We start from the raw sequence: 108,769 nt of genomic DNA on the forward strand, positions 1-108,769 counted from the left end.
GTCACCCGCCGGTACTCCTCGGGCTCGATCTCGGTGACCGGGGCGAAGACCGTGCTGAACGCCACGTTCACCCACACGTCGATCGGGCCGAGCTCCTCCTCCACGCGCCGGGCCGCCTCCTCCACCTGACGGTGGTCGGCGACGTCCACGGATATCGGCAGCGCCTGCCCGCCGGCCGCCCGAACCTCCTCGGCGGCGGCCTCCAACCCCTTCTCGCCGCGGGCGAGCAGCGCCACCGAGTCTCCCCGGGCGCCGAAGGCGCGGGCCGCAGCCCGGCCGACACCGGCGCTCGCGCCGGTGACGACCACGGTCCTGGGACTCTCCTTGGTCATGTCTCATCACCTCGCCGGTTCTCGATACCCGGAGAGGACGGGCTCATACGGGATCGAGGCGTCCACGAGGTCCAAGGCCGGTCCACGAGGTCCGGGAGGTCCGGGAGCGTACGGGATCGAGGGGCCGAAGCCGGAGGCGGCCGCGGGGATCCCGGCACGCCGTACCGCTCCCACCGGAGCACGCCACGCCGGGACATTCGCATAAACAGAACCGGGTTTTGTCCAACCATTGCATCCTGCGTGAGTCGTCGCCCACGGAGTGGATACGGATTAAGTGGTGGAATACCAGCCTGAAGAAGGGTGGCGGGAACCATGACACATTCGCCACTGGGAATGGAGCAGCATCCCGACATAGCCGAGATGCGTGCTCGTTACGACCGCGCGACCCAGACACCGCTCGCACAAGTCGTCGGTGGGCTGACCTTCCTGGCCGGTCTCTACCTGGCCATCTCACCGTGGATCGTCGGCTTCAACGGCCGTAGCACGATCACCATCAACAACCTCGTCACGGGTCTCGCCGTGGCGGCGCTGGCGGTCGGGTTCACCTCCGCCTACGGCCGCACGCGCGGGGTCGCCTGGGTGACGCCCATCATCGGCCTGTGGACGATCATCGCCCCGTGGGTGGTGTCCCCGCACACGGCTCCCGCGTCCGTCATCGTCAGCAACGTCATCATCGGGGTCATCCTGCTGCTCTGCGGGTTGGCGGAGATCGGGATCGGCATGCGGACGTCACGCCACAAGACGTGACGCCGGATCACCGGGCCGCCCGGGAGGACGGCCCGGTCTCCGGCGAGGGAGTGGTCAGGACAGGAAGCCGGTGAGGGCGTCGAGCCAGCGATCGGGCTGGTCGACGTGGGCCATGTGCCCTGCCTCCTCGATCACCACGGCGCGGGCGGCCGGCATCACCGCCGCCGCCTCCTCCGCCAGGACCGCGGGGAACGTCATGTCCTGCCTGCCGTGCAGCAGGAGCACCGGGACGCCGAGGTCGCGCAGCCGCCGTACGGCGTCGTCGGGACGGGCGGACGGCAGGACGCCGGCCCGCCAGGGGCGCATCCACTCCGCCGAGAAACGCACCTCCGCCAGGCGGCCGAGGTAGCCCGGCAGTGCCTCCGGGCGCCAGACGTCCGTCGCCGCGGAGGCGACCGCCGCCGCGCGGGTGAGTTCCGGTCCGGACAGTTCGGGGTCGGACCACACGTCGGCCTCCGCGGCGAGCCGTTCCTCCCGTTCGCGCCACCCCGCGAAGGCGTCCGGAGGGACCGGCGGGACGCTACTGGAGGCGATCACCAGCCTCCGCACCCGCCCGGGTGCGGCGAGCGCCAGCCGCTGCGCGAGCAGCCCGCCGTAGGAGAACCCCAGCACGTCGGCGCGGGGGCAGCCGAGCGCGTCCAGCAGGGCGACCAGGTCGCCGGCGACGGCGTCGGGGGTGTAGTGCCCGTCGTCCATGCCCCGCGTGGAGCGCCCGCAGCCCCGCAGGTCGGGCAGGACGACCCGGTGCCGCCCGGCGAGTGCGCCCAGGGGCTCGCGCAGGTACGTGTGGTCCCAGTCCGGCCCTCCGTGGACCACCAGCAGGGTGCGATCGGCGGGACCCGGGGTCCGCGCGGTGAACAGCTCGACCACGGGGTCCGCGGACACGGCCACGAGGCTCTCGGTGAACATCCCGGCAGTATCCCGGCCACCGTGACCGATCACCAAGACGGCGCGGAGGGACGGGGAACGGACACGGTTCCCGCCGGTCGGGAGTGACGACGCCCTTGGCGGGGGTGCGTGAGGAAGACCTGCGGAAACCGAGAGAAGTATAGTTATCAGAACTGCGCTTCTCTTGGTGAGGGTGGATGCGTAAGCCTGCCGACATGTTCGACCGCGACCGCGAATGGGCGGCGCTGACGAGGTTCGCGACCGACGACCAGCCGGGCGCCACGCTCGGCGTCGTCTCGGGCCGGCGCCGCCAGGGCAAGAGCTTCCTGCTGGAGGCCCTCTGCCAGGAGGCCGGGGGGTTCTACTTCTCCGCGCAGGAGGCGACCGACGCCGAGTCGCTGGCCCTCATCGGGAACGCGCTGACCCGCCACCTCGACCCGACGGCCCCCTTCACCCCCTCCGACTGGCCCACGGTGATCGACGTCCTGCTCCGGATCGGCCGTGACAGGCCGGTGCCGGTGGTGATCGACGAGTTCCCCTACCTCGCCCGCGCCAACCCCGCCCTGCCGTCGATCATCCAGGCCGCCTACGCCCCGCGCAGGCCGGAGCGCACGACCTCACGGACCCGGCTCCTCCTGTGCGGTTCGGCCATGTCGTTCATGGGCGGCCTGCTCTCCGGAAACGCGCCGCTCCGCGGGCGGGCATCGCTGGACCTGCGGGTGAACACCCTCGACTACCGGCTCGCCGCCGGGTTCTGGGAGCTGACCGACCCCCGGCTGGCGCTGCTGGTCCACGCCGTCGTCGGAGGCACACCGGCGTACCGCACCGAGATGATCCGCTATGACGCGCCCCGGGACCTGGACGACTTCGACGACTGGGTCGTCAGGGCCATCCTGTCCCCGGGCAGCCCGATGTCCCTGGAGGCGAGGTATCTCCTCGCGGAGGAGCCCGACCTGCGCGACGGCGCCCTCTACCACTCGGTGCTCGCCGCCATCGCCGAGGGCAACAGCGGGCGCGGCGGGATCGCCGGTCACGTCGGCCGCAAGAGCAACGAGCTCTCCCACCCGCTGACGGTCCTGGAGGACGCGGGGCTCATCGCCCGCGAGACCGACGCCTTCCGGAGCAACCGTACGGACTTCCGCATCAAGGAGCCGCTGCTCACCTTCTACCACGCGATGATGCGTCCCTTCTGGCCGCAGCTCATGCGGGCGACCGCCACTGACCGGATCTGGAGGAACGCCGGGCAGAGGTTCATCGGCAACGTGGTGGGACCTCACTTCGAGCGGGTCTGCCGGGACTGGACGCTGCACTTCGCCGAGGACCGTTTCGGCGGCTGGCCGTCCGAGGTGACCGCCGGGACCGTGAACGACCCGGCGGGCCGTACCACCCACGAGGTGGACGTCGCGGCCGTCGGCCACGCGGACGGCGGCAGGCCCCCGCTGCTCGCGATCGGCGAGGTCAAGTGGGGGCAGATCATGGGTGAGGGGCATCTCCAGCGGCTCCGGCGCATCCGCGACCTCGTCGGCCGGAACGACCGGTACGACACCTCCCGCACCCGCCTGCTGTGTTACTCGGGCGCCGGCTTCACCGACGACCTCGTCCGGGCCGCCGGGCGGGGCGAGGTGGATCTGGTGGGTCTCGACGACCTGTACGGCTGAGCGGCCCGTCGCGTTGGCCGGGGCCGGAGGCGATCGGCCAGACTTGGAGTCCGGAGCGGGGCGGGCCAGGGCGGTCCGTCCGCGCCCGTCGCTGGAGGAAAACAATGATCTTCATTACCGCGAAGTTCCGTGTGCTGCCCGAGCACGCCGACCGGTGGCCCGAGATCACCGCGGAGTTCACCCGGGCCACCCGGTCCGAGCCGGGCTGCCTGTGGTTCGACTGGTCCCGCAGCGTCGAGGACCCGGCCGAGTACGTCCTGGTCGAGGCGTTCCGCGACGGCGACGCCGGGGCGGCCCACGTGGGGTCGGAGCACTTCAAAAAGGCCCAGGAGACGCTGCCGCCGCACCTCGCCGAGACGCCCCGGATCGTCAACGCCACGGTCCCGCAGGACGACTGGTCCCTCCTGGGGGAGATGGCCGTTCCCGAGCGCGGCTGAGCCGTGCCCGCCGCCCGGTCCGGCCCGCTCCGGGGTGGGCCGGGACGGCAGGGGTGGCGACCCGTGCGGGCTTCCGGGAAACTCGCCCTGATCCCGGAGAACCCGTATCGGAAGGGCAGCGCATGAGCAACCCGGTCGTGTCGCGAGAAGAGTGGCTGGTCGCCCGCAGACGGCTGCTGGAGCAGGAGAAGGAGGCATTCCGGGTGCTGGACGCGGTCCGCGCCCGGCGACGGGAGCTGCCCGCGGTCACGGTGGACAAGGACTACCGCTTCCGGGGGCCCTCCGGCGAGGTGGGACTGCCCGACCTGTTCGAGGGCCGCCGCCAGCTCATCGTCTACCACTTCATGTTCGACCCCGCCTGGGACGAGGGCTGCACGAGCTGCTCGTTCCTGACCGACAACATCGGCCACCTGGCGCACCTGCACGGGGCGGGCACCACGCTGGCCCTGGTCTCCCGCGCGCCGTACGAGAAGATCGAGCCGTTCCGCGAGCGGATGGGCTGGGACGTTCCGTGGTACTCCTCCCACGGTGGCGACTTCAACTACGACTTCCACGTGACCAACGACGAGGCCGTCGCCCCGGTCGAGTACAACTACTACGACCGCGAGGCCCTGGAGCGGCGCGGCCTGACCCCCTTCCTGAAGGGCGAGGCCCACGGTGTGAGCGTCTTCGTCCGCGCCGACGGGGGAGAAGGCGGGGACGGCGCGGTCCTGCACACCTACTCCTCCTACGGCCGCGGCCTCGACCTGCTGCTCGGCACCTACAACTACCTGGACCTGACGCCGCTCGGCCGGCAGAGGTACGTCAACGAGTTCAGCCACCACGACCGGTACGGCGCCGCCGAGGCGGCGGGCTGCCACCACTGACGGCTCCCGGGCCGGCCGTACGGCGCGCGATCAGGCCGGCCGTACGGCGCGCGGCCCGGCCGGCCGTACGGCATGCGATCCGGCCGGCCGTACGGCGCATGGCGCGGCTCGCCGTACGGTCCGCGGCGGATTTTTTCGGCGCCGCGGATCCGCGGGTTGAGCTGGCGGGGAGCTGCGGCACGCGGAGACCGTCCGGCTGCACGGCCGCATGGGCCGGAAAGAAGCGGGAAGTGGGCGGAATGCCCGTTAGGAGATCATTGCGGCTGGTTGCCGCGATCGTCATCTCGGGGTGGGCGAGGGCCTCCTCGCCGGCCCCTCGGGCGTTCGATCGGACACCGTAGACGGGAGGACATGGTGACATCGACCAACCGTGACACGTTGAACGAGGGAGGCCCGGCCCGAACGGGCGGACCGCGCCGGGGCGTCTCGCGCCCACTGGCCGTCGCCGCGACCGCGGTGATGCTCGCGTCGGGCGGCATCGGGGTGACGGCGGCGTCGGCGGCGACGCCCGTGCCGCCGCCGACACCCACTCCGACGGGCACGGCCGACGGGACGCCCGCGACGACCCCGCCCCCTGCCGAGACCCCGCCCCCCGCCGAGACGCCGACGCCCACGCCGTCCCCCACCGTGACGGAGCTGCCGGCCGTGCACCCGCTGCAGTTCGGCGGCGCGGCGCACGGCGAGTTCGTGCTGGGGACGAAGGACCCCTGCGCGTTCGTCACGGTGTTCGCCCAGACGGGCGAGGTGACCGCCGTGGACGACGGTTCGATCACCGTGCGCAGCCGCGACGGCTTCGAGCAGGTGTACACGCTCGCCGACGACACCCGCCTCGTGGCGGGCAGGCGGGGGAACGGAGAGGTCCGGCAGGGCGACTGGGTGGCCCTGACGGCGCTGCGGCAGGCGCAGGAGGCCACGGCCGCCTACGTCTACGACCTGTCGCAGCCGGGCAGGCGCGGCGTCTGGTGGTCCCCGCGGCAGGGCTGGCCGAACACGGGCAAGTGGCGGGCCCCCAAGCCCTGCCCCACACCGCCGCAGACCCCGTCCCCGACTCCCACGGACGGCGCCACGCCCACGCCCACCGCGCCGACCACCCCGAGCCCGACGTCTCCGGACACGCCGGCCCCGCCGCCCGGCGAGACTCCGGCCCCCACCCCGACCTCCGGCTCCTGAGCTCCGGCGCCCGTCCCCTGACGGACGTCGCGTGACGGCCCCGGTCGCGGCATCCCCGCGCCCGGGGCTGTTCTCCGCACCGGGGCCGGGGACCGGCCGGCGTTCAGCGCGGCCCGTCCTGGAGCATCTGGCGGACCTGCTCGTGGGAGCACCCGGCGTGCGCGGCGATGCGGCGCAGCGACCAGCCCTCGCCCCGCGCCTGGCGCATCGCCTGGCGCATCGCCTCGTCGGCCACCTCGTCGAGGGCGGCGCGCAGGGCGGCCAGGGAGCGCAGCCGGGCCGCCGGGGCCTGGACGGCGAGGCCGGCGCACGCGGCGCCGACCTGTTCGGTGAGGGCGCGCAGCAGGGGATCGGCGGACGGCTGCCGGTCACCCGGCCGCCGCGAGCGGAAACGGTGGGGGAACATCGACTTCTCCGGTTTCAAGCGGGGATCATGGCTTCACCTGGAGCGGCGGCCCCGAAGAGCCGCACGGGAAGAGCAAGCGACAAACCAGACGAGAACGCACCGTTGTGCGTCCGCACCCGACGTCAACTATCTTGACATCCGAAGCGACGGAGAACATCGGCACCAGGCCGGTGGATCATCATAGGAGTGGGCCATGGCGCGGACCGAGCTGGGCGTCGCGCTCACGGCCGCCCGCGACGCGGCCCGGGACGTCCTGGCGGAACGGGCCTCCGCGGTGGACGCCGAGGGGCGCTGGCCCGAAGAGGGCATGGCCGCGCTGCGATCCCGGCTCGGCGGGCTGGTGGTGCCCGAGCGGTTCGGCGGGATGGGTCACGGCCTGCTCGCCGTCGCCCAGGTCGGCGAGATCACCGGCCAGGCCTGCGCCTCGACGTCGATCTGCTTCGGCATGCACCTGGTGGGCTCGGCCGTGATCGCCGCCAAGGCCGACCGTCCCGGGCAGCACGACCGCCTGTCCGCGATCGCCGCCGGGCGGCACCTGACCACGCTGGCGCTGTCGGAGCCCGGAACGGGCGCGGAGTTCTGGCTCCCGCAGACCCGCATGGAGCGGACGGACGGCGACCGGCTGCGGCTGAGCGGCGCCAAGAGTTTCGTCACCAACGGCGGCCACGCCGACTCCTACGTGGTGTCGGCGACGGCTGCCGGACCGGGGGCCGTCCCCGGCCAGTTCTCCTGCGTGGTCGTCGACGCCGACGCACCCGGGCTGGACTGGGGGCCTTCCTGGCACGGGCTCGGCATGCGCGGCAACGCCTCACGCGGCGCGCTGCTGGAGGACGTCGAGATCCCCCGGGCCGGCCTGCTGGGAGAGGAGGGCGACGAGATCTGGTACGTCTTCAACGTCGTCGCCCCCTACTTCCTGATGGCCATGGCCGGCACCTACCTGGGCGTGGCCGAGGCCGCACTGCAGGAGGCCCGTACCCACCTGCTGCGCCGCCGGCACGCCCACAGCGGCCGGAGCCTGGCCGCCCAGCCGCTGGTCCAGCACAGGCTGGGGGAGATGTGGGCCGTCGTCGAGCGGACCCGGCGGCTGATCTACCACGCCGCGGCCGAGGGCGAGACCGGTGGTCCCCAGGCCCTGCCGGCCCTGTGCTCGGCCAAGGCGGAGGTCGCCCAGGCGGCCGAGGCCGTCGTCAACGACGCCCTGACGCTCGTCGGCGGGGTGGGATACTCCGACGGCTCCGCCCTGCACCGGCACATGCGCGACGCCCGCGCCGCGCACGTGATGTCGCCCATCACCGACGTGCTACGGGTCTGGGTCGGCCGGGCGCTGCTGGACGAGCCGTTGCTGGAGGGGTGACGGTGCCACCCGCGACACCCCCCGGACCGCCGCCCTCCGGACCGATGCCTTCTGGTCCGCCGTCCCCTGAACCGCCGTTTCCCGGCCCGTCTGAGCCGTCCGGCCCGTCTGAGCCGTCCGGCCCGTCCGGGCGCCGGCGCGTCCTGCTGGTGCGGGCCGGCGCCGAGGCCGGGGCGCGTCTGTCCGGCCTGGCGGAGACCGGCGTCGAAGTGGTGGACGTCTCCGCGGAGCAGGCCCTCGACCTGCTGCGCGCCGAGGGTCCGCCGGGCGGGCGCCGCCCGACCCTGGTGGTGCTCGGCGCCGAACTTCCCGCCCCGGTCGGCCTGGTGCACGCCCTGCGTCCCGACCCCCGCGACCTGGCCGTCGTCGTGCTGACGACGCCTCACAACCGGGAGCGGGCCGCGGCGCTGCCGCTGCTGCTCCCGGCCCGGCTCGCCGGCACGCTGCCGCACGACAGGCTCGACGACCTGCCGGACCTCGCCCGCCGGCTGATGGAGCAGATCGACCGCGAGCGTGCCTACGCCGCCACCCAGGCCGCCGTGCAGCACGCCCTGACCTCCGGCGGTCCCGCTCTCCGGCAGCCCGGCCGGCACCTGCTCGGCGCGATACTCGGCCAGGCGCTGACCGGCGCCCTTCTGCTCGACCCCGGCCTGCGCCTGGTGGCGTGGAACCACCGGGCCGCCGGCCTGCTCGGGCTGGAGGAGCCCGGCTCCATCGGCCGCCCCCTGGACGGCTGGTTCCCCGCCGACGCCCGGGAGCGCCTGCGGTCCTACCTCGGGGGCCCGCCCGCCGACGCGACCGGGCCTGATCCCGCCGGAGACCCCGCGGCCGGAATCCCGGTGACCGGAATCCCGGTGACCGGGACCTCAGTGACCGGGACCGATCCCGCCGGAACCGGTCCGGTCTTCACCCGCGTCACCGGCGACAACGCCGAGCAGGTGCTGCGGCTCAGCCCCCAGCCGGTGACCGACCCCGGCGGGGCCGAGCAGATCCTCGTCCTGGCCGAGGACGTCACCGAGGCCGTCCAGTCGCGGCGGGCCCTGGCGGAACGCACCGGCCAGGCCCTGATCAGCGGGGAGGTCGCCGCCGCCGTGACCGCCGCCGAACCGCTGGAACGGCGGCTGCGGCGGTGCGTCCAGGCGCTCGTCGGCCACCTGGACGGCGCCGTGGCCGCCGTGTGGATCCTCGACCCTCCGACCGGCACGCTGCGCCTGACGGCCGACGCCGTCCGGGACGCCGCCCTGGACGACGGGTGCGCCCGCGTCCGGCTGGGGGAGTCGACGATCGGCCGGATCGCCGCCGGGCGCCTGCCGTACGTGACCTCCGAGGCGATCGGCGACCCGCACATCGAGGAGCAGGATTGGGTGCGGCGGGAGTCGCTGACCTCGTTCGCCGGATACCCGCTGGTCATCCAGGGGCAGGTGATGGGCGTCCTCGCGGTCCTGGCCCGCCGCCGCCTGCCCGACACCGGCGTGCGGGCCCTCGCCGGGATCGCCGACCAGATCGCCGTGGCCGTGCACCGCGACCGGCTGCTGGAACGGCTGAGCGCCACCGCCGACGCCCTGCAGCGCCCCCTGCTGCCGCCGCGGCTGCCCGAGCCGCCCGGTGTCGAGCTGGCCGCCCGCTACCGCCCGTACGGCGACGGCCTGCAGATCGGCGGCGACTTCTACGACGCCTTCCCGCTGCCCGGGGAGCGCTGGGCCGTGGCGCTGGGAGACGTGTGCGGCAAGGGACCGGCCGCGGCCGCCGTCACCGGTCTGGTCCGCCACACCCTGTGGGCCGCCGCCCAGCAGGACCCCGACCCCGGCCACGTGCTCCCGCTGGTCCACCGTGCCCTGCGGCGCGAGAACAGCCCGTTCTGCACGCTCGTCTACGCCGTCATGGACTGCTCCGCCGAGCCCGTCCGGGTACGGCTGGCCTGCGCGGGTCACCCCTCGCCGATCCTGCGGCGCGCCGGCGGGGCCGTCACCATGGCCCTGGAGGATCTGGACGGCTACGGCCCGGCGCTGGGCCTGTTCGACGGGGCGCGCTACCCCGAGCACTCACTGGACCTGCGCCCCGGCGACGGACTCGTGCTCTACACCGACGGCTTCGTCGAGGGCGGCGCCTCCCACCGCCAGCGCCGGCCCGACGACCTCGCCGCCACGCTGGCCGCGTGCCTTCCCCTCGAGCCCGGTGACCGGCCGGCCGACCGGATCGTCGAGGCGTTGATGGCCGACGCCCTGAGCCGGTGGGGCGGAGGGCTGCGCGACGACCTGGCGGTCCTGGCGCTGGCCGCCGTGCCCCGGGCCGGGGGAGGTCAGGCCGACAGGGCTCGCACCGCGTCCTCGGCGGTGTCGTAGAAGGACAGCAGCCGGTCCAGCCCCATGATGCGGAAGACCCGGGCGATGTCGGGGTCGGTGCCGGCCAGCGCCAGGGAGGCCCCGGCGGCCTGGGCACTCTGGTGGGCCGCGATCAGCACGGCGATGCCGGTGGAGTCGCAGAACGTCAGGGCCGACAGGTCGACCACCACGCCGGACCCGGTCTCCAGGGGGATCTTCTCCAGGGCGTCCCGCAGATCGGGACTGGTGTGGTGGTCCAGATCACCCGTCACGACCAGCAGGCGGGGGCCGGCGGGGTGAGATCGGAGGGTGACGGTCAGACCGTTGTGCACCATGACTCCTGGAGAGGGGACTGCGGTCGGGCGGCGGGCGCGGGCAGGGCGGGGACAACGTTAATGCCCCCTCAGGGGTTTGCCCTATCCTACGTAATCGTTGAACAGGAGACTTACCGGCCGGGGCGTTGGGGAAGGCGGGCGATGAGCGGACGGGATCGCTCCGGACCGGCGGAACTGATGTTCCCCGGAACCAGTGAGATGGCGCGGCGGATGCGCACCCACCCGTGGTCCTCGACCCCCATGGGCGAGCCGGACGCCTGGCCGACGAGCCTGCGCACCGCCTGCCGGATCTGCCTGACCTCGCGCTTCCCCATGATCGTCTGGTGGGGCGAGGACCTGTGGTTCCTCTACAACGACGCCTACCTCCCGCTGCTGGGATCGAAGCATCCCGCCCTGGCCAAGCGGGGCGACGAGGTGTGGGAGGAGATCTGGCACACCATCGGGCCGATGCTGCGGTCGGTGATGGACTCGGGGGAGGCGACCTGGTCGGAGGACCTCCTGCTGTCGATGAACCGGCACGGCTACTGGGAGGAGACCTACTGGACCTACTCCTACAGCCCGCTGCACGACGACGACGGCGCCGTGCGCGGGGTGTTCACCGCGGTCAGCGAGACCACCGAGCGGGTCATCGGCGAACGCCGCCTGGCCGTTCTGCAGGACCTGGGCTCCCAGGCGGGCCGTGCCCGCAGCGTCACCGAGGCGTGCCGGCTCGCGGCCCGGGTGCTGGAGCGGGCCGGCCGCGACGTGCCGTTCGCCGCGATCTACCTGCGCCGGCCGGACGACGACGAGCCGGTGCTGACCGCCATGAGCCCCGAGGGCGCGGAGGTCTCCCCCCTGGCGGGCGGGCCCGGTGACTGGCCGGTGCGGGAGGCGCTGCGCACCGAGCGGCCCGTCACGGTGACGGACGTGGCGGAGCGGTTCGGCGCCCTGCCCGCCGGGGGCTGGCAGACCCCCCCGACGCAGGCCATGGTGCTGCCGCTGGCCGGCGAGACCGGCGGCCAGGCCGTCGGGGCGATCGTGCTGGCGGCCGGCGCGGGCCGGGCCCTGGACGAGGCGTACAAGTCGTTCCTCGGCCTGGTCGCGCGGCAGACCGCCGCCCTGGTCAACGCGGCGGTCGCCTACCAGCTCCAGCAGCGCCGGGCCGAGGAGCTGGCCGAGCTCGACCGGGCCAAGACGGCCTTCTTCTCCAACGTCAGCCACGAGTTCCGCACCCCGCTCACCCTGATCATGGGGCCGGTCCAGGAGCTGCGGAGCGCGCTGGCCGGCGCGGACGAGCGGGTGCGGGAGGACCTCGAGGTCGTCCACCGCAACGGACTGCGCCTGGGCAAGCTGGTCAACACCCTGCTCGACTTCTCCCGCATCGAGGCGGGGCGGGCGCAGGCCCGTTACGAGCCGGTCGACCTCGCCGCCGTCACCGCCGAGCTGGCCAGCGTCTTCCGTTCCGCGATCGACAAGGCCGGGCTGGCCTTCGACGTGGACTGCCCGCCGCTGGCCGAGCCGGTCCACATCGACCGGGGCATGTGGGAGAAGGTGGTGCTGAACCTCCTCAGCAACGCGCTGAAGTTCACCTTCGACGGCTCGATCCGGGTCGCGCTGCGCGGCGACGGCGAGCACGCCGTCCTCACGGTCGCCGACACCGGCGTCGGGATCTCCCGGGAGGAGCTGCCGCGGCTGTTCGAGCGCTTCCACCGCGTCGAGAGCGCCCGGTCGCGCTCGAACGAGGGCAGCGGCATCGGCCTGGCGCTGGTACGGGAGCTGGTCGGGCTGCACGGCGGCACCATCACCGCCGAGAGCGCCGAGGGCGAGGGCACCGCGTTCACCGTCCGCCTGCCCTTCGGCGCCGCGCACCTGCCCCCCGGGAACATCGTCCCGGCCGACGACGCGGAGAGGGTCTCGGCGACCGCCGACCCGTTCGTCGAGGAGGCCCTGCGCTGGCTGCCCGGCGACGCGCCCGCCCGGGACGCCGGGGGTGCGGCGGAGACCGCCGGCCCGGCCCCGGAGGACCTTCCCGAGGGGCGGCGGGACGGCGAGGCCGGGCGGGCCCGGGTGCTGATCGCCGACGACAACGCCGACATGCGCGAATACCTCACCCGGCTGCTGTATCCGGCCTACGACGTCACGGTGGTCACCGACGGCCGGGCCGCCCTGGACGCCGTCCGCGCCGGCCCGCCGGACCTGGTGGTCAGCGACGTGATGATGCCGCTCCTGGACGGCCTGCAGCTGGTCGCCGCGTTGCGCGCGGACCCGCGCACCGCCGGCGTGCCGGTTCTGCTGCTGTCGGCGCGCGCCGGGCAGGAGGCGTCCATCGAGGGCCTGGAGGCCGGCGCCGACGACTACCTCGTCAAGCCCTTCTCCGCGGCCGAGCTGCTGGCCCGGGTGCGGGCCAACGTGGAGCTGGCGCGGTTGCGCGGCCACCACGCCCGATGGCGCAACGCGCTGGTCGACTCCCTGCAGGAGGCGTTCTTCGTCTGCGACGAGGAGGGCGCCGTCATCGAGATCAACTCGGCGTTCACCGACATCCTCGGCTACGACGCGGACGGCCTGCCGTACCGGCCGAGCCACCCGTGGTGGCCCGACGAGGCCGACGACCCCGAGGGGCACCGCCTGGTCGGCGACGTCTTCTCCCGGCTCCTGGACGTCGGGAAGGGCACGGGGGTGGTCCCCCTCGTCCACCGCGACGGGCACCGGGTGTGGGTGGCGGCCACCTTCAACGACGTCCTCGACCCCGACACCGGCCGCCGCCGGATCGTCGGCACGCTCCGCGACGTCACCGCCGAGCACTACGCCGTGCAGCGGGAGAGCGCGCTGGCCGCCCTGAGCGTCCGCCTGTCGCAGGCCGGCAACATGACCGACGCCCTGCACGGGGCCCTTGCGGAGCTGCGGGAGGTCTGGCACGCCCGCCAGGTGCTGGCCGTCCTCTGGAACGGCGACGGCGACGGCGGCGACCGGCCTGCCCTGACCTCCACCGCCGCCGGAGCGGACTGGCGGACCCTGCCGCCGGAGCTGCGCGCCTCGCTCGGCGCCCTGCGCGGGCAGCCGCCGCTGCGCCCGTCCGCGAGCGGAGCCGGTGGCGCGGGGATCACCCTGGAGCATCCCACCGGGCTGCTCGCCGTCTGGATCGACCTCGGCCAGAACCGGCCCTTCACCGCCGAGGACCAGACCCTGCTGGCGCTGCTGGCCGGCCACCTCGGCCAGGGCCTGCACCGGGCACACCAGCTCGACCGGCAGCGCGAGACCGCGGTGGCGCTGCAGCGCGCGATCCTCGGCCCGCCCCGGCTGCCCGACGGCTTCGCCGTACGCTACGAACCGGCCGGCCGGCCCCTGGAGGTCGGCGGCGACTGGTACGACATCGTGCCGCTGCCCGACGACCGCATCGGCATCGTGGTCGGCGACTGCGTGGGCCGGGGCCTCGAGGCCGCGGCGGTCATGGGGCAGCTGCGCAGCGCCTGCCGCGCCCTGCTGCTGCAGGAGGCGGGCCCCTCACAGGTGCTCACGGCCCTCGACCGGTTCGCCGCGCAGGTCCCCGGCGCCCGGTACACCACCGTCTTCTGCGGCGTCCTGGACACCGCCACCGGCGACCTCGTCTACTCCAGCGCCGGGCATCCACCCGGGATACTGGTCCTTCCCGACGGCGTCACCCGGCTGCTGCAGGACGGCCGCTCCACCCCGCTGGCCGCCCGCCCCGGCCGGGCGCGTCCCGAGGCCGCCTGCACGATGCCGGCCCGCTCCACCCTGCTCCTGTACACCGACGGACTGGTCGAGCGCCGCAGCCGCCCGCTCACGGACGGCATCGGCCAGGCCGGCGCCGCCGTCCAGGACGGCCGCTCCACCCCCATAGAGGACCTCGCCACCGAGGTCATGATCCGCATGGCGCCGGACAGCGGGTACACCGACGACGTCGCACTGCTGCTGTACCGCCAGCCCGCGCCGCTGGAGGTGGCCTTCCCCGCCGAGTCCGGCCAGCTCGCCCCGGTGCGTACGGCGCTGCGCGACTGGCTGAACCGCTGCGAGATCAGCTCGACGATGATCCAGAACGTCTTGGTGGCGGCCGGCGAGGCCTGCGCCAACGCCATCGAGCACGGTCACCGCCACGCCCCGGGCGACATGATCCGGCTGCGGGCGGTCGCCACCGGCGGAGACCTGCGTCTGACCGTGGTCGACAGCGGGCGGTGGAAGACCCCCCGGCCGGAGATCAACTCCCACCGCGGCCGGGGCGTCGCCCTCATGCGGGCCCTGATGCATCACGTCACCATCGAACCCGGCGCCGGCGGCACCACCGTCGACATGCACACGAGGATCACCCGATGACGACCCCCCTGACGCTGGCCGCCTCTCGGCGCTCCGACGGCACCCCGGTCCTCACCGTCACCGGTGAGATCGACATGAGCAACGCCGGCACCCTGGACGACGCCCTGGCCGGGGCCGCCGACGACGGCCGCCTCGTCGTCGACCTCGCCGCCGTGGACTACCTCGACAGTGCCGGGCTGACCGTCCTGTTCGAGCACGCCCCGCACATCGAACTGGTCGCCAACCCCCTGCTCGCCCCGGTCCTGTCCATCTCCGGGCTCGTCGACGTCACCACCGTGCACGGCCTCGACCCGGGCTCCGACGGCTCCCGCCCCGACGGCTCCGGTCCTGACGGTTCCGGTCCTGATGGTGCGGGCCCTGATGGCTCGGGCCCGTCCTGGCGGCTCGGGTCCTGACGGCTCAGGGCCCCGTACGGCCCGGCCCGTCCTGACGGCTCAGGGCCGCGTACGGCCCGGCCCGTCCTTGACAGCGGGGCCGGCCGTACGGGGCTTTATGGCCTTATAGAGCCTTATGGGGCCGGGGCGGGGTCCCGGCGGACGTCACCGGCGGGCCCGCCACTCGCCCAGCAGCCGGTGGGCACAGGCGGCGGGCGGGATGAGCATGCTGGTGAGCAGCGTCTGCCGTATGTCCTGCCGGGTGCGCGGCCCCGGGGCGATGTGGGCCCAGGCGGACTCCGCGGTCAGCGCCAGCCAGCCCGCTCCGGCCAGCGCCGCCGTGCCGCGCAGCGCCCCGGCGGCCCGCGGTCCGCCGCGCGCGGCGACACTGCCCGCCAGGCCGCCGGCCAGCAGGCCCAGCGCTCCCAGCCCCGTCGTCAGCGCGTGGCGGGGCAGCCGTCCCGGGCCGCCGCCGACGGCCGTCCGCCAGGACGCGCCGTGCAGGCGGCGCATCAGCGCGTCGTCGGCGTTGCCGCGCTGGCGGAGCACGCTCGCCCACGGCCCGTCGTCCCGGGACGGGTGCCGGGCGACGCGCTCACCCCTGACCAGGCGGTGGCCGGCCGCCGTCACCCGCAGCGCGAGGTCGGCGTCCTGCCGGAAGGCGCCGGAGAAACGCTCGTCGAACCCACCGACCCGTTTCAGCACGTCCCGCCGGTAGGCCATGTCGGCGGTGGCCCAGCCGGCGTCCGCCGGTTCGCCGGCGGCGCGTCCCTCGCCGGCCGGTCGCCCGGCGGCGCCGCGCCTCACGCCGTCCGGCCGTACGGCTTCGGACGGGGGCTCGGCGCGGCCGCGGCTGCCGGCCACGTCGGCGGGGAGGTCCGCCAGGTCGGCGTGGAGGGCCCGCACCCAGCCGGGGGCGGGGATCACGTCGTCGTCGAGGAACACCACCCACGGGGTGTCCGCGGCCCGCCAGCCGGCGTTGCGGGCGGCGGCCCGGCCCCGTCCGCCCGAGCGCACCACCCGGATCCGCTGTCCCGCCTCGCCGTCGCCGCCGGGCGGGCGCGCCTCCGCCGGGTACGTCTCCGCCGGGTACGCCTCGATCAGGCCCGGCAGCTCGCACATCACGGCGTCGGCCAGGTCGGTACGGGGGTCGGGGACGTGCTCGGGCCGGTCGTCCACGACGATGACGTCGGGACCCGGGTCGATCGCGGCCAGCGTCGCGGCCAGGCTGGGCCGGCCCACGGTCGGGACCACCACGGTGATCATGCGGTGGACACCTCCGCCCGGCGGGCCGCGCGCGGGTTCCCGGCCATCGCGGTCGTCACGGCTGACGCGGCCGTCACGGCGGCCGGGGTCGGTACGGCCGTCACGGCCGCCGGGGCCACGCGTCCGCCGGCGGCCGACGCGGCGGCAGGATCATGAGAAATCGCATTCATCACGAGAAATCGCATTGCGCCCCCTTGTTGAGGTACGCGCACGACTACCGAGGGAAGCGTCTTTCAAACCTCGGATTTCCCGCAGGGGAAGGTAGACGAAGCACAAGCCGCGTCCTGTCCTGGTAAGGAGCCGTTTGGAAGATCCCGGGCCCGGGAAATCGCAGACCATCCCGTATGGCCTTCCGGAGAGCCCGTGGCGCCGGGTCCGCGCCGCCCGTCCGGGGAAGACGACGTCGCCGTCCCGCCTGGAGACACCGCCGGTCCGCCCGGAGGCGCCGTTCCCCGGTGAGCAGGTCCGGCGCGGAGGGTCCGCCGCCGTCCGTCCGCCTGGAGGTGCCCTTGCCCGCCCGCCGTCCCGCCGCGGTGCTCTTCGACCGGGACGGGACCCTCGTCGAGGACGTCCCCTACAACGCCGACCCCGGCCGGGTACGGCCGGTGCCGGGCGCCCGCCGCGCGCTGGACCGGCTGCGCCGGGCCGGGATCCCGGTCGGGGTGGTGACCAACCAGTCGGGGGTCGCCAGGGGCCTCCTCACCCCGGACGCGCTGGAGGACGTCAACCGGCGCGTGGAGGAGCTGCTCGGCCCGTTCGCGGTCTGGGCGGTGTGCCCCCACGGCGAGGACGACCGGTGCGCCTGCCGTAAGCCCGCTCCGGGGCTGGTGCTGCACGCGGCGGCCGTCCTCGGCGTCGACGCCCGCGACTGCGTGGTCGTCGGCGACATCGGACGCGACGTGGGGGCCGCCCGCGCGGCCGGGGCGCGCGGCATCCTCGTCCCGACGCCGGTCACCCTGCCCGAGGAGGTGGCGGCGGCGTCCGAGGTCGCCGCGGACCTCGCCGCCGCCGTGGACCTGATCCTGCGCCCCGTTCCCGCCGAGACCGTGCGGGCCGATACCGAGGAGCCCGCGTGAAGATCCTGCTGTGGCACGTGCACGGGTCGTGGACCACCGCGTTCGTCCAGGGCGGTCACGACTACCTGGTGCCGCTCGTCCCGGACCGCGGACCCGACGGCCGCGGCCGGGCCCGCACCTTCTCCTGGCCGCAGAACGTCCGCGAGGTGCCGTGGGACCGGCTCCGCGACGAGGAGATCGACGTCGCCGTCCTGCAGCGGCCCCACGAGGCCGAACTCGCCGAACAGTGGCTCGGCCGCCGCCCGGGACGCGATCTGGCGGCCGTCTACGTCGAGCACAACACCCCCGCCGGGGACGTCCCGCGCACCCGCCACCCGCTGGCCGGCCGCTCCGACATCCCGCTGGTGCACGTGACGCACTTCAACGATCTGTTCTGGGACTCGGGCCTGGCCCCCGCCCGGGTCATCGAGCACGGCGTCGTCGATCCCGGGCACCGTTACACCGGGGAGCTGCCCCGCGCCGGCGTCGTGGTCAACGAGCCGGTCCGCCGTACCCGCGTCGCCGGCACCGACCTGCTCCCGCGCTTCGCCGCCGCCGTGCCGCTGGATCTCTTCGGGATGAAGGTCACCGGCCTGCCGTACGGGACCTTCGAGGACCTGCCGCAGCAGCGGATGCACGCCGAGCTGGCCCGGCGGCGCGTCTACCTGCACCCCTACCGGTGGACCTCGCTGGGGCTCTCGCTGATCGAGGCCATGCTGCTCGGCATGCCCGTGGTGGCGCCGGCCTGCACCGAGGCCGTCGAGGCCGTGCCCGCCGAGGCCGGGGTGATCTCCACCCGCGTCGCCACCCTGGTCGCCGCCCTGGAGGCGTTCGCCGCCGACCCGGCTCTGGCCGCGCGGACGGGCAGGGCCGCTCGCGCCGCCGCCCTGTCCCGCTACGGCCTGCCCCGCTTCCTGTCCGACTGGGACCGCCTGCTGGCGGAGACGGCCTGACCCGCGTTCACGCGCTCGGTCATCGTGTGGCGTGTTCGACGCCATCGGGTTACATTTATTGCAGATAAGCTTTCGAGTTGGAGGCGCCATGTCCCGTTCCGGAGTCCTGGCCGATGCCACGCGTATCGAGGCGGACAGTGATGACCGCGAGCTCCTGGCCCACGTGGAAGAAGCCATAGCCGCTGAGCAGGCGTCGCTGGTGCTGCGCGGCCCCGACGGCGCCGACATCGAACTGCCCCGGTCGTTGGTGAGCCTGGTCCTGGCCGCGGCCCATGATCTCGCGAGGGGCAACGCCGTTCTCGCTCTGCCGGTGGAGACCCGGCTGACCCCGAACGAGGTCGCCCGGATGCTCGGCCTGTCACGCCCCTTCGTGGTCAGGTTGCTCGACGAGGGTGAGATCCCCTTCCAGCGTCTGCCGGACAGTCGTCATCGTCTGATCCGCCTTGCGGATGTCCTGGAGTTCCAGGTTCGTCGTGAACACCGCGCCGAGGGCCGCCGGAGGATCATTGAGATCGCAAAAGGGGAAGAATTGCCCTATTGACCTTTTGGAAAGAAGCAGGATCGTCCTACTGACCCACACAGGAAGTCGGTCGTCGGTATGGCGCCGGAGTGTCGAAACTCCCGGACCTCAGAGACTTCGTGCGGGATGAGCCCTTACCCCCGAAGTCGACTCTGCTTGTACGGGGCGGGCCTGACTCGCTGGGGAAACTCAGGTCCCATGCTGAGCGTGTCCGTCGGGCTTTCGTGCTCGACGGCGCTCCTGTCTTGGGAATCTCCGTCTTCGCCGCGTTGGACGACATCGGCCCGGCGTCGCTGGACGGAATCCAGGCTGGGAAGCTATCGACCTACCGCGTCGTCCATCTCATCCCGGTGGGGGAGGTGTCAGCGGCTGGATTCCCCTTGTTGCCAACGTTTGATCGCCCCCATGTGACACTGCTGTTAGGCAGTTTGGACCGCGTGGAGTCGTTGCTGAATCTGCTTGGTCCGCCGCAAGCGAACCCTCAGTATGGTGAGATGGGACACCGGGCGAGGAGGCGAACGTGACGATCAATATTGACATCGCCGCCGATCTCAACGCTGAAGATCACACCGGGTATGTGTGGACGTTTCTCGACGAGGCGCGCGATCCATCGATCATCACGCCCGGTGCTCTGGTCATCGCCGGAGACGAAGACGCGCCTGCCGTAGCGGTCGTGGTCGACCTTCTTTCTCACCCCAACGGCACGATCGTGCACCTCGACGTCCTGCCAGGAGCGATCGAAAGCTATCTCGCGCTGGCCCGGCGTATCGACGCGTCAGCGTGAGGCTCAAGAGCGGAAAAGGGTGACGCCCGGGTCTCGTTGTTGAGCCCCGGGCGTCGCCGCCTCGATCGTCATGCCGGTTCCGCCAGCACCTCCGCCGGCCTCCTGGCCATCGCCCGCCGGACCGCGACCGAGGTCACCGGCGTCACGAGCGCCGCCACGACGAGCAGCAGGCACAGCGCGACGGCCGCCGATCCGCCGGTGAGGACGTCCCCGGAGACCGCGATCGCTGTGGGGAGGACGGCGGCGGCGGCGACGGCCAGCCCGGCGCCGATCCCGGTCGCCGCGACGATCGCCATCTCCGTCAGGACGATCCTGCGGACCTGCCGCCGGGTCGCCCCCGCGAGCCGCAGCAGGGCCAGCTCGCGTCGCCGTGACAGGACGGACACGCTCACGGTGTTGACGACGGCGATCGCCGCGTAGGCGACGGTGATGGCGACGAGCAGGGAGTCGACGAGCGCCTGCACCCCGAGTCCCGGCCGGAACGCGGCTTCGACGCCTTCGCGGCCCCGCACCACGGCTTCCGGCTGCCCGGCGACGGCGTGTGCGAGCCGGGTCCGGAGGTCGCCGGGCGGAAGGTCCCCGGTGCCGCGGACGACGACCTGCCCGATGCCGCGTCCGGTCGTGTGGGCGGCGAGGAGTCCGGCGGGAAGCAGCAGGTTCTCGTAGCCCGCCCGGTCCTCGAACGTCGCCACGAGGCGCAGCTCCTTCGCCGCGCCGTCGCCGAACCGGAACAGCAGCGTGTCGCCGACCGCGACGCCGAGTTCTCCGGCGTTCGCCGCCGGGAGCGCGACGGCGGCGCCGGTGAGATCGGACAGGGATCCGGTGACGACCTCGTTGGTGAGGACGCGGCCCGCTCCCGCGGCCGTCACCCCGCGCACCGGCCACGGGCGGTCACGGTGCGAGCCGTCGTACGGGCGTTCGATCCAGCCGCCGCTCATGACGAGTGCGCTCGCGGCGTCCACTCCCGGGACCGCCTCCAGGGCGCCGACGAGGCCGGGCCCGGCGCCGCCGGGCACCTGAACCGTGAAGTCCGCGCCGACCGTGGCGACCGACGACTCCTCCTGGGCCGCGAGCCGGATCGACTGCGCGACGAGATTGCCCCCGCCGATCCCCATCACGAGCGCCACGCAGGAGCTCACCGTCGCGAGCTGGGCCGCGCGCGCCCGGACGTTGTCCGCGCCGAGGGTCCCGAGGCGTCCGCCGGCGAGCCGTACGAGCGGGCGGAGCGTCAGGGTCCCGAGGCGCTGGATCGCCGGCGCCAGCAGGGCGGCGGAGACGCTCCCGGCGAGGACCGCGGGACCGCTGGTCGCGGACACCACGGAGGGGCTCATCAGGCAGGTGACGACGGCGAGCGCCACGGCGCCGATCCCGAAGAGGACGCCGAACGCCCATCGTGCGGCGCCGACGCGGTACGGGGGCAGATCCGCCTCGCGCATCGCGTCGATCGCCCGGGACCGCCGCGCGGGGCGGGCGGCCGACCGCGCGGCGGACCAGACGGCGAGCGAGGTCACGACCAGTGCGACGGCGAGCGGGACGGCGCCCGCCTCCAGGCGGAGCGTGCCGGGCACCACCCCCGCGGCGGTGATGACACCGAAGACCAGGTGGGCCAGCGGGATCCCGGCGGCGAGGCCGAGCGCCGCCCCGCCCACACCGACGATCATGGTCTCGGAGACGATGAGCCCCCGCACCTGCCGGCCGGTCGCGCCGGCGGCCCGGAGCAGGCCGATCTCCCTGGCGCGCTGCCTGACCGAAAGGCTCACGGTGGCCGAGACGACGGTCGCCAGGACGATGAGCACGATGCCGCCGAACACCGCTCCGATGACGATCGTGGGGGTGCGCGCGGCCCGGACCGCGGGATCCTCCGCGGCGCCGCGGCCGTCCCCGGTGAGCACCGTCGAGCCGGGGACCGCGGCGGCGGCGCGCCTCGCCACCTCGTCGGTGTCCGCTCCCGGCCGGGGCAGGACGCCGACGGCGTCGACCGGTTCCGTGCCGCCCAGCGTCCGCGCCCTCCCGTCGGAGATGAAGATCACGGGGGGTGAGTCCGTGTCTCCGGCGACGGCCGAGACGCGGTGGTCCGCGGCGTCGCCCTGGACCGTGAGCCTCACGGTTCCGCCGGGTTCGAGGCCGAGCGGCCGGGACAGGGCCGGGGTGATCGCGATCTCGTCCGGGGCGGTGGGCGCGGCGCCTCCGGACAGCGGGAACGGGCCCAGCGCGGCCGACGACCAGTTCTGCGCCAGGACGGTGACCGCCGACCCGTCGCTCCGGACGGCGGTCATGGGGAAGAACGACACCGGTACCGCGGCGCCGACGCCCTCCACCGAGGACAGCGCGGTCGTCACGTCCGCGCCGAGCCGGTGCCGCTCGGGGTAGGGGCGGAAGTCCGTCGTGGGGCGCCCGTCCCCGTCGAGCATCCGGTAGCTCGCGTCCCCGATGACGACGAGCGGGGCGGCGCCGAGGCGCTCGGGCGGCGCGGTCAGCCGGATGCCCGTCTCGAAGAGCGAGCCGGAAAGGACGATGAGGGCCGCCCCCAGCAGCGCGGAGACGAACACGGCGACGAACGCGGCGATCCGGTGACGGACGCCGCTCAGGGCCAGACCGAGCATCAGCGCACCGCCGTACGGCCGGCGGCGAGGTGCGCCAGGAGCTCGGCGACCCTCCCGGCCGACGGGCGGTCGATCCGGCCGGCGACGCGCCCGTCGACGATGAAGACCACGCTGTCGGCGTACGACGCGGCGACGGGGTCGTGCGTCGTCATCATGATGGTCTGGCCGGTCTCACGGGCCGAGTCCTGCAAAAGTTCGAGAACGCGGGCGGCGGTCACGGTGTCGAGTGCCCCGGTCGGCTCGTCGGCGAAGAGCACGTCGGCCTCGCCCGCCATAGCGCGGGCGATCGCGACGCGCTGCTGCTGGCCGCCGGACAGCATGCCCGGATGGTGGGCCTGCCGTCCGGAGAGCCCGACCCGCTCCAGCGCCCGCTCGATGCGCCGCCGGTCCGGGGCGCGGCCCGCGAGGGTCATCGGAAGGGCGACGTTCTGCGCGACGGTCAGGGTGGGGACGAGGTTGTACGACTGGAACACGAAGGCCACCCGGTCACGCCGGAACTCCGTGAGCCGGTCCTCGGACATGCCGCCGAGCGCCTGCCCGGCCAGCGTGACCGATCCGGACGTGGGGGAGTCGAGGCCCGCCGCGCAGTGCATGAGCGTGCTCTTCCCCGACCCGGAAGGGCCCATGACGGCGGTGAACGACCCCGCGCTCAGCTCCAGCGACACCCCGTCGAGCGCGCGGATCTCCTGTTCGCCCGTTCCGTAGACCTTCGTCACCGTGTCGAGTGCCACCGGGATCCCCGTGGACCCGCCCCCGGGCGGCTGCTCGCCGACGTCCATCCGACTTCTCCATCCTCGGCCCCAAGCCGTCAGATCATCACCATAAATAGTGTAATGAATGAACAGTATGAGGCATGCACTGTTTTATCGGGTACCGGTTCCCGGGCGGGGGCACAGCGGGCCGCCCGATCAGTGCGAGGGTCACACGGATACCATGGGACGATGACGAAGGCCCCGCCCGACGCCTCCCACGAGAAAAGCGCCGGGCTTCCCGGCGGCCTGCGCCGCGCGTGGGGGGTCGCCGATCCGGCGCCGAGACGGGGCCCCAAGGCGTCGCTGTCGATCCCGATGATCCTCGACGCGGCGGTGTCGCTCGCCGACGCCGAAGGGCTCCAGGGGTTGTCCCTCGTACGGATCGCCGAACAGCTCGGGGTCACGACCAACGCGCTCTACCGCTACCTCGACTCACGCGAGGAGCTCGACCTCCTGCTGCGTGACCACGCGCTGGGGGCTCCGGAACGCACGGAACGGACGTTCGACCGCTGGCAGGACGCCGTGGCGGAATGGGCGCGCTCCCTGCGCGCGCGCTACGTGCGGCACCCCTGGCTCGCCGACCTGAGCGTCCGTGTCCCGGTGACCCCGCACGCGCTGGCCTGGCTCGAGATCCTCCTCGAACGCCTCGGTGGCAGCGGCTTGGACGACGTGGGCACGCTGCGCGCCGCGGGGCTCCTCGACGGCTACGTCCGGTGGAGCTCCGCGGCGGCCCGCGATCTCGCCGGGAACCGGACGCCGGTGGTCGAGGGGTCCGCCATCGTCGACCTCGTCGACCTCGTCGGCCCGCTGCTCGTCGAGCGCGGGATGCCGCGGATCGCCGCCCTCTTCGAGGGCGGGCTCTACCGCGAGTCGCCGGAACGCCACGAAGACGCCGACTTCGAGTTCGGCGTCGGCTGCATCATCGCGGGGCTGACGGCCTCTTCGGCCACGTAAGCCACGCAGGGCCCGCCCGTACGTCGGCGGGGTCCGAGCCCCGATCGCCGTGCCCGGTCCGCCCGGTGCCCGGGGGCGTCTCCAGCGCCCGGGGGAGGCGGGAGCGGTGGAAAAGGGTGACGCCCGGGTCTCGCCGTTGAGACCCGGGCGTCGCCGCCTCCCGCGACCGGCCGGAGCGGCCGGGGCGGACGTCAGCCCATGTGCGGGTAGCGGTGGTCGGTCGGCGGGACGAACGTCTCCTTGATCGTGCGGGAGTTCACCCAGCGGATCAGGTTGTAGATCGAGCCGGCCTTGTCGTTGGTGCCCGAGGAGCGGGCGCCGCCGAAGGGCTGCTGCCCGACGACCGCGCCGGTGGGCTTGTCGTTGACGTAGAAGTTGCCCGCCGCGAAGCGCAGCCGCTCCGACGCCGTCGCGATCGCGTACCGGTCGCGGGCGATGATCGAGCCGGTCAGCGCGTACTGCGAGACGTTCTCCATCTGGTCCATCACCGTGTCGAAGTCCGCGTCGTCGTAGACGTGGACGCCGAGGATGGGCCCGAAGTACTCCTTGGCGAAGATCTCGTCGGCCGGGTCGGCGCACTCGAGGACGGTGGGCCGTACGAAGTAGCCGGTGGAGTCGTCGTAGGAGCCGGTCAGCACGTCGATCGAGTCGAGCGAGCGGGCCCGGTCGATCGCCGCCCTGTGCTTGGCGAACGCCCGGTCGTCGATGACCGCGCCCATGAAGGCCGACAGGTCGGTCGCCACGTCGCCGACGGTCAGCGACTCGGCGGTGCCGACGAGCTCGTCGCGGATCAGCGACCACAGCGACCGCGGGACGTAGGCGCGCGAGGCCGCCGAGCACTTCTGGCCCTGGTACTCGAAGGCGCCCCGGATCAGCGCGGTGGTCAGCACCGCCGGGTCGGCCGAGGGGTGGGCCAGCACGAAGTCCTTGCCGCCGGTCTCGCCGACGAGGCGCGGGTAGCTGCGGTAGGAGGCGATGTTCGCGCCCACCGTGGACCACAGGTGCTGGAAGGTCGCGGTGGAGCCGGTGAAGTGGATGCCGGCCAGCCGCGGGTGGGTCAGGGCCGCCTCGGAGACGGCCTGGCCGTTGCCGGTGACCATGTTGATCACGCCCGGCGGCAGCCCTGCCTCCTCCAGCAGCCGCATGGTGAAGTGCGCGGCGAACTGCTGGGTGGGGGAGGGCTTCCAGACGACGACGTTGCCCATCAGGGCCGCCGAGGTCGGCAGGTTGCCGGCGATGGCGGTGAAGTTGAACGGCGTGATCGCCAGGACGAAGCCCTCCAGCGGGCGGTACTCCATCCGGTTCCACACCCCCGGCGACGACACCGGCTGGTCGCTGTAGAGCCGCCGGGCGTAGGAGACGTTGAACCGCAGGAAGTCGATCAGCTCGCAGGCGGCGTCGATCTCGGCCTGCTGCGCCGACTTCGACTGGCCCAGGACCGTCGCGGCGTTCAGTGTCTGCCGCCACGGGCCGGCCAGCAGGTCGGCGGCGCGCAGGAAGATCGCGGCCCGCTCGTCGAACGACAGCGCCTGCCAGGCCGGGGCCGCCGCCAGCGAGGCGTCGATCGCGGCCCGCACGTCATCGGCGGTGGCGTCGGCCGTACGGCCCAGCACCGAGGCGTGGTTGTGCGGCTGCACCACGTCGATGGAGGCGCCGCCGCCCATGCGCTGCTCGCCGCCGATCGTCATGCTCAGGTCGAGCTGGGCTCCGGAGAGCTCCTTGATGCGGTTCTCGAGCGCGGCGCGCTCGGCGCTGCCGGGCGCGTAGCCCAGCACCGGCTCGTTGACCGGAGCCGGGACGTTGGAGATGGCATCCATCACTTGCCTCCAAGGGCACGGAGAAAGAAGGCGATGTTGGCGGGACGCTCGGCCAGCCGGCGCATGAAGTAGCCGTACCAGTCGTCGCCGTAGGGGACGTAGACGCGCACGGTGTGACCCGCCCCGGCCAGGGCCTGCTGCTTGTCGGTCCGGATGCCGTAGAGCATCTGGTACTCGTAGCCGCCCCGGGGACGGTCGAACCGGTCGGCGAGGGTCTCGGTGATCGCGATCAGCCGGTCGTCGTGCGTGGCCACCATCGGGTAGCCCTCGCCGCCCATCAGGAGACGCAGGCAGCGGACGTAGGCCCGGTCGACGTCGCTCCTGCCCTGGTGGGCCACGGAGGCGGGCTCGGCGTAGGCCCCCTTGACCAGGCGGACCCGCGAACCCGTGTGCGACAGGTCGCGGCAGTCGCCCTCGGTGCGGAACAGGTACGCCTGGAGGGCGACCCCGGTGGAGGGGAAGTCCTCGCGCAGCGCGCGCAGGGTCGCGAGCGTGGAGTCGACCGTGGTGTGGTCCTCCATGTCGAGGGTCATGGTCGCCCCGGCCGCGCGGGCCGCCTCGGCGACCCGGCGGGCGTTGTCCAGGGAGATCTTGTCGCCGTCCGCGCCGAGCGCCTGGCCGACGGCCGACAGCTTCACCGACACCTCGGCGCGGTCGCCGAGTTCCAGTTCGCGCAGCGCGCCGAGGAACGTGACGTACGCCTCGGCCGTCTTGGCGGCCGCCTCGGCGTCCCGGGTCTCCTCACCGAGGTGGTCGACGGTGACGGCCAGGCCGGCACTGGCCAGCCGGTGTACGGCCTCCACCGCCTCCCGGGCGCTCTCGCCCGCGACGAAGCGGTCGACGACCTTGCGTGTCAGGGGGACGCCGGAGACCGCGCGCCGCACGAGCGGCATCCGCGAACCGGCGAGAAGAAGGGAACCGAGCATGCTCTCATGCTAAAACCGCAGGTCAACGAAGGCGCATGTGCATGTGCAACGATCATCCGGCGGTGCTTTCCGACATTTGTCCAAAGTGCCGGACAATGGAACGGTGCTGCAGGAGACCATCGACGAGATCGCCGCCCGGCTGGGCGCTTCGGCCACGCTGGAGGACCGCTCCTTCCAGCTCCTCGCCTACGGCGCCCAGAGCGGCGACATCGACGAGGTGCGCCAGGAGTCGATCCTGCGCCGCCGCGCGACCCCCGAGGTGCGGGCCTACTTCGAGGGGTACGGCATCGCCGCGGCGCGCGGCCCGGTCCGCATCCCCGCCGACGCCGCGCTGGGCGTGCTCGCCCGGGTGTGCGTGCCGCTGCGCCACAACGACGTCACCTACGGGTACCTGTGGCTGCTCGACGACGGCACGCTCGGCGACGCCGCGCTCGCGTCGGTGGCGCCTCTGGTGGCCCGGGCCGCCGCGATACTCGCCCAGGAGGCCCGCCGCCGCCAGGACCTCGGCGGGAACCTGCGGGAGCTGTTCTCCTCCGACGCCGAGGAACGCTCCTGGGCGCTGTCCCGGCTCGACCTGCCCGGCCCGGTGGCGGCGATCGCCGTCCGCGGCTCGCTGGACCGGGTGGCCGCGCTGTGGGCTCTGCCGCGCACCGTGCTCGCCGACCCCGGCGTGATCGGCGAGGGCGAGTCCCTGGTCGCCCTCCTCGCCCCGGCCGGCCAGGCCCGGGAGACCGCCCAGCGGGTCCAGGCGATGTACGGCACGGCCGCCGGGGTCGGCGGCGCCCGCGGCGAGCCGGCCCAGGCGTGGCGGAGCTGGCGGGAGGCCGTCAGCGCGCTGAAGGTGGCCGACCGGGTGCCGGGCCTCGCGCCCGTCGCGTCCTGGCCCGACCTCGGGGTCTACCGGACGCTCGCCCGCCTGCCCCGGGAGGCTCTGCGGGAGCTGGCCGAGGAGACCGTGGCGCTGGCCCGCGATCCGGAGGTGGCCAGGACGGTGGAGGAGTACCTCGACCGCGCGGGACACGTCCAGCAGACCGCGGCCGCGCTCGGCGTGCACCGCCAGACGCTCTACTACCGGCTCGCCAAGGCCGGGCGGCTCACCGGCCGCGACCTCGACGACGGCGCGGACCGGCTGCTGGTCCACCTCTCCCTCAAGGCGGCCCGCCTGCTCTGAGCCTCACCCCGCCTGAAGCCCCGCCTGGAGCCCCGCCTGGAGCCCCGCGGCGCCGTACGGACCGGACCGCCGTACGGACCGGACCGCCGTACGGACCGGACCGCCGTACGGACCGGACCGGCATGCGGAGCGGACCGGCCGGGCGGGGGCGCGGAGCAAAAAAACAGGGCCCCGAAGGGCCCTGGATTTCGGGTCCCCCGAAGGGGACCCGGCGGTCGTCCGCCGGCGGCGTCGGCGGACTAGGCGGCCATCGCGTGCCGCGTGGCGAGCAGGCCCTCGTACACCTGGGCGAACTCCTGGGCGATCCGCTCCCACGAGTAGCGCGAGCGGGCCCGGTCGGCGCCGGCGAAGCCGAGCGCGGTGCGGCGGGTGGGGTCGGCGAGCAGCTCCCGGGCGAGCCGGGCCGTCTGCGCCGGACGCTCGGCCGGCACCAGCAGGCCGGTCACGCCGTCGACGACGGAGTCGAGGTGGGCGCCCACCGAGGAGGCGATCACCGGCACCCCGCACGCCATGGACTCCAGCGCCACCGCGCCGCCGGCCGCCTCGCGCGGCAGCGACAGCACCACGTCGGCGCTGCGCATCAGCTTGGCCACCGAGGCGTGCGGCACGTGCCCGAGGAACGTGACGCGGTCCTCCAGCCGCAGCTCCTTGGCCAGCAGCATCAGCCGGTGCGCCTCGGCGTCGTGCTCCAGCTCCGCGGCGGCGGGACCGCCCGCGATGAGCAGCTCGGCCTCCGGGACGCCCTCCAGGGCGCGCAGCGCGGTGTGGGCGCCCTGGCCCGGGGCCAGTGAGCCGACGTGCAGCAGGCGCGGCCGGTTGGCGCGGGCCGCGGCCGGGCCCTGGCGGCGGAAGCGCTCGACGTCGACGCCGCAGGGGATCACCGAGATCGCGTTGCGCGGCACGCCCAGCCGGATCATCTCGGACTCCTCGTCGCCGCAGCCGGCGACCACCGCGGCGGCCCGGCGGGCGATCGCGCGCTGCACGCGGACCTTCTTGGCGTCACGGGTGCGGCGGGCGCCGAAGCTCTGCACGAGCGGCACGTCGAGGCCGTCCGCGCCGGCGATGGCGGCCAGCCCGCCGATCCAGGAGCGGGCGTGGACGACGTCGGGGCGCTCCTGGCACCAGCGGCGCGTCAGCTGCTCGCCGAGGCCGGACAGGTGAGGCAGCAGGCCGTCCTCGGGAAGGTCGTGGGCGGGCCCGGCGGAGAGGTTCTCCAGGGTGACGCCGGGGGAGACGCGGACGCGGTCCCGGTCGTCCTCGGAGGTCTTGCGGGAGTAGACGGTGACCTTGTGGTCACGGCCGAGCTCGCGGGCGACGGACAGAAGGTGCTCACGCTGCGCGGCGATGTCCGACCGGCTCTGAGAAGGAGACGCGGTGTCGAAGGAGACGAATGCAATATTCATGGCACACCTCTGGGAGGACGTATAGGCGTGGGGAGCCTGTGATTCCTTCAGGGGTGCCTGCGTCTTAGGCACTCATCTGTATGAGAAAAACCATACCCCTTTATCCGCCGAAGGCAAACCCGTCCTGCCGCGAACGGGCCGGTGGGCGGATCACCAGGCTTCCTGACCAGGCGATCCGCCGGCCGGGACGGGATCCGCGCCGGGGAGGCCCGCTCCCGCGGACGACCGCCCGCGGGAGCGGCTCACACCGCGCGCAGGGCCAGAATGACGACCTCGTCCCAGACCCGCCCGCCGGAGAAGGCGTTCCGGTCGTCCTCGATGGCCTTGACCACCGTGGCCGGAGCCTGTGCCGTCGACCGGGCCAGCACGTCGGCCAGGCGGTCCTCGCCGTACGGCTCGCCCTGCTCGTTCTGGGAGGCCACCAGCCCGTCGGAGTAGAAGACCAGGGTCTGGCCCCTGGTGAGGGTGATCTCCTCGCCGAACATCTCCGCCTCGGGGTCGATACCGAGCGGAACCCCGCCGCCGGCGGTGAAACGCACCCCGCCGTCGGGCTGCAGCAGCGCGGCCGGGTGGTGCCCGGCGCTGGCAAGTTTGATCTTGCGGCCCCGGACGAACCCGGCCGCCGCCATCACGAACATGCCGCTGTTCTGCGCGGTCAGCGCCTGGTTCATCTTGCGCAGCGCCTCGGCCGGCTCGGACTCCCAGACGCTGAGCACGCGCAGGCCGTTGCGGACCATGGCGGTGACCGGCGCGGCCTCCTCGCTCTTGCCCACCGCGCCGCCCAGGGCGAAGCCCCAGCCGTCGCGCACCGGGAAGGCGTCGTAGAACTCCGCGCCGACCGAGGAGGAGCCCGCGTGGTAGACCGCCGCGGCCTCGAAACCCGGGATGTCCGGCAGGGCGCGGGGGACCACGCTGGTGCGCAGCGCCTCGGCGGCCTGGAACCGCGTCTGGAAGTTGCGTCGGGCCCGCAGCGCCAGCCCGAGGTGGACGCCGATCTCCTCCATCAGACCGAGGTCGGCCAGCGTGAACGGCTCGCGGTCGCGCAGCCGTACCAGGGTCAGCGCGCCCAGCGCGCCCGCCTCGCCCTGGATCGGCACGATCAGCACCGAGGCGGCGCCCATGACCCGCAGCAGCGGCGGGCCGCCCGGGACCGACCCGAGCAGCGTGTCGTCCTCCAGCATCTCGTGGACCACGCCCGACCCGCCGGTGAGCACGTGGGCGACGGCCGGCGCGGTCAGCGGGTTGAGCCCCTCGACCACGCGGACCAGCTCGGTCACCGGCTTGTCGCTCGGGCCGAGCACGGTGGCCCGCCGGGGCATGCCGTCCCGGACCACGTCGGCGATCACCCAGTCGGCGGCCTCGGCCGCCAGCAGCCGGGCGGCCCGGGTGACGGTCACCGGCTGGCGCAGGCTCTCCTCGTCGAGCAGCAGACGGGTCATCCTGGCCAGCAGCTCCTGGCGGCGGGCGGCGGCCAGCATAAGCGAGGCGTCCGACCGGGCCACCGGACCGGCGGGCGCGCCGGAGACCTGCGTCTCCAGCGGCAGGACCACGATCGCGATCATCGCCTGCGGCTCACCCGGCATCGCCAGCCGGGTCACCGCGAGCTGCACCGTGTGCGCCCGGCCCTGGTGGGCCAGCCGGGTCTGGAACGTCGCGGTCTCGGCTCCGCGCTGCACCGCCGTCAGGTGCGAGCGGAACGCCGCCCGCCGCGAGACGTCCACGAACAGCGGGAAGGAACGGCCGATCAGGTAACCCGCGGGGCTGCCCAGCATCCGGGAGGTCTCCGCGCTGATCCGCCGGACCACCCCGGAGCCGTCCAGCACCACCACGGGGACCGGGAAGGTGCGGAACACCTGCCGCAGCAGCTTCAGCTCGCGCTGCGAGCCGCTCTCCCGCTCCCCGGAGCGGCGGGGCGCCCTGCGCAGCTCGCGCAGGGACGCCTCTAGCAGCTCCCCGGCGGTGTCGAGCTCGGCGAGCGCCGCGTCGAGTGTGGACCGGGGGTCGGCGGGGTAGGCGGACCTCGCCTCACGCAGGGAGGAGACCCTGGTCGTGAGCGCGTTCAGCGCGTGCTCCAGGGCCTGAAGGCCAATGGCGTCGGTCAATGCTCGTCCTCGTCAGCGGCCGTGAGGCGGGTTTCGTCGTAGACGGTACGCCACCCGGTGGGCCGAATCGATGCGCGGTCGGATAGTGGTTAAGTTAGCGACATCGGGAAGGGAATTCGCGCCATGGACATGGTCACACCTGTCCTCGCCCGAGACCTCGCGGCCCTGGGCAGGGTGAACGAGGAGACATCGAGCGAGAGCGTGCTACGAGGCCTGACCGCGACCCTGGCGGGCGGGGTGCCCGGCTGCGCGGGCGGTTCCGCCGAGCTGTGGCGCCAGGAACGCCTCGTGGTGTCGGCCTCGCACAGTGAGCTCGTCGTGCTCGTCGACAGCGAGGGCGACCTGGGGGAGGGGCCCTCCGCCGAGGCCCGCGCGACCGGCCGCCACGTGATCGTCCAGGACGTCCTGCGCGACCCCCGGTGGCCCGCCTACACCGGCATGGCGGTCCGTTTCGGGGTCCGCTCGATCCTGGCCCTGCCGATCACCGTCGAGCGCGCCGTCCTCGTCCTCGGCCTGTACGGCGTGCGGCCCGGGGCGTTCGCGGCCCGTAACGTCCCGCCGCTGGCCGACATGCTCGCCGAGCAGGTCAGCGTGGCCCTGGCCAACATGTGGGACTACGACGAGGTCCGCACCGACGCCGCCCAGATGCAGGAGGCGCTGGCCGGCCGGGCGATCATCGACCAGGCCAAGGGCATCATCATGAAGTCCAGCGGGTGCTCGGCCGAGGCGGCCTTCGACGAGCTGCGCCGGGTCTCCCAGCACCACCAGGTGAAGGTGGTGGACCTGGCCCGGCTGCTGGTCGACGAGCACCAGCGCAACCAGCGTAACCGCCGCGAGGAGAGCCCCAAGGAGGCCGGCTGAGGCCGGGCGCGGCTCCGGCCGCGCCCGGCCTCAGCCGAAGGCGGCGAGCGCGTCGTCGATCGTGTCGTAGAGCGGCAGCCGCTGGGCCAGCCCGGTGATCCACATCACCTTGGTCTTGGCGTACTCCACCCCGATGAGCGCGAACTTCCCGCCCGCACCGGTGCTGAGCTGCCAGTGGTGGACGATCAGGCCCAGCGCCCGGGAGTCCATGAAGGTCACTCCCGCCAGGTCCAGCGCCATGTCCGGGCCGTGCTCTCCGAACTCGGCCGCCAAATAGTCGGCGAACTGGTCCCTGGTCGTCGCGTCCAGCAGGCCCGTCACCCGGATCACGTTGACCCCGTCGACCAGCGCCGACGTCAGAGTCAGGGCTGACGCTCTCTCGCCGTTCTCCGACACCGTCACTCAGGTCCTCCTCGACATTCGATTAGCAACCTTACTGTTACCTGCGAGCGAGCAATACTCCCGGAATCGGGGTAATACTAGAACCGAGGTCCAGCAGAGGGCCTCGCCTCGAAGACAGGTCGAGGCGATGCCGTCTGCCCGGATACTGCTCCGCGCCGATGGCTTCGCCCGGCAGTTATACCAAGGAGCAGCGATGTCTGTTCAGGCCCTCGAAATCACCGACATGACCGCCGAGGATCTCCTCGCCGAGATGTCCGCCCCCGAGATCTCCGAGTACCGCGCCGAGCGTCTGCGCGAGCGCCTCGTCGAGATGCACCGGCCGCTCGCCATGGAGATCGCCCGCCGCTACCGCTACCGCGGCGAGCCGATGGAGGACCTCCTCCAGGCCGCCTACGTCGGGCTCATGAAGGCCATCAACGGCTTCGACGCCACCCTCGGCCACCCCTTCCGCGGCTACGCCGTGGTCACCATGACCGGTGAGGTCAAGCGCCACTTCCGCGACCGCACCTGGGCGATCCGGGTCCCCCGTGTCTACCAGGAGCGCCGGGCCGAGCTGAACCGGCTCGTCGCCGACCTCAGCCAGGACCTCGGCCGCGCCCCGACGGTCGCCGAGCTGGCCGCCAAGATGAAGATCTCCGAAGAGGACGTCCTGCTGACTCTGGACGCCTCCGCCGCCTACAGCGCCCTGTCGCTCGACGCCCCCCTCGGCTCCGACGACGACGCGGCCGCGCTGGGCGACGTCATCCCCGACGAGGACGACGCCATGGGCGCGCTCGTGGACCGCGAGGCCGTCAAGCCGCTGATCGACAAGCTGCCGGCCCGGGAGAAGAACATCCTGCTTCTGCGCTTCTTCGGTAACATGACCCAGGCCGAGATCGCGGCGGAGTTCGGTATCTCCCAGATGCACGTTTCCCGTATCCTGCGGAAGGTGCTCGACCAGCTCCGCGCCGAACTGGTGGCGGAATGCTGAATACACCGGTCCGCATCGGGCACCCAAGTCGGCGACGGCGTGGTGTGGCATAGGGTGCTTCTGGATGATCCCCGGATGCTGAGGACGATCGCGCGCTGGGACAGGGGAGGCGGATCTCGCGTGAACGAGGACGGTGCTCGTCCGGCTCGCTTCATGGCGGGGGACGACCGTTCCCGGCCGCACCCCGGCAACGTCCCCGCGGCCGAGCTCGCCTTCTGCCTGCCGGACCTCCCCGACGTGCGCGACTTCGCCGCCGCCCACGCGCTGCGCGGCGGGATGCGCGAGGAGAACCTGCCCGACTTCCTGGTGGCGGTGAACGAGGTCGCCACCAACGCCGTGACCCACGGCCACACCACGGCCAAGGCCGTGCTGAGGATATGGACCACCGGTGGCGCCCTCGTCGTGGAGATCCACGACGAGGGCCGGTGGTTCCCCGCCGAGCCCCCCGGTCAGACGCCCCCCGGCCCGCACGCCACTAGTGGCATGGGGCTGTGGGTGGCCCGGATGGTCAGCTCGGACATGCAGTTCAGGACAGGGGTCGCGGGAACGTTCATTACCATGACCTTCCCGATTTGAGAGGTTTTTCCGGGTACAAGCCGGTTTATGACTGAAGCTCCCCGCATTCTGATCGTCGGCGGCGGATATGTCGGCCTGAACACCGCCCTGCGTCTGCAGCGCAAGCTTCGTCGCGGCGAGGCCCGGATCGCGGTCCTGGACATCGACTCCTACATGACCTACCAGCCCTTCCTACCGGAGGCGGCGGCCGGGAACATCGAACCGCGTCACGTCGTCGTCTCCCTGCGCCGGGCCCTGGACAGGTGCGCGATCGCCAACGGCACGGTGATCGGCGTCGACCCCGTGAACCGCGCCGTCGACCTCCGCCCCCAGCTCGGGCCGGTCCGCGTCATGGAGTACGACATCCTCGTCTACGCGCCGGGGTCGATCTCGCGGCTGCTGCCCATCCCCGGCCTCGCCGAGTGCGGAATCGGCTTCAAAAGCCTGGAAGAGGCCATCCACCTGCGCAACCACGTCCTCGGCCAGCTCGACCTGGCCGAGTCGACCAGCGACCCCGAGATCCGCGACAGGGCCCTGACCTTCGTCTTCGTCGGCGGGGGATACGCCGGCGTCGAGGCGCTCGCCGAGCTGGAGGACATGGCCCGGTACGCCTGCCGCTACTACCGGACGATCCAGCGCGGCGACATGCACTGGATGCTGGTGGAGGCCACCGGGCGCATCCTGCCCGAGGTCGGCCCCGAGATGGGGCTCTGGACGCTGCAGGAGCTCCGCGCCCGCGGCATCGACGCGCGGATGGAGACGCTGATGAAGTCCGCCGAGGGCGGCCACATCGTGCTCAGCGACGGCACCGAGCTCGACTCCGACACCCTGGTCTGGACCGCGGGGGTCAAGCCGAACCCCCTCAACCAGTCCAGCGGCCTGCCGCTCGACGAGCGGGGCAGGATCAGGGCGAGCGCGGAGCTGGTCGTCGAGGACCACGACGAGGTCTTCACCGCCGGGGACTGCGCCGCCGTACCCGACCTCACCAAGCCGGGGGAGATGTGCGCCCCCAACGCCCAGAACGCCGTACGGCAGGCGCACACGCTGGCCGACAACGTGGTGGCCACGCTCAGGGGCAGACCGCTGAAGGCCTACCGGCACGCCTACGCCGGCTCGGTGGCCGGCCTGGGGTTCGGCAAGGGGGTCGCGCAGATCTACGGTCACAAGCTGCACGGGCTGCCCGCCTGGTTCATGCACCGGACCTACCACCTCTGCCGGGTGCCGACCTTCAACAAGAAGGTCCGCGTCCTGGTCGACTGGACCCTCGCGATCCCGTTCCGGCGGGAGATCGTCTCGCTCGGCGCGCTGAGCCATCCGCGTGAGGAGTTCGAACGGGCCGCCCGGTCCGGCCCGCGCTGAGCCGCCGGAAGAGGGCCGTCAGGACATCGGCGCCTCCACCCGGTGATGGAACCGGAGGACTTCCGCCTGTCCGGCTGGGCCCGGGCGAGGCGGCCCGCCAACCGGTCGTACTCTCGCGTTCCGGTCCCCTCACCGGTCATCCGTTTTCCCGAGGGCGTGGCCGGCGTTCCCGATCCCGCGCTCTTTGACGGGCCGGAGCCGCGATCTGCGCGCACGGTGGATTCCGCGCAGCCCGGCATTCTCCACGGGAATGGGAGCATGGCCGTTGAGCGGAGCGCTGATCCGGGTGCCTGTCTGACTACGTGAGCGGAGCGAAGAAGGCATGATGCGGGGCCTCGACGACATCGACTGGGAAACGCTCAGCACCAGCCCGGGCACGGCGGCGGAGGAACTGCCGTCGCTGCTGCGGGCGATCGCCGCCGGCGAGGAGGCCGGGGAGGCGTTCAGCCAGATCGAATTCCTGCTGTTCAACAGCGAGGACGGGGTGCACTCGGCGTCCTCGGCGGCGTTGCCGTTCCTGGTGACGCTGGCCGAGGACATCCGGGTGACCGTGCGGACGGACATCCTGCGACTGGTCGGGGAGCACGCCACCAATGCCGTTCACGCGGTGCACGAGGACGTCGATCCCGGCTGGGCCCCGGCCTGGGACGCTGCGGTGCCCCGTCTGCTGGCGCTGCTGGACGATCCGGATCCGGCGGTGCGGAGGGCGTTGACGGAACCGCTGTCCGCCGCCGTCACCTTCGCCGACCTGGTCGCGCCCGCCCTGCGCCGGCGCTGGGCGGCGGAGCAGGACCGTGCCGTGCGGCTCTCGTCCGTCATCGCCGTCGGTTTCCTCACCCCCGGCTGCACCGTCGGCGTCCTGATCGACAGTCTGGCCTGGTTGCGCGGGCTGTGCTCCGACGCCGACGCGCAGGTCCGGCTGGCCGCCACGGTGGTCTTGTCGCGGGTCGTACGGGGGCAGCGGCTCGGCGCGGACCTGGCGACGCTGCTGGACGCCCTGGGCGAGGCCGACCTGCGGGTGTGGCAGGACGTGCCGTGGATCGGGGCGCTCCCGCAGAATCCCGGGGTCGATCTCGCCGCCTTCGTCGGCGACATCGCGGCGCGGGTGGTCCTGCGGGCCGATGCGCTGCTGGGCGAGGACCTGCCGGCCCGGACCGAGCTGTGCCTCTCGCTCATGACGCATCGCGACGCCGGCCACCGGGAGGGCGCGGTGCGCGCCGCCGCCGAGGTTCTGTGCACCTGGCGTTCCCCGGCGGAGCGGCTGCTGCCCGCCCTCGCCGGCCGTACCACGGACGAGGTGGCCAAGGTGCGGGCCTACGCCACCCACGTGCTGGCCGCGATGAGCCGCGCGCCCACGGGCGACGCGCCGGTGTACGGCGGCGCCGACCTCCTCGCCGCCCGGCTGGAAGACGACCGGCCGGTCTGGCCCCTGTACCGGTTGTGCGTCGCCGACATCGCCGCGTGGGGCCTGGTCTGGCTGAGCGACCGGCGCGGCCTGCCCCGACTCGTCGAACGGATCGAGGCCGACGACGACGGATATGCCGGCGTGGACGACGGCTCCTGGTACAGCGGGTGGCCGCCGCGGCTGCGCCATGTGCTGGGCCCCGTACCCCAGTTCGCGGACGACCTGCTGCCGGTGATCCGCGCCCGTCTCACCGACGAAGCGGGCAGGAGAGAGACGGTCACCTACACACAGGTGCTCGCAGAGTGGGGTGGCGTGGCCGCACCCGCGGTGCCCGAGCTGGTCGCGCTGCTGGACACCGACGCCCAGTTGCCCGCGGCCGAGGCGCTCGGCCGGATCGGCCCGGCCGCCGCGGAGGCGGTCCCGGTGATCGAGCGCTTCATACGGCGGCCGCGGGAGTTCAAGGGCTACCAGGACCGGCTCCGTGCCAGGGCGGTCCTGCCCTGGGCCCGCCAGCGGATCACCGGGGAGCCGGGAACCGCCGATGTGCCCTTCGAGGAGATCACTCACTCGCGGCTCTGGCCCTTCGTGGCCGAGCTGGGCGGGGAAGCCGAAGCCGCTCATCTGCGGGTCCTGCTCGACCACCGGGACCCCGAGGTCCGAGTCGATGCCGCGTACGCGCTGTTCCGCCTCACCGGCGACTACGACGCCGTCCGCTGGACGTTGTGGATGTCGGCCCGCGAGGAGAGAACCTCCCTACGATGGACGGCTCTGCGGTACTTGGCGGAGATGGGGCGGCCCGTCTCATACGACGGGGGCTGGATTCGCCGCGAGATCCTCGACGAGGAGCGGCTGCACCACCACACACCGATGGGCTGGCGCGCGTTCGCCGAGGACCGCGAGCTGCGGGTGCTGGCCGCCCGGCTGCTCGGCGAGGGGTCGCCTCAGTGATCAGGTGATGCTTGCTGCCGGGAGGAAGGGGGCGCCGTCCCGTGCGGACGGCGCCCCCCTTCCGCGGCCCTGCGGGACCCGCTCAGTGCCGGCGGCGCCAGGCCTGGCCCCATTCCCCCGGCGTCCCCACATCCGCCTTGTGCAGCGCGAGGAGGAGCAGCGCCAGCACCAGGAAGGCCGGCCCGCCGACCCCGGCGATCCGGCCGTCGGCCAGGTCGAGCAGCAGTCCGAGGACGAACACGACGGCCGCGGCGATCGCGAACATGGTCACCTCGTCCCGGACGCCAGGTTCAGCAGCTGCTCCAGCGTCGCCCGGTAGTCGCGCAGCGCGGTCCGGAGATCCTCGGTGTCGCGCTCGTCGCCGTCCCACCGCTGCCTGAGCGTGGACGTCCTGCGCTCCAGGGCGGTCCGCAGCGAGCCGACGAGCTCCTCCAGGAGGGCGTCGGCTCGGGTGACCGAGTCACGCGGGTCGTCGACGAAACCGACCTGGACCTCCTGCCAGCGCCGCCGGATCTCGTCGGCGTCGTGCTCGAACAGCGGGCCGCCGCCGGTGGGGGAGTGGCCGGTGCCGGGCGCGGGGGAGCGGCCGGCGTCACGCTCGGAGGAGGGACTCCGGGGCGCGGAAGGGGCGCCCTGAGGAGTGGGGGAGGGGGTGCCGTGCCCGGGAAGGGACGCACCCGCCGCACCCGCTGAACCTGCCGAATCGGGTACGCCGTGCGCGGCGGGCACCGGGGAGGGCGCGCCGGCCTCGTCGTGCGCGGCATCGGGCCGGCCGTGCCGTACGGCCTCACCGGCGGGAACCCCGGGCCGGTCGGCGGCCTCCCGGGAGGCGGGCGCGTCACCGGGCCGGTCGGTGATCACCGCGGTCGGGGCGGTGTCGTCGTCGGCCAGGCCGTCGCGGGCGAGGTCTTCACGGCGGCCGGCGACGAGCCGGTCGCCGGGGAGCACGCCGCCCGGGGAGGCGTCCACCGGCTCCGGCCGGGCGGACGCGCCGTCGACGGGCCGCCCCGTCCCGTGCCGGGCGATCTCCTCCTGGGCCGTCTCCTCCCGGGTCTCGCCGGTCCCGTGGACCAGCCGGTCTTTGATCCGTTCGAGTTTCTCGTTCATTCAGGTCACCGTCCCCGGGTCTCGTGGCGGTCGGTCCGGCCGTCGGCGTCCATGTCCGTCCGGTCCGTTCCGCTGTGTGACGCGGTGTGGCCGTCGGGGGTGATGTCCGTCCGGTCCGCTCCGGTGCGTGACGCGGGACGGCCGTCGTGGGTCGCGTCGGCCCGGTCCGTCCCGGTGCGTGACGCGGTGCGGCCGTCGTGGGTCGCGTCGGCCCGGTCCGTCCCGGTGCGTGACGCGGTGCGGCCGTCGAGGGCCGTGTCGGTCCGGTCCGTTCCGGTGTGCCGTACCGCATGGTCGCCGTCGGGGCTCCCGGTCGAGAGGAGCTCCTCGAACAGGACGCGGTAGTGCACCATCGCCTGGCGCAGCTCCTCGGTGGACGCCTCGGTGCGGGCCGCGCGGTTGCTGATCTCGTGGGCCTGCCGGTAGTGGTCGAGGGTGCGGCCGTGCTCGACCGACAGGTCCGAGAGCCGCTGCTCGAAGTCGTCGGTCGGGTAACCCCGCTCAGCCATCACGGACGTCACCAGGTGGTCGGCCTCGGTCACCGCGAACCCGGGGGCGTCCACGAACCGCTCCTGGACCTCCGTCCACTTCCTGGCGTAGGAGTCCCGCGTGCCCGGGTCGAGCGGCCGGATGTCGAGGGAGCTGAAACGCTGCTCGCGGGCGAGGAGCTCCTGCTCGGCCTCCTGGCGGCTGTCACGCTCGCGCAGGGTGCGATCGTACTCGGGGCCGAACCGGTCCCGGAGCCGGCGCCGGCGCTGCTGCCGTGTCATGAGATAGCCGATTGCGATGATCGCCACCACCGCGACCGCGATGACGACCACCCAGATCACGGTGGACATACCTGCCTCCGGTTGTGTAGCGGTTGTTCTCGTGCGCTGCCCCCGGGGCAGACCTCGAAACCGCTCGGAGATGTCTGTGACTCACCGTCTATGAAGCTTTGTGCGAAGTTCCGGGGAAGCTTTGTCCGGCCCGAGGATTCCACCGGCTCCCCGCGGCTTTCCTCCCGATTCGCCACTCCCGATCCCCGGTCCTTCCGGCGTCACCGGTCCTCCGGTTCCCGACCGTCCCCGGTCCGGTCCTCCGGTTCCCGGCCGTCACCGGTGCCTCCCCGCCGTGCGTCGCCGCCCACGGCTCTCCGTCTCCGGTGCCGCTATCGGCCCTCCAGCCTCTCCGGCCCCTCCTGTCCCTCCGGTCGTTCCATCGTCGCGCGGACCTCGGCCAGCAGCCCTTCGACGAGCGACCGTCCCGGTACGGCGGGCACCTCCGTGAACCCCCGCCCCGGCTCGTAGGCGATGTCCAGTCCACCCGCCACCAGCCGGTCCGCCCAGCGCAGCGCGGTGTTGAGCTTCTCCGCCGGGATCGTCCGTCCCTGCGCCACCGACGACAGGTTCCGCAGGTTCGTCGCCGGGCCGGACTGGCCGTGGGCGCGGTCGAGCTTCCACGGGATCGCGCGGGAGTGGTCGAGCATCGGCTTGGACAGCCCCGCTGCCCGCTTGGCCTGCAGGATCCCGGACTCGCTCACCCCGAACCGGGAGGCCAGCTCCGCGTTGGACAGCCCTTCCGCGACCAGCCTCCGCAACTCCCGCTGGTCGATCACCGCCTTGCGTCCCACCCGCTCCTCATTTCCCACCCGTTCGCACGCGTACGGCGGGCACCGTCGTGTGCGCACGTCCGTCAGATCTGCGCCAAGGTTATGACGTCTCGCCGGAGGGCGCCCGACATCCGGGCATGGCGCAGCCCGGCAGCGCACCTGACGACGGTCTGGAGTTCACACGTCCGATCATGGGTGTGGGCTACATCAGTCCTGCGGCCGTGCCCATCTTGTACTTCTCGTATTTTTTGAGGTTCAGGGCGATGCTGCCCCGTGTGGCCTCCACCGGGATCAGATAGAGGTCCAAGTCACCGTCGACGATGAAGAACATGTCGATCTCTTCGGAGGTGTAGGGCATCAGTGGTCCATTTTTTGTCGGGCCGGGGACTCTGCGTCCGACACGAACCATCCATGATCGGCTTCCGGGATCCCGGTAGGTGGTCGACTTGACTTGGACCCTGCGAAGTCTCCCGTCGATCTCGGCGAGGAAATCGTAGGGCTGGGCGTTGCTGGGGATGGCCGTACTATGACCGCGCAACTCGAACCAGGCGACCGCCAGCGGCTCGGCTGACCTGCGCAGGTTGCTGAGCTGGGCCAAGCCCTGGGAGGGTCTGTCGGGAAGTCGTTCGCTGAGAGGCGCGGTGTCAAGGTCGAGTCGTGCGGCGTGCCGACGCACCGCCGTCCGGTTCTCGCCGTTGTCGGTCAATCCCAGGTGCTTGATGACGTCGGCCCACGACTCCGCTTCGTCGATCGCAGCCCGTAACTGTTTCTCGCTCCATCGGCGTTGACCGGTGAAGTGGCTCGTGTCCAGTCTCAGTTCCTCGGCGCGACGCTGCATGCCGCGCACGACGCCGGCCGAGGACTCGTTGCGGCCCATGGCACGGAGTACCCCACGCCATGATCGGGACTGGGCTACGGCGGTGCGGAGTTCTTCATCCGTCCACGTCGTGCGGGCGGCGAGAGGGGAGATCGTCACAGGCGGAGACGATAAAAGGCCCGAGTCCTGATCTCCAGGACTCGGGCCTCATTCGGTGTGTCGGGGTATCCGGATTTGAACCGAAGACCTCCTGACCCCCAGTCAGGCGCCCTACCAAGCTGGGCCATACCCCGTTGCCTCTGAGGTGCCAGACCGGTCTCCCCGTCCCGCTCCTCTCGGCGCGAGATAAACACTACCATGGCCAGTAGGTCGTCATCTCCGCCTTATGGGCTGTGCCAGGCGGCCAAGGCGGGTCCGATCGTGCTCCGCCGATCCGCGACGCGCTCCGCCGGTTCGCCGCCCTTCAGCGCCGTCCGCACGACGCTCACCGATCACCGGTCGTCCCCGCCAGCGGGCTCCCGCGCCGCGGCGAACCGGCGGAGCGCGTCGAGGGCGGACAACCCGTAGGCGTCCTCGACGGCGTCCGCCAGCAGGTGGCACATCCGGAACCTGTCGAGCGGGGTCAGGCCCATCCGCGTGAGGTGCAGGTACGTGTAGTTGAGCAGCACCCGGTAGCGCAGGAACGCGGGGTCGGCGAAGACCTCCTCGTGGTAGGCCGGGCTGTCAAAGATCAGGCGCTGCAGTTCGCTCGGCTCCCGCCGCGGCACGGGCAGGTCGCCGAGCCGGGCCTCGAACGCCTCGCCCGGCCTGGTCATCGGCTGGGACAGCCGGCCGTCGTCCATGAGCTCGCCCGCCCGGACGCGGTAGCGCTCCAGCAGTGCGGCCCACTCCCGTACGAACGGGACGGGCGGGGCCGCCGGGTCGTCGAGCGCGGCGACCGCGTCCCGCACCCGCGCCGTCAGGGCTTCGCGCCGCTCCCGGAAGTCGCGTTCGAAGGCGTCCCGCGTGGCCGCGGGATCGGCCGCCCAGGTGATGAACCCCTCCGCGTGCATCCGGAACGAGAGGTAGCTGCGGGTGATGGGGTGCGAGGTGTGCGCGACGGTCAGCATGAGGTTCAGCGCGAGACCCTGCCTGCCGTCGTGACCCGCCCGCACGTGGTCGAGCATGGCGAACAGCAGCGGCGTGCTGTCGGCGTAGAAGGCGGTGAGCAGCTCCACCGCCTCGTCGCTGCCGAGGACGTGGCGCCGGGAGTCGTACGGCGCGTCGCGGATGGAGTTGTCGGGCGGCCACGGCGTGAGCGGCCCGTGCTCCTGCTCGCGTACGGCGAGCAGGCGGTGCCTGGCCAGGCTCTCGTCCGGGTCGAGCCGGACCGTGGAGGGATGCTCGCGCAGGTAGGCCCCGACGACCTCGTCGATCCTCGGGCGCACCACCTCCTCCCAGACCCGCGGCGCCGCCTTCACGTTGATCCGCAGGTGGGGGCCCTGCCTCCAGTGGCGCAGCACGTACGCCGCCTCCACCCGGCCGCGCAGCCCGTCGAGCAGCGGCCGTACGGCGTCGAGCAGCAGGCCGTCCTTGTCGGGAGCGTGGTAGTGGACGTGGACGCAGTGCCAGGTCGCGGGGGCGGCTTGGGCGGCTTGGGCGGGTGAGCCGGTCAGGGGGACCACCTCCGGGAGCCGGCGACGCCGGCGAGGTCGGTGAGGACACGGGCGAGGAGGAAGGACACGTGGTGCTCGGTCCCGGCGCGCAGCCCCAGCCGGTTGCAGAACAGGTGGGCGCAACGCATCAGGATCAGCGGCACCGTGCGGTGCCCGGGCTGCGCCGCCAGGGCGAGGAACGCGTGCGGGGAGCCCGGGTCGGACGGCTCGCACCTGCCCGCGGCGTGCAGTGCGGCGAGGTCCTCGCGCAGGGCGCGCACGGACGACGTCCACGTGCCGAGCAGGCCCCCGGGCTCGGGAAGGTCCCACAGCCTGCGTGTCTGGGCGAGCAGCGCCTCCCTGCGGCGCAGCCAGTCGTCCTGCCCGCCGGGGATCTCGGGTCGCCGGCCCGCCTCCCGCGCCGCCCGGGCGAACGCGTGCGCGGCGGCGGGCAGGTCGGGCTCGCACGCCGCGAGCGCGATGGTCAGCGCGGCGAGGCCGATCGCGGCGCGCCGCTCCATCGGCGTGCCGGCCGCCAGCACGTCGAGCGCGAGCGCGCTGGACACCGTGAAGTGCCGCTCCGCGGCGGCGACGCACGCGGCGTCGCCGTAGGCGGCGTGTTCGGGCGGGTAGGCGATGAACTCCACCGAGTCCGCCGGGCGCAGCCGGTCGTCGTACCGCTCGCGCCGCTCACCCCTCGCGACGGCCGCCGCGAAGGCGCGGTACGCCTCCGGGTCGACCGGGGGAGAGGGATGCGCGGCGAAGTGGGCCGCCGCCCGCTCCCGTACGAGGCCGCGGACGCGCGGCGCCCGCGAGGGGTCGGGCACCCCCAGGCGCAGCCGCACGTGCTGGCCGCCCTCCCAGTAGCGGAGGAAGAAGTGGCCGCGCAGCGTCCCGTCCGCCGTGAGCTCCCGCACCACGGGGTCCACGACGCCGGTCACCAGGGCGTCGAGGTCACCGGAGTGGAACAGGTGGGCGCTGACCCACCGGTCGCCGGCGTCGGGCCGCGGCGCCGTCACCGGGCCGTCCCCGCCGAGAGCTGGACGACGTACTCGGTGACCCGTCTGCCGTCGCCGTACAGGGGGGCGTCGGAGGGGTCGGGCAGGGCCTCCTCCAGCACCACCAGCGCGCCGGGGTCGCGCAGCGAACGCAGGAACCCGGTCAGCAGCAGCGGGTCGGTCACGTCGACGTACATCGGCTTGCGGTCCTTGCTCAGCAGCCCGACCAGGAGACCCTCCCCGAGCCCGACCACCCGCGCGAAGAAGCGGCGGGGCACGCCGTGCAGCGCCAGCCACCCGGCCAGCCGCGGTAGGTAGGCGGCCTCGTCCTCGCCTTTGGCCGGCACGGGGAAGCCGTCCGCCCGCAGGCGCCAGGCCGCCCGGGCGACCGTGACCCGCCCGACGTCCATCCGGGGCCAGCGCTCCACCTCCCCCTCGGCCGGAACCCCGCCCCGGGTGCGGAACACCCAGCCGGGCACCATCGCCGTGGACGGCTCGCCGAACGCCCGCACGAGGAACTGCAGCCACGGCGGCAGCCAGTGCTGCGCGGTCATCCCCAGGTGGACCGGCCGTACCGCACGGCCCTCCCCGTCGAGCAGCGCCAGCCGGTCGCGGCCGGGGTCGTGGCCGACCACGAGGTCCGCGGGGGAGAGGGCCGGCAGCGCGGCGTCCCCGTGCGCGAAGGGGTGGTCCAGGGCCAGGTCGGCCGTCGCGGGGCGCACGTTGAGCCCGCCGCCCACCAGTCCCCGGCACTCGGCCACCAGCACGTCGCCCTGCCCGGCGCGCAGCCCGGCCGCGGGCGGGACGTTCCCTCCGGCCAGCGCGACCAGCCGGTACAGCCGCGACAGCCCCCGGCCGTACCCCGCCGAGACCGAGTTGACGACCGCCCGCACGCCGTCCGCACCGTCCGGTACGGCTTGCAGGTAGCAGCAGACCGACCCGGGCGGCTGGACGAAGCGCGGCCACGAGGCGGCCATGGCCGCCAGGCGGGCGGGCGCGACCCCGGCCACCCTCTCCCCGGGCGAGGGGCCGGCGTCCGCCAGCTCCCAGAACGCCCGCCGCAGCTCCGACAGCTCGCGCAGTCCGTCCGGGGTCTCCTCGCCGGGCACGGCGCGCGGGGCGGCCACGGGGTTGCGCAGCATGCCGCGCAGCACCGCGCCGCCCGCCCCGGGGCCTCCCGAATGGATCTCGCGGTAGAGGTCCAGGGCGGGGATCCGGGTGCCGGGGCCGTGCCGGTCCAGGAAGAACGCGGTGGCGGCGATCTTGACGGGCAGGTCGGGATCGAAGAGGCCGAGCAGGCGGCGTAGGGCGTCGAGGTCGTCGCACACCCCCCGCCAGGCGGCCGCGCCCAGCCGGGCCGCGACGCCGGGGATCACGGCGCTGTGCCACAGCAGGTTCCTGTCGGGCAGCGACGACTCCGGGGGCAGTACCTCCTCCAGCGCCTCGCGCACCACGGCGTGCTCCCGCCGCGGGGACGCGGACGCCTCCCCCGTGGCCTCCCGCAGCGTCTCGGCGATCCGCCCGACCGCGGCCGCGTACGGCGCCGCACCGCCCTCGGCGCCGTTCCCGGCACGGCCCTTGGCGCCGTTCCCGGCACGGCCCTTGGCGCCGTTCCCGGCACGGCCCTTGGCGCCGTTCCCGGCGCCGCCCGCCGCGCCGTCCCCGACGCCGTCGCGGGCTTCGTCCCCGGCCAGCCAGGTCGCCAGGTCGCCCACCGGGTCGGCCGACTGCTCGTCGTAGGGCGGGAGCAGCTCCAGCAGCCCCGCGTCGACCAGGGGCTCGATCTCGGGGGCCTCCGCGAGGGTGGGGAAGGCGTGTCCGCGGACCCAGTCGAGGGCCCGCCGCACATCGGGGCCGGCGGCCACGCCGGACAGCGGCTCGTCCGTGCCCGGACCGAGGAACCAGATGCGGCTCCCGTCGTCGCGGGCGGAGGGGTTGACCCGCAGCCGCGCCCGCTCGCGCACCGCCCGGTGCCGGGTGAGCGCGGACCACAGCGGGCGCAGGACCGCCCGGTCGAGCTCGGCGACGACGTGCCAGGACGGCTCGCCATCGGTCCGCACGGCGGGGCCGCGCTCCGTCCACCGGCCGAGCCCGCTGAGGGCGAACGTGGCGTACGGGCTGGTCTTGACGGTCGCCCGTGCGACGTACCTGGCCAGCCGCAGCAGCTCCTGCCGGTCCGGCGGGCGGTCCGCCGGGCCCGCCAGCCACGCGTCGAGGCGGGCGGCCAGCACCGGGCTGCCCAGGGCGAGCCCGTGCCGGAAGCCGGGGTCGGCCACCGCCGAGCGGAGCAGGGCCGTCCTCTCCCGCGTCTCCTCCGCCAGTACGGCGGGCAGCGCGGCCCGCAGCGCCGTCTCGCGGTCCCTGCGGGCGGTCCACTCCCGGACCCGGGTGGCGAGTTCCTCCGGGAGGGCGGCCAGCACCTCGGCCGAGGCGGCCCGGGCCGACGGGCGGCGCCCGGAGAACACGGCGCGCCGCAGCGCGACGAGCCCGGCCCTGAGCGGTCCGCCCGCGGTCCGCCCGATCACGTCGTGCAGTGGCCCGGACAGGTCGGCGCCCTCACGCCGCAGCCACGCCGAGGTGTCCGCGATGTCGTCCACGACCTCCCAGGCGCGGGTGCAGCGCATCCGGTCGAGGCCCGCCAGGGGCAGTCCCGCGACGCGGACCGCGAAGATCGGGGACACGGCATAATCGCGACCGGTGGGCCGTACGGGATCGCCGCCCTCGGCGGCGGCCCGCGTCGCTTGAGTCCGTGTCGCATGGGTCCGCGTGACATGAGTCAAGGAACGCGCTCCTCGTGTGGTTCGCCGGGAGGCCGAGGGCGCCCGTGCGGTGGGCGCCCTCGGCCCCGCTCATCTCACCGGCGTCCGCGCGGGCTCACCGGTCCTGATCGTCGCCGGGGCTCGCAGTCCCGGCGTCGCGGGTCCTACAGCTCGGGCGCCCAGCAGCTGGTGGCCGACAGGTAGGACGAGCAGTAGCCGGCGGCCGAGGAGGCGCCCGTCTCGACGGCGCCGTGGCCCTCCGCCACGATGGAGTCGGCGGAGAGCACGTCGATGGAGTCGACGTCGAGGCCGCGCAGGTCCAGCTTCAGGTTGTCGGACATGTATGTGTCTCCTTCTTGAAAATGAGGTAACCGCTTCTCACGTGCCGTACCGGCCGTGACCCCACGGGTCACGGCGTCAACGGATGGGTGGGCCTCACCTCCTCGGGCAGGACGGGCGGGATCCCGCGGGCCACGAGGGGCCCGCTGGTCAGGGGCGTGCCCATCGCCAGGAAGGACAGGCTCCGCAGCGGAGTGCCGGCGATCCCGAGCACCTCGTCCGTGGTGTCGTTCGCGCCGTCGGAGTGGATGCGCGCGGCCAGGCCGAGGGCCGTGGCGGCCAGCGTCGCCCGCTGGACGACCAGGCCCGCTTCGGCCTGCTGCAGGCGGTACCAGCGGTCGCCGTACGGTCCGGCGCCCGCCAGGGGGTCGCCCACCGGCACGAGCACGGCGGCCGCCCCGCGCAGGGCGGTCCGGGTGTTGGCCAGCAGGCGCCCGGTGGTGAGGGCGTCCAGGCGGTTCGGGCCCGCGACCCGCCGCAGCGTCCGCGGGCCGGGGTCGTACCGGTAGGCGCCGCGGGGCAGCCCGTCCACGCGCAGCGACAGCAGGCAGAGGGCGGTCGCCACCGGTCCGTCCCCGGCTCCGGGCAGGTCGGCGGGGTAGCCGCCGCCCGCGGCCGCGAGGATCGCGCCGAGCAGGTCCGGACGGAGGGGCACCGGGCGGTACCCGGCCGGTGGGGAGGCGCGCCGCGGCACCCCCGCCGCCGGGCGCGCCTCGGGAGCCGGTTGCGTGAGGGGGACGGCGGGACCGTCCTCCACCGGGGGCCGCGGACGGGGGAGGGAGCCGGACGGGAGGTGGGCGGCCACGGTCGCCCGGTGCAGGGCCGAGGCGGGGCCGTCGGGCATCGGCAGCGGGACGGGCGCGCTCTCCGCCGCGACCGGTCCTTGCCGGATCACGGGTCCTTCCCCGGTCACCGGTCCTTGTCCGGCCCCGGGTCTCCCCGCGGCCGCCGGCCGTGACGGCTCACCGGGAGCGCCCGTCCCCGCCGGTCGTGACGGCTCGCCGGGGGCGTCCGTCCCCGCCGGGGAGAGCGACGTGAGCGTGAGCACGGCCATCGCGGCCTCCCGCACGCCGTCGAGCCCGAGCAGGCGGTCGACCTCCCCGTCGGGGAAACGCAGATGGGCGCGGGCCGTCACGCTCAGCCGCCCGGCGACGGCGAGCGCCTGGGCGACGAGCACGCCGGTCTCCTGGCACACCAGGCGGTAGCCGAAGTCGCCGTACTTGAACATCGACCGCCAGAAGACCGCGGACAGCACGAGCGTGACGTCCGACGCCGGCGCGTCCGCGAGCGGCCCGGTGAGCGACGGGGTGTGGTCGCCCTCCCGCACGCGCTCCAGCGCGTGGTGGACCGGGTCGTAGTGGTACAGCGCGGCGGGGAGCCCGGGTACGCGGGACTCCCCGGCGGCGACGTACGCCTCGATCGGGTAGAGCCCGCCCCCCGACGGCGCGGGGCGGCCGAGGAGGAAGGCCGGAGGCCCGCCCAGCGGGGCGCCGTCGTCGTCCAGCCGGTGGAGCCACACGAGCCTGGCGAGACCGAGCAGCTCCCGCAGGAGCTCGCCGAGCAGGCCGAGGGGCGTGTCGTCCCGGGTGGCCCAGGGCAGGACGATCCGCTCGGCGCCGGGGTAGCGCTTGTGCCTGGTCGGGGCGTTGGCCCAGTCGATGGACAGCGGGCCCCGGTTCCGCATCGCGGCCAGGTAGCGGCGGGTGGCGTCACCGGGCGCGTCCGCCGTCGTGGTGCCGTGCATCCGGTCTGCCTCGCTTCCTTCGTCGGTCGTGCGGATCGGGCCGTGTGGATCCGGGGGGAGAGGGGGTCGTCACGGGAAGGGGTGGGGATGGGGGTTGAGCTGGTCGGGCCGCAGGTCCTCGTCCCGGTGGCCGAGCAGCCGGGGCAGGGACAGCAGCCGCGGCAGGCCGTGGGTGCGCCGGTACCGGTGGCCGAACGTCATCGGCATCGCCCCCGGCACGATCACCTTGGCGCAGGAGAATCCGGCGGCGCGGGCCTCGGGGGAGGTGATGTCGACGGCGACCACGTCCAGGCCGCTCGCCAGGTACCGCCCGGCCAGCTCCGCGAGGTCCGCCGTGAGGTCGTCGTGCTCGGGCCACGCGAGTCGTGCCGTCACCTCCGCGACCGTCAGCGCGGGCCCGCGGACCGGCAGGAAGTCCAGACGTCCGGCCGCCTCCGGATGGCCGTACAGCAGGGGATGGTGCTCCAGGAGCCGGACCTCGTCCGGGTCGGCCGCGAGCCGGGCCGCCTCGGCCGGGTCGTACCGTTCGACGTGCCCCTCCAGCATCGGGCCGAGGTCGTCGAGCGCCCGCCGCAGCGCCCGCTCCGGATCCAGGCCGGCGGCGGTTCCGCACAGCGCGCGCGGGCGGCCGGGCCGGCCCGTCGCGTCGACGGCCATCACCCAGAACACCGGAACCCGCTGCTCCAGCATGGCGACGAACGCGTGGACGTCGTAGCCCAGCCGGTCCCGTACGCGCTGGGCGAGCATGGGGACGCGCCGGTCGGCCGCCGACGCCAGGTCGACGCGCGGGATGGGCATCCGGGCGTACCACGTGGCGAGGAAGGCGTCCCGCTCGCCCACCTCCAGCAGGCCGTGCAGGATCGCCTCGGCGGGGTGACCGCCGAGGGCGCACCCGTTGGAGCACTCGTAGGCGAACCCCAGGTCGTCCGCCGGCCGGGGACCGAAGTAGGCGTAGCTCTCCGGCACCAGAACCGGTTCGTCGCGCCGGAACGAGTACGCCCACACCCACGCCGTGGGCCGTTCCGGGTGGAAGCGGGTGAACCAGAAGCCCGGCCGGTCGTACCAGTCGTCGGGGTAGAGGCCCAGCGTCCTCGGGTCGATCGCCCGGTCGGCGACGTCGGCGTACGCGGCGCGTACGGCGGTCCGCCGCCCGCGCGGGTGGATGCCGGCGATCCGCTCCAGGGCCTCGGCCACCGCGGTCGCCCGCGCCGAGGCGAAGTCGTCGCTGCGGCCGTACCCGTGGTGGCTCTCGTGCGCGGTCCTGGCGGGGCTGAGCCGGGCGACGGCCATCGCGCCGCCGCCGCGCTCCTCCGTGACCAGGGCCTGGACGATCCCGGTCTCGGCGTCCACGAACCGCCTCTCCAGTTCCGCGGCCCTGCCGCCGATGCCGCCCACCCTGAAGGCTCCCGGATGCGGTTTCCGCGCCGGCGCGGGGACGTAACGGCCGGCCTCGGGCCCGTCGTCCGGCCGGGCGCCGCAGTCCGGGCACAGCGGGTCGGGCAGGAAGGCGTGGCGGCGTACCGTGCCGGTCGGCACATGGATCCGCAGCAGCGCGCCCGCGGTCCGGGCGGACCCGGGATCGCTCCGCAGGCGGTCCACTTCGTCGGCCACCAGCGCGGCGACCGTCTTGGCGACCAGCGGGATGAGGAGGGAGGAGGGCCTGCTGTCCAGCTCCGCGCCGTACCGCTCGCGCAGCGCGTCGCGTCCGATCGCGTCGGACCGGTTGCCCCTCCGGCGCCGGGTGACGCAGGTCGGGCAGCCCGGACGGGACGGGCGCACCGCCGGACCGGCCAGCACCCAGCCGGCGTCCACCCGGACCGGCAGCCACGGCACGCCCCGCCCGGCCGCGCGCCGCGCCACCGAGGGGTACGGCCGCACGTCGTCGGCGTCGCTCGCGACGACGATCACGCCGCCGGGGCCGGCGGACCCGGCGGCGGCCAGGGCCGCGCTGATCGCGGCGTGCAGCCTGCCCGTCCCCAGCACGCTCACGGGGCCCGGCGGTCCGGCGGGGGCGGCCGGCGGCGGGGTCCCGGTCATCGAGGTCTCAGTCATCGAGGAGCACGACCTGTGCGACGTAGGGGAGCAGCCCGGCCGCCGCGGGGTCGTGGTCGAGCGGCACCACGACCGGCACCGCGCCCGCCGCCCGAAGCGCGCCCGTCATCACCCGTACGGCTTCCGCGGCGTCACCCGGGGGAGCCCACAGCGGCCGGGCCGACGCGTACGCGCTCTGTCCCGTGGTCCGGGCCTGGACGCGGAGCAGCAGCCGTTCCAGTCCCTCCCGCAGGGAGTCGGGAGCCGTGCCGGCCGCGGACACGAGGACCGGCCCGCCGGGGGCGATGCCCGGGACGGTGAGGGAATGGGCGGGCACGCCCAGGACGGACGTGCGCTCGCGGACGTCCGGCGGTTCACCGGCCAGTGCGAGCTGCCGCGCCGCCGTCTCCGTCCCGGGGCCGCCGGGAAGGGCTGAGGTGAGGGCGGATGCGAGGGCGGGCGGCACGTGCGTCTCCGCGGCCGGGCCCTCGGCCGTCCGGCCGGCCAGCAGGGTCTTGCAGTGGGTGCGCAGCCCGGCCGCGACCGCCTGCGCCCAGCTCAGGCCGGCCCCCGCGCCGTCGGGGGCGCGCAGCGCGCCGGTGGCGCCGGTGAGCCGGAGGGACGCCGCCGGCACCGTGCGCGGCCGGCCGCCCGGCAGCTCCACGCCCCACAGGACGTCGCCGGCCCGGCCGGCCGCCGCGAGGACGCCGTAGGTGGCGAGCGCGGCCAGCAGGCAGCGCAGACGCGCCGACCGCCGGTCCTCGCCCCAGCCGACGACCTGAGGGGGCGGCGCCCAGCGCGGCAGCGCACCGAACGGATCGGAGACGGTGGCCTGACAGACCGACAGCGGGGTCTGCGAGAGTCCCTGCTCGTCCAGCGTGCCGAGGATCCCCAGCCGGGGATCGACCACACGCGCGGCCTTCTCCAGCAGTTCACCGGCCTCCACCGGCGCTCCCGACGCCAGCGACTCCACCGCGGCCCGCGCCGCCTCGGCGCCGCGGGCCGTACCGGCCGCCGCGTGAGGGTGGGGGGCGAACCGGTGCGGGACGGCGTCGAGGTTGCGCAGGTCGACCCGGGTGAGTTCGGGCTCGGTGCCGGCGCCGGTGGCGTCGAGGCCGGTCAGATGGGAGAAGCAGGCCAGCGTCAGCATAGAGGCGATCACCGGGGGCACCGGGCCCACGAGCAAGTCCTCGCCGGAGTGGGGCGGGGTCGCCGCGGGCAGCCCGGTCAGGCGGTGCCAGCCCGACTCCACGGACGTCGCCGACGGTCTGCCCACCCGGCTGAGCCACACCTCCGTGGCATGGACGAGGGCCTGGCCCACGACGACGCCCGCCTCCTCGCAGGCGCGGGCACCCGCCACGAGGGCGCCGGTGTCCGTGCCGACCTGGAGGAGGACGTCCGCGTCCCGGCTGATCACATCGGGCAGCGCGCCGGCGGCGACGACGCGTATCTCCTGCTCGGGGTCGCGGCGGGCGGCGTCCGCGGCCCGGGTGACCGAGGCGGTGTCCGAGCAGGCCACGGTGATCCGCCGCCAGCCCGACCCGGCGCACGCCTGGAGCAGCGACATCGGCAGCGGGCCGTCTCCCGCCAGCACCAGCCGGGAGCGGCGGAGCCTCTCGAACCGCCATTCGGGGGAGTCGAGCGCGTAGCCGATGAAGGCGATCTCCTCCGCGTACGTGCGCCGCTCGGCCTCGCTCAGGCCGTGGGGGCGCGCCTGCCGGGCGTCCACGACGAACCGCTGCTCGGCCAGCCGCCGCACCAGGCCCTCGACCATGTCGCGCTTGTCGTCGGGAAGCGGTGCGGTCAGCTCCGCCAGGGTGTGCTCCCCGGTGAGCGCGGGAGCCAGTCTGCTGAGCCAGGCGTGCGCCTGACGGCCCCGGAACGTGCACGATCCGTAGTCGCTCTGCACGTGGACTCCGTCCGGGCATTCGACGAAGCGAACGTCGTCCCGTAGTCGAGGTCTCATGGCTGAATCGGTGTGTGGGAGCGCTCCCATGAAGCCGATGTTAAAATCCGATTCCGGTTATGTAAAGCACATATTCCTCTTTTTTAAGTCGTCGTTTCTGTGTAGAATCCCGCGATTCCCGGCAATGTGATTACGGAGTGCGACCATTCCTGTGCGGCTGCCGGGTGATTCAGGAAAGCCGTTATATGGAATACGGCGTGTATTTATCAGCGGCGGCATGGGAACGCGTCCCGGGCCCGGCGCGATGTCGGATCCGGCGGTCGCCCCCGTCCTCCGCGGGGCCCCGGAGTCGTGCCCGGCGGACGTGGGGTCCTGAAGGGGCGTCGGCCTCCGGGGAGGCCGTCCCGCGTGACGGCCGGGTCGTGTCCGTCCCGGCGGCCGGGACGGACACGACCCGGCCGCCGACGGCGTCGGCGGGCGCCCGGAGGGGAAGCCGGCCGAAAATTTTCGCCGTCGGCCAGAGTTCCGGCCCGTGACCCGGGCGTGTCCGGCGGCGACGGAGGGGGATCCCGTGAGGCGGCCGGAACCGCGGGCTCTGCACTGCGGATCGCCCGATTCCCGGGGTCGTACGCGATCTGCGCGCCGGTGGGCGGCTGTGGCGTTCCGGATGGCCGGGCCGGCCCTCCCGTCGCGGTCACGGTTGCGGGCCGACGCCGGGACCGCTCCGAGGTGCTCTGAAACTTTCATTAGTACTACGAAAGTTTATTGACGGGTCCAGGGCTCGCACCTAGGGTTCCGAGTTAACGATCCGCAGGGCGCCGGAAACCCACTGAAGATCATTTTTCGGCGCGGTCCCGCCGGCGCCGCGGCCCCGAGCGCGCCCGGAGGGGCCGTGCCCCTCAGGTGACCTCATTCGCCGCGGTCCCGGCGCCGACCCCTAGGAGCACGCATGGAACGCACCCCCCACTCCGGACGCCGTACGGCCGGGCTCACCGCCGGGTTCGCGGCGGCCGCGGCGGTCCTGTGCGCCGGCGCCCTGACCGCGCCGGCTCACGCGGACTCCACGCTCGGACAGCTGGCGGCCGCCAAGGGCCGGTACTTCGGCTCGGCCACCGACAACCCCCACCTGTCCGACACGGCCTACAAGCAGATCCTGAGCAGCGAGTTCGGCCAGCTCACCGTCGGCAACACGATGAAGTGGCAGTACACCGAGCCGTCTCAGGGCCGGTTCGACTACGAGCAGGCCGACGCCATCGTCGCCCTCGCCGAGGCCAACGGCCAGACCGTCCGCGGTCACACCCTCGTCTGGCACAACCAGCTGCCCGACTGGGTCGCCGCCGTGCCCGCCGACCGGCTTCCGGGCGTGATGCGCGACCACATCACCGACGAGGTCACCCACTTCAGGAACCGGGTCGTCCACTGGGACGTGGTCAACGAGGCGTTCGAGGAGGACGGCTCCCGGCGGCAGACCGTGTTCCAGCAGAAGATCGGAAACGGCTACATCGCCGAGGCGTTCAAGGCGGCGCGGGCCGCCGACCCGAACGTCAAGCTCTACTACAACGACTACAACATCGAAGGCGTCGGCCCGAAGAGCGACGCCGTCTACGAGATGGTGAAGTCGTTCAAACAGCAGGGCGTCCCCATCGACGGCGTCGGCATGCAGGCCCACCTGATCCTCGGGCAGGTTCCCGCCACGATGCAGCGCAACATCCAGCGCTTCGCCGACCTCGGGGTGGACGTGGCCGTCACCGAGCTCGACATCCGCATGGACCTGCCCCGCACCGACGCCAAGGACACCCAGCAGGCCGGCGACTACAGCGCGGTCGTCAAGGCGTGCCTGGCGGTCTCCCGGTGCGTGGGCATCACCGTCTGGGACTTCAGCGACAGGCAGTCCTGGGTGCCGTCCGTCTTCCCCGGCCAGGGCGCGGCCCTGCCGTACGACGAGAACTACGCCAAGAAGCCGGCCTACCACGCGATCGCCGCCGCGCTGGGCGGCACGGGCGGGCCCTCCCCGACGCCCGGCACGGGCACGTGCTCGGCGTCCTACAGGGTGACGAGCCAGTGGCAGGGCGGGTTCACCGCCGAGGTCACGGTGCGCAACACCTCCTCCGGCCCGCTCGGCGGCTGGGCCGTCACCTGGACCTTCCCCGACGGCCAGAGGATCGCCAACCTGTGGAACGGCGAGGCGACGACCACCGGGTCGTCGGTCAGGGTCCGCAACGCGGGCTACAACGGCGCACTCGGCGCGGGCGCGTCCACCTCGTTCGGGTTCCTGGGCTCCTCCGCGGGCGCCAACCGCGTCCCGTCCGACATCGCCTGCGACAGACCCTGAGGGGACAGGACCCGAGTGACAGGACCTGAGGAACGGGACCCGAGGAGAAGAGCGAGATGACATCCGTGGACGCCCCGAGCACCGCGCCCTGGCGGGACGCCGGACTGCCAGCCGGTGAGCGTGTGGAGGCCCTGCTGGCCGAGATGACGCTGGAGGAGAAGGTCGCCCAGCTCGGATCCGTCTGGCTGAACCCTCCGTCCGCCGGCCCCGGGGCGGCGGACGAGGGGACCGCCTGGCCGGGCGTCCCGGCGACCGGCCAGGAGGCGGCCGCCGGGAACACCGCCGGGAACACCGCCGGGAACACCGCCGGGAACGTCGCCCCGCTGCAGGACCGGTTCGCCCAGGACGACGTCGATCTGGACGAGCGGATCCGCGGCGGCATCGGGCACCTCACCCGGGTCTACGGCACGAGCCCCGTCAGCCCGGCCGAGGGCGCGGCCCGGCTGCGGAGGCTCCAGGAGCGGGTGGTCGCCGCCAACCGGCTCGGCATCCCCGCGATCGCGCACGAGGAGTGCCTGACGGGGTTCGCGACGTACGGCGCGACCGCCTACCCCACGCCGCTGGCCTGGGCCGCCGCCTTCGACCCCGCCCTGGTCGAGCGGATGGCCCGGGCCATCGGGGAGGACCTGCGCTCGGCCGGCGTCCACCAGGGCCTGTCGCCGGTCCTCGACGTCGTACGCGACCACCGGTGGGGCCGGGTGGAGGAGACGCTCGGCGAGGACCCCTACCTCGTCGGGCAGATCGGCGCGGCCTACGTGCGCGGCCTGGAGGGCGCCGGGATCATCGCGACGCTCAAGCACTTCGCCGGGTACTCCGCCTCCCGGGCGGGCCGCAACCACGCCCCGGCCGGCATCGGCCCCCGGGAGATGGCCGACGTGATCCTTCCGCCGTTCGAGACGGCGATCCGCGAGGGCGGCGCCCGGTCGGTGATGAACTCCTACGCCGACGTCGACGGCGTGCCGGTCGCCGCCGACCCGGACCTGCTCCGGCGGGTGCTGCGCGACCGGTGGGGGTTCGACGGCACGGTGGTGGCCGACTACTGGGCGGTTCCGTTCCTCGCCACGATGCACCGCGTCGCCGAGGATGAGGCGGACGCCGGCGCGATCGCGCTGCGCGCGGGCATCGACGTGGAGCTTCCCGACACGGTCTGCTACGGCGCCCGCCTGGTGGAGCGGGTGCGGGCCGGCCGGGTGGAGGAGTCGCTGGTCGACGAGGCGGTGCGCCGGGTGCTGCGGCAGAAGGTCGAGCTGGGCCTGCTGGACGACGCGCCCCTCGTCCCGGAGGACGCCGGCGCCGCCGACCTGGACGGCCCCCGCAACCGTGACCTGGCCCGCGCCCTCGCCGAGCGGTCCGTCGTGCTGCTGAGCAATCCCGCCGGGGTCCTGCCCCTCGACGCCGGGACGACCGCGCGGATCGCCGTCGTCGGCCCGTGCGCCGACGACCCGCGGACCCTGCTCGGCTGCTACGCCTTCCCCAACCACGTGCTCGGCCGCTTCCCCGGCCACGGGATGGGCCTGCCCGTCGCGACCATCCGGGAGAGCCTCGCGTCGGAGTTCCCGGATGCGGAGCTGGGGTACGCGCGCGGCGCGGAGGTGTCCGGCGACGACACCTCGGGGATCGCCGGGGCCGCCGCCCTGGCCGCCGCGTCCGACCTCGTGCTCCTGTTCGTCGGTGACCGGGCCGGGCTGTTCGGCGACGGCACCTCCGGCGAGGGGTGCGACGCCGCCGACCTGCGCCTGCCCGGCGTCCAGCCGGAGCTCGCCGAGGCCGTCCTGGCCACCGGGACACCGGTCGTCCTGGTCGTCGTGTCCGGACGGCCGTACGCGCTGGGCGCCTACAGGGACAGGGTCGCCGCCGCCGTCCAGGCGTTCTTCCCCGGAGTGGAGGGCGGCCCGGCCGTCGCCGGCGTGCTCAGCGGCCGGGTGAACCCCTCGGGCCGCCTGCCCGTGCAGGTGCCGGCCTCGCCCTCCGTCAACCCCTCGACCTACCTCCAGGCGCCGCTGGGCCTGCGGACGGACGGCGTGTCCGTGCTCGACCCGACACCGGCGTTCCCCTTCGGGCACGGCCTGTCGTACACCGCCGTCCGGTACGGCGCGCTCACCGTCGCAGCGCCCGCCTGCCCGACGGACGGGGTCGTCCAGGCCCGGGTGACGGTCGCCAACGACGGCGACCGGCCCGCAGAGGAGGTGGTGCAGCTGTACGCCTCCGACCCGGTCGCGCGGGTGGCCCGGCCGGTCGCGCAGCTCGTCGGTTTCGCGCGCGTGGCGCTCGAACCGGGCCGGACGGCCGAGGTGGTCTTCGACGTGCCGGCGGACGCCTTCTCCTACACCGGCCCCGACCTGCGCCGCGTCGTCGAGCCGGGCGTGATCGAGCTGACCGCCGGTCCTTCGGCCGCCGACCGCCCCCTGCGGGCCGAGGTCCTGCTGACCGGCGAGACCGTCGTCCTCGGCGCGGACCGCCGCCTGACCACGCCCGCCCGCGTCGAAGGGCTCAGCGCTTCGGCGGAGCCGTGCTTCCCCGGACCGTGAGGGTGGTCGCGATCTCCAGGCCGACCTGCGTTATCTCCTCACCCCGCCCGAGGGACAGCGCCAGTTCGGTCGCGGCGGCCGCCATCTCGCTCAGCGGCTGGTGAACCGTGGTCAGGGGCGGGTCGACCCAGGCCACGACCGGCAGGTCGTCGAAGCCCACCACGCTCAGATCCCCGGGGATGGACAGTCCCAGCTCGCGGGCGGCCTGGTAGACACCGAGCGCCTGCAGGTCGTTCGCCGTGAAGACGGCGGTGGGCCGGTCGGGCCGGGAGAGCAGGCCGAGCGCCGCGGTACGGCCGTCCTCGCGGGTGAGCAGGGTGCGGACCACGAGGGCGGAGTCGGCGGGCAGACCGGCCTCGACCAGCGTGGAGAGGTAGCCCGCCACCCGGGCACGGCAGAACGGGTGGTCCGGACCGCTGATCATGGCGATTCGGCTGTGCCCCAGCTCGATCAGGTGCCGGGTCGCGGACCGGCCGCCCCTCCAGTTGGTGGCGCCCACGAACGGCACGTCGTCCGGAAGCTCTTCGCTCGGGTCGAAGACGACGAACGGGATGCCCTTCGCCGTCAGCTGGTCGCGCTCCTCCGGTGAGAGCTGCGCCACCGACAGGACGCACCGGGGACGGCGTCCGACCGTGTCGTCGATGGACATGGGCGACGAGTCGTGGAGGCCGAACTCCGAGACCATGACCCCGACGCGGTTCTTGCGGGCCACCCGCTCGACCCCGCGGATGATCTCCACGGCCCACATGCTCTCCAGCTCGCGGAACACCAGTTCCACGATGTTGTTCCGGCTGCTCGAGGCGGGCTTGCGGTAGCCGTACCGGTTGATCAGTCCTTCGACCCGGGCACGGGTCTGGGCCGACACCCCCGAGCGGCCGTTGAGCACCTTCGACACGGTGGGGACCGAGACCCCGGCGGACTCGGCGATGTAGGCGATGGTGACCGATCCCGGCCCGCCGCCTTGTGAGCTCTGCTCGTCGGCCGCGGGTTCGTCCGATCGGTTGTCCGTCACATTCGCCCTTCCTCGTCGACGGCGAGCCCGCGCGTCGCCGTCCGCCGGGCCCGCCCGGCCTTCTCCAGGGACATTCTGGCATCCGCGCCGACGGCGGGGAGGCCGTCGGCGCGGCGCGATGGCCGCCCGCAACCTGGTCAACGGCCGGCCCTGCCACGTCCACGGCGACGACGGCGCGGCACCGTCCGGCAGGCTGCGCGAGGCGCTCGACCGGGGTTCACAGGTGATCACCGGTCGAGGATGTACATAATACGAATTACGTATACGTGAGCCCGTACACTTGAGACGTGACGACCCTCCAGGAGGCCCGGTGACCGCCGCGTTCTCCACATCCGACCGCGCCGCCAACGCCTCCGGCGACCCACTGGAGGCCCCCGGGCCCCGGCGCCCCCGGCGGCTGGGCGACACCGTCGTCGCCTCCCTCGTCGACCGCATCGTGTCGGGGGCCTACCCCGTGGGCGCCGTGCTCCCGACCGAGCCCGAGCTGTGCCGGGAGTTCGGCGTCTCCCGGACGGTGGTCCGCGAGTCGGCCAAGCTCCTGGAGGCGAAGGGACTGGTCAAAGCCGTCCCGGGCCGGGGGACCCGGGTTCTGGAGCCCATCGGCTGGAACCTGCTGGACCCCCTCGTCCTGGAGGCGCAGATCCGGCACGACAGCGACCTGTCCATCCTCGACGACCTCGTCAACGTCCGGGCGGCCCTCGAGTGCGACATGGCGGCGCAGTGCGCGCGCGTGATCACACCGGCCCAGGCCGAGGCGCTGAGCAGGCAGGCGGACGTCCTCGCGGCGAGCCTGCACGACCCGCCCCGCTACGCCGCGGAGGACGTCGCCTTCCACGAGATGATCATGATCGTCTCCGGCAACCGTCTCGGCCACGCGATCATCCACGGCATCCACGCCAAGGCGCGGCTGTCGAGCCGGTACAACGGCGACCCCGACGGGGACGAACTCGCCCAGTCGCTCGCCGAGCACCGGCAGATCGAGTCGATGATCCTCCAGGGCGACGCCCTGGGAGCCGCGGCCGCGATGCGCGTCCACATAGCGGGCTCATGGGCCAGACGCCGTCCCGCAGTACGCGGGGCGAGGGGCGGGACCGCCCCCTGAGACGGCGCTCACCGGGCGCGCGCGGGCACGCCGGCGCGGTCGTCCCGGTGGCCGTTCCAGTGGTCGTCCGGGACGAGACGCAGGCCCGCCCGGCCGGGGCGGACATGGGGCCCGGCGGTCGCGGCCGGCGGGTCGGCGGCCCGCACGGCGCGGATGTGCTCCTCGTCCACCCGGATGCCGAGCCCCGGCTCGTCGCCGAGGACGATCCCGCCGTCCTGGAACTCCTGGTCGACCTCCAGCCCGATGGGAGCCGAGAGGTCCTGGACCTCGAACGCCAGATGGTTCGGGACGGCCACGGCGGCGTGCGCCACCGGGTTGGCGTGGTACGCCACCGGGCTCACGGGCAGGTCGCGGCCGTGGGCCACCGCGGCCACCCGCAGGAAGTGCGTGATGCCCCACACGTTGCCCACCTGGACGACGTCCACGGCGTCGGCGTCCAGCAGCGGCCGGTACTGCTCCAGACCGGTGAGGTTCTCCCCGGTCGCCACCCCGGCGCGGATGCCCCGCCGGACCGCGGCGAGCCCGGCCGCGTCCCACCTGCGCACCGGCTCCTCGATCCAGGCGAGGTCCACCACGCGCTCCAGCGCCGAGACGAACCGTACGGCCTGTGAGCGGTTCCACGACTCGTTGGCGTCGAACATGAGGGCCGGGTGGGCCGAGTTGCGCCCGAGAACGTCCCGCAACGCCCCCAGCCGCCGCAGGTCGTGCCCGAGGTCCCGGCCGCCCTTGAGCTTTCCGGCGCTGAAACCCCGGTCCGCGAAGCGCTCGTACAGGCCGACGAGGGCGTCGTCGTCGAGTGCGATGTCCAGCCCGGAGGCGTAGCCGGGGACGAACCGGTCACGGCCGCCGAGGGTGCGCCAGAGCGGCTCGCCGGCCGCCTTCGCCTTGAGGTCCCAGAGCGCCATGTCGATCGCGCCGATCGCGCCGAAGGTCGCACCCGAGTGACCGGTTTTGAAGACGCGGTCGATCATCCGGTCGTAGAGCGCCGGGACGGCCCGCGGGTCCTCGCCCTCGACGGCGCCGAAGACGCGGTCGATGTCGCCGTGCGCCCCGAGCCCGACGCCTTCGAGGCCGCCGTCGGTCTCCAGGATCAGCACGTGCACGTCGGTGTGCGGCCCCGGCATGACGCCGTTGGCGTCGCCGATCGGCCGGCCCCAGTCGTGCGCCGTCGTCAGGCTGCGGTAGCCGGTGACCTTCACTGGTACTCCTTCGTGGCAGGGATTCGACTCACTCCTTGGTGCCTCCGGCCGTCATGCCCGCGACCAGGAAGCGCTGGGAGAAAAGGAAGACGACCAGCACCGGCAGCACCGACACGACGGTCGCGAGCGCGAGCGTGGGCAACTGAACGGACTGGGCCCCCGCGGAGCTCGGGTTGAACGCCGGGGTCGAGGCGAGCAGGGAGGTCAGGCCGACCTGGATCGGATACCCCTCGCTGGAGGGCAGCATCACGAAGGGCAGGAAGAAGTTGTTCCAGTTCTGCACGAAGCTGAAGAACGCGACCAGGGCGACGATCGGCGCGGCCAGCGGCAGCGCGACCCTCCCGAACACCTGGGCCTCGCTGCATCCGTCCAGGCGCGCCGCCGCCAGCAGGTCGCGCGGCACGCTGGTGGAGAAGTAGATGTAGGTGAGGTAGACCCCGAAGGGGAAGAACGACATCGGCAGGATCACCGACAGCGGGCTGCCGATCAGACCCGCCGCGTTCAGCTCCAGGAAGATCGGCAGCACCAGCGCGGTGTTCGGGATCAGCATGACGATCAGCGTCAGCACCAGGAGCAGCCGCCGGAACCGGAACTCCGTCAGGGCCATCGCGTAGCCCGCCGGGATGCTCGCGACGAGCGTGATGACGAGCGCGCCCAGGGCGTACAGCGCCGAGTTGCCCACCCACGCGGTCACCGCGCCGTCCTGGAAGCCGAACAGCTGGTCCCAGTTGGCGGCCAGGTCGCCGAGGCCGCCGGGCCGGAACGGGTTCCCGACGATGAGCCCGCGTGCCGACTTCGTCGTCGCCAGCAGCAGCCAGACGATCGGTACGGCGAAGAACAGCACGAAGACCGCGACCACGACCGCGATGATCGTCCGGCCGCTCCAGCCGCTGAGGCCGTCGCGGCGTTCCGCGGCCCGGCCCATGTCCGTTCTCGTCATGGTCTCAGTCCCTCTCGAACAGGCCGCCGCGCGTCACGAAGACGGCCGACAGCGCGAGGGCGATGAGGAGCAGCAGCAGGGAGATCGCCGCCGCTCCGTTGAAGTCGTCCTGCTGGAACGCGTACTGGTAGGCGAGCTGGTTGAGGGAGTAGTCGTTGGGCACGACCGCGTTGCTGGCCTGCGAGAGCAACTGCGGCTCGACGAACAGCTGCGTGCCGGCGGCGAGCGACATGATCCCCATGTACGAGATCCACTTGCGCAGCAGCGGCAGCTGGACGCGCCAGGCGATCTGCGCGGTGGTGGCGCCGTCGATGCGCGCGGCCTCGATGACGTCGGCGCTGATGTTGTTGAGCGCGCCGTACATGATGACGACCCAGCCGCCCGCGCCGGTCCAGAACGCGATGATCGCGAACACCGGGGGCAGGTTCGCCGGCACGATGACCTGCACGAAGCTGGAGAAGCCCAGCAGGTGGAGCAGGCCGCTGACCGGGCTCGCGGCCGGGTCGAGCACGAACAGCCAGAGCAGCACGCTCGACGCGCCCGCGAGGGCCCCGGGCAGGTAGAAGACGAGGCGGAGCGCCCGGCTCAGCAGGCGCACCCGGATCGTGTGCACGACGAGGGCCAGGAACGAGACCAGCACCACCAGGGCCACCAGCCAGATCACCAGGTAGAGCGAGACGTGCGCGACGGCGGGCAGGAAGCGGAAGTCGCCCACGACCCTGGTGAAGTTGGCGAGCCCCGCGAAGCCGCCGTCGCCGTCGGTGAACGCGAGGTAGACGGCGTAGAGGGCGGGAAGGACGCCGAACGCGGCCACCAGCACCGCGTAGACGGCGACGAAGCCGTAGCTCATCGCGCTCCGGTCGGCGCGCCCGCGGTCACCCCGCCGCTCGCGGGGTGCGGTCACCGCGCGGGCGGCCTCGTTCACGGCTGTCACGTCACTTGACCGTGTAGCCGTTGACCTGGGCCTGGTTCTTGATCGCGGTCTCCCACTCGGGGAGCAGATCGACCAGGCTCCTGCCCTCGGCGATGGCGGGGGTGACCGTCTTGGCCCAGATCGCCTCCTGGCTGAAGATCCCGGAGCCCCATCCGCTCCAGATCTGCGATCCCGCCTTGATCAGCGCCTGCAGGTCGGTGGCGTAGTAGCCGCTCGATTCCTGCTTCTTGACCCACTTGTCCGCGGCGGGGGCGTAGGCCGGGTATCCGGGTGCGACGTTCACCTGGTAGTCGTCGGCCGTCGTGACGAACTCGACGAACTTCGCGGCAGCCTTGAGGTTCCTGGAATGGCTGCTGACGAACCAGGTGCCGCCGCCGACGTTGCCGGTCACGGCGCCGTCGCCCTGCCACGCCGGCGGCGCGCCGACGCCGAGCCGGCCGGCCGGGACGTCGAGCGACTGCGGGTTGTTGAAGATGGCGCCCGCGTACCACGCCGGGCCCGGCATCACGAGCACCTTGCCGGAGTACTTCTTCACGAACTCGGGGGTGAAGACGCTCACGTTGGGCGTGGTGCCGTTCCTGATCAGGACGTCGAGCATCGACGCTGCCCGCCTGCACTCCGTGGTGCCGGTGGCGACCGTCACCGAGGCGGGGCCGGTGATGCCGTTGGCCTGGCACTTGCTGCCCCAGAAGTAGACCTCCGGGGTCCAGGGGTCCCCGGTGGTGCCCACGATGTAGCCGGGGTGCTCCTTGGCGGCCTTCTCACCGAGCGCCTGGTACTCCTCCCAGGTGGTGGGTACGGAGTAGCCGAACTCGTCGAGCAGGCTCTTGTCGTACCAGAGCACCGCCTGGGCGAGGTCGTTGCGCAGGCAGTGGACCTTGCCCTCGACGGTGCACGGGGTCAGCGAGCCCTGGGTGAAGGAGCCGAGCGTCTTGTCCGGGATCAGCCCGCCGTTCAGCACGGCCGCGAACGCCTGTTTGCCGTTGCTCTTCCGGCTCGCCCACGCCGCGTCGTTGTTCTGCGTCGAGAACACCACGTCGGGCCAGCCCTTGCCGGCCCGGTCGAAGAGCTGGATCTTCGTCCGGAACGAGTTGGAGCCGTTCGCCGAACCGTCGTACGTGACGACGTCGATCTTCACGCCGGGGTTGGCCTTCTTGAAGGCGTCGGCCGCGCCCACCCGGTCGGAGTCCACCCAGACGGTGATCGGGGCCTTGTCGTCCTGCTCGGCCTGCGGGAAGCCGTAGGAACCCGCCGAGGTTCCGCCGTCGGCGGCGCAACCGGCCAGGATGAGGGCGATGGCCGATGCTCCCGCGCCGCTGATCGCGCGCACCCATGGGCCCGCTCGTCCGGCGCGTGTGAAACGGGACATGCTGGAGTCCTTTGTTCTGTCGCTACCTGGCGACGGGGGGGATTGGGGAAGAAAATATGGCATACGTATTACGTGCGCAAGGGTCTTCGGTGCGGCCGGGGCGGATTCCGGGTCCGCAGACGAGGTGGAGCCGCTCCCCGGGCGTGACTCGTATGACGTCACGTCGACAGCCGGTCACCGCGACGGCGCCGACGGTCACCGGGACCCCCCGCCCCGGCCGCCGCCGCGCCCGGGCCGGGCCTGTCCTCGTCATACGTCTCGAACCGCCTGGGAGCGGCGCGGCCTGCGGGGCCATACTTCTTACTGGGATCGCGAGAGAGGGAACACGGTGACCGACGCCCCGCGTGAGAGCGGATACCGGCCGGGTTACGAGGTGGCCGCGGAGCAGGTGCTGGAGCTGATCGTCCGGCTGGACCTGCGTCCGGGGGACCGGATGCCGACCGAGAACGAGCTGGCCGCGCAGCTGGGGACCAGCCGTACCGTGGTGCGCGAGGCGGTGAAGATCCTGTCGGCGCTGGGCCGGGTGCGGGCGCAGAAGGGCCGCGGCCTGTACGTGGCCGACGGTGAGGGGATGCTGGGCACGGGGCGGTGGGCGTCGTTCTTCCTGCCGGCCGACCTCGACCACGTCTACATGCTGTTCGAGTTCCGCCGGGCGCAGGAGATGGAGACGAGCCGGCTGGCCGCCCACCGCGCCACGCCGGTGGAGCTGCGGGCGATCGAGGAGGCGGCCGGGATGTGCCGCCAGGGGCTGGAGACCGGGCGGGCGGAGCTGTTCAACGACGGCGACGACGCCTTCCACACCGCTGTCGCCGCGGCCTCGCACAACGTGTTCCTGCAAATCGCGGTGCGTGAGGCCCGCCGGTTGCAGGGGCAGTCCACCATCATCGGGATGCGCGGCTCGATGGGCGGGCACGCGGCCAAGGCGGTCGAGGAGCACGAGGCCATCTGCCGGGCCATCCGCGCCGGTGATCCCGAGGCGGCCGCCTGCGCCGCCGCCGCGCACGTCGACAACACCCTCGACGACTACCGCAGGGAGATCCAGCAACGTCTCTTCTCCTCCGAGTGACCCCGCGGACGGCCCGCCGGGTCCCGGCGGGCCGCCGGCCGTCACACGTCGGTGACGGTCCACTGGTTGTTGGTGCTGTTGTTCGGGGTCCACATGCCGACGGTGGATCCGGCGGTGGTGTTGCCCATGCCGTCCAGGGCGGTGCCGGTGCCGCGGTTGACGATCTGGTAGCGGCCGTTGCCCACATTGGTGAGCTTCCACTGCTGGTTGTCGCCGCCGTTCCAGGTGCCCTGCCGGCACACCGCGCCGTTGGCCGTGCTGCCCCAGCTGTCGGCCACCAGGCCGTTGGTACGGTTGACGATCCGGAACCAGCCGCCGCCCAGATCCACCAGCTGCCACTGCAGATTCGTGCTGCCGTCCCAGTTCCACTGCTTGAGGTTCGCCCCCGACGCCACGCTGCCGCCGCCGTCCAGCACCAGACCGGTGGTGACGTTGGCGATCCGCACGTAGGCCGACGGCGCCGGGCCGGCGGACCCGGTCACGCGGTAGGTGCGGCCGGCCTGGCCGGTCAGCCTGATGACGTCCGCCTCGGGCTTGGTGACGGTGACGGCGCCGCCGGTCGCGGCGTCGACCACCTCGTAGGTCCCGGTGAACATCCGGTTGCGCACGTTGACCGTGCCGTCCCGGTCGAACGCGACGAGGATCTCGGTGGCTCCGCCGGAGCTCCACGTCGCGCCCACGGTGTAGCCGCCGCGGCCCCGGAGCCCCTGCACCTTCCCGCCCGGCCAGGCCGTGGGCAGCGCCGGCAGCACGTGCAGCTCGCCGTTGTGGCTCTGCAGCAGCATCTCCGCGACGCCGGAGGTGGCGCCGAAGTTGCCGTCGATCTGGAACGGCGGGTGCAGGTCGAACATGTTCGGCGCGAGCCGGGCCGTCGTCACCAGGAGGCGGATCAGGGTGTGCGCCCGGTTGCCCTCCTCCATCCGCGCCCAGTAGTTGATCTTCCAGGCGAGCGACCAGCCGGTCCCGTCGTCGCCGCGCAGTTCGAGGGTGCGCCGCGCGGCGTTGTACAGCGAGGGGGTGCCGCGCCTGGTGATCTGGTTGCTGGGGTGCAGGCCGTACAGGTGGGAGATGTGCCGGTGGTTCTGCTCGGTCTCGACCCAGTCGTACAGCCACTCCTGGATGTTGCCGCGCGAGCCGACCTTCATAGGAGGCAGCCGGTCCCGGGCGGCCAGCACCCGGGTCCGGAAGTCGGCGTCGACGCCGAGGACCTGGCTCGCCTGGGCGCAGCCGTTGAACAGGTCGCGCAGGATCTGGTTGTCCATCGTCGGGCCGGCGCACACGCTGGCACCCGAGTGGTGGGGCAGCTCCGGGGAGTTCGACGGGTTCGTGACCAGGTACTTGAGGCTCGGTTCCTCCACGAGCGTGTCGAGGAAGAACTGCGCGGCGCCCTTCATCGCCGGGTAGTACTTCTGGAGGAACCCGGCGTCGCCGGTGAACAGATAGTGGTCCCAGATCATGGTGGCCAGCCACGCGCCGCCGGTCTGCCACATGCCCCACAGCGCGCCGTCGACGACGGAGGTGGCCCGCCAGGCGTCGGTGTTGTGGTGGGTCACCCAGCCGCCGGCGTTGTACTGCACCCGCGCCGTGCGGGCGCCGGTCACCGTGAGGTCGTCGATCATCTTGAACACCGGCTCGTAGCACTCCGCCAGGTTCGTGGTGTCGGCGGGCCAGTAGTTCATCGGCAGGTTGGCGTTGATGGTGTACTTCGAATCCCACGACGGGGTCAGGGAGTCGTTCCAGATGCCCTGCAGGTTGGCGGGCTGGGTGCCCGGACGCGAGGACGAGATCAGCAGGTACCGGCCGTACTGGAACAGCAGCGCCGACAGCTGCGGGTCGTCGGTGTTCGCGTGCCGCGCGATCCGCACGTCGGTCGGCTGGTCGGCCGCGGCGGTGCGGCCGAGGTCGAGGGTCGTGCGGCCGAACAGCCGCTGGTGGTCGGTGACGTGCCGGCCTCGCAGGTCGTCGTAGGTCCTGCCGGTGGCGGCGTCGAGGTGCCGCCGCGCGATGCCCTGGTAGTCGCCGCCGACGTTCCGGTAGTCCACGTAGCTGGACCCGATGGAGACCAGCACCGTCACGCTGTCGGCGCCGGACACCCGGAGCGTCCCGCCGGAGCTGGTGACGGTGCCGCCGTCGGCGACGGCCCTGGCCAGCGCCAGGAACCTGACCGAGCCGGTCTTGCCCTCGAAGTCGCCCGAGACGCCGTCGAGCGCCGCCGTCCGGCCGTCCGGGCTGGAACGCGTCGTCCGCTGGGGGCTGTCGAACGTCGCGCTGAACGTGATGGAGCCGGGCCTGTCGGCGGTCAGGCGGATGGCGATCACCTGGTCCGGCGCGCTCGCGAGCACCTCGCGCCGGTACCGCACGCCGTTCTGCAGGTACGACACCGCCGTGATGGCCGTGGTCAGGTCCAGGAGGCGGTTGTACTCCGAGACGCCGCTCGTGCCGCCGAAGGCGAGCCGCAGGTTGCCGACGGTCTGGTAGGCGAGCTGGCCCGCGGGGCTGCCGAGCATGTTCTGGTCGATCAGGCTCTGGGCCTGGCTCCACTGGTTCTGGAAGACCAGCTGCCGGATCTGCCCCAGCGCCGCCGCGCCCCTGGTGTTGCTCTGGTCGTACGGCCCGCCGGCCCAGACGGTGTCCTCGTTGAGCTGCAGCCGCTCGGTGTCGACGTTGCCGAACACCATGGCGCCCAGGCGGCCGTTGCCGATCGGGAGGGCGCGCAGCCAGTCGGTGCCGGCGCTTCCGTCGTACCACAGCGCCAGGTCGTTCGCGGCGCGGACCTCCGGGGGAGCCGCCGACGCGGCCCGCGCGGTCGCCGTCCACTGGAACGGCAGCATCGCGGCTCCGGCTCCGGCCGCGCCGTACCACAGCAGCTTCCTTCGCGATAACTCGGACATCTCACTTCTCCCAGCTTGGAAAGGGGTGCGGGGTCACGGGGTACGGCCGAGCAGATGGTCCTTCACCTCGGTCGCGGCGATCCGGTCGCGGGCGGCGGACGGGTCGGAGCACAGCAGCACCGGCGCGTCCCGCGGGTCGCGGGGGAGCAGGCCGTGGGAGCCCCTGACTGCCCGGGCGCCGGCGTCGAGGCCGACGACGTTCATGAGGTACCGCATGCCGGTCTTCTTCCGGAGGAGGGCGACGGCCGCCCTCCGCTTGGCCCGCCCCGGGTCGGCCGGGTCGAAGAGCAGCTCGGCAGGGTCGTAGCCGGGCTTGCGGTGGATCTCCACCAGCCGGGCGAAGTCGGGGGCCCGGTCGTCGTCGAGCCAGTAGTAGTAGGTGAACCAGGCGTCCGGGTCGGCGAGCAGCACCAGCTCGCCCGAGCGGGGGTGATCGAGGCCGCAGGCCGCCTTGCCCTCCTCGTCGAGGACCTCGGCCACGCCGGGCAGGGCCGCGCAGAGCTTCGCCACGGCCGGAACATCGGACGGGTCCCGCACGTAGACGTGGGCCGTCTGGTGGTCGGCGACGGCGAAGGCCCGGGAGGTCCACGGGTCCAGATACTCCATCCCGTCCTGGTCGTACACGTGGAGCAGGCCCTCGGCGCGCAGCAGCCGGTTGACGTCCACCGGGCGGGACACGTCGGTGATGCCGTACTCCGACAGCACGGTCACCGTCGTCCCCCGGCCGAGGGCGGTCTCCAGCAGCGGCGCCATCACCCGGTCCAGCTCCGCGGCGGCCGCGGCCGAGCGGGGGTCCGACGACCCGTACCGCTGGAGGTCGTAGTCGAGGTGCGGGACGTAGGCGAGGGTCAGGTCGGGGTCGCGGGTCGTCATGACGTGCCGGGTGGCCTCGCAGATCCACGCCGAGGAGGCGATGCCCGCCCCGGGGCCCCAGTAGGTGAACAGCGGGAACGGGCCCAGGCGCGCGGTCAGCTCGTCGTGGAGTCCGGGCGGGTAGGTGTAGCAGTCCGGCTCCTTGCGGCCGTCCGCGTAGTAGATCGGCCGGGGGGTGACGGTCCAGTCGACGTCGGCGCCCATCGCGTACCACCAGCAGATGTTGGCCACCGTGAAGCCGGGCCTGTCGCGGCGCGCGGTCTCCCAGATCTTCTCGCCCTGGACGAGCGCGTTGTGCTGGCGCCACAGCAGCACCTCGCCGAGGTCGCGGAAGTACCACCCGTTGCCCACCACGCCGTGCCCGGCGGGCGGCAGACCGGTCAGGAACGTCGACTGGACGGGGCAGGTGACGGCGGGCAGGACGGGGTCGAGCCGGGCCTGGAAGCCGGCGGCGGCCACGGACCGCAGCCGGGGCATGGACTCCAGCAGGCGGGGCGTCAGCCCGACCACGTCGAGGACGAGTTGCGAGGTCATGTGCGTGCTCCCAGGAGGCATAGCTCGTCGCGGGCGAAGGCCAGCTCGGCGGCGATGCCGTCGGCCAGCCCGGCGGAGGTGCTGGGCCGGTGCGCCGGCGGCAGCACGCCCCACGTGTAGGTCTCGACGTCGTAGTGGTCGCACGCCCCCCGGCCGACGAGTTCGGCCAGGGCCTCGCGCAGCACGCCGACGGTCGACGTCAGCGGCGGCTCCGGCCGCATGTGCAGCGGCACGTGGTAGTGCACGCGCCAGGGCGCGGGGAGGCCGTCCGCCAGCGCCTCGCCGAGGTCGTCGGCGGCCCCGCCGCCGGGGTTGCGGGCCTGGTGCAGGAAGCGCGGCTCGGCGTACTCCCGCAGCGCCGCGGGCTCGGCCGTCTCCAGGGCGGCCGCCAGCTGGACCTTCACCACCGGCAGGCCGGCCTCCCGCAGGGTGCGCAGCGCGTCGGCGGGCCGTTCCCACGCGCAGGCCAGGTGCGCCAGGTCGAGGCAGATCCCGAGCCGGTCGGTGTCCACGCCGGCCAGGTGGGCGGCGGCCTGCGCGGTCGTCTCGACGACGCAGCCCGGCTCCGGCTCGAACCCGACCCTGATGAAGCGTCCGGTGGTCTCCTCGACGTTCGCCAGGCCGCGGGCGAGCCTGTCGAGGCTCCGGGCGGCCCGCCCGGCCATGACGGTGTCCCACGGCTCGCGCCAGGCGAGCGGCAGCGTCGAGATCGAGCCGCGCGCCGCGTCGTCCGGCAGCAGGTCGGCCAGGACGCGGGCCAGGTCGAGGGTGTACGCCAGCCGCTCCGGGGCGGTCCAGTCGGGGTGGTAGACGGCGTGCTTGACGACCGGGTCCTGGAACGAGCGGTAGGGGAAGCCGTTGAGCGTCACGACCTCCATGCCCCGGAGGTCCAGTTCGCGGCGTAGCCGCAGGCGGCTCGCCCGGTCGGCCGCCAGCCCGGCCGCCACGGGCGCGGCCAGCCACAGGCCGAGGCCGAGCACGGGAGCGTCCAGGCGTTCGCGGACCGGCACGGCGAACTCGTCGAGCTGTCCGATGACCCCGCCGAGGTCCTCGGCGGGGTGGACGTTCGTGCAGTAGCCGAGGTGCAGGACCCGCCCGGCCGTGTCGCGCAGCCGCATCAGCTCCCCCCGCGCAGGATGGAGCTGCCCTGGAACACCGGCTCCGCCGGCTCGGCCTCGGACAGGTCGAGCCGCCCGGACTGCCCGAAGAACTCCACGGGGTTGCGCCACATCACCCGGTCCACGTCGTCGGCGTCGAAGCCGGCGTCGAGCATGGCCCGCGCGGTCTCCAGCGTGAGCAGCGGGTCGGAGTTCCCCCAGTCGGCCGCGGAGTTCACCAGCATCCGCTCCAGCCCGTGCCGGCGCAGGATCTCCACCATCCTCGGCGGCGACATCTTCGTGTCGGGGTATATGGAGAACCCCATCCAGCAGCTGGACTCCCGGACGGGGCCGACGGTGAGCTCGTTGAGGTGGTCGACGAGGACCCGCTCCGGCGGGATGCCCGAGGCGGCCACCACCTCGAGCGTCCGCCGGGTGCCGCCGGCCTTGTCCCGGTGCGGGGTGTGCACCAGCGTCGGCAGGCCGTGCTCGATCGCGAGGTCGAGCTGGCGGGCGAACGCCTCGTCCTCCTCGGGCGTCATCGAGTCGTACCCGATCTCGCCGACGGCGACGACGCCGTCCTTGTCGAGGTAGCGGGGGAGCAGGTCCAGCACCGGACGGCAGCGCGGGTCGTTGGCCTCCTTCGGGTTCAGCGCGATCGTGGCGTGGTGGCGGATGCCGAACAGCCCGGCCCGGTACGGCTCCCAGCCGAGCAGCGAGTCGAAGTAGTCGGTGAACGAGCCGGGGTTGGTGCGCGGCTGGCCCAGCCAGAAGGCGGGCTCGACGACGGCGCGGACGCCCGCCGCCGCCATCGCGCGGTAGTCGTCCGTGGTGCGCGACGTCATATGGATGTGCGGGTCGAAGATCCGCATCAGGCCTCCTGCTGCCGGGTCGGGTGATCTGCCGCCCGGCCGGGCCGGGCCGGCCGCCGGGTCGGGTGGTCCGCCCCCTGGCCGGGCCACCCCGGGGGCTGTCCGTTGAGACGGCCGGGGAGACGGCCGTTGAGGCGGCCGAGCAGGGCGGAGGCGTCGGGGGGCATGGCGCGGCCGGCGGCGGCGCGTTCGGCGGCGAGCCCGGCGAGCATCGCGGCCAGCTCCCCGTCGGCCCGTCCGTCCAGGTCGTGGACGGCGGCGAGCGGCACCCCGGTGAACACGCACTTGAGCACGGCCTGCCGCCACTCCGCCTGGTCCAGGACCCCGGCGGCCGGGCCGAGCGCGGCGGCCAGCAGCCGGGAGTCGTTGGTGCGGATCGCGTCCCGCAGGAGCGGCGCGGCCCGCACCCCGGCCGGGAGCAGCGGCAGCGCCCTGAGCACGGCCAGCTTCTCCTCGGCGGTCCCCTCGGCGTACAGGACGGGGAGGCGCGCGGCCAGTTCCTGCGCCGGCAGCGCCGCGAGCAGCACGGCGCGGGCCGCCTCGTCGGCCCGCCAGCCGGGCGCCCCGGCGAGCGGCGTCCGGCCCGCGCGGCGCCCGGCGGCCGCGAAGTGCCGCCCGATCGTCTCCGGCCGCCGCCCGATCTCCGCGCACGCGTCCGTCACCCATTCCCGGCCGAGTACGGCCCGCAGTTCCCGGGCTTCCATCACCGGCTCCTTTCCGCGGAGACGTGTTCCGGCACGGCCGCCTCCCCGGCCCGCGGCCTCGCGGCCGCCTTCCCCGTCCCCCGCCCCGCGGCCGCGCCCGTCGCGGCGCGCTCCGCCGTACGGAGGAACTCGATCGAGCGGGCGGCGATCTGCGGCGCCGCGTGCGAGTGCCGGGGCAGCTCGACCGAGACCAGCCCGGTGTAGCCGCAGGAGGCGAGGGCGGCCAGGACCGGCGGGAAGTCGATCTCGCCGTCGCCGAACTCCAGGTGCTCGTGCACGCCCCTGCGCATGTCGTCGATCTGGACGTTCACCAGGTGCCCGGCGACGGACTCCACGCAGTCCGGTACGGGGTCCGGCTCCAGGCAGCGGCAGTGCCCGATGTCGAGGGTCAGCCCGAAGCCCGGGGGGCGGCCGAGCGCATCGCGCAGCCTCCGCCAGTCCGCGATCGTCGCGACCAGCATCCCGGGCTCCGGCTCGAAGCCGAGCGGTACGGTCGCCGTGCCCAGCAGGTGCGCGCAGCCGTCCACGAGCCGCCGCCAGGCCAGGTCCGCGGGAACGGAGGCGGGCCGCGTCCCGGCCCACAACGAGAGGGCCTCGGCGCCGAGGTCGGCGGCGACGGCGGCGGCCCGCCGCAGGAAGTCCAGCCGCCGGTGACCGTCGTCGTGCAGCAGGGTGGGGGAGTGCTTGCGCCAGGGGTCGAGCAGGTAGCGCGCGCCGGTCTCGACGACGACGCCGAGCCCGAGGTCGCGCAGCCGGTCGGCGGCGGCCGCGACCCGCCGCGCCGCGCCGGGCGCGTAGGGGTCCAGGTGGTCGTGGTCGAGGGTCAGCGCCACACCGTGGTAGCCGAGGCCGGCGATGACCTCCAGCGCGTCGCCGAGCCGGTGGTCGGCGAACCCGTTGGTGCCGTACCCGAACCGCAGCCCTCCCGCCGCCGCGGCCCCGCCCGCCCCGGCGGCGCCCGGCGCGGTCGTTCCGGTCGCCCCGGCGGTGTCCACGCCGGTCATGTCGGGGACACCTTCGTGGCGAGGATCCCGGCCAGCGGCGCGGCCGCCGCCACGGCCAGCCCGGCGCCCTCCGCGCCGGCGTGCGCGGTGAGCGCGCCCTGCAGCGCGGGCAGCGTGGTGATCCCGCTGCCGACGGCCGCCCGGATGTTCGGCGCGGAGGGGTCGGCGGCGGCGCGGGCCTGGGCGAGGCCGAAGCGCGCGGCGTACCAGGCGGCGAGCGCGTTCTGCGTCCACCCCCGGCGGCGGCCGACGGCCGAGGCCAGGGCGAGCGTGGCGGCCAGCGTCCCGGCGGGCAGGTGCGGCCCGGATCCCGACACCTCGCGCCGGGACAGCAGGGTGAGCAGGTAGGTGTGGGCGCCCACCGTCAGGGCGGCGGGCATGGCCGCGGAGAACGCCCCGCCCGCCCGCCCGCCGGGAGCGGCGCCGAGCAGCACGTCGAGCACCCGGCACAGCGCCATCACCGCCGGGCCCGCCGGGGTGTCCTTGGCCGCGAGGTCGTAGGTCCACACCGCACCCGCCAGGGCCGCCGCGAGCGCGCCCGCCCGCGGCCCCGCGGCCAGCGCCGCCGCCGACACACCCCCGGCGGTGAGGCCGGCGGCGACGGCCAGCGCCGCGCCGGGGGAGACGCGGCCGGACGGGATCGCCCGCCCGGGGCGCTCGACGGCGTCCACGTGGCGGTCGGCCCAGTCGTTGGCGGCCATGCCGGCCCAGTACAGGCAGACCGACGCGCAGGCCAGCCCGGCCGTGCGGCGGCCCAGCACACCGGCGGCGGCCGCGCCGGCCACCACGTCGCCGGGCACCGACAGCGCCGCCGGCATCCGCACCAGCTCGACGAGGTCCCGCACCGCGATCCGTCCCATCCGGGCCCCGGGGACCCCGCGGACCCCAGGGGTTCCGGGGGCCACGCCGCTCACCGCGGCTCCCCGGAGTCCGGCCCGGATCCGGGGCGCAGGCCGCCGGCGAAGTCGCACAGCAGGTTCCACTGGTCGGCCAGGGCGTGCGGGGCCGGTTCGAGCGGATCCTTGAAGAAGAAGGCCAGCTCGGTCAGCGGGCCGGAACGGCCGCGCTCGTGCGCGGCGGCGGTCAGCCGGGCCAGGTCGAGCACGAGGGGCGCGGCCAGTGCCGAGTCGCATCCGTGCCAGGTGAAGTCCAGGCGCATGCGCCGCCCCAGGAAACCCTCGAACGTCACCAGGTCCCAGGCCGTCTTGAAGTCGCCGGCGTCCTCCAGGTAGTCGATGCGGACCTCGCCCTGGGGGACGTACCCGAGCGTCTCCCGCAGCACCTTCCCCTTGCTCGCGGCCTTCGCGGCGTTCGGGCCCGGCCGCGCCAGGTTCGCGCCGTCGCCGCCGCCGAGCAGGTTGATCCCCGACCAGGTCCGCACCCGCAGGTTCCGCATCGCGAACATGGGGGCCAGCATCGACTTCACCAGGGTCTCCCCGGTCTTGCCGTCGTGCCCGGCGTAGGGCACGCCCCGCCGTACGGCCATCCGGTCGAGCGCGGGCAGCCGGGCCCCGGTGGAGGGGGTGAAGTCGACGAACGGGCAGCCCGCGAGGAAGGCGGCGTAGGCCGCCAGCGAGCTGGGCGGCAGCACCGCGCCGTCGTCCGGCCGCGACCCCCGCAGCGCCTCCTCCAGGAGGTCCAGGCGGGCGTGCGCGGGATGCGGCGCGGGCGCCGGCTCGGTCGTCGCGACGTTGACGACGACGACCCGCCGCAGGCCGTGGCGTTTCCGGAACGCCGCCAGGTCGCCCGCCATCAGCGCCGCCGTCTCGGCCTGGTCGCGCGCCGAGGGCAGTGGCAGCACGTCCCGGTCGACCGCGGCCAGCTCCTCCTCCAGCGCCCGCACCGGCCCGCCCGGGAGGACGCCCTCGTCGGCCAGTGCCTGAGCCTTCTTCACCAGCGACACGGCGGCGACGTCGTGCCCGCCGAAGGTCAGGTCGGCCAGGGCCGGCAAAGGGACTCCGGCGAACAGGGGCAGTTCGGTGACGCAGCCGGTCCGGTCGGCCAGCCCGGCCCGGATGGCCAGTGCCCCCACGACGGCGGTCACCGCGACCGAGCCGCGGCAGCCGACCAGCCATACTCCCGTGGTCATCAGAGGCTCCCGGGAGCCGTGCGGACAACGTGATCGGTCCTCATCGTCCGATCCTCCTCGCGTCTGTGTTCGTGTTCTGGAACGTGTCCGCCGGGGCGGTGACCCGCCCCGGCGGAGCCGCGCGGTCACCCGGGCAGGTGCTCGGGGTGACCGCGCGGCCGGTGGGTCTCAGACCCGGGTCCATTTCTGGTTGGTGCCGCCGTGGCAGGTCCAGATGTGGACCTTGGTGCCGTTGGCGGTGCCGTAGCCGGAGACGTCGAGGCACTTGTTCGCGCCGACGGCGGTGATGCTGCCGTCGGTGTTGAGGCGCCACTTCTGGTTGTTCTGGCCGTTGCAGTCCCAGATGGTGACCGCGGTGCCGTCGGCGGTGCCCGCGCCGGTCACGTCCAGGCACTTGCCGCCGTAGACCCGCAGCTCACCGGTGCCGGTGGTCGTCCACTGCTGGTTGGCCTGGCCGTTGCAGTCCCAGATCTGCACCTGCGCGCCGTTGGACTGCGAGGCACCGCTGACGTCCAGGCACCGGCCCGAGCCCGCGCCCTTGAGCGCGCCGCCCGCCGGCGGGTCGACCGTGGGGGTGGCCGTGGGGGTGATCGTGGGGTCCGGGGTCGGGCCGCCGCCGAGCTGCGTGAAGAAGTTCCACACCACCGACCTGGTCCAGGAGTTCTCACCGGGCTCGAAGTCGCCGGGTTTCCCGTCGACCGGGTTGGGGGTGTGACCCGCGTCGAACGCCGCCCACGCGACCGGGTACCCGGCCCGGCACCCCGAGTAGTAGGTGACGACGTGCGTCAGGCTGCCCTGCGGCGGCTCCGGCGGGTTCTGGGGCGTGCAGCCGTTGTTCCTGACGAACCTGTCGCGCAGCGACCGGCCCGCGGAGATGTTGAGCACCGGGTCGCGGAGGCCGTGCAGACCGATGTACGCGATGGGGTCGTTGCCGCCGCTGCACCCGCTGAGCTGCCCGCCGGAGTAGACCGCCACCGCGCGGAAGACGTTCGCCCGGGAGCACGCGAGCGAGTAGCTCATGCCGCCGCCGTAGCTGAAGCCCATGGCGAAGCGCTGGGTGGTGTCGACGCAGAGGTCCGACTCGATCCGCCGGATCATGTCGTCGACGAAGGTGACGTCCTCGCCGCCGGAGTTGGCCCAGCCGTTGTTGAAGCCCTGGGGGGCGACGAAGATCGCGGTGTTGTTCGACAGCGCCCTGGTGCCGTAGTAGGACCAGACGTACCCGCTGGTCCCGCCCGAGTCGACGTCGTTGGCGGTGCCGCCGTTCCAGTGGAACCCGAAGACCAGCCGGTAGGGCGTGTTGTTGTTGTAGTTGTCGGGGATCCGCAGGATGAAGCTGCGGTTCTTCCCGCTGGTCGTGATCGACTGCGTACCGCTTCTCAGCGTCGGGGTCTTGCCGCACCCGGCGGTGGGCGCGAGGGCGCTCCGCTGGGCGGACGACGCGCTCGCGCTGCCGCCCAGCACCGCCTGCACCAGGCCCAGGACGAGCAGCGCGGCGGTCGCGGCAGCGGCGAAGAGGGGTCTTTTCCTCGACATCACACGATTTCCTTCGTCGTTCTCGTGGTGACGCATGGATGGGGAAGTCGCTGTGTTAGCGCTAACTAATAGCCGTGTGCCACATCTCCTTCTTCCGGGTGGCCCGATGGGACGGTCTTCCGGATCGATCCGCAGGACGGGCGGCCCCCACGGGGACCCGCCGCGGTCGGCGCGGCGGGTCCGGCCGGTGAGGCCCCGTCCCGGAGCGGGATCAGCGGTAGCCGGCGGCGACGACGCTCGCCTGCACCGCGTTCTCGGTGGCGTCGGAGGGATAGCCGGCGACCATGGCCCCCTCGTAGAAGGTTCCGGCGCTGAGGTTCGCGCCGCCGTCGGGCTTGCAGCAGTCGCCGCCGCTGCCCAGGATGATGGCGCCCTGCTTCCTCATCGGGCTGTAGCCCGGGGGGAGCGAGCCGTCGTACAGGGTGTACAGGCTGCCGGACTGCGCGTTGCTGCCCTTGATCGCGAAGCGGCTGGTGCCGTTGTTCTTCAGGGTCGCGGTGACGAACTTGTGGGGGAAGGCCCGCTGGTTGGGGTTCCAGGACTGGCTTCCGCCGGGGTAGAGGCCCCACTCCAGGTCGGCCTGGACCCAGGGGCCGCCTCCGGAGCAGCCGCCGAACCAGCACTGGGTGCTGAAGTTGATGGCGTCCATGGCGCCGGCGGCGTCGGCCTTCCTGGTGGTCTCGCTGTTGCCGTAGTCGAAGCAGCAGCCGCCGTTGACGTGGGTGCCGCTGGTGACCATGTACATGCCCTCGGGCGCGCTGCCGGTCGGCACGCCGGTCAGGTGACCGTCCCGCCAGTAGCTGTTGCCGGGGTTGATGTACAGGGAGTAGGCCTTGGCGCCGCCGACGGTGAGCGACTCGGTGGTCGCGACCGCCGGCCTGCTCTGGGGGGAGCCGGGGACCACGCTGGACCCCTGGTACCACAGGTCGTTGCCGCGGCCGGACTGGTCGTACACCACCGTGACGACGCACGTGGTGCCGGCGCAGAAGGCGTCCTGGGCCGCGGCGTCGGCGACGCCGCCCGCGACCGGCAGCCCGATGTTGCGGGTCGTGTTGTCCGACGAGCGCCTGACCTGGTACAGGTTGCCGCCGTAGGCGGCGTACAGCGCCCGCGTCGTGCTGTGCGCGGCCACGCACGGCGTGCCGCCCGAGGCGTAGATGTCGCACGGGCGCGCGCCGGCCGGCAGGGTCGGCGTGGAGGTCGGCGTCACGGTCGGGGTCGGGCCCGGGTCGGTTCCGGTGGTCCATTTCTGGTTGGTGCCGCCGTGGCAGGTCCAGATGTGGACCTTGGTGCCGTTGGCGGTGCCGTAGCCGGAGACGTCGAGGCACTTGTTCGCGCCGACGGCGGTGATGCTGCCGTCGGTGTTGAGGCGCCACTTCTGGTTGTTCTGGCCGTTGCAGTCCCAGATGGTGACCGCGGTGCCGTCGGCGGTGCCGGCTCCGGTCACGTCCAGGCACTTGCCGCCGTAGACCCGCAGCTCACCGGCGCCGGTGGTCGTCCACTGCTGGTTGGCCTGGCCGTTGCAGTCCCAGATCTGCACCTGCGCGCCGTTGGACTGCGAGGCACCGCTGACGTCCAGGCACCGGCCCGAGCCCGTGCCGATCAGTGGCGTGGTCGCCGCCGAGGCGGGTCCGGACCACACGAGAGCGGTGGCGACGAGGGTCGCCAGCATAGCCAGGACGGACGCGGCGAGGGTCGTCCGAGCACGCCGCCCACGCGTCGCACGGCCCGGTAAGGGAACCGGTGAAGGCTGCAATGTCGTACTCCTTCGGAAACGGGCGCGGCGGAGACGGCCGTGCCGGGGAAGACACGGGGCTCGCCGGAGACGGCGGGATACGGGACGCGCCCGTCCGGCGGGCGCCGAGGACCGGGCCGCCCGGTCACGGGACAGCGCGGGAGGGCCGCTCGGAGCCGATCGCCACAACGGGCGCGAATCGATTCGCCTCAGTGTCGAGGCCGCTGAGGAGGGGGAGGAGGCTGTGTTACAGCGAAGCACACACGACCCGCACGCCGCCTGTCAAGCTTCGGTGAATCCGGACCGGCGGCCGGGAATCCCTCCCGGCGGCTCCCATCGGCGGCTCATCCGGCTCCCGCCGGGACGAGCCCGATGAAACGTTCATCCGCCTGGGGGAGGCCGTCACCTGGGGCCGGGTCGTCCATGATCAGTACGAAACATGTGAACGGTTCATTCGGAGCGGCCGGTGCGAACGACGCGGGCGGTAGGCGTCCTCCCTGATGAACGCGTCAGAGTCGTTAACAGCGACCGTGGCCTCGGTGTGCTGAATGTGAAATAAGTGGGCTTAAGGTCTTGACGGGTCCTGGTGCTCCACTCGTAATTGGTAGCGAGATCCCCGCGGGGGGCGCGCCTCCTTCCGGAAACCCCCGCGGCCGAATCCACACGGGCAGGGTGTGGAGGGCCTCCGGGCCCTCCGCGTCGTGGCCGGCCACGACGACGTCCGCGGTCCCGCTCCGCGGGCGTCCCCCCGTGGTCCCATACGCCTCCCGTACGGCGACGGTCTCCTCCTCCGGGAGGGCGTCACCTGCCCTGCGGAGGAGGGTGTGACCTGACCATGCCCCTACCCCCCAAGGAACCACCGTGCGATCATCCTCACCCGCCGCGGTGCCGAGACCGGTCCTGGCCGGCATCGTCGCCGCGGTACTGGCCGCGTTCGCCCTCGTCACCCCGGCCACCTCGGCGTCCGCGGCCGCCACGACCCTGTACGCGTCGCCCACCGGCACCGGCACCGCCTGCACCTCCGCCCAGCCGTGCTCACTGACGGGGGCCCAGGCGGCGGTGCGGTCGCTGAACGGCGCCATGACCGACGACATCGTCGTGGAACTGGCGGGCGGGGTGTACCGGCTCTCCTCACCGCTCCGGCTGACCGCCGCCGACTCCGGGAACAACGGCCACACCGTCAGCTGGCAGGCCGCGGCGGGCGCGAGCCCCGTCATCAGCGGGGCCCGCGCGGTCACGGGATGGTCGCAGGCCGACCCCGGGAAGAACATCTGGCGCGCCGACGTCGGAACCGGGATCGACACCCGGCAGCTGTACGTCAACGGCGCCCTCGCCACCCGTGCCCGTACCCAGGTGAACCGGGCCGACTTCACCGCGACCGGCACCGGCATGAGGTTCGGCAACTCCGCGTTGAACTACCTGAACAACCTGGCCGGCCAGAACCGGATCGAGATGGAGAGCATCGGCTCGTTCACCGACCGGTACGTGCGGGTGCAGAGCATCAGCGGGAACTTCATCACGATGCAGCAGCCCGGCTGGACCAACAACATCTTCGGATACGACGTGTTCACCACCCCCCACCGGGCGGGTCCGCTGTACCTGGAGAACGCCTACGAGTTCCTCGACGCGCCGGGCGAGTGGTACATCAACCCCGCGACCGGCGTGCTGTCCTACATCCCCCTCGCCGGGCAGAACATGAACGACGTCAGCGTGGAGCTGCCGCTGCTGCAGTCCCTGGTGAACGTCGGGGGCACCTACGACGCGCCCGCGCACCACATCACGTTCAAGGGCATCACGTTCACCGGCACCAGCTGGCTGGGCCCCAGCAGCAACCAGGGCTTCGCCGACCAGCAGACCGGCGCCTACATCGCCGGCAACTGGAGCGTGCCCGCCGACCTGCCGAAGTCCTGCCAGGAGGGCTGCCAGCAGTTCGAGGCCACCCGGCCCAACTGGTACCAGATGCCCGCCGCGGTGCAGGTCTCCGCCGCGAACAACGTCACCTTCACCGACTCCCGGTTCCTCAACCTGGGGCAGACGGCCGTGGGCATCGGCAACGACGCCAACGCGCACGCCGGCGGCGTCGGCCTGGGCGCGAGCGACATCACGGTGACCCGCTCCGAGATCGCCCGCAGCTCGGCCGGCGGCATCGTGGTCGGCGGCGTGCGCGCCGACGCCCACCACCCCGGCGACCAGCGGATGGTCAACCGGAACATCACCGTCACCGACAACCGCATCCACGACCTCGGCCTGGACTACCGGGGCGTCGTCTCGGTCCTGACGACCTACGTCACCGGCAGCGACGTGTCCCACAACGAGGTCTACAACATGCCCTACACCGGCATGTCGATCGGGTACGGCTGGGGCGCCAACGACGCCGGCGGCAGCAACCACTACGCCGACCGCGGCCTGTACAACTACCAGCCGCGGTACACGACGGCCACGACCGCGTCCGGCCACCGGCTCGTCGGAAACTACGTGCACGACGTCATGCAGCAGATGACCGACGGCGGATGCATCTACACGCTGTCGGCGAACCCGAACGGGACGATCAGCGGCAACCACTGCCTGCGGACCAACGGCTGGTTCGGGCTCTACTTCGACGAGGGCTCGCGGTACTACACCGCCAACGGCAACGTCTTCTCCAACACCGGCACCTGGGCCACGGCCAACTACTGGTTCGCCGAGAACATGGGGAACTTCACCGTCACCGGCAACTGGTCGACCAACGGCAGCACCAACGTGACCAACGGCGACCGCGGCAACGTCGTCTCCGGCAACGTCACCGTCGCGGGCGGCAACTGGCCGGCGGGCGCCCAGGCCGTGATCGCGTCGGCCGGGCCCCGGACCGGCACGTCGCCCTCGCCTTCGGCCACCCCGACGCCGCCCGGGGACGCGACCGCGCTGAAGGGCGTGGGCTCGGGCCGGTGCCTGGACGTCAGCGGGGCCTCGCAGTCCAACGGCGCGCAGGTGCAGATCTGGGACTGCAACGGCCAGGCCAACCAGAAGTGGACCTCGACGAGCGCGGGTGAGCTGCGGGTCTACGGCGGCAAGTGCCTGGACGTGACCGGCGCGGGCACCGCCGACGGCACGGCGGTGACGATCTGGGACTGCAACGGCCAGAACAACCAGAAGTGGCGTCTCAACACCGACGGCAGCATCACCGCCGTCGGCGCGAACAAGTGCCTCGATGTCTCCGGCTACGGCACCGCCAACGGCACCAAGGTCCACATCTGGACCTGCACCGGAGGAAGCAACCAGAAGTGGACCCGATCCTGACCGCTCGCTGACGACCCGCCCCGCGTCCCCCACCGGCAGGGACGCGGGGCGACCCCCCTCTTCGGACCGACTCGTAAGGAACACACATGTCCCGACGTCCGTGGCTCAAACTGCTGGCCACGATGGCGCTGATCATCCCTGGAACCCTCGCGGTCAGCGGCTCCCTGGCGAACGCGCTGACGATTCCGGCGTCCGACTACCAGCAGGTGTCCCTGGCGTCCGGCGGCGCGGAGCTGGGCGAGGCGATGTCGCTGGCCGTGATGCCGAACCGGTCGGTCGTCCACACGGCCCGCGACGGCACGGTGCGGATCACCGACGTGAACGGCGCCACGAAGGTGGCCGGCAAACTCAACGTCTACACGCACGACGAGGAGGGTCTGCAGGGTGTGGCGGTGGACCCGGGCTTCGCGTCCAACCGGTACATCTGGCTCTACTACTCGCCGCGCCTCAGCACGCCGACCGGCGACGCGCCCGGCAACGGCACGCAGGCGCAGTTCGACCAGTGGAAGGGCCACCTGAACCTCTCCCGGTTCACGCTGAAGTCCGACGACACCCTCGACCTGGCGAGTGAGAAGGTCGTGCTGGAGGTGCCCAACGACCGGGGGATGTGCTGCCACGTGGGCGGCGACCTCGACTTCGACGCGGCCGGGAACCTCTACCTGACGACCGGGGACGACAGCAACCCGTTCGAGTCGAGCGGCTACTCGCCGCTGGACGAGCGGACCGACCGCAACCCCCAGTACGACGTGCAGCGCACCGCCGCCAACACGAACGACCTCCGGGGCAAGGTCCTGCGGATCAAGCCGCAGCCGGACGGCACGTACACCATCCCCAGCGGCAACATGTTCGCGCCGGGCACGGCCCGGACCAGGCCGGAGATCTACGCGATGGGCCTGCGCAACCCGTTCCGGATGAGCGTGGACAAGGCCACCGGCGTCGTCTACCTGGGCGACTACGGCCCCGACTCGGGCGTGACCAACTCCAACCGCGGTCCGAGCGGGCAGGTGGAGTTCAACCGGATCACCGGGCCGGGATTCTTCGGCTGGCCGTACTGCACGGGCTCGAACACCACCACCGAGACCTATAACGAGTGGAACTTCGCCACCAACAGCACCGGCCCCAAGTACGACTGCGCGGGCGGGCCGACCAACAACTCCTTCCGCAACACCGGGCTGACCACGCTGCCCGCCGCCAAGCCGGCGTGGATCAAGTACGCCGGGGACTCCGGCTCCCCGCCGGAGTTCGGCTCCGGATCGGAGTCGCCGATGGGCGGCCCGGTCTACCGCTTCGACCCGAACCTGAGCTCGTCCATCAAGTTCCCGCAGGAGCTGGACGGGCGGTTCTTCGCCGGCGAGTACGGCCGCCGCTGGATCAAGGCGATCGAGGTCAAGGCGGACGGCTCCCGCGGGGAGATCTCCGCGTTCCCCTGGACCGGCACCCAGGTGATGGACATGGCCTTCGGCCCCGACGGAGCCCTGTACGTCCTCGACTACGGTGACGGGAAGAACAACCAGGCGCTGTACCGGGTCGAGTACATCGGCAAGGCGGCCAACCGCAACCCGATCGCCAAGGCCGCCGCCGACAAGCTCTCGGGACCGGCTCCGCTGACGGTGGCGTTCTCCTCCGCGGGCAGCTCCGACCCCGAGGGCGGCGCGCTGACGTACTCGTGGAACTTCGGCGACGGCACCACGTCCACGGCGGCGAACCCGTCCAAGACCTACACCGCGGACGGCACCTACACCGTCACCCTCACCGTACGGGACCCGCAGGGGCTGACCGGGAACACGAGCCTGATCGTCACCGTCGGCAACACCGCCCCGAAGGTGACGCTGACCAACCCGGCCGACGGGCAGCTGTTCTCCTTCGGCGACACCGTGCCCTTCCAGGTCACGGTCACCGACCCGGAGGACGGCACGATCGACTGCTCCAAGGTCACCGTCACCTACCTCCTCGGCCACGACAGCCACCGCCACCAGATCACCTCCCAGACCGGCTGCTCGGGCTCCATCGCGGTGCCGGTCGACGGTGAGCACGACGCCGCGGCCAACATCTACGGCGTCTTCGAGGCCTCCTACACCGACAACGGGGGCCTGACCTCCACCAGCTCCCGCACGCTCCAGCCGCGGCACCGGCAGGCCGAGCACTTCGGCGCCCAGCAGGGCGTGCAGACGGCCGACCACACCACCGCCGAGGGCGGCAGAACGGTCGGCTTCACCGACGACGGCGACTGGATCTCCTTCCAGCCGTACGCCCTGGGCAACGCGACGAAGTTCACCGCCCGGGTGTCCTCCGGCGGCGTGGGCGGCCGGATCGAGGTCCGGGCCGGCTCGGCCACGGGCACGCTCCTGGGAACGGTGAACGTCGCGAGCACCGGCGGCTGGGAGACCTTCACCGACGTGTCGGCGAACCTCAGCGGCGCACCGTCCGGCACCACGACGCTGTACCTGGTCTTCCGCGGCGCGACCGGACAGGGCTACCTGTTCGACGTGGACTCCTTCACCCTCGACACCGGCACGCCGTCGACCCCGCCCCCCGGGGACACGAGCGCGCTGAAGGGGACCGCCTCGGGGCGGTGCCTGGACGTCAACGGAGCCTCGCAGTCCAACGGCGCGCAGGTGCAGATCTGGGACTGCAACGGTCAGAACAACCAGAAGTGGACCTCGACCAGCGCCGGTGAGCTGCGCGTCTACGGCAACAAATGCCTGGACGTGACCGGAGCGGGCACCGCCGACGGCACCGCGGTCACCATCTGGGACTGCAACGGCCAGAACAACCAGAAGTGGCGCCTGAACACCGACGGCAGCATCACCGCCGTCGGCGCGAACAAGTGCCTGAACGTCTCCGGCTCCGGCACCGCCAACGGCACCAAGGCGAACATCTGGACCTGCAACGGCCAGGGCAGCCAGAAGTGGACCCGGGCCTGAGGCCGTCCGCCACCCCGTCCAGCCCCGACCCCACCGCGACCATCGACTGATGTGACGCCCGGCGCGGCCCGCCTCCGACACCGGAACGGGCCGCGCCGGACGCCGCGACGGAAGGACATCCATGCTGCGACATCCGACCCCCGCCGCGCCCGCGCGCGACGCGGGCGCCGGCCGGAAGGCGTCCGTGCTGCGACGCCTGTCGGTGACCGCCGCGGCGGCACTCGTCGCCACCGCGGCGGCGATCCCCGCCGTCCCCGCCCAGGCAGCCGCTTTCAAGGTGCTGGTGTTCTCCAAGACGGCGGGCTTCCGGCACGACTCGATCCCCGCCGGCGTCCAGGCCATCCGCGACCTGGGGGCCACCGGCGACTTCACCGTCGACGCCACCGAGGACTCGGCCGCCTTCAATTCGGCCAACCTCGCCCAGTACAAGGCCGTCGTCTTCCTCAGCACCACCGGGGACGTGCTCAACGCCACCCAGCAGACCGCGCTCCAGTCCTACGTCGACGGGGGCGGCGGCTACGTCGGCGTCCACTCCGCCGCCGACACCGAGTACGACTGGCCGTACTACGGGCAGCTGGTGGGCGCCTGGTTCAACAACCACCCGGCGATCCAGCGGGCCACCGTACGGAACGAGGACCGGGCGCACGCCGCGACCGCCCATCTGGGGGCGACCTGGTCGCGCACCGACGAGTGGTACAACTACCGCACCAACCCCCGTTCGACGGCGAAGGTGCTGCAGAACCTGGACGAGGGCAGCTACAGCGGCGGCGGCATGGGCGGCGACCATCCGATCACCTGGTGCCACGCCCAGTCCTCGGGCCGCGCGTTCTACACCGGCCTGGGGCACACCCAGGAGTCGTACGCCGACCCGGCCTTCCGCACGCTGCTGGTCGGCGGGATCCGGTACGCGGCCGGGGCGGCCAAGGCCGACTGCCGCCCGGAGACCGGGTACACGGCGCTGTACAACGGCTCGACGGCGGGCTGGTCGCAGGCCGGCCCGGGGTCGTTCACCAACACCGACGCCACCCTGACCTCCCAGGGCGGCATGGGCATGCTGTGGTACGGCACCAAGGAGTTCGGCTCCTACTCGCTCAAGCTCGACTGGAGGCTGACCGGTGACTCCAACTCGGGGGTGATCGTCGGATTCCCGGCCACGAGCGACCCGAACGCGGCGCTCGACACCGGGTACGAGGTGCAGATCGACGCGACCGACACCCCGGACAAGACGACGGGGGCGATCTACGGGGTCAAGGCGGCGGACACCGCCGCACGCGACGCGGCGCTGAACCCGCCGGGTCAGTGGAACACCTACGAGCTGCTGGTGGAGGGCGAGCGGCTGCAGGTGTTCCTGAACGGCACGAAGATCAACGATTTCACCAACACCGATCCGGTCCGCTCGCTCCAGCAGGGCTACATCGGCATCCAGAACCACGGGTCCGGCGACGTGGTGTCGTTCCGCAACATCCGGATCAAGGAACTGGGCGGTGCGTCGCCCTCGCCCTCGGCCACGCCGACGCCGCCCGGCGGCGCGACCGCGCTGAAGGGCGTGGGCTCGGGCCGGTGCCTGGACGTCAGCGGAGCCTCGCAGTCCAACGGCGCGCAGGTGCAGATCTGGGACTGCAACGGCCAGAACAACCAGAAGTGGACCCCGACGAGCGCGGGTGAGCTGCGGGTGTACGGCGGCAAGTGCCTGGACGTGACCGGCGCGGGCACCGCCGACGGCACCGCGGTGACGATCTGGGACTGCAACGGCCAGAACAACCAGAAGTGGCGTCTCAACGCCGACGGCAGCGTCACCGCCGTCGGAGCGAACAAGTGCCTGAACGTCTCCGGCTCCGGTACGGCCAACGGCACCAGGGTGAACATCTGGACCTGCAACGGCCAGAACAGCCAGAAGTGGACCCGATCCTGAGGCCGTCCGCCCGCGCCGGGAGGCGGCCGGGGCCCTCCGGGGTTCCGCTCCGCCGGACCCTTCGCACATGACGTCACGCCCGGGGCCGCCCCCGGGCGTGACCGTGCGGACCCGCCCGCCGTTCCCCGCCGGTCAGCGCGGGCGCGCGGGGCCGGTCGTCCCGCGCAGGGAGACGGGAGGGGCGACGAGGAGGTGACGGTGGGGGGCGGCCGGATCGGCGATGCGCTGGATGAGCAGCTCCACGGCCCTGGCGCCGAGTTCGTCGACGGGCACGTCGGCGGCGGTGAGCGGCGGGTGCAGGTTCTCCGCCCAGTGCAGCGCGGCGACGCCCGCGATGGAGAAGTCCCCCGGCACGGTCAGGCCCGCCTGCGCCAGCGCCCGGTACATGCCCGGCATGGCGGCCTCGTTGATGGTCGCGATCGCGGTGAGGCCGGGATGCCCGGCCAGGAGCCGCTCGACGCAGGAGACCCCCGACTGGGCGTCGTCGGCGCAGCACGTCTGCACGCCCTCCAGGCCGCGTTCGGCCACCGCCCGCGCGAAGCCGGCCTGGGCGCGGTGGCCGGGGCCGTACCCGGCGGCCACCAGCTCGGCGGAGCGGTTGACCAGGGCGACGCGGCGATGGCCCAGGTCGGCCAGGTGGTGCACGCACCGGGCGACGAGCGTCTCGTAGTCGACGTCCACCCAGGACAGCTCATCGGGGCGGCTGGTACGCCCTATCCCCACGAACGGCATGCCGATCTGCCCCAGCCGGACGGCCCGGTCGTCCTCCAGCCGGATCTCCATGAGGATGACGCCGTCCACGCGCCTGCCGCTCACCGTGCGCTCGAAGGAGCGGTCGTGCTCGCCTCCGGAGGGGGACAGCAGGACGTCGAGGTCGGCGCGGGCGGCGGCGTCGACCACGCTGGCCACGAAGCCGAGCTGCATGTCCGTGAGCCGCCGGCTGGCCGGGGGGATGACCAGCCCGATCGTGCGGGTCCTGCCCTCCTTGAGCGCCCTGGCGGCGGCGTTCGGCTGGTAGCCCAGCTCATCGATGACCGCCTGGATGCGCCGGCGGGTCTCCTCCGACACCGGGCGCTTGCCGCTCAGAGCGTAGGAGACGGTGCTGCGCGACACGCCTGACCGCCTGGCGATCTCCCCAATGTTCACCGGTGCTCCTCACCTGGTCCGGGCCCCCCGCATCATCGTAAGTCGAATCGTTCGAACCGACGAACCGGGGTGTTTTCACACGCAGGCATTGACGTACGTGATCCACGGTCCTATGTTCATGCGAACCGATTCGATGAGAACGACAGCAGCCGCAGAACGCATGCCAGCGGAGGTCAGATCATGAGGTCAACGGCAACGAGCCGGCGTGCGGCCGGACTGAGCCTGGCGGTGCTGGCGGCCGCCGGCGGTCTCGCCGCATGCTCCTCACCGTCCGGAGGATCGTCTGGCGGGCCGTCCGACACCGCCGCGGACGCGAGCGGAGCCGCCGGCGGCGGGACCTACACGATCTGGGACCCCTATCCCCAGCACGACAAGGGATCCGAGTGGGTGAAGCTGCTGGACGCCTGCGGCGCCCAGGCGGGCGTCACGGTGGAGCGCACCGCCTTCGACACCACCGACCTGACGAACAAGACGCTGCTCGCCGCGCAGCAGGGCAACGCGCCCGACGTGCTCATCGTCGACAACCCGGTGGTCTCCACGCTGGCCGAGGCGGGCGTGCTGACGACGACGGAGGAGAACAGGCTCGACACCTCGGCCATCGAGCCGAACCTGCTGGGGGCGGGGCGGATCGGGGGCAAGACGTACGGGGTCCCGATCGGGGCCAACACGCTGGCCCTCTACTACAACAAGAAGGTGCTCGACAAGGCCGGGGTGGACATCGCCTCGGTCCGGGACTGGGCGTCGCTCACCGCCGCCCTGGAGAAGGTCAAGGCGGCGGGCAAGAAGGGGATCACGTTCTCGGCGATCGGCACGGAGGAGGGGAGCTTCCAGTTCCTGCCGTGGTTCTGGGGGTCCGGCGCCATGCTCACCAAGCTCGACTCGCCGCAGGGGGTCTCGGCGGTGACGCTGTGGGCCGACTGGCTGAAGAAGGGGTACGCCCCGGACTCCGTCATCAACAACACCCAGACCACCAGCTGGCAGGAGTTCGCCGGCGGCGACTACGCCTTCGCCGAGAACGGGACCTGGCAGGTGGCCGCCGCGGAGAAGGCCGGCTTCGACTACGGGATCATCCCCGTCCCCGGCAAGGACGGCGGCACCGCCCCCGCGCCGACCGGAGGCGAGTTCGTCGGCGTCCCCGTGCAGCGGGACACCGGCCGCTACGCCACCTCCCAGAAGCTGGTGACCTGCCTGACCAGCACCGACAACTCCCTGACCACGGCCACGACCCTCTCGTACGTCGCACCCACCGAGCAGGCGCAGTCCAAGCAGGTCGAACGGACCCCGGACCTGAAGGTGTGGGTAGAGGCGGTCAAGGCCGCCAGGGGCCGCACCGGCGACGACCTCGGCACCAAGTACCCGAAGATCTCCGAGCCGCTGTGGGGCGCGGTGCAGGCGGCGCTCAGCGGGTCGAAGAGCCCGCAGCAGGCGCTGACCGACGCGCAGGCCGCCGCCGCGAGCGCCATCCGGTGACGGCGGGGGAGCGGCGCGCGGCCGGCCGCCCCGGGCGGACCGGCCGATGGGCGGCCTGGGCCTTCCTGGCCCCGGTCGTCGTCTACCTGGCGGTCTTCTACGCCTATCCGCTGTACCGCAACGTCGAGCTGAGCCTGCACGACTACACGGTGCGGTCGTTCGTGCAGGGAGACGCCCCCTTCACGGGGACGGCCAACTACGCCGAGGTCGCCGGAGACGCGACGTTCGGGCCCGCGCTGTGGCACACGGTGGTGTTCACCCTGGTGTCCCTGGTCTTCCAGTTCACGATCGGGCTCGCCCTGGCCGTGTTCTTCGCCCAGAACTTCCCGCTGTCGGCCACGTTGCGGGCGCTGTTCCTGGTGCCGTGGCTGCTGCCGCTGATCGTGTCGGCCTCGACGTGGTCGTGGATGCTCAACAGCGACTCCGGGATCGTCAACGCCGCCCTGGCCGTGTTCGGCGTCGATCCCGTCCGCTGGCTGACCTCGCCCGACTGGTCGCTGTGGTCGGTGATCATCGCCAACGTCTGGATCGGCGTCCCGTTCAACCTGGTCGTCCTCTACTCGGGTCTCCAGGCGATCGATCCCGCCGTCCACGAGGCCGCCGCGCTGGACGGCGCGGTCGGCTGGCGGCGCTTCCGGACGATCACGTTCCCGCTGCTGCGGCCGGTCTCGGCGATCACGCTGCTGCTCGGGCTGGTCTACACGCTGAAGGTGTTCGACATCATCTGGATCATGACCAGGGGCGGGCCGAGCGGGTCCTCCACCACGTTCGCCACCTGGTCCTACCGGCTGGGGTTCGGCAACCTGCTGCCGGAGTTCGGCCGCGGGGCGGCGGTCGGCAACCTGCTGATCGTGGCGGCCCTGGTCTTCGGCCTGGTCTACATCCGCGCGCAGCGACGGCAGGCCCTCGCGTGAACGGGCACGCCGAGTACGGCACGGCCTCCGCATCCGGGTCCCGCCGGTCAGGAGGGAGGGTCCGATGAGCGCCGTACGCGCCCGGTGGAAGACCGCGGCCGGGCTGGCGCTGACCGGCGTGATGCTGTTCCCGGTCTACTGGATGGTCAACGTGTCCCTCACCCGGGAACAGGACATGCGCAGGAGCCCGCCCGCCCTCCTCCCCCTGGACGGCACGCTGGAGGGCTACCGGTCGGTGCTCGACCGGCAGCTGCCGTACCTGGGGGTCAGCCTGGTCGTGGGGCTGGGCACGGTCGCCCTCACGCTGCTGGTCGCGGCGCCGGCCGGCTACGCGCTGGCGAAGCTGCGCCCGAGGGGCGGCGTGGCCTTGAGCTTCCTGCTGCTGATCGCGCAGATGATCCCGGGGATCATCATGGCGATGGGGTTCTACGCCGTCTTCCTCAACCTGGGCGTGCTCAACACGATCCCCGGGCTGATCGTGGCGGACTCGACGCTCGCGGTGCCGTTCGCGGTCCTGATCCTCACCGCGTTCATGTCCGGCATCCCCGAGGAGCTGCTGCAGGCGGCCCGGGTCGACGGAGCCGGTTCCCTGCGGACCTTCTGGTCGGTGGTCCTGCCGGTCAGCCGCAACTCGGTCATCACCGCGTCGCTGTTCGCGTTCCTGTGGTCCTGGTCGGACTTCGTGTTCGCCTCCACCCTCGACCAGGGCGGCGCGTACCAGCCGATCACGCTCGGCATCTACCACTACATCGGCAACAACAACCAGGAGTGGAACGCCATCATGGCCACCGCCGTGGTCGCCTCCGTTCCCGCCGCCGTGCTGCTCGTCATCGCCCAGCGTTACGTCGCCGCGGGCGTCACCGCCGGAGCGGTGAAGCACTAGGGGCCCGTCCCCGGGGATCCCTCGCCACGGCGAGGGATCCCCGGGGACGGGCCCCGGCGAGCCGGCCCGGCCCTCCTCCCCGACAGAAGGGACCCGTCCTTCATGACCGTCGCCGCAGGCCCGGTGTTCTCCCTCCGGGAGATCCCGTTCAGCTTCCGCGGATCGTGGTTCGACTTCTCCCCGGTGATCGCGGAGAACACCCACGCGCCCGATGTCCACCTGGTGTCGCACCAGACCGGAATGCACCCGATCCTGCGGCTGGTCCCCACCGCCGGCGGGGACCGCGCCGGGACCGGCCTGTCGGCCACCCCGTACACGCTCACCTGGACCCACGACGGCGGGCGGATCGACCTCGCCTACGAGACCCCCGACACCGTACGGGTACGCGGCCGGGGACTGGGGATGCGGTTCGTGGCGGCCGATCCGGTCCTGACGCCGTTCAGCGGACCGTACTTCTACGCCGATCCCGGCGACGGCTCGTGGGTCCTCACCGTGTACCAGACCGGCCGCCGCTACCGGATCACCCTCCTCGCCGGGCGGGCCGAGCCGTACGGCGAGCAGGTGCTCGGCACCGCCGAGCGCGGCGTCGCGCTCGGCGGCGACGAGCCGTGGGAGATCGCCGTCGAGGAGTACGAGACCGCCCGCGCCCCCTACCACGGCGGGGCCGGCTTCGAGCGGGTGGCCGCGGCCGCGCGGGCCGACTTCGCGTCGTTCCGGGACGCGGTGGCGCCCTGGCGCAGCGACCGGACGCCCGCCGCCGAGCTGGCCGCCTACGTCCTGTGGTCGGCCACGGTCCGCCCGGCCGGGTTCGTCGCCAGGCCCGCGGTGCTGATGTCCAAGCACTGGATGGACAAGGTCTGGAGCTGGGACCACTGCTTCAACGCCATGGCCCTCGCGGACGGGCTGCCGGAGCTGGCGTGGGACCAGTTCCGGCTGGTGTTCGACCACCAGGACGCCACCGGGGCGCTCCCCGACTCGGTCACGCATTCGGAGATCCTGTACAACTTCGTCAAGCCCCCCATCCACGGCTGGGCCCTCTCGCGGCTGCGCCCGCTGCGTGACGGCGGGGCCGCCGAGGTGTACCCGCTGCTGGAGCGGTGGACCTCCTTCTGGCTGACCCGCCGGCGCGTCCCCGGCCACGAGTTCGCCCACTACCAGCACGGCAACGACAGCGGCTGGGACAACGCCACCACCTTCGACCCCGAGCGCGTCGTCGAGACCGCGGACCTGGCGGCCTTCCTCGTCCTCCAGATGCGCGAGCTCGCCCGCCTGGCCGCCGAGCTCCGCCTCCCGGACGCGGCCGCCGCCTGGGACCGGGGGGCCGACCGCATGCTCCGGGCGCTGCTGGCCGAGCTGTGGGACGGCGACGGGTTCGTCGCCAGGAGCCCCCGCACCGGCCGCACGTGGTCCGGTTCGAGCCTGCTCGACCTGATGCCGATCGTGCTGGGGGAGGAACTGCCGCAACCCGTCCGCGCGTCGCTGGCCGCCCGCATCGAGGCGCACCTCACCGAGTTCGGGCTGGCCACCGAACTCCCCGTCTCACCCCACTACCGGGCCGACGGCTACTGGCGCGGCCCGATCTGGGCGCCTTCCACCGTGCTGGTGGAGGACGGCCTGCGCCGCGCCGGATACCCGGTCCTGGCCGACGAGATCAGCGCCCGCTTCCGCGGTCTGTGCGAGAGGTCCGGGTTCGCGGAGAACTTCGACGCCCGCAGCGGCGCGGGGCTGCGTGACCGCGCCTACACCTGGACCGCCAGCGCCTATCTCATCCTCGCCGCCGCCCACGAGCGCCGGGAGGGGCCGGTCGCGGCCGCCACGGTGTGACCCTGTGGGCGCTGTGTGGCCCGTGACGCCGCCGCCCGCCAGGGGAAGCGGGCGGCGGTGACCCCGCCGGGACGGCCGTCCGCCCCGGCGGGGTCCTTCACCGAGGGTCAGACCCGGGTCCATTTCTGGTTGGTGCCGCCGTGGCAGGTCCAGATGTGGACCTTGGTGCCGTTGGCGGTGCCGTAGCCGGAGACGTCGAGGCACTTGTTCGCGCCGACGGCGGTGATGCTGCCGTCGGTGTTGAGGCGCCACTTCTGGTTGTTCTGGCCGTTGCAGTCCCAGATGGTGACCGCGGTGCCGTCGGCGGTGCCGGCTCCGCTCACGTCCAGGCACTTGCCGCCGTAGACCCGCAGCTCACCGGCGCCGGTGGTGGCCCACTTCTGGTTGGCCTGACCGTTGCAGTCCCAGATCTGCACCTGCGCGCCGTTGGACTGCGAGGCACCGCTGACGTCCAGGCACCGGCCCGAGCCCACGCCCTTGAGCGCGCCGCCCGCCGGCGGGTCGACCGTGGGGGTGGCCGTCGGCGTGGGCCCCGGGGTGCCCGGGGGCAGCAGCGTGACGGTGAAGGCGTCGTCGACGGCGTTGTTCGGCAGGTTCACCGCCGTGCCGTTGCCCGACAGCGTCACCACGGTGTTCTGCACGGTCACCGGACCGGCGACGGCCCCTCCGCCGTTGTACGGGATGCGCTCGGTCACCACCCGCACCTGGTTGTTCTGCACCAGGCCCTCGACGGTGTCCAGGCGCTGCAGGCCGACCGCGAGGTTGCCGGTCGTGCGGCCGCCGCCGACCAGGATCCTCGCCTCCCCGCTCGCCTTGGTCGCGAACGCGTCATAGCCGGAACTGGGGGTGACGGAGGCGATCTGCCCGGTCTGGGAGCCGTAGAAGCGGTAGACCCACCACTCGCCCTTGGGCCGGTACTGCCCGGAGGAGTCGCGGGTGAGCAGGTTGGCCAGGTCGTTGTGCAGATTGCCGCCGCCGGCCCAGTTGGCGCGCAGGCCGTCGGCGCCGGCCCTCTCCAGGCGGGAGATGTACCAGGCGCCGTCGCCGGGGTTCTGCTCGTTGGAGGCGCCGTACTCGTTGATCTGGTACGGGCGCGGGTGCGGGATGCCGCGGGAGCCGAGGGTCGAGTCGGCGGTGGCGACGTTGGCGACCGGGTCACCGGGCAGGGAGTGCCAGCTGAAGATGTCGGGGACGACGTTGTTCGCCTTGACGTAGTCGAGGTACTGGGTCCAGAAGCCGCCGTTGGACGGCACGCAGGCGCAGCTGGGGCCGACGATCAGGTGGGACGGGAACGCCGTGCGGATGCGCTGGTAGGCGCGCTTCCACATCTCCAGGTACTGGGAGATGGGGCGGTTCCAGAACAGGGTGATGTTGGGCTCGTTCCACAGGTCCCACTGGACGGGGGCCCCGGTGGCGCGGACGTCGTTGACGAGACGGGTGAGGAAGGCGTCGTAGTCGCTCCAGTCGCCGTTGTCGCCGGGGAAGCGCGAGATCGGGTAGCCGTCGGCGCCCCACAGGTCGTGGACGAGCAGGACGAACTCGCCGCCCAGGGAGCGGGTGCGCAGCAACTGGGCGCGGGTGGCGTTCCAGCGGCGGTCGTACTTGCCCGACACCCAGCCGCCGGGGCCGTCGAGCTGCGCCCCTCCGGCCCGCATGTACCGGAACTTCACGTCGGTGAAGTAGTTGTCCGGGGGATTGGCCCCGTTCTCGGTCATGCCGTAGATCCATCCTGAGGCCCGGTGGGTCGGCGAGCCGCCCGCGGAGGAGAAGTTCACGCTGATCGACTCGTCCGCGGCCTGGGCCGGCGTCACCGCCGCGAGGACGGTTCCGGCGACGAGCGCACCGAGGGCGAACAGCGTGGCGATCCCGCGGCGGCCTGTGCGCCGCCTCTTGCCTTTCGTTTCCACTCATGACTCCTTGGACGGTGGGGGGTGGGGGAGCCGGCGCCGGCGGTGGCCCGCCGGAGACCGCCCGGCTGAGGCCCCGGGGACGGAGGGCGCCGCCGTACGGTGTCCCGGCACGGCGGCGTCGCCGATGGTGTCGCGCGTGTGACGTCCGGTTCCGCTCGCGCACCCGCGTGTGCGCGGCGTCGGATCGGTGGGCCGGTCGTCTCTCCGGCCTGGGGAATCTCTTATCGAATCGATTCGCCTGAAGGGTAGGTCTCGTCAACGGGGGATGTCAATGGTGCGTGTCCCCGGCATGAACACCGTGTTTCACCCGGCCGGTACGTGGCGATGCGCGACGGATCTCCGCCTCCGGCGGTCGTCCGCCGGGCCCCGGCGGCTCCGGGCCGTCGGCCACCGGATTCCGGATGTCCGCGCGATCCGGCGGATACGGGTCGTGAAAGTTTCATGTTTATGACACATCTGTTAACGCGAATGTACCCACTCATCGTCCCCAGGGGTCCGGTATGCCGGAATCGACGAGGCGGGCCCGGCTCGACCGTGACATGCGGATCACCGATGGAAGAGGGAAAACCCCTGTCCGGCCGGGCGGAGGGACCGTATCCCTACTGGCGGATGGGAATGCTTGACACCCATGATAGGTGGGCCTATTTTCATCCCGAATCGGTTCGAAATCATCGTATGTTCAGGTCCTTCGTCCACCGTGCCACGTGCCGTCCGCCGGGAGGAGTGCGCGCCGGCCGCGCCGCCCCGGTGATCACGGCGCGCTCGCCGGAGACCGGCCGGGTGAACCGCGTGCCCCGCCCACGCTCCCGCCCCCATTAGGAGATCTCGGTGCATGACCGCTCACCCCGCACGGCCCGGAGATCCGCCCCGGCAGGCCCCACCGTCGCGGCCGGCCGGCTCGATGGGCGGCCCGCGTGCTGAGGATGACCGGGATCGGCAAGAGCTTCCTGGGAGTCAGGGTCCTCGGCGGAGTCGACCTGGAGGTCTCCGCCGGTGAGGTCCACGCGGTCGTGGGGGAGAACGGCGCGGGCAAGTCGACGCTGATGAAGATCCTCGCCGGGGTCCACCCCCCGGACGAGGGGACGATCGAGATCGACGGCCGGAACATGGCGTTCCGGCACCCGGTCGAGGCGCAGCGGGCCGGAGTGGCGATCATCTACCAGGAGCTCACCCTGCTCCCCGAGCGGACGGTGGCCGAGAACGTCTTCCTCGGCCGTGAGCCCGTCCGGCGGGGACTGGTCGACCGCGCCGCGATGGAGTCGGCGACCGGTGAGCTGCTGAGGTCGCTCGGCGAGGAGTCGTTCGGGCCGCGTGATCCCGTCCGGCGGCTCTCCGTCGCGCGGCAGCAGGTCGTCGAGATCGCCAAGGCGCTGTCACTGAACGCCCGGATCGTGGTGATGGACGAGCCGACCGCCGCCCTGGCCGACCACGAGGTCGAACTGCTGTACACGCTGGTGCGGAGGCTCACCGGACGCGGCATCGCGGTCCTGTACATCTCACACCGGCTCCGTGAGGTCTTCGAGCTGGCCGACCGGATCACCGTGCTCAAGGACGGCGCCCGGGTCACCACCGCGGAGGCCGCCGGTCTGGACACCCCGACCCTGGTCCGGCTGATGGTCGGCCGGGAACTGGACTCCTACTACCCGCCCCGGGCCGCGGAGCCCCCCGGGGAGGTGATGCTGAGCGTGCGCGGCGGCGGCAACGCCAGGCTGCACGGCATCGACCTCGACCTGCGCGCGGGCGAGATCGTCGGCCTGGCCGGGCTGCAGGGCTCCGGCCGCACCGAGCTGGCCAGGGCGCTGTTCGGCGCCGACCCCTTCACCCACGGCGAGATGACGCCCCGCCTCCCCCGTTCCGTCCGCGAGGGCATCGCCGCGGGCATCGGCCTGGTCACCGAGGACCGCAAGGCCGAAGGACTCCTGCTGAACCAGCGGGTGCGCGACAACGCCCTGCTCGTGGCCCGCGCCACCCGGAAGCGCGGCCCCGGGATCGAGGAGCTGCTGGAACGGGTGCGCCTGCGCCCGCCCCGGCCCGCCCAGGAGGTCCGGCTGCTGTCCGGCGGCAACCAGCAGAAGGTCGTGCTGGCCAAATGGATGACGGTCGCCCCGCGGGTCCTGCTGTTCGACGAACCCACCCGCGGCGTCGACGTGGGCGCCAAGGCCGCCATCCACGACCTGATGCGCGAACTCGCCCGCGACGGCACGGCGGTCCTGATGATCTCCTCCGAGCTTCCCGAACTCATCGGCATGAGCGACCGCATCGTGGTGCTGCGCGACGGCCGCGTCGCCGGAGAGCTGCCCGCCGGCTCCACCGAGGAGGCCGTGATGCGCCTGGCGGCCGCGTCATGACCCAGCAGCTGAAGCTCCGGCCCGTCCCGGCCGCGGGCTCCTTCCTCCGGCGGCTGTCCGCCGACTGGCCCGCGCGCGCCGTCTACCTGGCGCTGGCCCTGCTCATCGTGCTGGGCTGGCTGCTGTTCGCCCTGGACGGCGAGCACTTCCTCAGCCAGGAGAACATCGTCGGCATCCAGCAGCGGTCGGCGGCGCTGGGCATCGTCGCGGTCGGTCAGACCCTGGTGATCCTGGCCGGCAGCCTGGACCTCTCCGTGGCCTACCTGATCAGCCTGACCTCGCTCGTCGCGGCCGAGATCATGGCCGGAGGCGACGCGAACGTGCTGCCCGCGGTCGCCGCGGTGCTGGCGGTGAGCGCGCTCACCGGCCTGGTGAACGGCCTGATCGTCACCCGCCTCCGGGTACACGCCTTCATCGCCACGCTCGGGATCGCGCTGATCATCCGCGGGGCGCTCGACGAGCGGTACGACGGCCCGGCGGGCAGCGTGCCCGCGTCCTTCCAGCACCTCGGATACGACCGGATCGGGCCGCTGCCGGTGTCGGCGCTGCTGTGGGCCGCGGTGGCGGCGGCCGCGTGGTTCCTGCTGACCCGCACCCGCCCGGGGTACCGGATCTACGCGGTGGGCGGGGACTCCGAGGTCGCCCGGCTCTCCGGGATCCGCACCGGGCGGGTCGTGGTCACCGCCCACGTGCTCTGCTCCGTCTGCGCCGGGATCGCCGGGCTGCTGCTCGCCTCGCGGCTCGGAGCCGGCGCGCCGACGGTGGGAACCGACGGCGGATACGACCTGGAGTCGATCGCCGCGGTCGTACTCGGCGGGACGGCCCTGGCCGGAGGCCGCGGCGGGGTCGGCGGGACCGTCGGCGGAGTCCTGCTCCTGGCCGTCCTCGACAGCATCTTCAACCAGCTCCAGGTCAACTCCTTCGCCAAGGACGTCGTACGGGGCGTGGTCCTGGTGGCCGCCCTGGCCGTCTACGCCCGCAGGAGGCGGAACGGATGAGACGAGCGCTGCCGATCCTCGTGGTGCTGGCCGGACTGCTGATCGCCATCGCGGCCGTCAACCCGTACTTCCTGGAGCCGCCCGCCCTCCTCGCCTTCGTCAAGCGGGCCGCTCCGCTGGTGATCCTCGCGACCGGGCAGTACTTCGTCATCGTGTCCGGCGAGTTCGACCTGTCGGTCGGCTCCCTCGTCACCGCCGAGGTGGTGATCGCCGCCCGGCTCATCGACGGCTCCGCGGAGGCGACCTGGCCCGTGCTGGCCCTGCTGCTCGCTCTCGGACCGCTCGTCGGGCTGGTCAACGGGACCGTCACCACCCGGCTGCGGGTCCCGTCGTTCATCACGACGCTCGGCATGCTGCTGATCCTGTCCGGCGCGGTGTTCCTCTGGACGGGCGGCGCGCCCCGCGGCGCCCTGTCCCCGGAGTTCCGCGAGCTGGGCCGGGGGAGCCTGGGTCCGGTGCCCTGGGCGGTCCTGATCCTCGTCGCGGTGACCGCCGCCGCCGTCTCCGCGATGCGCGCCGGGTTCGGCCACACGCTGGTCGCGGCCGGCGACAACGACCGGGCCGCCGCCCTGTCCGGCGTCCGCGTCGCCCGGGTGCGGACCGCGGCGTTCATGATCTCCGGGCTGTCCGCGGCGGTCGCCGCGGTCCTGCTCGGTGGCTTCGCAGGGGTGTCCGCCCAGGTCGGCCAGGGGCTGGAGTTCCAGGCCATCACCGCCGTCGTGCTCGGCGGCGTGGCCCTCGGCGGCGGCCGCGGCTCCGTGGTCGCCGCGATGGCGGGCGCCTTCACCCTGGAGGCGCTGTTCACCCTGCTCAACCTGTACGGCATCTCGGGGGCGCTGGAGCCGGCCGTACAGGGCGTGATCATCATCGCCGCGGTGGCGCTGGGAGCCGTGCGCTTCCCGCGCGCAAGAGCCGCGGCCGCCCCGTGATGGAAGGAAGACCATGCTCACATATCCGCGGCGGCTCCTCGCCACCGCCGCGCTGGCCGTACTGACGCTGTCGGCGGTCTCGTGCACCAGCGACAAGCCCGCGCCCGCGACCTCCGCCGCGGCGTCGGCCGGATCGGAGGACAGCGGCACCGGCGCCCAGTCGAAGTTCTTCGTGCAGGCCGACTACGACGCCCAGATGGCGATGCGCGAAGCCCGGCCGGACGGCCCGGCCGGCAGGCCGTGGGAGCAGAGCATCGACCCGAAGCCCGTCGACACCGCCGAGTACAGGAAGGCGGGCCCGTACCACCTGTGCTTCTCCAACGCCGCGGTCGACAACCCCTGGCGGCAGGTCGGCTGGAAGACCATGCAGGCGGAGGTCGCCCTGCACAAGGAGATCACCCGCTTCACCGCCCTGGACGCCGAGGGCAAGGACGACAAGCAGATCTCCGACATCGCCGAGCTGCAGACCAAGGGCTGTGACGCGCTGATCGTCTCGCCCAACACCACGGCCACGCTGACGCCCGCCGTGGCCGGGGCCTGCCCGAAGGTGCCGGTCATCGTGTTCGACCGGGGTGTCCAGACCGACTGCCCGGTCACGTTCATCAAGCCGATCGGCGGCTACGCCTTCGGCGCCGCGGCCGCCGAGTTCCTCGTCGAGAAGGTGCCCGCGGGCGGGAAGGTCCTGGCGCTGCGCATCTCACCCGGCGTGGACGTCCTGGAGACCCGCTGGTCGGCGGCGAAGGTGGTCTTCGACAAGAGCGACCTCAAGGTCGTCGGCGCGGAGTTCACCGACGGCGACGCCGCCAAGACCAAGAGCATCGTCAGCGACTACATCCAGCGCCACGGGAAGATCGACGGCCTGTGGATGGACTCGGGCGCCACCGCCGTCGCGGCGGTGGAGGCGTTCGAGGACGCCGGGCAGCCGGTGCCGCCGATCAACGGGGAGGACCAGCAGGACTTCCTGAAGAAGTGGAGTGACGCGAAGCTGACCGCGATCGCCCCGACCTACCCGACCTACCAGTGGCGCACGCCGGTCATCGCGGCACTGAAGATCCTCAAGGGCGAGCAGGTGCCCAAGGTCTGGAACCTGCCGCAGCCCGTGATCACCCAGGAGAACCTCGCCGCCTACCTCAAGCCCGGCATGCCACCCCTGCACTACGCCCTGTGCGGCTGCGAGGACCTGCCCGGCTACCCCGGCAAATGGGGCGGCACCTCGTGATCGGGGTCAACACCTGGGTCTGGGTCTCGCCGCTCACCGACGAGTCCCTGGCCGCCCTCGCGCCGCGGATCGCGGAATGGGGTTTCGACGTCGCCGAGCTGCCGGTCGAGCGGCCCGGCGACTGGGACCCCGGGAGGGCGGCGGCCCTCCTGGACGGGCTCGGGCTCCGCGCGTCGGTCGTGCTCACGATGCCGCCGGGACGGGAACTGGTCGGCGCCTCGCCGCGGACCGTCCAGGACACCCAGGACTACCTGCGGCACTGCGTGGACGTGGCGGTGACCGTCGGCGCGCCGGCGGTCAGCGGGCCCGCGTACGCCTCCGTCGGCCGGGCCTGGCGGATGAGCCCGGACGAGCGGCGCTCGATCTACGCCGAGCTGAGGGAGAACCTGAAACCGGTCGTCGCGTACGCGGCCGAACGCGGGATCAGGATCGGCGTCGAACCGCTCAACCGGTACGAGACCAGCGTCGTCAACACCGTCGAGCAGGCGCTCGAGGCCCTCCCCGAGGAATGCGGGCTCGCCCTCGACACCTACCACCTGAACATCGAGGAGAAGGACCCCCTGGGGGCCGTCCGCCTGGCGGGCGCCAGGATCGCCCACATCCAGGCGAGCGGGACCGACCGCGGCGCGCCCGGCTCCGACCACTTCGACTGGCCGGGCTTCACCGTGGCCGTGCGTGACGCCGGCTACACCGGACCGCTCGTGATCGAGTCCTTCACCGCCGACAACAGGACCATCGCCACCGCCGCATCCGTCTGGCGTCCCCTCGCCCCGAGCCAGGACGCCCTCGCCACCGAGGGGCTCGCCTTCCTCCGCGCCCTCACGACCTGACCGTCCTTCCCGATCGGGCCGGCCCCCTGCGGGCCGGCCCCCCGACCTGACCGGCCCCCCGACCCGATTGGCTCCCATGACCTGATCATCTTCCGCGACTTGACAGATCTTCATGACCTGATCCGCCCTTCCGGTCTGACCGGCGCCCCCTCCGGGCCGGTACGACCCACGCCTTCGCCTCCCTTTCCGACTCCGACCGTCCCCGGTAACCCCCAGGAGATCCTTCATGCGAAGATCACACCTGCTCCCCGCACTGGCCGCGGCCATGCTGGGGCTCCTGCTGTCCGCGGTGCCACTGGTGGCACACGCGGCGGCGCCACAGTTCAAGGTGCTGCTGTTCAGCAAGACCGCGAGCGGCGCCTACCGGCACGACTCCATCGCCGCCGGCATCTCGATGTTCCAGCAGCTTGCGGCCGACAACAACTTCCAGCTCGACCAGAGTGAGAACTCCGCCGTCTTCACCACGTCGAACCTCAACACCTACGACGCGGTGATCATGCTCCAGACCTCGGGCATGGTGTGGGACAACGACGCCCAGCGCCAGGCCATGCAGGCCTACGTGCGCAGCGGCCACGGCGTCGTGGCGATCCACAACGCCGTCGACATGAACATCGAGTCGCAGTTCCCGTGGTGGGACCAGACCGTGCTCGCCGGCGCCCACATGACGCAGCACTCCTCGATCGTTCAGGGCACCGCCAAGGTCGCCGACAAGGTCCACCCCTCGACCAAGGGCCTGCCGGACCGGTGGACCCGTACGGAGGAGTGGTACAACTTCGACAAGAACATGCGCGGCTCGGTGCACGTGCTGGTGACCGCGGACGAGACCACCTACGACGCGGGCCCCAACAAGATGGGCGCCGACCACCCGATCTCCTGGTGCCACAACCCGGAGGGCGGCCGTGTCTGGGCCACCGCGATGGGCCACAACGCGTCCTCCTACTCCGAGGCGCAGTTCAAGCAGCACCTGCTGGGCGCGGTGAAGTGGGCGGCGGGCGCGGAGCCCGGCGACTGCGGCGGCACCGTCTCGGCCCGTTTCCAGAAGGTCACCCTCGACGGCGCGCCGGACCAGCCGATGGAGCTGGACGTGGCCGCCGACGGCAGGGTCTTCTACATCTCGCGCTCGGGCAAGGTGAACATGATCCCCGCGAACGGCGGGGGCACGCGCGTCATCGGCACCCTTTCGGTGTACGACGGCGGTGAGGACGGCGGGATCGGGCTGGCACTGGACCCGAACTTCGCCGCCAACGGCTGGATCTACCTCAACTACTCGCCGTCGAACGGCGGCGAGGTGAACCGGGTCTCCCGGTTCACCTTCAACGGCACCAGCCTCGACATGGGGAGCGAGAAGAAGCTCATCGAGGTTCCGGCGTTCCGCAACGTCGACGAGCCCGGTCACACCGGGGGCTACATCACGTTCGGGCCGGGCGGCAACCTGTACATCGCCCCGGGCGACGACACCAACCCCAACGCCTCCAGCGGCTACGCCCCGATCGACGAGCGGCCGGGCCGGGAGCACTACGACGCCCAGCGGTCCGCGGCCAACACCAACGACCTGCGCGGCAAGATCCTGCGCATCCACCCCGAGTCCGACGGCACCTACACGATCCCGGCCGGCAACATGTTCGCGCCGGGCACGGCCAAGACGCGGCCCGAGATCTACGCGATGGGCTTCCGCAACGCGTTCCGCTTCTCGGTCGACAAGGTCACCGGCTGGCTCTCGGTGGGCGACTACGGTCCGGACGCGGGCAGCGCCAACCCCAACCGCGGCCCCGAGGGCACGGTCGAGTGGAACCTGATCAAGCAGCCCGGCTTCTACGGCTGGCCGTACTGCACCGGCAACAACACCCCGTTCAACGACTTCAACTTCTCCACCAACACCTCGGGGGCGAAGTTCAACTGCTCGGCGCCGGTCAACGACTCGCCGAACAACACCGGCCTGACCAACCTGCCGGCCGCCAAGCCCGCGACCGTGTGGTACAACTACCACGCCTCGGCCGAGTTCCCCGAGATCAACTGCTGCGGCGGCGCGGCCCCGATGGGCGGCCCGTTCTACCGCTACGACGCGGCCGGCGCCTCCGACCGCAGGTTCCCCCAGTACTTCGACGGCGCGACCTTCCTGTACGAATGGAGCCGCAACTTCGTCAAGGAGATGCGCCTCGACTCCTCCGGCAACCTCCTGAAGATCAACCCGTTCGTGGCGAACATCGCCCCGCACGCGCCGATCGACATGAAGTTCGGCCCCGACGGCGCGCTGTACATGGCCGACTGGGGCAACGGCTTCGGCCACGCGAACACCGACGACGCCATCTACCGCATCGACTACGTGGCCGGGAACCGCGCCCCCGTGGCCAAGGCGAGCGCCACCCCCGACTCGGGCGCCGCGCCGCTGACGGTGGCATTCTCCTCGGCCGGCTCGTCCGACCCCGACGGCGACGCGATCACCTACAGCTGGGACTTCGGCGACGGCGGGACCTCCACCGCCGCCAACCCGTCCCACACCTACACCACCAACGGCACCTACACCGCCAGGCTGACCGTGCGGGACGCGAGCGGGAAGACGGGAAGTATCACGCTGACCATCGCCGTCGGCAACACCCGTCCCAAGGTCGTCTTCTCGGCTCCGCCGGACGGCGGGTTCATCGACTTCGGTGACAAGGTGTCCTACACCGTCAACGTCACCGACCCCGAGGACGGCACCGTCGACTGCTCCAAGGTCAACGTGTTCACCGCGCTCGGCCACGACCAGCACGCCCACGACACCGGCCAGTTCACCGGCTGCTCCGGGACGGTCACGACGACCGCCTCGGGCCACGACGAGGCGGCCAACGTCTACTACGTCCTGGGCGCGGACTACACCGACAAGGACGGCCTGAAGGGCAACGCCGGCATCACCCTGCAGCCCAAGCACAAGCAGGCCGAGCACTTCAACGGCTCCAACGGCGTCCGGGTCGTCGACGAGGCCGGAGCCGAGGGCGGCAGGCGCGTCGGCGACATCTCCAACAACGACTGGATCTCCTACACGCCGGTCAACCTGTCGGGGATCGACACGGTGTCCTTCCGCGTGTCGGCGCCGTCCGCCACCGGGGCGTCCATCGAGCTGCACGCCGGCTCGCCGACCGGGACGCTCGTCGCCTCCAGCTCCGTGCCGTCGACCGGGGGATGGAACAACTACGTGTCCCTCCCCGCGGTGCGGGTCACGAACCCCGGCAGCACCGGCGACCTCTACGTCGTGTTCAAGGCGCCGTCGGCGAACGCGTTCGACCTCGACTCCCTGACCTTCGGCGGCAAGGGCGTCGGGCAGGGCGACGGCACGTCGCCCTCGCCGTCGGCCACGCCGACGTCCCCCGGGGACACGAGCGCGCTGAAGGGGACCGCCTCGGGGCGGTGCCTGGACGTCAGCGGTGCCTCGCAGTCCAACGGCGCGCAGGTGCAGATCTGGGACTGCAACGGTCAGAACAACCAGAAGTGGACCTCGACCAGCGCCGGTGAGCTGCGGGTCTACGGCAACAAGTGCCTGGACGTGACCGGAGCGGGCACCGCCGACGGCACGGCGGTCACCATCTGGGACTGCAACGGCCAGAACAACCAGAAGTGGCGTCTCAACTCCGACGGCAGCATCACCGCCGTCGGCGCGAACAAGTGCCTGGACGTCTCCGGCTCCGGCACGGCCAACGGCACCAGGGTGAACATCTGGACCTGCACCGGAGGAAACAACCAGAAGTGGACCCGAGCCTGACCGCTCGCTGACGCGACGACCGGGCCCGGCGCCCCCGCGAAGTCCGCGGGGGCGCCGGGCCCTCGCATGGAACGGCCCCCCTGAGGCGCGGTGCGCGCCTCAGGGGGGCCGTCGTGGATCGTGTGGATCAGAGCATGGTCAGGGGGCGTGGTCAGGGTGTGGTCAGGTCGAACCGGTTGACGGTGACCGCGCCGCCGAGTGCCTGGGTGGCGTAGTTGAAGACGGCGTAACGGTAACCCATGAAGAACTGCCAGGCGTTGCCCATCGTGAAGGCCGGCCCGAAGGAGGTGAAGTTCACCCCGTCGGTGCTGTAGGAGAACCTCGCCTGCCGGCCGCTGCCGGGCCGGATGTCGGCGTTGACCCGCAGCCAGATCCGCCCGCCGGAGATCGCGGTGGAGGCGACCTCGGTGCCGGTGGAGGTGGTCTGCCAGCTGCCGTTCATGGTCAGGTTGTTGGTCGCGACCAGGCGGGTCTGGCCGTTGTCGCGTCTGACGCCGATCCAGGCCGACGAGTCGCGGAGCATCGCCAGACCGCTCCGGTCACCGTCGCGCATGGCCGAGTAGTCCAGCTGGATCGTCGCGGTCGACGACGGGCCCAGGATGCGGTGCGTGAGGGTGTTGCGGGCCGAGTACAGGTCGTTGGTCACCGTGGCGGTCTGCAGCCGCAGCCCGTTGCCGACGCTGTACCTGGTGGTGTCGGGGTTGTGGTTCCACTCCCACTCCGGGCCGAGCTGGGTGCCGGTGAAGGTGTCGGTCCCGGTGGGCGACTTCACCTGCCGCGGCGGGCGCGGGACGTTCGGGTAGGGGTAGGAGCCGCCCCAGCCGCCGTTCACGGTCTGCACGGTCGGCCAGCCGTCGGAGGTCCAGGTGATCGGGGCCAGTACGGGGATCCGCCCGCCGGGGTAGGCGTCCTGGAAGGCCATGTAGTACCAGGCGCCGTTCTGGGTCTGCACCAGCCCGCCCTGGTGCGGCACGCCGCCACCGGAGACCGGGCCGGACATGTTGAGCAGCACCTGGCGCATCTCGTACGGGCCGAACGGGCCGTTGGTGGACTTCAGCACGTACTGGCCGTTGGCCGGGCGGGTCAGGAAGATGTAGTAGGACCCGTTGCGCTTGTACATCCGCGACCCCTCCAGCGTGCCAACGCTGGACGGCGTGGAGAACACCTGCTGGCTGCGGACCTCGGTCTTGCCATCGGCCGACAGCTGGGCCACGCTGATCTGGGTGTTGCCGTAGGCGACGTACATCGTGTCGTTGTCATCGACGAGCAGCCCGGCGTCGTAGTAGCACTTGTTGATCGTGGTGTGCCGGTTCCAGGGGCCCTCCGCGGCGGTGGCGGTGTAGATGTAGGTCTTGCTGAAGTCGATGCAGCCGCCCCAGTAGAAGGTCTTGTTGCTCTTCCGGTAGTTCAGGAACGACGCCCAGATGCCGTTGACGTACCCGCGCCCGCCGCTCATGTCGTACTTCGACCCGAAGTCCAGCTTGGGCACGGAGTGGCCGGCGTACTCCCAGTTGACCAGGTCGTAGGAGCGCAGGATCGGCGCGCCGGGCGAGTAGTGCATCGTGGAGGCCGAGTAGTAGTAGGTGTCGTCGACCCGGAGGATGTCGATGTCGGCCAGGTCCTCCCACAGCACGGGGTTGGAGTAGGTCGACGACGGCGGCCACGGCCCGCTCGTGGGGGTGGCCGACGGGCTCGGGCCGGTCGACGGGCTGGTGCTGGGGGAGGGCCCGGTAGACGGACTGGTGCTCGGCGAGGGGTCGACGGTCCCGCCGCAGGCGACGCCGTTCAGCGCGAAGTTCGTCGGCACCGGGTTGGAGCCGTTCTGGCTCCCGTTGAAGCCGAAGCTCGCGCTGCCGCCGGTGGGGATGGCGCCGTTGTAGTCCGCGTTGGTCACGGTGACCTGGGCGCCGGACTGGGTGTGGGTGCCGCTCCACAGCTGGGTGACGGTCTGCCCGGCGGTGAACGACCAGGTCAGCTTCCAGCCGTTGACCGGATCGCCGAGGTTGGTGATGCTGACGTTGGCTCCGAAACCGCCGGACCACTCGTTGGTCACGGTGTAGGTGACCCGGCAGCCCGCGGCGGCCTGGGAGGAGCCGGCCGTCGCGATCCCGAGGGCGCCGAGCGCCGCGGCCATCGCGGCCGCGAGCCAGCGCCGATGTCGGATGAAACGCATTGATGTCTCCTGGGAGGTGGGGGATCCCCGCGAGGGGGCGTCGGGCGATGCGTCAGGAGGTGGTGCAGGGGGCTCCGTTGAGGGTGAACGCGGTGGCCTTGCCGGCGTCGCCGGTGTGGGTGGCCTGGAAGCCGATCTCGGTGGAGGCTCCGGGCGCCAGGGAGCCGTTGTAGGTGACGTTCTTCGCGGTGACGCGGCCGGTGGCGGGGGTGTAGGTGGCGTTCCAGCCGCCGGTGATGGTCTGCCCGCCGGGGAGGGTGAAGGCCAGGGACCAGCCGTTGACCGCCGAGGTTCCGGTGTTGGTGACGGTGAGGTTCTCGGTCAGCCCGTTGTTCCACGCGTTGACGGTGGTGCCGACCCGGCAGGCGACCGGCTCGTCGGGGGGCGTCGGGGTGACGCTGGGCGACGGGGTGATCGTCGGGGTGATCGACGGGCTCGGTGACGGGCCGGGGCCCTGGCTGATGCTGCCGGGGACCGACTGCAGGGCCTGGTACCAGGCGGCGGCCATCTTGTCGTAGCCGGTCGCGGTGGGGTGGACGCCGTCGATCAGGTCGGCCGTGGTCAGCTTGGCGTGCATGTCGACCAGGTGGACGTGCTTGCCGTTGTTCACCTTGGACTGCACGATCCCGGGGACCGCGGCGTTGAAGGTGCGGGCGGCGGCCTCCTGGCCGGAGTTCGACAGCGGGATGATCGTCGCGACGAACACCTCCGCGTTGGGCGCGGCCGCGGTGATGTGGTCGATCAGCGTCGACAGCCGGGACGGCGCCGAGGAGACGTTGTAGTTCTGCAGGATGTCATTGGTGCCGATGTGCAGCAGCACCGTGCGGGGGGTGTAGGTGCGCAGCCAGCCGTTGATGTTGGCGTCGATCTGGTCGATCCGCCACCCGGGATGTCCCTCGTGGTCGTGGTCGCCCAGACTGCCCGGCCCGTTGTACTGCGATCCGACGAAGTCGATCGTGTAGCGGCCGGCCGCCAGGCGCTGCCACAGGCCGATCCGGTAGCCGCCCGGCACCTGGGTGCCCTCGGTGATCGAGTCGCCCAGCGGCATGACCCGCACCCCGCCGTTCGACTCCGCGGCGGCGGTGCCCGCGGCCGTCACCGAGCCCAGCACCGCGGCCGCCGCCAGGGCCACGGCCGACAGCGTCGCGGTCCACGGGCGTCTCCGCGCGGCCGGTCCTCCTTCCGCGTTCCGGCGGGGCCGGTCCGTCCGGCCGGCGGCGTCCCGGCCGGGAGCCGGCGCGCCGGCGGTGACGGTGGTTCCAGCGCCGGTCAGGCGCCGGAGGCGTGCGATCTTCATGGGTGCTCCCGGGGGGTGCGGGGACGGGTCACGGGTTGTCGTCGCTCACGTGTGCGGCGGACAGGGACACGGGCCTGTCCGCCGCACACGGGTCACGGGGTGGTACGGCGGGGCGCGCGGTGATCCGCGTCGCGTCCGGCGGGGGGGGGCGCCCCCCCCGCCGCGGGGGGTCGGGGGGGCGCCCCCCGGCGGGGGGGGGGGCCCGCCCGCAGGGGGGGGTGCGCGCGGTCAGGGG

At 72.8% G+C, this 108,769-nt stretch carries 81 protein-coding genes and 1 tRNA gene (1 of these 82 running past the window's edge); 38 read left to right on the top strand and 44 right to left on the bottom strand.

Annotated features, from left to right (window positions below):
* A protein-coding gene (locus tag ACFYSC_RS27150; RefSeq protein ID WP_389967277.1) for an SDR family oxidoreductase crosses the window boundary here: on the bottom strand, positions 1-332 show its start. Its footprint begins 691 nt before the window's first position; the window shows 332 of its 1,023 coding nt (coding positions 1-332); its start codon is at positions 330-332; its stop codon lies off the left edge, out of view.
* 312 nt (positions 333-644) lie between these two features.
* Between ACFYSC_RS27150 and ACFYSC_RS27155 the strand changes: the two genes are divergently transcribed.
* A complete protein-coding gene (locus tag ACFYSC_RS27155) occupies positions 645-1,079 on the top strand; it encodes an SPW repeat protein (RefSeq protein WP_389967280.1) in 435 nt (144 codons plus the stop codon).
* Between the two features lie 54 nt (positions 1,080-1,133).
* On the opposite strand, the gene ACFYSC_RS27160 is transcribed toward ACFYSC_RS27155, so the two are convergent.
* The gene (locus tag ACFYSC_RS27160) at positions 1,134-1,988 is read right to left on the bottom strand and encodes an alpha/beta fold hydrolase (protein ID WP_389967283.1); all 855 of its coding nucleotides are present in this window, start codon (positions 1,986-1,988) and stop codon (positions 1,134-1,136) included.
* 176 nt (positions 1,989-2,164) lie between these two features.
* On the opposite strand from ACFYSC_RS27160, the gene ACFYSC_RS27165 reads away from it, so the two are divergent.
* From ACFYSC_RS27165 to ACFYSC_RS27180, 4 genes are all read left to right on the top strand, one after another.
* Positions 2,165-3,625 (top strand): ATP-binding protein, encoded by a 1,461-nt coding sequence (locus ACFYSC_RS27165; RefSeq protein WP_389967286.1) that lies wholly within the window; start codon positions 2,165-2,167, stop codon positions 3,623-3,625.
* Positions 3,626-3,729: 104 nt separating this feature from the next.
* Positions 3,730-4,062, top strand: coding sequence for a putative quinol monooxygenase (locus ACFYSC_RS27170; RefSeq protein WP_389967289.1), 333 nt, complete (start codon positions 3,730-3,732; stop codon positions 4,060-4,062).
* Between the two features lie 122 nt (positions 4,063-4,184).
* Positions 4,185-4,928: a DUF899 domain-containing protein gene (locus ACFYSC_RS27175; RefSeq protein ID WP_389967292.1), complete on the top strand. Its 744-nt coding sequence runs from the start codon at positions 4,185-4,187 to the stop codon at positions 4,926-4,928.
* 378 nt (positions 4,929-5,306) lie between these two features.
* Positions 5,307-6,098: a hypothetical protein gene (locus ACFYSC_RS27180; RefSeq protein WP_389967295.1), complete on the top strand. Its 792-nt coding sequence runs from the start codon at positions 5,307-5,309 to the stop codon at positions 6,096-6,098.
* A gap of 103 nt (positions 6,099-6,201) precedes the next feature.
* On the opposite strand, the gene ACFYSC_RS27185 is transcribed toward ACFYSC_RS27180, so the two are convergent.
* On the bottom strand, positions 6,202-6,522 hold the full coding sequence (locus tag ACFYSC_RS27185) for a hypothetical protein (protein WP_389967298.1): 321 nt from the start codon (positions 6,520-6,522) through the stop codon (positions 6,202-6,204).
* Positions 6,523-6,697: 175 nt separating this feature from the next.
* On the opposite strand from ACFYSC_RS27185, the gene ACFYSC_RS27190 reads away from it, so the two are divergent.
* Both ACFYSC_RS27190 and ACFYSC_RS27195 read left to right on the top strand, forming a co-directional pair.
* The gene (locus tag ACFYSC_RS27190; protein ID WP_389967301.1) at positions 6,698-7,858 is read left to right on the top strand and encodes an acyl-CoA dehydrogenase family protein; all 1,161 of its coding nucleotides are present in this window, start codon (positions 6,698-6,700) and stop codon (positions 7,856-7,858) included.
* Between the two features lie 149 nt (positions 7,859-8,007).
* Positions 8,008-10,200 carry a SpoIIE family protein phosphatase gene (locus ACFYSC_RS27195; protein WP_389967304.1) on the top strand — a complete coding sequence of 731 codons (2,193 nt, stop codon included), beginning with the start codon at positions 8,008-8,010 and terminating at the stop codon, positions 10,198-10,200.
* Here ACFYSC_RS27195 and ACFYSC_RS27200 read toward each other — a convergent pair.
* Positions 10,158-10,514 (bottom strand): STAS domain-containing protein, encoded by a 357-nt coding sequence (locus tag ACFYSC_RS27200; RefSeq protein ID WP_362940007.1) that lies wholly within the window; start codon positions 10,512-10,514, stop codon positions 10,158-10,160. The two genes, ACFYSC_RS27195 and ACFYSC_RS27200, sit on opposite strands and share 43 nt — an antisense overlap.
* A gap of 141 nt (positions 10,515-10,655) precedes the next feature.
* On the opposite strand from ACFYSC_RS27200, the gene ACFYSC_RS27205 reads away from it, so the two are divergent.
* A complete protein-coding gene (locus tag ACFYSC_RS27205) occupies positions 10,656-14,822 on the top strand; it encodes a SpoIIE family protein phosphatase (RefSeq protein WP_389967309.1) in 4,167 nt (1,388 codons plus the stop codon).
* Positions 14,819-15,217 (top strand): STAS domain-containing protein, encoded by a 399-nt coding sequence (locus ACFYSC_RS27210; protein ID WP_389967312.1) that lies wholly within the window; start codon positions 14,819-14,821, stop codon positions 15,215-15,217. The genes ACFYSC_RS27205 and ACFYSC_RS27210 overlap by 4 nt, the downstream gene beginning before the upstream one ends.
* A gap of 144 nt (positions 15,218-15,361) precedes the next feature.
* On the opposite strand, the gene ACFYSC_RS27215 is transcribed toward ACFYSC_RS27210, so the two are convergent.
* Positions 15,362-16,462, bottom strand: a complete 1,101-nt coding sequence (locus ACFYSC_RS27215; protein WP_389967315.1) for a glycosyltransferase family 2 protein — start codon at positions 16,460-16,462, stop codon at positions 15,362-15,364.
* A 509-nt stretch (positions 16,463-16,971) separates the two neighbouring features.
* Between ACFYSC_RS27215 and ACFYSC_RS27220 the strand changes: the two genes are divergently transcribed.
* From ACFYSC_RS27220 to ACFYSC_RS27235, 4 genes are all read left to right on the top strand, one after another.
* Positions 16,972-17,538, top strand: a complete 567-nt coding sequence (locus ACFYSC_RS27220) for a D-glycero-alpha-D-manno-heptose-1,7-bisphosphate 7-phosphatase (protein ID WP_389967318.1) — start codon at positions 16,972-16,974, stop codon at positions 17,536-17,538.
* Positions 17,535-18,470 carry a glycosyltransferase gene (locus ACFYSC_RS27225; protein ID WP_389967321.1) on the top strand — a complete coding sequence of 312 codons (936 nt, stop codon included), beginning with the start codon at positions 17,535-17,537 and terminating at the stop codon, positions 18,468-18,470. Before ACFYSC_RS27220 ends, ACFYSC_RS27225 begins: the two co-directional genes overlap by 4 nt.
* Before the next feature lie 31 nt (positions 18,471-18,501).
* Entirely contained in the window at positions 18,502-19,011 is a 510-nt protein-coding gene (locus tag ACFYSC_RS27230; protein WP_389967323.1) for a helix-turn-helix domain-containing protein, read from the top strand.
* Positions 19,012-19,510: 499 nt separating this feature from the next.
* Positions 19,511-19,774 carry a hypothetical protein gene (locus ACFYSC_RS27235; protein ID WP_389967326.1) on the top strand — a complete coding sequence of 88 codons (264 nt, stop codon included), beginning with the start codon at positions 19,511-19,513 and terminating at the stop codon, positions 19,772-19,774.
* Positions 19,775-19,842: 68 nt separating this feature from the next.
* Here the strand turns inward: ACFYSC_RS27235 and ACFYSC_RS27240 are convergent, their stop codons facing one another.
* Together ACFYSC_RS27240 and ACFYSC_RS27245 are read right to left on the bottom strand one after the other, a co-directional pair.
* Positions 19,843-22,377 (bottom strand): FtsX-like permease family protein, encoded by a 2,535-nt coding sequence (locus ACFYSC_RS27240; RefSeq protein WP_389967329.1) that lies wholly within the window; start codon positions 22,375-22,377, stop codon positions 19,843-19,845.
* Entirely contained in the window at positions 22,377-23,156 is a 780-nt protein-coding gene (locus ACFYSC_RS27245; protein WP_389967332.1) for an ABC transporter ATP-binding protein, read from the bottom strand. The genes ACFYSC_RS27240 and ACFYSC_RS27245 overlap by 1 nt, the downstream gene beginning before the upstream one ends.
* 162 nt (positions 23,157-23,318) lie before the next feature.
* Here ACFYSC_RS27245 and ACFYSC_RS27250 point away from each other — a divergent pair, with 162 nt between their 5' ends.
* Positions 23,319-24,083: a TetR/AcrR family transcriptional regulator gene (locus tag ACFYSC_RS27250; protein WP_389967335.1), complete on the top strand. Its 765-nt coding sequence runs from the start codon at positions 23,319-23,321 to the stop codon at positions 24,081-24,083.
* Positions 24,084-24,274: 191 nt separating this feature from the next.
* Here ACFYSC_RS27250 and pruA read toward each other — a convergent pair whose 3' ends face one another.
* Together pruA and ACFYSC_RS27260 are read right to left on the bottom strand one after the other, a co-directional pair.
* Complete coding sequence (gene pruA, locus ACFYSC_RS27255; RefSeq protein ID WP_389967338.1) at positions 24,275-25,900, bottom strand: L-glutamate gamma-semialdehyde dehydrogenase; 1,626 nt, start codon at positions 25,898-25,900, stop codon at positions 24,275-24,277.
* Positions 25,900-26,826 (bottom strand): proline dehydrogenase family protein, encoded by a 927-nt coding sequence (locus ACFYSC_RS27260; RefSeq protein ID WP_389967341.1) that lies wholly within the window; start codon positions 26,824-26,826, stop codon positions 25,900-25,902. Before ACFYSC_RS27260 ends, pruA begins: the two co-directional genes overlap by 1 nt.
* A 103-nt stretch (positions 26,827-26,929) precedes the next feature.
* On the opposite strand from ACFYSC_RS27260, the gene ACFYSC_RS27265 reads away from it, so the two are divergent.
* Positions 26,930-27,997, top strand: a complete 1,068-nt coding sequence (locus ACFYSC_RS27265; protein ID WP_362940046.1) for a helix-turn-helix domain-containing protein — start codon at positions 26,930-26,932, stop codon at positions 27,995-27,997.
* Between the two features lie 239 nt (positions 27,998-28,236).
* On the opposite strand, the gene ACFYSC_RS27270 is transcribed toward ACFYSC_RS27265, so the two are convergent.
* The gene (locus tag ACFYSC_RS27270) at positions 28,237-29,400 is read right to left on the bottom strand and encodes a glycosyltransferase (RefSeq protein ID WP_389967345.1); all 1,164 of its coding nucleotides are present in this window, start codon (positions 29,398-29,400) and stop codon (positions 28,237-28,239) included.
* Between the two features lie 242 nt (positions 29,401-29,642).
* Positions 29,643-31,502: a SpoIIE family protein phosphatase gene (locus ACFYSC_RS27275; protein WP_389967348.1), complete on the bottom strand. Its 1,860-nt coding sequence runs from the start codon at positions 31,500-31,502 to the stop codon at positions 29,643-29,645.
* Between the two features lie 123 nt (positions 31,503-31,625).
* On the opposite strand from ACFYSC_RS27275, the gene ACFYSC_RS27280 reads away from it, so the two are divergent.
* The gene (locus ACFYSC_RS27280) at positions 31,626-32,363 is read left to right on the top strand and encodes an ANTAR domain-containing response regulator (protein ID WP_389967351.1); all 738 of its coding nucleotides are present in this window, start codon (positions 31,626-31,628) and stop codon (positions 32,361-32,363) included.
* A gap of 30 nt (positions 32,364-32,393) precedes the next feature.
* Here ACFYSC_RS27280 and ACFYSC_RS27285 read toward each other — a convergent pair whose 3' ends face one another.
* Complete coding sequence (locus ACFYSC_RS27285; protein ID WP_389967354.1) at positions 32,394-32,765, bottom strand: STAS domain-containing protein; 372 nt, start codon at positions 32,763-32,765, stop codon at positions 32,394-32,396.
* Positions 32,766-32,958: 193 nt separating this feature from the next.
* Here ACFYSC_RS27285 and ACFYSC_RS27290 point away from each other — a divergent pair, with 193 nt between their 5' ends.
* From ACFYSC_RS27290 to ACFYSC_RS27305, 4 genes are all read left to right on the top strand, one after another.
* On the top strand, positions 32,959-33,735 hold the full coding sequence (locus tag ACFYSC_RS27290; RefSeq protein ID WP_362940061.1) for a SigB/SigF/SigG family RNA polymerase sigma factor: 777 nt from the start codon (positions 32,959-32,961) through the stop codon (positions 33,733-33,735).
* A gap of 75 nt (positions 33,736-33,810) precedes the next feature.
* Complete coding sequence (locus tag ACFYSC_RS27295; RefSeq protein ID WP_389967358.1) at positions 33,811-34,311, top strand: ATP-binding protein; 501 nt, start codon at positions 33,811-33,813, stop codon at positions 34,309-34,311.
* Between the two features lie 27 nt (positions 34,312-34,338).
* A complete protein-coding gene (locus ACFYSC_RS27300; RefSeq protein ID WP_389967361.1) occupies positions 34,339-35,649 on the top strand; it encodes an NAD(P)/FAD-dependent oxidoreductase in 1,311 nt (436 codons plus the stop codon).
* A 325-nt stretch (positions 35,650-35,974) separates the two neighbouring features.
* A complete protein-coding gene (locus tag ACFYSC_RS27305; RefSeq protein ID WP_389967364.1) occupies positions 35,975-38,002 on the top strand; it encodes a hypothetical protein in 2,028 nt (675 codons plus the stop codon).
* An 82-nt stretch (positions 38,003-38,084) separates the two neighbouring features.
* Here ACFYSC_RS27305 and ACFYSC_RS27310 read toward each other — a convergent pair whose 3' ends face one another.
* The 13 genes from ACFYSC_RS27310 to ACFYSC_RS27370 form a co-directional block, all read right to left on the bottom strand.
* Complete coding sequence (locus tag ACFYSC_RS27310) at positions 38,085-38,267, bottom strand: hypothetical protein (RefSeq protein WP_389967367.1); 183 nt, start codon at positions 38,265-38,267, stop codon at positions 38,085-38,087.
* 2 nt (positions 38,268-38,269) lie between these two features.
* Positions 38,270-39,109: a hypothetical protein gene (locus ACFYSC_RS27315; RefSeq protein WP_389967370.1), complete on the bottom strand. Its 840-nt coding sequence runs from the start codon at positions 39,107-39,109 to the stop codon at positions 38,270-38,272.
* A gap of 5 nt (positions 39,110-39,114) precedes the next feature.
* The gene (locus ACFYSC_RS27320; protein ID WP_389967373.1) at positions 39,115-39,948 is read right to left on the bottom strand and encodes a hypothetical protein; all 834 of its coding nucleotides are present in this window, start codon (positions 39,946-39,948) and stop codon (positions 39,115-39,117) included.
* Positions 39,949-40,259: 311 nt separating this feature from the next.
* Complete coding sequence (locus tag ACFYSC_RS27325; RefSeq protein WP_389967376.1) at positions 40,260-40,721, bottom strand: hypothetical protein; 462 nt, start codon at positions 40,719-40,721, stop codon at positions 40,260-40,262.
* 181 nt (positions 40,722-40,902) lie between these two features.
* Positions 40,903-41,676 carry a group I intron-associated PD-(D/E)XK endonuclease gene (locus ACFYSC_RS27330; RefSeq protein WP_389967379.1) on the bottom strand — a complete coding sequence of 258 codons (774 nt, stop codon included), beginning with the start codon at positions 41,674-41,676 and terminating at the stop codon, positions 40,903-40,905.
* Between the two features lie 60 nt (positions 41,677-41,736).
* A tRNA-Pro gene (locus ACFYSC_RS27335) sits at positions 41,737-41,810 on the bottom strand.
* 198 nt (positions 41,811-42,008) lie between these two features.
* On the bottom strand, positions 42,009-43,181 hold the full coding sequence (locus tag ACFYSC_RS27340) for a thiopeptide maturation pyridine synthase (RefSeq protein ID WP_389967382.1): 1,173 nt from the start codon (positions 43,179-43,181) through the stop codon (positions 42,009-42,011).
* Positions 43,169-44,170 carry a lantibiotic dehydratase C-terminal domain-containing protein gene (locus ACFYSC_RS27345; protein ID WP_389967385.1) on the bottom strand — a complete coding sequence of 334 codons (1,002 nt, stop codon included), beginning with the start codon at positions 44,168-44,170 and terminating at the stop codon, positions 43,169-43,171. Before ACFYSC_RS27345 ends, ACFYSC_RS27340 begins: the two co-directional genes overlap by 13 nt.
* Positions 44,167-46,830: a lantibiotic dehydratase gene (locus ACFYSC_RS27350; RefSeq protein ID WP_389967388.1), complete on the bottom strand. Its 2,664-nt coding sequence runs from the start codon at positions 46,828-46,830 to the stop codon at positions 44,167-44,169. The genes ACFYSC_RS27345 and ACFYSC_RS27350 overlap by 4 nt, the downstream gene beginning before the upstream one ends.
* Positions 46,831-47,072: 242 nt before the next feature.
* On the bottom strand, positions 47,073-47,249 hold the full coding sequence (locus ACFYSC_RS27355) for a hypothetical protein (RefSeq protein ID WP_362940094.1): 177 nt from the start codon (positions 47,247-47,249) through the stop codon (positions 47,073-47,075).
* A gap of 68 nt (positions 47,250-47,317) precedes the next feature.
* A complete protein-coding gene (locus tag ACFYSC_RS27360; RefSeq protein WP_389967392.1) occupies positions 47,318-48,991 on the bottom strand; it encodes a SagB family peptide dehydrogenase in 1,674 nt (557 codons plus the stop codon).
* Positions 48,992-49,060: 69 nt separating this feature from the next.
* Positions 49,061-51,043 (bottom strand): TOMM precursor leader peptide-binding protein, encoded by a 1,983-nt coding sequence (locus tag ACFYSC_RS27365; protein WP_389967395.1) that lies wholly within the window; start codon positions 51,041-51,043, stop codon positions 49,061-49,063.
* The gene (locus ACFYSC_RS27370) at positions 51,036-52,931 is read right to left on the bottom strand and encodes a hypothetical protein (RefSeq protein ID WP_389967398.1); all 1,896 of its coding nucleotides are present in this window, start codon (positions 52,929-52,931) and stop codon (positions 51,036-51,038) included. Before ACFYSC_RS27370 ends, ACFYSC_RS27365 begins: the two co-directional genes overlap by 8 nt.
* Positions 52,932-53,877: 946 nt before the next feature.
* On the opposite strand from ACFYSC_RS27370, the gene ACFYSC_RS27375 reads away from it, so the two are divergent.
* Together ACFYSC_RS27375 and ACFYSC_RS27380 are read left to right on the top strand one after the other, a co-directional pair.
* The gene (locus tag ACFYSC_RS27375; RefSeq protein WP_389967401.1) at positions 53,878-55,260 is read left to right on the top strand and encodes an endo-1,4-beta-xylanase; all 1,383 of its coding nucleotides are present in this window, start codon (positions 53,878-53,880) and stop codon (positions 55,258-55,260) included.
* 56 nt (positions 55,261-55,316) lie between these two features.
* Complete coding sequence (locus ACFYSC_RS27380; protein ID WP_389967404.1) at positions 55,317-57,788, top strand: beta-glucosidase; 2,472 nt, start codon at positions 55,317-55,319, stop codon at positions 57,786-57,788.
* Here the strand turns inward: ACFYSC_RS27380 and ACFYSC_RS27385 are convergent.
* Positions 57,751-58,800, bottom strand: a complete 1,050-nt coding sequence (locus tag ACFYSC_RS27385) for a LacI family DNA-binding transcriptional regulator (RefSeq protein ID WP_389967407.1) — start codon at positions 58,798-58,800, stop codon at positions 57,751-57,753. The genes ACFYSC_RS27380 and ACFYSC_RS27385 overlap by 38 nt on opposite strands.
* Before the next feature lie 118 nt (positions 58,801-58,918).
* Here ACFYSC_RS27385 and ACFYSC_RS27390 point away from each other — a divergent pair, with 118 nt between their 5' ends.
* Positions 58,919-59,050: a hypothetical protein gene (locus tag ACFYSC_RS27390; RefSeq protein ID WP_389967410.1), complete on the top strand. Its 132-nt coding sequence runs from the start codon at positions 58,919-58,921 to the stop codon at positions 59,048-59,050.
* A 60-nt stretch (positions 59,051-59,110) separates the two neighbouring features.
* A complete protein-coding gene (locus tag ACFYSC_RS27395; RefSeq protein WP_389967413.1) occupies positions 59,111-59,902 on the top strand; it encodes a FadR/GntR family transcriptional regulator in 792 nt (263 codons plus the stop codon).
* Between the two features lie 8 nt (positions 59,903-59,910).
* Here ACFYSC_RS27395 and ACFYSC_RS27400 read toward each other — a convergent pair whose 3' ends face one another.
* From ACFYSC_RS27400 to ACFYSC_RS27415, 4 genes are read right to left on the bottom strand one after another with little or no spacing between them, the layout of a single operon-like run.
* Positions 59,911-61,101, bottom strand: coding sequence for a mandelate racemase/muconate lactonizing enzyme family protein (locus tag ACFYSC_RS27400; protein WP_389967416.1), 1,191 nt, complete (start codon positions 61,099-61,101; stop codon positions 59,911-59,913).
* 28 nt (positions 61,102-61,129) lie between these two features.
* Entirely contained in the window at positions 61,130-62,041 is a 912-nt protein-coding gene (locus tag ACFYSC_RS27405; RefSeq protein ID WP_389967419.1) for a carbohydrate ABC transporter permease, read from the bottom strand.
* Between the two features lie 4 nt (positions 62,042-62,045).
* The gene (locus ACFYSC_RS27410) at positions 62,046-62,975 is read right to left on the bottom strand and encodes a sugar ABC transporter permease (protein ID WP_362940125.1); all 930 of its coding nucleotides are present in this window, start codon (positions 62,973-62,975) and stop codon (positions 62,046-62,048) included.
* A 1-nt stretch (position 62,976) separates the two neighbouring features.
* A complete protein-coding gene (locus tag ACFYSC_RS27415) occupies positions 62,977-64,344 on the bottom strand; it encodes an ABC transporter substrate-binding protein (protein ID WP_389967422.1) in 1,368 nt (455 codons plus the stop codon).
* 328 nt (positions 64,345-64,672) lie between these two features.
* Between ACFYSC_RS27415 and ACFYSC_RS27420 the strand changes: the two genes are divergently transcribed.
* Positions 64,673-65,410: an FCD domain-containing protein gene (locus ACFYSC_RS27420; RefSeq protein WP_362940131.1), complete on the top strand. Its 738-nt coding sequence runs from the start codon at positions 64,673-64,675 to the stop codon at positions 65,408-65,410.
* 41 nt (positions 65,411-65,451) lie between these two features.
* Here ACFYSC_RS27420 and ACFYSC_RS27425 read toward each other — a convergent pair whose 3' ends face one another.
* From ACFYSC_RS27425 to ACFYSC_RS27470, 10 genes are all read right to left on the bottom strand, one after another.
* Positions 65,452-68,301, bottom strand: a complete 2,850-nt coding sequence (locus ACFYSC_RS27425; protein WP_389967425.1) for a glycoside hydrolase N-terminal domain-containing protein — start codon at positions 68,299-68,301, stop codon at positions 65,452-65,454.
* Between the two features lie 33 nt (positions 68,302-68,334).
* Positions 68,335-69,708: an alkaline phosphatase family protein gene (locus tag ACFYSC_RS27430; RefSeq protein ID WP_389967428.1), complete on the bottom strand. Its 1,374-nt coding sequence runs from the start codon at positions 69,706-69,708 to the stop codon at positions 68,335-68,337.
* A complete protein-coding gene (gene eboE, locus ACFYSC_RS27435; RefSeq protein ID WP_389967431.1) occupies positions 69,705-70,826 on the bottom strand; it encodes a metabolite traffic protein EboE in 1,122 nt (373 codons plus the stop codon). The genes ACFYSC_RS27430 and eboE overlap by 4 nt, the downstream gene beginning before the upstream one ends.
* Positions 70,826-71,677, bottom strand: coding sequence for a TatD family hydrolase (locus tag ACFYSC_RS27440; protein WP_389967434.1), 852 nt, complete (start codon positions 71,675-71,677; stop codon positions 70,826-70,828). Before ACFYSC_RS27440 ends, eboE begins: the two co-directional genes overlap by 1 nt.
* On the bottom strand, positions 71,677-72,381 hold the full coding sequence (locus tag ACFYSC_RS27445) for an EboA domain-containing protein (protein WP_389967437.1): 705 nt from the start codon (positions 72,379-72,381) through the stop codon (positions 71,677-71,679). The genes ACFYSC_RS27440 and ACFYSC_RS27445 overlap by 1 nt, the downstream gene beginning before the upstream one ends.
* A complete protein-coding gene (locus ACFYSC_RS27450) occupies positions 72,381-73,385 on the bottom strand; it encodes a sugar phosphate isomerase/epimerase family protein (protein WP_389967441.1) in 1,005 nt (334 codons plus the stop codon). Before ACFYSC_RS27450 ends, ACFYSC_RS27445 begins: the two co-directional genes overlap by 1 nt.
* On the bottom strand, positions 73,382-74,245 hold the full coding sequence (locus ACFYSC_RS27455) for an SCO3242 family prenyltransferase (RefSeq protein WP_389967444.1): 864 nt from the start codon (positions 74,243-74,245) through the stop codon (positions 73,382-73,384). Before ACFYSC_RS27455 ends, ACFYSC_RS27450 begins: the two co-directional genes overlap by 4 nt.
* A gap of 50 nt (positions 74,246-74,295) precedes the next feature.
* Positions 74,296-75,474, bottom strand: coding sequence for an inositol-3-phosphate synthase (locus ACFYSC_RS27460; protein WP_389967447.1), 1,179 nt, complete (start codon positions 75,472-75,474; stop codon positions 74,296-74,298).
* Between the two features lie 168 nt (positions 75,475-75,642).
* Positions 75,643-77,010: an RICIN domain-containing protein gene (locus ACFYSC_RS27465; protein ID WP_389967450.1), complete on the bottom strand. Its 1,368-nt coding sequence runs from the start codon at positions 77,008-77,010 to the stop codon at positions 75,643-75,645.
* A gap of 211 nt (positions 77,011-77,221) precedes the next feature.
* Positions 77,222-78,682 (bottom strand): arabinofuranosidase catalytic domain-containing protein, encoded by a 1,461-nt coding sequence (locus ACFYSC_RS27470; protein WP_389967453.1) that lies wholly within the window; start codon positions 78,680-78,682, stop codon positions 77,222-77,224.
* Positions 78,683-79,606: 924 nt separating this feature from the next.
* Here ACFYSC_RS27470 and ACFYSC_RS27475 point away from each other — a divergent pair.
* The 3 genes from ACFYSC_RS27475 (at position 79,607) to ACFYSC_RS27485 (ending at position 86,857) form a co-directional block, all read left to right on the top strand.
* Positions 79,607-82,021: an RICIN domain-containing protein gene (locus tag ACFYSC_RS27475; protein WP_389967456.1), complete on the top strand. Its 2,415-nt coding sequence runs from the start codon at positions 79,607-79,609 to the stop codon at positions 82,019-82,021.
* 86 nt (positions 82,022-82,107) lie between these two features.
* On the top strand, positions 82,108-84,945 hold the full coding sequence (locus ACFYSC_RS27480; protein WP_389967459.1) for a carbohydrate-binding protein: 2,838 nt from the start codon (positions 82,108-82,110) through the stop codon (positions 84,943-84,945).
* 121 nt (positions 84,946-85,066) lie between these two features.
* Complete coding sequence (locus ACFYSC_RS27485; RefSeq protein WP_389967462.1) at positions 85,067-86,857, top strand: ThuA domain-containing protein; 1,791 nt, start codon at positions 85,067-85,069, stop codon at positions 86,855-86,857.
* 132 nt (positions 86,858-86,989) lie between these two features.
* Here the strand turns inward: ACFYSC_RS27485 and ACFYSC_RS27490 are convergent, their stop codons facing one another.
* On the bottom strand, positions 86,990-88,003 hold the full coding sequence (locus ACFYSC_RS27490) for a LacI family DNA-binding transcriptional regulator (RefSeq protein WP_362945471.1): 1,014 nt from the start codon (positions 88,001-88,003) through the stop codon (positions 86,990-86,992).
* 180 nt (positions 88,004-88,183) lie between these two features.
* Between ACFYSC_RS27490 and ACFYSC_RS27495 the strand changes: the two genes are divergently transcribed.
* The 4 genes from ACFYSC_RS27495 to ACFYSC_RS27510 all read left to right on the top strand — a co-directional run bounded on the left by ACFYSC_RS27495 (position 88,184) and on the right by ACFYSC_RS27510 (position 93,094).
* Complete coding sequence (locus ACFYSC_RS27495; protein WP_389967465.1) at positions 88,184-89,473, top strand: extracellular solute-binding protein; 1,290 nt, start codon at positions 88,184-88,186, stop codon at positions 89,471-89,473.
* Positions 89,470-90,387 carry a carbohydrate ABC transporter permease gene (locus ACFYSC_RS27500; protein ID WP_389967468.1) on the top strand — a complete coding sequence of 306 codons (918 nt, stop codon included), beginning with the start codon at positions 89,470-89,472 and terminating at the stop codon, positions 90,385-90,387. The genes ACFYSC_RS27495 and ACFYSC_RS27500 overlap by 4 nt, the downstream gene beginning before the upstream one ends.
* A gap of 64 nt (positions 90,388-90,451) precedes the next feature.
* Positions 90,452-91,270 carry a carbohydrate ABC transporter permease gene (locus ACFYSC_RS27505; protein WP_389967471.1) on the top strand — a complete coding sequence of 273 codons (819 nt, stop codon included), beginning with the start codon at positions 90,452-90,454 and terminating at the stop codon, positions 91,268-91,270.
* A 102-nt stretch (positions 91,271-91,372) separates the two neighbouring features.
* Positions 91,373-93,094 (top strand): amylo-alpha-1,6-glucosidase, encoded by a 1,722-nt coding sequence (locus tag ACFYSC_RS27510; RefSeq protein ID WP_389967474.1) that lies wholly within the window; start codon positions 91,373-91,375, stop codon positions 93,092-93,094.
* Positions 93,095-93,201: 107 nt separating this feature from the next.
* Here ACFYSC_RS27510 and ACFYSC_RS27515 read toward each other — a convergent pair whose 3' ends face one another.
* Positions 93,202-95,001 (bottom strand): RICIN domain-containing protein, encoded by a 1,800-nt coding sequence (locus ACFYSC_RS27515; protein WP_389967477.1) that lies wholly within the window; start codon positions 94,999-95,001, stop codon positions 93,202-93,204.
* 926 nt (positions 95,002-95,927) lie between these two features.
* Between ACFYSC_RS27515 and ACFYSC_RS27520 the strand changes: the two genes are divergently transcribed.
* The 6 genes from ACFYSC_RS27520 (at position 95,928) to ACFYSC_RS27545 (ending at position 105,064) form a co-directional block, all read left to right on the top strand.
* Complete coding sequence (locus tag ACFYSC_RS27520; RefSeq protein ID WP_389967561.1) at positions 95,928-97,352, top strand: sugar ABC transporter ATP-binding protein; 1,425 nt, start codon at positions 95,928-95,930, stop codon at positions 97,350-97,352.
* Positions 97,349-98,350: an ABC transporter permease gene (locus tag ACFYSC_RS27525; RefSeq protein WP_389967480.1), complete on the top strand. Its 1,002-nt coding sequence runs from the start codon at positions 97,349-97,351 to the stop codon at positions 98,348-98,350. Before ACFYSC_RS27520 ends, ACFYSC_RS27525 begins: the two co-directional genes overlap by 4 nt.
* Positions 98,347-99,279 carry an ABC transporter permease gene (locus tag ACFYSC_RS27530; RefSeq protein WP_389967483.1) on the top strand — a complete coding sequence of 311 codons (933 nt, stop codon included), beginning with the start codon at positions 98,347-98,349 and terminating at the stop codon, positions 99,277-99,279. The genes ACFYSC_RS27525 and ACFYSC_RS27530 overlap by 4 nt, the downstream gene beginning before the upstream one ends.
* A 13-nt stretch (positions 99,280-99,292) precedes the next feature.
* Entirely contained in the window at positions 99,293-100,498 is a 1,206-nt protein-coding gene (locus ACFYSC_RS27535) for a substrate-binding domain-containing protein (protein ID WP_389967486.1), read from the top strand.
* Positions 100,480-101,328 (top strand): sugar phosphate isomerase/epimerase family protein, encoded by an 849-nt coding sequence (locus ACFYSC_RS27540; RefSeq protein WP_389967489.1) that lies wholly within the window; start codon positions 100,480-100,482, stop codon positions 101,326-101,328. The genes ACFYSC_RS27535 and ACFYSC_RS27540 overlap by 19 nt, the downstream gene beginning before the upstream one ends.
* Before the next feature lie 226 nt (positions 101,329-101,554).
* Positions 101,555-105,064, top strand: a complete 3,510-nt coding sequence (locus ACFYSC_RS27545; RefSeq protein ID WP_389967492.1) for a ThuA domain-containing protein — start codon at positions 101,555-101,557, stop codon at positions 105,062-105,064.
* A 151-nt stretch (positions 105,065-105,215) separates the two neighbouring features.
* Here the strand turns inward: ACFYSC_RS27545 and ACFYSC_RS27550 are convergent, their stop codons facing one another.
* Both ACFYSC_RS27550 and ACFYSC_RS27555 read right to left on the bottom strand, forming a co-directional pair.
* Entirely contained in the window at positions 105,216-107,237 is a 2,022-nt protein-coding gene (locus tag ACFYSC_RS27550) for a family 43 glycosylhydrolase (RefSeq protein ID WP_389967495.1), read from the bottom strand.
* Between the two features lie 52 nt (positions 107,238-107,289).
* Positions 107,290-108,534: a cellulose binding domain-containing protein gene (locus ACFYSC_RS27555; protein WP_389967497.1), complete on the bottom strand. Its 1,245-nt coding sequence runs from the start codon at positions 108,532-108,534 to the stop codon at positions 107,290-107,292.
* Between the last annotated feature and the right edge of the window lie 235 nt (positions 108,535-108,769).

Origin of the sequence: Streptosporangium sp. NPDC004379 (genome assembly GCF_042873875.1) — a bacterium.
Classification (GTDB): Bacteria; Actinomycetota; Actinomycetes; order Streptosporangiales; family Streptosporangiaceae; genus Streptosporangium.

What these genes read in the sequence shown, in the direction of transcription:
- ACFYSC_RS27155 (WP_389967280.1), top strand. Translation starts at nt 645, where the DNA reads ATGACACATTCGCCACTGGGAATGGAGCAGCATCCCGACATAGCCGAG.
- ACFYSC_RS27160 (WP_389967283.1), bottom strand. Translation starts at nt 1,988, where the DNA reads ATGTTCACCGAGAGCCTCGTGGCCGTGTCCGCGGACCCCGTGGTCGAG.
- ACFYSC_RS27165 (WP_389967286.1), top strand. Translation starts at nt 2,165, where the DNA reads ATGCGTAAGCCTGCCGACATGTTCGACCGCGACCGCGAATGGGCGGCG.
- ACFYSC_RS27170 (WP_389967289.1), top strand. Translation starts at nt 3,730, where the DNA reads ATGATCTTCATTACCGCGAAGTTCCGTGTGCTGCCCGAGCACGCCGAC.
- ACFYSC_RS27175 (WP_389967292.1), top strand. Translation starts at nt 4,185, where the DNA reads ATGAGCAACCCGGTCGTGTCGCGAGAAGAGTGGCTGGTCGCCCGCAGA.
- ACFYSC_RS27190 (WP_389967301.1), top strand. Translation starts at nt 6,698, where the DNA reads ATGGCGCGGACCGAGCTGGGCGTCGCGCTCACGGCCGCCCGCGACGCG.
- ACFYSC_RS27200 (WP_362940007.1), bottom strand. Translation starts at nt 10,514, where the DNA reads ATGGTGCACAACGGTCTGACCGTCACCCTCCGATCTCACCCCGCCGGC.
- ACFYSC_RS27205 (WP_389967309.1), top strand. Translation starts at nt 10,656, where the DNA reads ATGAGCGGACGGGATCGCTCCGGACCGGCGGAACTGATGTTCCCCGGA.
- ACFYSC_RS27210 (WP_389967312.1), top strand. Translation starts at nt 14,819, where the DNA reads ATGACGACCCCCCTGACGCTGGCCGCCTCTCGGCGCTCCGACGGCACC.
- ACFYSC_RS27215 (WP_389967315.1), bottom strand. Translation starts at nt 16,462, where the DNA reads ATGATCACCGTGGTGGTCCCGACCGTGGGCCGGCCCAGCCTGGCCGCG.
- ACFYSC_RS27240 (WP_389967329.1), bottom strand. Translation starts at nt 22,377, where the DNA reads ATGCTCGGTCTGGCCCTGAGCGGCGTCCGTCACCGGATCGCCGCGTTC.
- ACFYSC_RS27245 (WP_389967332.1), bottom strand. Translation starts at nt 23,156, where the DNA reads ATGGACGTCGGCGAGCAGCCGCCCGGGGGCGGGTCCACGGGGATCCCG.
- ACFYSC_RS27250 (WP_389967335.1), top strand. Translation starts at nt 23,319, where the DNA reads ATGACGAAGGCCCCGCCCGACGCCTCCCACGAGAAAAGCGCCGGGCTT.
- pruA (WP_389967338.1), bottom strand. Translation starts at nt 25,900, where the DNA reads ATGGATGCCATCTCCAACGTCCCGGCTCCGGTCAACGAGCCGGTGCTG.
- ACFYSC_RS27260 (WP_389967341.1), bottom strand. Translation starts at nt 26,826, where the DNA reads ATGCTCGGTTCCCTTCTTCTCGCCGGTTCGCGGATGCCGCTCGTGCGG.
- ACFYSC_RS27270 (WP_389967345.1), bottom strand. Translation starts at nt 29,400, where the DNA reads ATGAATATTGCATTCGTCTCCTTCGACACCGCGTCTCCTTCTCAGAGC.
- ACFYSC_RS27280 (WP_389967351.1), top strand. Translation starts at nt 31,626, where the DNA reads ATGGACATGGTCACACCTGTCCTCGCCCGAGACCTCGCGGCCCTGGGC.
- ACFYSC_RS27290 (WP_362940061.1), top strand. Translation starts at nt 32,959, where the DNA reads ATGTCTGTTCAGGCCCTCGAAATCACCGACATGACCGCCGAGGATCTC.
- ACFYSC_RS27295 (WP_389967358.1), top strand. Translation starts at nt 33,811, where the DNA reads ATGCTGAGGACGATCGCGCGCTGGGACAGGGGAGGCGGATCTCGCGTG.
- ACFYSC_RS27300 (WP_389967361.1), top strand. Translation starts at nt 34,339, where the DNA reads ATGACTGAAGCTCCCCGCATTCTGATCGTCGGCGGCGGATATGTCGGC.
- ACFYSC_RS27305 (WP_389967364.1), top strand. Translation starts at nt 35,975, where the DNA reads ATGCGGGGCCTCGACGACATCGACTGGGAAACGCTCAGCACCAGCCCG.
- ACFYSC_RS27310 (WP_389967367.1), bottom strand. Translation starts at nt 38,267, where the DNA reads ATGTTCGCGATCGCCGCGGCCGTCGTGTTCGTCCTCGGACTGCTGCTC.
- ACFYSC_RS27315 (WP_389967370.1), bottom strand. Translation starts at nt 39,109, where the DNA reads ATGAACGAGAAACTCGAACGGATCAAAGACCGGCTGGTCCACGGGACC.
- ACFYSC_RS27320 (WP_389967373.1), bottom strand. Translation starts at nt 39,948, where the DNA reads ATGTCCACCGTGATCTGGGTGGTCGTCATCGCGGTCGCGGTGGTGGCG.
- ACFYSC_RS27355 (WP_362940094.1), bottom strand. Translation starts at nt 47,249, where the DNA reads ATGTCCGACAACCTGAAGCTGGACCTGCGCGGCCTCGACGTCGACTCC.
- ACFYSC_RS27360 (WP_389967392.1), bottom strand. Translation starts at nt 48,991, where the DNA reads ATGCACGGCACCACGACGGCGGACGCGCCCGGTGACGCCACCCGCCGC.
- ACFYSC_RS27365 (WP_389967395.1), bottom strand. Translation starts at nt 51,043, where the DNA reads ATGACTGAGACCTCGATGACCGGGACCCCGCCGCCGGCCGCCCCCGCC.
- ACFYSC_RS27375 (WP_389967401.1), top strand. Translation starts at nt 53,878, where the DNA reads ATGGAACGCACCCCCCACTCCGGACGCCGTACGGCCGGGCTCACCGCC.
- ACFYSC_RS27380 (WP_389967404.1), top strand. Translation starts at nt 55,317, where the DNA reads ATGACATCCGTGGACGCCCCGAGCACCGCGCCCTGGCGGGACGCCGGA.
- ACFYSC_RS27390 (WP_389967410.1), top strand. Translation starts at nt 58,919, where the DNA reads ATGGCCGCCCGCAACCTGGTCAACGGCCGGCCCTGCCACGTCCACGGC.
- ACFYSC_RS27405 (WP_389967419.1), bottom strand. Translation starts at nt 62,041, where the DNA reads ATGACGAGAACGGACATGGGCCGGGCCGCGGAACGCCGCGACGGCCTC.
- ACFYSC_RS27415 (WP_389967422.1), bottom strand. Translation starts at nt 64,344, where the DNA reads ATGTCCCGTTTCACACGCGCCGGACGAGCGGGCCCATGGGTGCGCGCG.
- ACFYSC_RS27425 (WP_389967425.1), bottom strand. Translation starts at nt 68,301, where the DNA reads ATGTCCGAGTTATCGCGAAGGAAGCTGCTGTGGTACGGCGCGGCCGGA.
- ACFYSC_RS27430 (WP_389967428.1), bottom strand. Translation starts at nt 69,708, where the DNA reads ATGACCTCGCAACTCGTCCTCGACGTGGTCGGGCTGACGCCCCGCCTG.
- eboE (WP_389967431.1), bottom strand. Translation starts at nt 70,826, where the DNA reads ATGCGGCTGCGCGACACGGCCGGGCGGGTCCTGCACCTCGGCTACTGC.
- ACFYSC_RS27440 (WP_389967434.1), bottom strand. Translation starts at nt 71,677, where the DNA reads ATGCGGATCTTCGACCCGCACATCCATATGACGTCGCGCACCACGGAC.
- ACFYSC_RS27445 (WP_389967437.1), bottom strand. Translation starts at nt 72,381, where the DNA reads ATGGAAGCCCGGGAACTGCGGGCCGTACTCGGCCGGGAATGGGTGACG.
- ACFYSC_RS27450 (WP_389967441.1), bottom strand. Translation starts at nt 73,385, where the DNA reads ATGACCGGCGTGGACACCGCCGGGGCGACCGGAACGACCGCGCCGGGC.
- ACFYSC_RS27455 (WP_389967444.1), bottom strand. Translation starts at nt 74,245, where the DNA reads ATGGGACGGATCGCGGTGCGGGACCTCGTCGAGCTGGTGCGGATGCCG.
- ACFYSC_RS27460 (WP_389967447.1), bottom strand. Translation starts at nt 75,474, where the DNA reads ATGACCACGGGAGTATGGCTGGTCGGCTGCCGCGGCTCGGTCGCGGTG.
- ACFYSC_RS27465 (WP_389967450.1), bottom strand. Translation starts at nt 77,010, where the DNA reads ATGTCGAGGAAAAGACCCCTCTTCGCCGCTGCCGCGACCGCCGCGCTG.
- ACFYSC_RS27470 (WP_389967453.1), bottom strand. Translation starts at nt 78,682, where the DNA reads ATGCTGGCGACCCTCGTCGCCACCGCTCTCGTGTGGTCCGGACCCGCC.
- ACFYSC_RS27480 (WP_389967459.1), top strand. Translation starts at nt 82,108, where the DNA reads ATGTCCCGACGTCCGTGGCTCAAACTGCTGGCCACGATGGCGCTGATC.
- ACFYSC_RS27485 (WP_389967462.1), top strand. Translation starts at nt 85,067, where the DNA reads ATGCTGCGACATCCGACCCCCGCCGCGCCCGCGCGCGACGCGGGCGCC.
- ACFYSC_RS27495 (WP_389967465.1), top strand. Translation starts at nt 88,184, where the DNA reads ATGAGGTCAACGGCAACGAGCCGGCGTGCGGCCGGACTGAGCCTGGCG.
- ACFYSC_RS27505 (WP_389967471.1), top strand. Translation starts at nt 90,452, where the DNA reads ATGAGCGCCGTACGCGCCCGGTGGAAGACCGCGGCCGGGCTGGCGCTG.
- ACFYSC_RS27510 (WP_389967474.1), top strand. Translation starts at nt 91,373, where the DNA reads ATGACCGTCGCCGCAGGCCCGGTGTTCTCCCTCCGGGAGATCCCGTTC.
- ACFYSC_RS27520 (WP_389967561.1), top strand. Translation starts at nt 95,928, where the DNA reads ATGACCGGGATCGGCAAGAGCTTCCTGGGAGTCAGGGTCCTCGGCGGA.
- ACFYSC_RS27525 (WP_389967480.1), top strand. Translation starts at nt 97,349, where the DNA reads ATGACCCAGCAGCTGAAGCTCCGGCCCGTCCCGGCCGCGGGCTCCTTC.
- ACFYSC_RS27530 (WP_389967483.1), top strand. Translation starts at nt 98,347, where the DNA reads ATGAGACGAGCGCTGCCGATCCTCGTGGTGCTGGCCGGACTGCTGATC.
- ACFYSC_RS27535 (WP_389967486.1), top strand. Translation starts at nt 99,293, where the DNA reads ATGCTCACATATCCGCGGCGGCTCCTCGCCACCGCCGCGCTGGCCGTA.
- ACFYSC_RS27540 (WP_389967489.1), top strand. Translation starts at nt 100,480, where the DNA reads ATGGGGCGGCACCTCGTGATCGGGGTCAACACCTGGGTCTGGGTCTCG.
- ACFYSC_RS27545 (WP_389967492.1), top strand. Translation starts at nt 101,555, where the DNA reads ATGCGAAGATCACACCTGCTCCCCGCACTGGCCGCGGCCATGCTGGGG.
- ACFYSC_RS27550 (WP_389967495.1), bottom strand. Translation starts at nt 107,237, where the DNA reads ATGCGTTTCATCCGACATCGGCGCTGGCTCGCGGCCGCGATGGCCGCG.
- ACFYSC_RS27555 (WP_389967497.1), bottom strand. Translation starts at nt 108,534, where the DNA reads ATGAAGATCGCACGCCTCCGGCGCCTGACCGGCGCTGGAACCACCGTC.